Annotated in this window: 107 protein-coding genes and 3 pseudogenes (2 of these 110 cut by a window edge); 47 read left to right on the top strand and 63 right to left on the bottom strand. The window is 56.2% G+C overall.

Going from position 1 to position 115,343, the window contains the following annotated elements:
- Together aroC and prmB are read right to left on the bottom strand one after the other, a co-directional pair.
- On the bottom strand, positions 1-528 hold the 5' end (the start) of the coding sequence (gene aroC / locus ABD013_RS03350; RefSeq protein ID WP_343802270.1) for a chorismate synthase. 570 nt of this gene lie to the left of the window's left edge; the window shows 528 of its 1,098 coding nt (coding positions 1-528); its start codon is at positions 526-528; its stop codon lies beyond the left edge, outside the window.
- A 53-nt stretch (positions 529-581) separates the two neighbouring features.
- Positions 582-1,499 (bottom strand): 50S ribosomal protein L3 N(5)-glutamine methyltransferase, encoded by a 918-nt coding sequence (gene prmB / locus ABD013_RS03345; RefSeq protein WP_343802267.1) that lies wholly within the window; start codon positions 1,497-1,499, stop codon positions 582-584.
- Positions 1,500-1,567: 68 nt separating this feature from the next.
- Between prmB and ABD013_RS03340 the strand changes: the two genes are divergently transcribed.
- From ABD013_RS03340 to folE, 3 genes are all read left to right on the top strand, one after another.
- The gene (locus ABD013_RS03340; protein ID WP_343802264.1) at positions 1,568-2,140 is read left to right on the top strand and encodes a Smr/MutS family protein; all 573 of its coding nucleotides are present in this window, start codon (positions 1,568-1,570) and stop codon (positions 2,138-2,140) included.
- A gap of 98 nt (positions 2,141-2,238) precedes the next feature.
- Positions 2,239-3,306, top strand: coding sequence for a PilT/PilU family type 4a pilus ATPase (locus ABD013_RS03335; protein ID WP_343802261.1), 1,068 nt, complete (start codon positions 2,239-2,241; stop codon positions 3,304-3,306).
- Between the two features lie 91 nt (positions 3,307-3,397).
- On the top strand, positions 3,398-3,940 hold the full coding sequence (gene folE / locus ABD013_RS03330) for a GTP cyclohydrolase I FolE (RefSeq protein ID WP_343802258.1): 543 nt from the start codon (positions 3,398-3,400) through the stop codon (positions 3,938-3,940).
- A 20-nt stretch (positions 3,941-3,960) separates the two neighbouring features.
- Here folE and ABD013_RS03325 read toward each other — a convergent pair whose 3' ends face one another.
- The 7 genes and pseudogenes from ABD013_RS03325 to dinG form a co-directional block, all read right to left on the bottom strand.
- Positions 3,961-4,809: a DUF4892 domain-containing protein gene (locus tag ABD013_RS03325; RefSeq protein ID WP_343802255.1), complete on the bottom strand. Its 849-nt coding sequence runs from the start codon at positions 4,807-4,809 to the stop codon at positions 3,961-3,963.
- A 17-nt stretch (positions 4,810-4,826) separates the two neighbouring features.
- Positions 4,827-5,675, bottom strand: a complete 849-nt coding sequence (locus ABD013_RS03320) for an alpha/beta fold hydrolase (RefSeq protein ID WP_343802252.1) — start codon at positions 5,673-5,675, stop codon at positions 4,827-4,829.
- 20 nt (positions 5,676-5,695) lie between these two features.
- A complete protein-coding gene (locus tag ABD013_RS03315; RefSeq protein WP_343802249.1) occupies positions 5,696-6,157 on the bottom strand; it encodes a SixA phosphatase family protein in 462 nt (153 codons plus the stop codon).
- Positions 6,157-7,185 carry an NAD(P)H-dependent glycerol-3-phosphate dehydrogenase gene (locus tag ABD013_RS03310; RefSeq protein ID WP_343802246.1) on the bottom strand — a complete coding sequence of 343 codons (1,029 nt, stop codon included), beginning with the start codon at positions 7,183-7,185 and terminating at the stop codon, positions 6,157-6,159. Before ABD013_RS03310 ends, ABD013_RS03315 begins: the two co-directional genes overlap by 1 nt.
- 44 nt (positions 7,186-7,229) lie before the next feature.
- Positions 7,230-7,442 (bottom strand): hypothetical protein, encoded by a 213-nt coding sequence (locus ABD013_RS03305; RefSeq protein ID WP_343802243.1) that lies wholly within the window; start codon positions 7,440-7,442, stop codon positions 7,230-7,232.
- Between the two features lie 620 nt (positions 7,443-8,062).
- A pseudogene (gene rhlB / locus ABD013_RS03300) lies at positions 8,063-9,388 on the bottom strand (ATP-dependent RNA helicase RhlB); the annotation flags it as partial.
- 5 nt (positions 9,389-9,393) lie between these two features.
- Positions 9,394-11,505: an ATP-dependent DNA helicase DinG gene (gene dinG / locus ABD013_RS03295; RefSeq protein ID WP_343802240.1), complete on the bottom strand. Its 2,112-nt coding sequence runs from the start codon at positions 11,503-11,505 to the stop codon at positions 9,394-9,396.
- 124 nt (positions 11,506-11,629) lie between these two features.
- Here dinG and lexA point away from each other — a divergent pair, with 124 nt between their 5' ends.
- Together lexA and ABD013_RS03285 are read left to right on the top strand one after the other, a co-directional pair.
- Entirely contained in the window at positions 11,630-12,241 is a 612-nt protein-coding gene (gene lexA, locus ABD013_RS03290; RefSeq protein ID WP_343802238.1) for a transcriptional repressor LexA, read from the top strand.
- A gap of 12 nt (positions 12,242-12,253) precedes the next feature.
- Complete coding sequence (locus ABD013_RS03285; RefSeq protein WP_343802236.1) at positions 12,254-12,673, top strand: cell division inhibitor SulA; 420 nt, start codon at positions 12,254-12,256, stop codon at positions 12,671-12,673.
- Positions 12,674-12,683: 10 nt separating this feature from the next.
- Here ABD013_RS03285 and ABD013_RS03280 read toward each other — a convergent pair whose 3' ends face one another.
- Positions 12,684-13,211, bottom strand: a complete 528-nt coding sequence (locus ABD013_RS03280) for a DUF6586 family protein (RefSeq protein WP_343802233.1) — start codon at positions 13,209-13,211, stop codon at positions 12,684-12,686.
- A gap of 38 nt (positions 13,212-13,249) precedes the next feature.
- Positions 13,250-15,883 carry a type I DNA topoisomerase gene (gene topA, locus ABD013_RS03275; protein WP_343802230.1) on the bottom strand — a complete coding sequence of 878 codons (2,634 nt, stop codon included), beginning with the start codon at positions 15,881-15,883 and terminating at the stop codon, positions 13,250-13,252.
- Between the two features lie 175 nt (positions 15,884-16,058).
- Here topA and ABD013_RS03270 point away from each other — a divergent pair, with 175 nt between their 5' ends.
- On the top strand, positions 16,059-16,775 hold the full coding sequence (locus tag ABD013_RS03270; protein WP_343802227.1) for a DNA topoisomerase I: 717 nt from the start codon (positions 16,059-16,061) through the stop codon (positions 16,773-16,775).
- Positions 16,776-16,781: 6 nt separating this feature from the next.
- On the opposite strand, the gene ABD013_RS03265 is transcribed toward ABD013_RS03270, so the two are convergent.
- A complete protein-coding gene (locus ABD013_RS03265; RefSeq protein WP_343802224.1) occupies positions 16,782-17,288 on the bottom strand; it encodes a hypothetical protein in 507 nt (168 codons plus the stop codon).
- Between the two features lie 230 nt (positions 17,289-17,518).
- Between ABD013_RS03265 and ABD013_RS03260 the strand changes: the two genes are divergently transcribed.
- Entirely contained in the window at positions 17,519-17,959 is a 441-nt protein-coding gene (locus tag ABD013_RS03260) for a universal stress protein (protein ID WP_343802221.1), read from the top strand.
- On the opposite strand, the gene uup is transcribed toward ABD013_RS03260, so the two are convergent.
- Positions 17,956-19,845 (bottom strand): ATP-binding cassette ATPase Uup, encoded by a 1,890-nt coding sequence (gene uup, locus ABD013_RS03255; RefSeq protein ID WP_343802218.1) that lies wholly within the window; start codon positions 19,843-19,845, stop codon positions 17,956-17,958. The genes ABD013_RS03260 and uup overlap by 4 nt on opposite strands.
- Positions 19,846-19,993: 148 nt before the next feature.
- Here uup and ABD013_RS03250 point away from each other — a divergent pair, with 148 nt between their 5' ends.
- Positions 19,994-21,937, top strand: coding sequence for a transglycosylase SLT domain-containing protein (locus ABD013_RS03250; RefSeq protein ID WP_343802215.1), 1,944 nt, complete (start codon positions 19,994-19,996; stop codon positions 21,935-21,937).
- A gap of 6 nt (positions 21,938-21,943) precedes the next feature.
- Here the strand turns inward: ABD013_RS03250 and ABD013_RS03245 are convergent, their stop codons facing one another.
- Entirely contained in the window at positions 21,944-22,195 is a 252-nt protein-coding gene (locus ABD013_RS03245; RefSeq protein ID WP_343802212.1) for a glutaredoxin family protein, read from the bottom strand.
- 299 nt (positions 22,196-22,494) lie between these two features.
- On the opposite strand from ABD013_RS03245, the gene ABD013_RS03240 reads away from it, so the two are divergent.
- Positions 22,495-24,240 (top strand): PHA/PHB synthase family protein, encoded by a 1,746-nt coding sequence (locus ABD013_RS03240; RefSeq protein WP_343802209.1) that lies wholly within the window; start codon positions 22,495-22,497, stop codon positions 24,238-24,240.
- Between the two features lie 60 nt (positions 24,241-24,300).
- Here ABD013_RS03240 and ABD013_RS03235 read toward each other — a convergent pair whose 3' ends face one another.
- Positions 24,301-25,752, bottom strand: coding sequence for an NAD-dependent succinate-semialdehyde dehydrogenase (locus ABD013_RS03235; protein WP_343802205.1), 1,452 nt, complete (start codon positions 25,750-25,752; stop codon positions 24,301-24,303).
- A 240-nt stretch (positions 25,753-25,992) separates the two neighbouring features.
- Here ABD013_RS03235 and ABD013_RS03230 point away from each other — a divergent pair, with 240 nt between their 5' ends.
- The 4 genes from ABD013_RS03230 to ABD013_RS03215 are packed head-to-tail and all read left to right on the top strand — an operon-like array spanning position 25,993 to position 31,044.
- Positions 25,993-27,318, top strand: a complete 1,326-nt coding sequence (locus ABD013_RS03230; RefSeq protein WP_343802202.1) for an MATE family efflux transporter — start codon at positions 25,993-25,995, stop codon at positions 27,316-27,318.
- Complete coding sequence (locus ABD013_RS03225) at positions 27,272-28,336, top strand: DUF3080 family protein (RefSeq protein ID WP_343802199.1); 1,065 nt, start codon at positions 27,272-27,274, stop codon at positions 28,334-28,336. Before ABD013_RS03230 ends, ABD013_RS03225 begins: the two co-directional genes overlap by 47 nt.
- Positions 28,337-28,390: 54 nt before the next feature.
- Entirely contained in the window at positions 28,391-29,098 is a 708-nt protein-coding gene (locus tag ABD013_RS03220; RefSeq protein WP_425543380.1) for a transglutaminase-like cysteine peptidase, read from the top strand.
- Between the two features lie 2 nt (positions 29,099-29,100).
- Positions 29,101-31,044, top strand: coding sequence for a bifunctional diguanylate cyclase/phosphodiesterase (locus ABD013_RS03215; protein ID WP_343802196.1), 1,944 nt, complete (start codon positions 29,101-29,103; stop codon positions 31,042-31,044).
- Positions 31,045-31,053: 9 nt separating this feature from the next.
- On the opposite strand, the gene trxC is transcribed toward ABD013_RS03215, so the two are convergent.
- The 3 genes from trxC to tusA form a co-directional block, all read right to left on the bottom strand.
- Complete coding sequence (gene trxC, locus ABD013_RS03210; RefSeq protein WP_343802193.1) at positions 31,054-31,488, bottom strand: thioredoxin TrxC; 435 nt, start codon at positions 31,486-31,488, stop codon at positions 31,054-31,056.
- Positions 31,489-31,550: 62 nt separating this feature from the next.
- The gene (locus tag ABD013_RS03205) at positions 31,551-32,117 is read right to left on the bottom strand and encodes a ProQ/FINO family protein (RefSeq protein WP_343802190.1); all 567 of its coding nucleotides are present in this window, start codon (positions 32,115-32,117) and stop codon (positions 31,551-31,553) included.
- Positions 32,118-32,363 carry a sulfurtransferase TusA gene (tusA, locus tag ABD013_RS03200; RefSeq protein WP_343802187.1) on the bottom strand — a complete coding sequence of 82 codons (246 nt, stop codon included), beginning with the start codon at positions 32,361-32,363 and terminating at the stop codon, positions 32,118-32,120. It lies immediately after the preceding gene.
- Between the two features lie 129 nt (positions 32,364-32,492).
- On the opposite strand from tusA, the gene ABD013_RS03195 reads away from it, so the two are divergent.
- The gene (locus ABD013_RS03195) at positions 32,493-32,774 is read left to right on the top strand and encodes an antibiotic biosynthesis monooxygenase family protein (RefSeq protein WP_343802184.1); all 282 of its coding nucleotides are present in this window, start codon (positions 32,493-32,495) and stop codon (positions 32,772-32,774) included.
- A gap of 1 nt (position 32,775) precedes the next feature.
- Here ABD013_RS03195 and rlmM read toward each other — a convergent pair whose 3' ends face one another.
- Positions 32,776-33,855, bottom strand: coding sequence for a 23S rRNA (cytidine(2498)-2'-O)-methyltransferase RlmM (gene rlmM / locus ABD013_RS03190; RefSeq protein ID WP_343802181.1), 1,080 nt, complete (start codon positions 33,853-33,855; stop codon positions 32,776-32,778).
- A gap of 397 nt (positions 33,856-34,252) precedes the next feature.
- Between rlmM and ccoN the strand changes: the two genes are divergently transcribed.
- From ccoN to ABD013_RS03115, 15 genes and pseudogenes are all read left to right on the top strand, one after another.
- Positions 34,253-35,683, top strand: coding sequence for a cytochrome-c oxidase, cbb3-type subunit I (ccoN, locus tag ABD013_RS03185; RefSeq protein WP_343802179.1), 1,431 nt, complete (start codon positions 34,253-34,255; stop codon positions 35,681-35,683).
- Positions 35,684-35,705: 22 nt separating this feature from the next.
- Positions 35,706-36,326, top strand: coding sequence for a cytochrome-c oxidase, cbb3-type subunit II (ccoO, locus tag ABD013_RS03180; RefSeq protein ID WP_343802176.1), 621 nt, complete (start codon positions 35,706-35,708; stop codon positions 36,324-36,326).
- Between the two features lie 5 nt (positions 36,327-36,331).
- The gene (locus ABD013_RS03175; RefSeq protein ID WP_343802174.1) at positions 36,332-36,532 is read left to right on the top strand and encodes a cbb3-type cytochrome oxidase subunit 3; all 201 of its coding nucleotides are present in this window, start codon (positions 36,332-36,334) and stop codon (positions 36,530-36,532) included.
- The gene (ccoP, locus tag ABD013_RS03170; protein WP_343802171.1) at positions 36,529-37,425 is read left to right on the top strand and encodes a cytochrome-c oxidase, cbb3-type subunit III; all 897 of its coding nucleotides are present in this window, start codon (positions 36,529-36,531) and stop codon (positions 37,423-37,425) included. The genes ABD013_RS03175 and ccoP overlap by 4 nt, the downstream gene beginning before the upstream one ends.
- Before the next feature lie 132 nt (positions 37,426-37,557).
- Positions 37,558-38,982 (top strand): cytochrome c oxidase accessory protein CcoG, encoded by a 1,425-nt coding sequence (gene ccoG / locus ABD013_RS03165; protein WP_343802168.1) that lies wholly within the window; start codon positions 37,558-37,560, stop codon positions 38,980-38,982.
- 72 nt (positions 38,983-39,054) lie between these two features.
- Positions 39,055-39,570, top strand: a complete 516-nt coding sequence (locus ABD013_RS03160) for a FixH family protein (RefSeq protein WP_343802165.1) — start codon at positions 39,055-39,057, stop codon at positions 39,568-39,570.
- 8 nt (positions 39,571-39,578) lie between these two features.
- A complete protein-coding gene (locus ABD013_RS03155) occupies positions 39,579-42,032 on the top strand; it encodes a heavy metal translocating P-type ATPase (RefSeq protein WP_343802162.1) in 2,454 nt (817 codons plus the stop codon).
- 3 nt (positions 42,033-42,035) lie between these two features.
- Positions 42,036-42,230 (top strand): cbb3-type cytochrome oxidase assembly protein CcoS, encoded by a 195-nt coding sequence (gene ccoS, locus ABD013_RS03150; RefSeq protein ID WP_343802159.1) that lies wholly within the window; start codon positions 42,036-42,038, stop codon positions 42,228-42,230.
- Positions 42,227-42,910: a sulfite exporter TauE/SafE family protein gene (locus ABD013_RS03145; protein WP_343802156.1), complete on the top strand. Its 684-nt coding sequence runs from the start codon at positions 42,227-42,229 to the stop codon at positions 42,908-42,910. Before ccoS ends, ABD013_RS03145 begins: the two co-directional genes overlap by 4 nt.
- Positions 42,911-42,980: 70 nt before the next feature.
- Positions 42,981-44,372, top strand: a complete 1,392-nt coding sequence (gene hemN / locus ABD013_RS03140; protein ID WP_343802153.1) for an oxygen-independent coproporphyrinogen III oxidase — start codon at positions 42,981-42,983, stop codon at positions 44,370-44,372.
- 101 nt (positions 44,373-44,473) lie between these two features.
- Positions 44,474-45,250, top strand: a complete 777-nt coding sequence (gene fnr / locus ABD013_RS03135) for a fumarate/nitrate reduction transcriptional regulator Fnr (protein WP_343802150.1) — start codon at positions 44,474-44,476, stop codon at positions 45,248-45,250.
- 194 nt (positions 45,251-45,444) lie between these two features.
- Positions 45,445-45,988, top strand: a pseudogene (locus ABD013_RS03130) (adenine phosphoribosyltransferase).
- Between the two features lie 71 nt (positions 45,989-46,059).
- Positions 46,060-46,938 (top strand): alpha/beta hydrolase, encoded by an 879-nt coding sequence (locus tag ABD013_RS03125; protein WP_343802147.1) that lies wholly within the window; start codon positions 46,060-46,062, stop codon positions 46,936-46,938.
- Positions 46,935-47,387, top strand: coding sequence for a thioredoxin family protein (locus tag ABD013_RS03120; RefSeq protein WP_343802144.1), 453 nt, complete (start codon positions 46,935-46,937; stop codon positions 47,385-47,387). Before ABD013_RS03125 ends, ABD013_RS03120 begins: the two co-directional genes overlap by 4 nt.
- A 65-nt stretch (positions 47,388-47,452) precedes the next feature.
- Positions 47,453-48,364, top strand: a complete 912-nt coding sequence (locus ABD013_RS03115) for a recombination-associated protein RdgC (RefSeq protein WP_343802142.1) — start codon at positions 47,453-47,455, stop codon at positions 48,362-48,364.
- Between the two features lie 30 nt (positions 48,365-48,394).
- Here ABD013_RS03115 and ABD013_RS03110 read toward each other — a convergent pair whose 3' ends face one another.
- Positions 48,395-49,039 (bottom strand): rhodanese-like domain-containing protein, encoded by a 645-nt coding sequence (locus ABD013_RS03110; protein WP_343802139.1) that lies wholly within the window; start codon positions 49,037-49,039, stop codon positions 48,395-48,397.
- 143 nt (positions 49,040-49,182) lie between these two features.
- Here ABD013_RS03110 and queE point away from each other — a divergent pair, with 143 nt between their 5' ends.
- Positions 49,183-49,815, top strand: coding sequence for a 7-carboxy-7-deazaguanine synthase (gene queE / locus ABD013_RS03105; RefSeq protein WP_343802136.1), 633 nt, complete (start codon positions 49,183-49,185; stop codon positions 49,813-49,815).
- A gap of 25 nt (positions 49,816-49,840) precedes the next feature.
- Here queE and ABD013_RS03100 read toward each other — a convergent pair whose 3' ends face one another.
- Entirely contained in the window at positions 49,841-50,728 is an 888-nt protein-coding gene (locus ABD013_RS03100) for a bile acid:sodium symporter family protein (RefSeq protein ID WP_343802133.1), read from the bottom strand.
- Between the two features lie 337 nt (positions 50,729-51,065).
- On the opposite strand from ABD013_RS03100, the gene ABD013_RS03095 reads away from it, so the two are divergent.
- Positions 51,066-52,232, top strand: coding sequence for a cation diffusion facilitator family transporter (locus tag ABD013_RS03095; RefSeq protein ID WP_343802130.1), 1,167 nt, complete (start codon positions 51,066-51,068; stop codon positions 52,230-52,232).
- A gap of 64 nt (positions 52,233-52,296) precedes the next feature.
- Here ABD013_RS03095 and gor read toward each other — a convergent pair whose 3' ends face one another.
- On the bottom strand, positions 52,297-53,652 hold the full coding sequence (gene gor, locus ABD013_RS03090) for a glutathione-disulfide reductase (protein ID WP_343802127.1): 1,356 nt from the start codon (positions 53,650-53,652) through the stop codon (positions 52,297-52,299).
- Between the two features lie 177 nt (positions 53,653-53,829).
- Here gor and xthA point away from each other — a divergent pair, with 177 nt between their 5' ends.
- Positions 53,830-54,645, top strand: coding sequence for an exodeoxyribonuclease III (xthA, locus tag ABD013_RS03085; RefSeq protein WP_343802124.1), 816 nt, complete (start codon positions 53,830-53,832; stop codon positions 54,643-54,645).
- Here xthA and ABD013_RS03080 read toward each other — a convergent pair.
- Positions 54,642-55,580 (bottom strand): universal stress protein, encoded by a 939-nt coding sequence (locus tag ABD013_RS03080; RefSeq protein WP_343802122.1) that lies wholly within the window; start codon positions 55,578-55,580, stop codon positions 54,642-54,644. The genes xthA and ABD013_RS03080 overlap by 4 nt on opposite strands.
- 166 nt (positions 55,581-55,746) lie before the next feature.
- Here ABD013_RS03080 and ABD013_RS03075 point away from each other — a divergent pair, with 166 nt between their 5' ends.
- Positions 55,747-57,036: a GGDEF domain-containing protein gene (locus ABD013_RS03075; RefSeq protein WP_343802119.1), complete on the top strand. Its 1,290-nt coding sequence runs from the start codon at positions 55,747-55,749 to the stop codon at positions 57,034-57,036.
- Positions 57,037-57,049: 13 nt separating this feature from the next.
- Here ABD013_RS03075 and ABD013_RS03070 read toward each other — a convergent pair whose 3' ends face one another.
- Positions 57,050-58,453, bottom strand: coding sequence for a permease family protein (locus ABD013_RS03070; protein ID WP_343802117.1), 1,404 nt, complete (start codon positions 58,451-58,453; stop codon positions 57,050-57,052).
- A 383-nt stretch (positions 58,454-58,836) separates the two neighbouring features.
- Between ABD013_RS03070 and ABD013_RS03065 the strand changes: the two genes are divergently transcribed.
- Entirely contained in the window at positions 58,837-59,124 is a 288-nt protein-coding gene (locus tag ABD013_RS03065; RefSeq protein WP_343803953.1) for an ArsR/SmtB family transcription factor, read from the top strand.
- 8 nt (positions 59,125-59,132) lie between these two features.
- Here the strand turns inward: ABD013_RS03065 and ABD013_RS03060 are convergent, their stop codons facing one another.
- The 3 genes from ABD013_RS03060 to ABD013_RS03050 are packed head-to-tail and all read right to left on the bottom strand — an operon-like array spanning position 59,133 to position 62,921.
- Entirely contained in the window at positions 59,133-59,462 is a 330-nt protein-coding gene (locus ABD013_RS03060; protein ID WP_343802114.1) for an AzlD domain-containing protein, read from the bottom strand.
- Positions 59,438-60,133, bottom strand: a complete 696-nt coding sequence (locus tag ABD013_RS03055; RefSeq protein ID WP_343802112.1) for an AzlC family ABC transporter permease — start codon at positions 60,131-60,133, stop codon at positions 59,438-59,440. Before ABD013_RS03055 ends, ABD013_RS03060 begins: the two co-directional genes overlap by 25 nt.
- A 52-nt stretch (positions 60,134-60,185) precedes the next feature.
- Positions 60,186-62,921, bottom strand: coding sequence for a bifunctional acetate--CoA ligase family protein/GNAT family N-acetyltransferase (locus tag ABD013_RS03050; protein WP_343802109.1), 2,736 nt, complete (start codon positions 62,919-62,921; stop codon positions 60,186-60,188).
- A 204-nt stretch (positions 62,922-63,125) separates the two neighbouring features.
- Here ABD013_RS03050 and ABD013_RS03045 point away from each other — a divergent pair, with 204 nt between their 5' ends.
- Positions 63,126-64,862 carry a PHA/PHB synthase family protein gene (locus tag ABD013_RS03045; RefSeq protein ID WP_343802106.1) on the top strand — a complete coding sequence of 579 codons (1,737 nt, stop codon included), beginning with the start codon at positions 63,126-63,128 and terminating at the stop codon, positions 64,860-64,862.
- Between the two features lie 238 nt (positions 64,863-65,100).
- Positions 65,101-65,307, top strand: a complete 207-nt coding sequence (locus ABD013_RS03040; RefSeq protein WP_343802102.1) for a PA3496 family putative envelope integrity protein — start codon at positions 65,101-65,103, stop codon at positions 65,305-65,307.
- A gap of 20 nt (positions 65,308-65,327) precedes the next feature.
- On the opposite strand, the gene ABD013_RS03035 is transcribed toward ABD013_RS03040, so the two are convergent.
- From ABD013_RS03035 to ectA, 5 genes are all read right to left on the bottom strand, one after another.
- The gene (locus tag ABD013_RS03035) at positions 65,328-66,263 is read right to left on the bottom strand and encodes a TPR end-of-group domain-containing protein (protein ID WP_343802099.1); all 936 of its coding nucleotides are present in this window, start codon (positions 66,261-66,263) and stop codon (positions 65,328-65,330) included.
- Positions 66,251-67,681, bottom strand: a complete 1,431-nt coding sequence (locus ABD013_RS03030) for an aspartate kinase (RefSeq protein ID WP_343802097.1) — start codon at positions 67,679-67,681, stop codon at positions 66,251-66,253. Before ABD013_RS03030 ends, ABD013_RS03035 begins: the two co-directional genes overlap by 13 nt.
- A gap of 107 nt (positions 67,682-67,788) precedes the next feature.
- Positions 67,789-68,187, bottom strand: a complete 399-nt coding sequence (locus tag ABD013_RS03025) for an ectoine synthase (RefSeq protein ID WP_343802095.1) — start codon at positions 68,185-68,187, stop codon at positions 67,789-67,791.
- 62 nt (positions 68,188-68,249) lie between these two features.
- Positions 68,250-69,524: a diaminobutyrate--2-oxoglutarate transaminase gene (ectB, locus tag ABD013_RS03020; RefSeq protein WP_343802092.1), complete on the bottom strand. Its 1,275-nt coding sequence runs from the start codon at positions 69,522-69,524 to the stop codon at positions 68,250-68,252.
- Positions 69,525-69,538: 14 nt separating this feature from the next.
- A complete protein-coding gene (gene ectA, locus ABD013_RS03015) occupies positions 69,539-70,051 on the bottom strand; it encodes a diaminobutyrate acetyltransferase (RefSeq protein WP_343802089.1) in 513 nt (170 codons plus the stop codon).
- Positions 70,052-70,331: 280 nt separating this feature from the next.
- Here ectA and ABD013_RS03010 point away from each other — a divergent pair, with 280 nt between their 5' ends.
- Together ABD013_RS03010 and hisC are read left to right on the top strand one after the other, a co-directional pair.
- On the top strand, positions 70,332-70,859 hold the full coding sequence (locus ABD013_RS03010) for a MarR family winged helix-turn-helix transcriptional regulator (protein WP_343802086.1): 528 nt from the start codon (positions 70,332-70,334) through the stop codon (positions 70,857-70,859).
- A gap of 74 nt (positions 70,860-70,933) precedes the next feature.
- Positions 70,934-71,995, top strand: coding sequence for a histidinol-phosphate transaminase (hisC, locus tag ABD013_RS03005; RefSeq protein WP_343802083.1), 1,062 nt, complete (start codon positions 70,934-70,936; stop codon positions 71,993-71,995).
- Between the two features lie 17 nt (positions 71,996-72,012).
- Here hisC and ABD013_RS03000 read toward each other — a convergent pair whose 3' ends face one another.
- Positions 72,013-72,906, bottom strand: coding sequence for a GGDEF domain-containing protein (locus ABD013_RS03000; protein ID WP_343802080.1), 894 nt, complete (start codon positions 72,904-72,906; stop codon positions 72,013-72,015).
- A gap of 147 nt (positions 72,907-73,053) precedes the next feature.
- Here ABD013_RS03000 and ABD013_RS02995 point away from each other — a divergent pair, with 147 nt between their 5' ends.
- The gene (locus ABD013_RS02995) at positions 73,054-74,262 is read left to right on the top strand and encodes an EAL and HDOD domain-containing protein (RefSeq protein ID WP_343802077.1); all 1,209 of its coding nucleotides are present in this window, start codon (positions 73,054-73,056) and stop codon (positions 74,260-74,262) included.
- Between the two features lie 25 nt (positions 74,263-74,287).
- Here ABD013_RS02995 and ABD013_RS02990 read toward each other — a convergent pair whose 3' ends face one another.
- The 5 genes from ABD013_RS02990 to ABD013_RS02970 form a co-directional block, all read right to left on the bottom strand.
- On the bottom strand, positions 74,288-74,590 hold the full coding sequence (locus tag ABD013_RS02990) for a c-type cytochrome (protein ID WP_343802074.1): 303 nt from the start codon (positions 74,588-74,590) through the stop codon (positions 74,288-74,290).
- A gap of 128 nt (positions 74,591-74,718) precedes the next feature.
- A complete protein-coding gene (htpG, locus tag ABD013_RS02985) occupies positions 74,719-76,635 on the bottom strand; it encodes a molecular chaperone HtpG (RefSeq protein WP_343802072.1) in 1,917 nt (638 codons plus the stop codon).
- Between the two features lie 76 nt (positions 76,636-76,711).
- Entirely contained in the window at positions 76,712-77,173 is a 462-nt protein-coding gene (locus tag ABD013_RS02980; protein ID WP_343802069.1) for a PaaI family thioesterase, read from the bottom strand.
- Positions 77,157-77,642: a PaaI family thioesterase gene (locus ABD013_RS02975; protein WP_343802066.1), complete on the bottom strand. Its 486-nt coding sequence runs from the start codon at positions 77,640-77,642 to the stop codon at positions 77,157-77,159. The genes ABD013_RS02980 and ABD013_RS02975 overlap by 17 nt, the downstream gene beginning before the upstream one ends.
- Positions 77,635-78,360, bottom strand: a complete 726-nt coding sequence (locus tag ABD013_RS02970; protein WP_343802063.1) for a DUF599 domain-containing protein — start codon at positions 78,358-78,360, stop codon at positions 77,635-77,637. Before ABD013_RS02970 ends, ABD013_RS02975 begins: the two co-directional genes overlap by 8 nt.
- Positions 78,361-78,416: 56 nt before the next feature.
- Between ABD013_RS02970 and ABD013_RS02965 the strand changes: the two genes are divergently transcribed.
- A complete protein-coding gene (locus ABD013_RS02965) occupies positions 78,417-79,289 on the top strand; it encodes a DMT family transporter (RefSeq protein WP_343802060.1) in 873 nt (290 codons plus the stop codon).
- A gap of 117 nt (positions 79,290-79,406) precedes the next feature.
- On the opposite strand, the gene ABD013_RS02960 is transcribed toward ABD013_RS02965, so the two are convergent.
- On the bottom strand, positions 79,407-80,882 hold the full coding sequence (locus tag ABD013_RS02960) for a protein adenylyltransferase SelO (protein ID WP_343802057.1): 1,476 nt from the start codon (positions 80,880-80,882) through the stop codon (positions 79,407-79,409).
- 124 nt (positions 80,883-81,006) lie between these two features.
- On the opposite strand from ABD013_RS02960, the gene ABD013_RS02955 reads away from it, so the two are divergent.
- A complete protein-coding gene (locus tag ABD013_RS02955) occupies positions 81,007-81,330 on the top strand; it encodes a DUF3301 domain-containing protein (RefSeq protein ID WP_343802054.1) in 324 nt (107 codons plus the stop codon).
- Here the strand turns inward: ABD013_RS02955 and ABD013_RS02950 are convergent.
- The 11 genes from ABD013_RS02950 to sdhC form a co-directional block, all read right to left on the bottom strand.
- Positions 81,327-81,782 (bottom strand): YaiI/YqxD family protein, encoded by a 456-nt coding sequence (locus ABD013_RS02950; protein WP_343802051.1) that lies wholly within the window; start codon positions 81,780-81,782, stop codon positions 81,327-81,329. The genes ABD013_RS02955 and ABD013_RS02950 overlap by 4 nt on opposite strands.
- 20 nt (positions 81,783-81,802) lie before the next feature.
- A complete protein-coding gene (dbpA, locus tag ABD013_RS02945) occupies positions 81,803-83,179 on the bottom strand; it encodes an ATP-dependent RNA helicase DbpA (protein ID WP_343802048.1) in 1,377 nt (458 codons plus the stop codon).
- A gap of 118 nt (positions 83,180-83,297) precedes the next feature.
- Positions 83,298-84,179 carry a succinate--CoA ligase subunit alpha gene (gene sucD / locus ABD013_RS02940; RefSeq protein WP_343802045.1) on the bottom strand — a complete coding sequence of 294 codons (882 nt, stop codon included), beginning with the start codon at positions 84,177-84,179 and terminating at the stop codon, positions 83,298-83,300.
- 2 nt (positions 84,180-84,181) lie between these two features.
- A complete protein-coding gene (gene sucC / locus ABD013_RS02935; RefSeq protein ID WP_343802042.1) occupies positions 84,182-85,348 on the bottom strand; it encodes an ADP-forming succinate--CoA ligase subunit beta in 1,167 nt (388 codons plus the stop codon).
- 125 nt (positions 85,349-85,473) lie between these two features.
- A complete protein-coding gene (lpdA, locus tag ABD013_RS02930; RefSeq protein ID WP_343802039.1) occupies positions 85,474-86,913 on the bottom strand; it encodes a dihydrolipoyl dehydrogenase in 1,440 nt (479 codons plus the stop codon).
- Positions 86,914-86,952: 39 nt separating this feature from the next.
- Positions 86,953-88,164, bottom strand: coding sequence for a 2-oxoglutarate dehydrogenase complex dihydrolipoyllysine-residue succinyltransferase (gene odhB, locus ABD013_RS02925; protein WP_343802036.1), 1,212 nt, complete (start codon positions 88,162-88,164; stop codon positions 86,953-86,955).
- Between the two features lie 54 nt (positions 88,165-88,218).
- Positions 88,219-91,050, bottom strand: coding sequence for a 2-oxoglutarate dehydrogenase E1 component (locus ABD013_RS02920; RefSeq protein ID WP_343802033.1), 2,832 nt, complete (start codon positions 91,048-91,050; stop codon positions 88,219-88,221).
- A gap of 313 nt (positions 91,051-91,363) precedes the next feature.
- On the bottom strand, positions 91,364-92,068 hold the full coding sequence (locus tag ABD013_RS02915; RefSeq protein ID WP_343802030.1) for a succinate dehydrogenase iron-sulfur subunit: 705 nt from the start codon (positions 92,066-92,068) through the stop codon (positions 91,364-91,366).
- A 12-nt stretch (positions 92,069-92,080) separates the two neighbouring features.
- Positions 92,081-93,856 (bottom strand): succinate dehydrogenase flavoprotein subunit, encoded by a 1,776-nt coding sequence (sdhA, locus tag ABD013_RS02910; protein ID WP_343802027.1) that lies wholly within the window; start codon positions 93,854-93,856, stop codon positions 92,081-92,083.
- Positions 93,857-93,859: 3 nt separating this feature from the next.
- Positions 93,860-94,207: a succinate dehydrogenase, hydrophobic membrane anchor protein gene (gene sdhD / locus ABD013_RS02905; RefSeq protein WP_343802024.1), complete on the bottom strand. Its 348-nt coding sequence runs from the start codon at positions 94,205-94,207 to the stop codon at positions 93,860-93,862.
- Positions 94,201-94,578, bottom strand: coding sequence for a succinate dehydrogenase, cytochrome b556 subunit (gene sdhC, locus ABD013_RS02900; RefSeq protein ID WP_343802021.1), 378 nt, complete (start codon positions 94,576-94,578; stop codon positions 94,201-94,203). Before sdhC ends, sdhD begins: the two co-directional genes overlap by 7 nt.
- A gap of 446 nt (positions 94,579-95,024) precedes the next feature.
- Between sdhC and gltA the strand changes: the two genes are divergently transcribed.
- Positions 95,025-96,302 carry a citrate synthase gene (gene gltA / locus ABD013_RS02895; RefSeq protein WP_343802018.1) on the top strand — a complete coding sequence of 426 codons (1,278 nt, stop codon included), beginning with the start codon at positions 95,025-95,027 and terminating at the stop codon, positions 96,300-96,302.
- 722 nt (positions 96,303-97,024) lie between these two features.
- Here the strand turns inward: gltA and ABD013_RS02890 are convergent.
- The 7 genes from ABD013_RS02890 to acsA form a co-directional block, all read right to left on the bottom strand.
- Positions 97,025-97,603 carry a nucleoside deaminase gene (locus tag ABD013_RS02890; RefSeq protein WP_343802015.1) on the bottom strand — a complete coding sequence of 193 codons (579 nt, stop codon included), beginning with the start codon at positions 97,601-97,603 and terminating at the stop codon, positions 97,025-97,027.
- A 60-nt stretch (positions 97,604-97,663) separates the two neighbouring features.
- Positions 97,664-98,083 carry a YccF domain-containing protein gene (locus ABD013_RS02885; protein ID WP_343802012.1) on the bottom strand — a complete coding sequence of 140 codons (420 nt, stop codon included), beginning with the start codon at positions 98,081-98,083 and terminating at the stop codon, positions 97,664-97,666.
- 160 nt (positions 98,084-98,243) lie between these two features.
- Positions 98,244-98,501 carry a phosphopantetheine-binding protein gene (locus tag ABD013_RS02880; protein ID WP_343802008.1) on the bottom strand — a complete coding sequence of 86 codons (258 nt, stop codon included), beginning with the start codon at positions 98,499-98,501 and terminating at the stop codon, positions 98,244-98,246.
- Positions 98,498-99,679, bottom strand: a complete 1,182-nt coding sequence (locus ABD013_RS02875; protein ID WP_343802005.1) for a dihydrolipoamide acetyltransferase family protein — start codon at positions 99,677-99,679, stop codon at positions 98,498-98,500. Before ABD013_RS02875 ends, ABD013_RS02880 begins: the two co-directional genes overlap by 4 nt.
- Positions 99,672-100,679, bottom strand: a complete 1,008-nt coding sequence (locus tag ABD013_RS02870) for an alpha-ketoacid dehydrogenase subunit beta (protein WP_343802002.1) — start codon at positions 100,677-100,679, stop codon at positions 99,672-99,674. The genes ABD013_RS02875 and ABD013_RS02870 overlap by 8 nt, the downstream gene beginning before the upstream one ends.
- Positions 100,676-101,674 (bottom strand): pyruvate dehydrogenase (acetyl-transferring) E1 component subunit alpha, encoded by a 999-nt coding sequence (gene pdhA / locus ABD013_RS02865; RefSeq protein WP_343802000.1) that lies wholly within the window; start codon positions 101,672-101,674, stop codon positions 100,676-100,678. Before pdhA ends, ABD013_RS02870 begins: the two co-directional genes overlap by 4 nt.
- A 29-nt stretch (positions 101,675-101,703) precedes the next feature.
- Positions 101,704-103,491 (bottom strand): acetate--CoA ligase, encoded by a 1,788-nt coding sequence (gene acsA, locus ABD013_RS02860; RefSeq protein WP_343801997.1) that lies wholly within the window; start codon positions 103,489-103,491, stop codon positions 101,704-101,706.
- 199 nt (positions 103,492-103,690) lie between these two features.
- Here acsA and ABD013_RS02855 point away from each other — a divergent pair, with 199 nt between their 5' ends.
- A complete protein-coding gene (locus tag ABD013_RS02855; RefSeq protein WP_343801994.1) occupies positions 103,691-104,368 on the top strand; it encodes an IclR family transcriptional regulator in 678 nt (225 codons plus the stop codon).
- A 57-nt stretch (positions 104,369-104,425) separates the two neighbouring features.
- Here ABD013_RS02855 and ABD013_RS02850 read toward each other — a convergent pair whose 3' ends face one another.
- Both ABD013_RS02850 and ABD013_RS02845 read right to left on the bottom strand, forming a co-directional pair.
- On the bottom strand, positions 104,426-105,463 hold the full coding sequence (locus tag ABD013_RS02850; RefSeq protein ID WP_343801992.1) for a TRAP transporter substrate-binding protein: 1,038 nt from the start codon (positions 105,461-105,463) through the stop codon (positions 104,426-104,428).
- A gap of 135 nt (positions 105,464-105,598) precedes the next feature.
- Positions 105,599-107,962: a cytochrome P450/oxidoreductase gene (locus ABD013_RS02845; RefSeq protein WP_343801988.1), complete on the bottom strand. Its 2,364-nt coding sequence runs from the start codon at positions 107,960-107,962 to the stop codon at positions 105,599-105,601.
- Between the two features lie 261 nt (positions 107,963-108,223).
- Here ABD013_RS02845 and maiA point away from each other — a divergent pair, with 261 nt between their 5' ends.
- Entirely contained in the window at positions 108,224-108,862 is a 639-nt protein-coding gene (maiA, locus tag ABD013_RS02840; protein ID WP_343801985.1) for a maleylacetoacetate isomerase, read from the top strand.
- Positions 108,863-108,895: 33 nt separating this feature from the next.
- Here maiA and ABD013_RS02835 read toward each other — a convergent pair whose 3' ends face one another.
- Complete coding sequence (locus tag ABD013_RS02835) at positions 108,896-109,699, bottom strand: IclR family transcriptional regulator (RefSeq protein ID WP_343801983.1); 804 nt, start codon at positions 109,697-109,699, stop codon at positions 108,896-108,898.
- Positions 109,700-109,865: 166 nt separating this feature from the next.
- On the opposite strand from ABD013_RS02835, the gene hmgA reads away from it, so the two are divergent.
- The 3 genes from hmgA to ABD013_RS02820 all read left to right on the top strand — a co-directional run bounded on the left by hmgA (position 109,866) and on the right by ABD013_RS02820 (position 113,800).
- A complete protein-coding gene (gene hmgA / locus ABD013_RS02830; RefSeq protein ID WP_343801980.1) occupies positions 109,866-111,164 on the top strand; it encodes a homogentisate 1,2-dioxygenase in 1,299 nt (432 codons plus the stop codon).
- 3 nt (positions 111,165-111,167) lie between these two features.
- On the top strand, positions 111,168-112,472 hold the full coding sequence (gene fahA / locus ABD013_RS02825) for a fumarylacetoacetase (protein ID WP_343801975.1): 1,305 nt from the start codon (positions 111,168-111,170) through the stop codon (positions 112,470-112,472).
- Between the two features lie 174 nt (positions 112,473-112,646).
- A protein-coding gene (locus tag ABD013_RS02820; protein WP_343801972.1) for an IS3 family transposase occupies positions 112,647-113,800 on the top strand; the annotation gives its coding sequence in 2 pieces (ribosomal slippage) (positions 112,647-112,887 and positions 112,887-113,800; 1,155 coding nt in all).
- Positions 113,801-113,812: 12 nt separating this feature from the next.
- Here the strand turns inward: ABD013_RS02820 and ABD013_RS02815 are convergent.
- The 3 genes and pseudogenes from ABD013_RS02815 to ABD013_RS02810 form a co-directional block, all read right to left on the bottom strand.
- Positions 113,813-114,109: a DUF1840 domain-containing protein gene (locus ABD013_RS02815; RefSeq protein WP_343801969.1), complete on the bottom strand. Its 297-nt coding sequence runs from the start codon at positions 114,107-114,109 to the stop codon at positions 113,813-113,815.
- A gap of 506 nt (positions 114,110-114,615) precedes the next feature.
- Positions 114,616-114,759: a transaldolase family protein gene (locus ABD013_RS18465; RefSeq protein WP_425543379.1), complete on the bottom strand. Its 144-nt coding sequence runs from the start codon at positions 114,757-114,759 to the stop codon at positions 114,616-114,618.
- A 149-nt stretch (positions 114,760-114,908) separates the two neighbouring features.
- Positions 114,909-115,343, bottom strand: a pseudogene (locus tag ABD013_RS02810) (IS5 family transposase); it runs 537 nt beyond the window's last position.

The raw sequence follows: 115,343 nt of genomic DNA, 5'->3' as shown, positions 1-115,343 counted from the left end.
CTGTTGAACCTGATTCCAATCAAAGCGATCCATGTCGATAGCGATCGGCCCCAGCTGGGACAGATAACCGCGCACCTGCACACCTTTTTCGGCCAGCACCTTCTTGGCGATGGCACCGGCGGCAACACGCATGGCAGTCTCACGTGCCGAAGAACGGCCACCGCCACGGTAATCGCGGAAGCCGTACTTGTGAGAATAGACATAGTCGGCATGAGCCGGGCGGAAGGTTGCGGCAATATTGGAATAGTCCTTGGAGCGCTGATCGGTATTCTCGATCAACAGCCCGATCGGCGTACCGGTCGTCTTGCCTTCGAATACACCGGACAGAATGCGGACCTGATCCGGTTCGCGACGCTGGGTGGTATGACGGGATGTACCGGGCTTGCGACGATCCAGATCCGCCTGCAGATCGTCCTCGTTCAACGCGATCCCGGGAGGACAGCCATCGACGATACAACCCAGCGCGGGGCCGTGGCTTTCACCAAAGGTCGTGACTGTAAACAGTTTTCCAAAGCTGTTTCCGGACATAGTGCTCTTACTCTATAACTGTCGGATGCAGGCCGGGATGGCCGCACCAGAATTCATAACAAATGACGATGCGCACGCAACTCGGCCGCAGTAATGACGAATACACCGTTACCACCCTGCTCCAGCTCAATCCACACCAGCGGCAGCTCAGGCATACTCGACATCAGGTGAACTTCACTGTTACCCACCTCAACCACCAGCAACCCATCTTCAGTCAGGTAGTCGGCCGCCTCACGCAGAATTCGGCGCGTAATATCCAGGCCATCGGGCCCAGACCCCAGCGCCAGCGCCGGTTCATGACCATACTCGGCCGGCATGCTGGCCAGGTCATCAGCATCCACATAGGGCGGGTTGCTGACGATCAGGTCGTAGCGTTCACCCGGTACCGCCGCAAACAGGTCGCCCTCACAGGCGCGCACACGATCGGACAATTCATGACGTTCAATATTCTGTTGTGCAACAACCAGGGCATCAGTAGATAGATCTGCCAGATCCACTTCGGCTTCAGGGAAAGCGAAGGCACAGGCGATACCGATACAGCCACTGCCGGTACAAAGGTCAAGAATGCGCTCAACCGGTCCCGGGCGAAGCCAGGGTTCAAAACCCTGTTCAATCAGCTCGGCAATGGGCGAGCGAGGAATCAGCACCCGCTCGTCAACATGGAACGGCAGCCCCATGAACCAGGCCTCACCCGTTATATAGGGCAGCGGCCTGCGCTCCTCAGTGCGCTGGCGAACATAGTCCAGCACTTTCAGCTTTTCAGCCGGCATCAGCCGAGCATCAAGCACGGCCGGGTTTGCATCCCAGGGCAGATCCACGGCATTCAGCACCAGCTGACTGGCCTCATCCCAGGCCGACACATGACCGTGGCCAAAAAAGACCTGATGCCGGTTGAACTCGCTCAATGTCCAACGGATATAATCGCGGAGGGTAAACAGATGCTCGCTAATCGCGGCTTGATCCGACTTCATAGTTCGCCTGATAATAAGTTTCGCTGCATTAAGGGCGATTATGTTAATGAAAACCCCCGATGAACGCCATGTCTTATCCAACTGATACAGATTCCGACGACAATCTCGACTTCAACAGCGCCATGCAGGGCGTTAAACCTTTGTCGCATGACCGCCATATCGAGCCTGCCATACTCAAGCCCAAACTCAAGGTGACGAGTGATCAGGCATCACGCTATCGCCGTGCCGCCGCTGCCGAGGAGATCGAACAGGTGATCGATGGCCTGTCATCAGAAGCCAGCGAGATTGTGGAATCCCACGACGAGCTTCTGTTCGCCGCGCCCGGCGTACAGATCCGTATGCTCAAACGCCTGCGCCAGGGACACATCCCCTGGGAGGCCGGGCTTGACCTGCACGGCTACACCGTCGATCAGGCCCGCGACGAGCTCAGCGCCTTCATTCGTGATGCTGCCCGCCAGCAATTGAGAGCGGTCATCGTGGTCCACGGCAAGGCCCATACTCAGCCGGGGCAACCTGCCCTGCTAAAATCCTGCGTCAACGACTGGTTGCGACAACTGGACCCGGTACTGGCCTTTTGCTCGGCACAGGCGAAAGATGGTGGCACCGGAGCGGTTTATATTCTGCTGCGGCGAGACCGTTGAGTTTCCATTCCCGCCCCTTCAACCACCGCAATTCAGCGTCTATGCTTGTGGGAGCCCGTACCAGAGCGCGGCTCCCTTTCCCAGGACAGGAATAGACGATGCTGGAACTGCACAAATATCTGCACATGATGGCCGAAACCGGCGCTTCCGACCTTTTTTTAAGCTCAGGATCACCTGTACAGATCAAGATTGAAGGCCTCATCAAGCCGGCCGACGAGCAGCCATTAAGCGCCGAGGACACATCCGAGCTTGCGCAATCACTGATGAGTGAACACCAGGCGCGGCAATTTCACGACGAAATGGAGATGAACTTCGCCTATGACCTTCCGGACATAGGCCGATTCAGGATCAACATCTACCGCCAGCGCGGGGATGTTGCCCTGGTCATCCGCATGATTCGCCACAAGATTCCCAGCATCGAGGCGCTCAACCTGCCCGAGGTACTCAAACAACTGGTGATGCTGCGCAGCGGCCTGGTACTGATCGTGGGCTCAACCGGAGCTGGCAAGTCAACCTCGCTGGCCTCAATGATCGACCACCGCAATCAGCGTGCCAGCGGCCATATCCTGACCATCGAAGACCCGGTCGAGTTTCTCCACAGCAATAAGAAATCCTTGATCAACCAGCGCGAAGTGGGTGTTGACACCCTGTCATATGGTAACGCCCTGAAAAACGCGCTGCGTGAAGCTCCCGACGTGATCGTCATCGGTGAAATCCGCGACTCGGCAACCACTGATCATGCATTGCGCTATTCTGAAACCGGCCACCTTTGCCTGTCGACCCTGCATGCCAACAACAGTGTGCAGGCGATCGAGCACATCGCCAATTTTTTCCGCCCCGATGACAGACACAAGATCAATACCGATCTGTCACTCAACCTTCGCGCCATCGTGTCTCTGCGCCTGATTCGTGATATCGACGGCCATTTCATTCCGGCAACCGAAGTGTTGATCAACACTCCCTACATCGCCAAACTGATCGCGCGCGGGGAATACGCCCGGATTCGTGAAGCGATCGACCAAAGCAGCAATAGCGCCGCCCACACATTCGACAGCAACCTGCTGGAACTCTATCAGAACGGACGCATCACGCTCGAAGAAGCCCTGCGCAATGCGGACTCTCGCAACAACATTGCCCTGAGACTTAAACTTCTGGGGGGACAGTAGGCCGTTTGCGCCAACCCACCCTTTACCCGAGTGTCATATTCAAGTAATTTACGCCGTTTTCCCAGACGCGCCGAGTAACCGAGGATCCACGATGGAAACAGCTTACGCCCAGATTATTGAACAGCTTGGAGAGGACCTGGACCGTGACGGGCTCAAGGACACCCCCACCCGAGCGGCCAAGGCGATGCGTTTCCTGACCCGCGGCTACAACCAGACACTGGACGAAGTGGTCAATGACGCTCTTTTCCCGTCCGACAACAGCGAGATGGTCGTTGTTCAAAACATCGAGCTGTATTCCATGTGTGAACATCACCTGCTGCCGTTCATCGGCAAGGCACACGTAGCTTACATCCCCAACGGCAAGGTACTGGGCCTGTCCAAGTTGGCGCGCATCGTCGACATGTATGCACGCCGCCTGCAGATTCAGGAAAACATGACCAAGGAAATTGCCGAAGCGATCCAGAACGTAACCGGTGCAGCCGGCGTCGGCGTGGTGATCGAAGCACAGCACATGTGCATGATGATGCGCGGAGTTGAAAAGCAGAATGCATCGATGAAGACCTCCATGATGCTGGGCTCCTTCCGCAGCAATCCGGCCACACGCGCCGAGTTCATGGCCCTGGTTAACAACTAGGCACCTCTTGGGGAGGGCGCTCAGCCCTCCTTGAGTACCACGATCGCAACCTGGCTTCGACCTCCCAGCACGCTCGGCACCAGAGCACCTACCCCCTGCCCCCTGATACGACTGACATCGCCTCCCTTATCCTTCACGAAACGGATCAAGCGCCGAGCCGCCTCATCAGACTGCCGCAATGTCAGATCAAGATCTTCTCCGCGCCAATGAACAACCAGCCAGAACTCACGATCAGGAAAGGTCTTCTGTAGATCGAGCAGCGCCTGCACGGTCTGGTCCGTTGAGCCAGGCCAGTCCGGAAGTTCAACATAGCCTTGTTGACGCAAGCGCACGCTCAACTCGGTTGCCGTCGGTGCGTCATGCTCAAGCAAGTCCAGATGAAGATAGACCCGACCATTACCCCGACGAACCGCATAGATGGCCAGATGTGCCTGCGGCAGGGACAAGGCCGCATAGAACTGAGTTCTGTCAACGCCGTAAAGCCGTGATTGACCGAAGATTTCATTAGCCCATAGACTACTGGGACCACACTCGCGACCGGCACACTCGAACAGCACCTCGGCCCCCTTGCCCAGCAACTGCTCGCGCAGGTAATTGAACCCGGCGTCAGGGCCATAGCCAGCGGGCAACTGCCAGGTAATACGGGTCAGCACCGCCTGCAGCCGCTGCTCACTGTCACTGCGGATCAGACCGTTGATCTTGACAATCCCCCCCAGCATCAGGCGATAGTCAGGGTCAGGACGGTGCACTTCACTGATAACACTGGATAGCGGGAAAGGCTCAAGCCCCATAGGCAGCGCTGACTGCTGAGCCTGCAGCGGCATCGAAACCATGAGCATGGACAACAGGGACAGCAGCACAGCTTTCATCTTTCTCTCCTTGAGCGTTACAGCCTCGCGTAGAACTCGTTAATGGCCGCCGCGATCAGCCTGGCAGGGGCATCCTCCAGATGCAGGTGGTGGTTACCCGTAAACGAAAGGCGTTGCAGGCCACTGATGAGCTGGGCACGCTCATCCAGCAGCGGTGTACCTATACCATCACTTCCCATGACCAACAGCGCAGGAGCATCAATCTTGCGCAGGAAGGCACACACCTGCTCCTCTGACAGCCGCAATACCGAGGGCAGCACCAAGGCAGGATCACTGCGCCAACGGAAGCCGTGAGTCGTATGCACTATAGACCGTTCGACCAGCCAGCGGGCAGCCTGTTCCGTTACCGGGAAGCGCCCCTTCATCCTCGCGGCGACCGCCGCTTCAATATCGGGGTAGTATTTTGGGCTGCGCTCCCTGCGCTGACGGCGCCGGATGGCCAATGCCATCTTTTCGGGCAGCTCGTCCGGCTCATCCGCCATGGGGGCGAGCCCTTCCAGCAACACCAGGCTCAGCACCCGCTCTGGCATCGCACCAGCCAGCAGCGATGAAATACCGGCACCCATGGAATGGCCCAGCAGATGAAACTGCTCCCAACCCAGCTCATCGGCCACCGCCAACACATCGGCAACGTTATCCCAAATATAGTAGGGCATCGCCTCAGGCCTGTGCGCCGAGAAACCATGCCCCACCAGATCCAGGGCAACAAGCCGAACCGAGTCAAGATACGGCTCCAGCGCACGGAAGCTGGCCGCATTATCGAGCCAGCCATGCAATGCCAATACCGGACGCCCGTCAGCGGGACCCACTGCACGGGCGGCCATCAACTGGCCGTTCACCTCAAAGCGCAGCTCTTCTACGATCATGGGAAAGGTCTCTTGGTTATTCAGGTTGGATTGGCATCAAGCCAGCGAACCAGTCGCGCCATACCAGCTGCCGGCCAATCCAGTTCGAGCAGCGCACCACTGCAGGGGGCAATCAGCAACCCCTGATCACGGCCCTCGGTAAGCCAGTGGATCAGGCGACCGCACAGCGGTTGGTGAGTGACCACAACCAGGGGCGATTGATCATCGAACTGCGATTCAAGCAGCCCCGCCGCCGCCTGCAGTGAAGCTGAAGGAATAAGGCTCACCGAGGAGGACGGCTCGTGCTCACCCGACATGAGCTGAGCAGCAGTCGTGTGCGCGCGCATCCAGGGTGAACACAGCAATCGATAGTCACCAAGTACGTCCTGCAGCTGCCGACACATCGCCTGAGCCTGCAAAGTACCTCGCGATGTCAGCGGACGATCAGGGTCATGATCGGCACCGGGGACCGCTTCGGCATGACGCAGTATCAGTAGTCGCATCAGCTTTCCTGGCGCGGCAGCACAAACTCAACATCGCTGCTCTGCACGTTGAGCATCATGCCACGAGCCACTTCCTTCACCGGAGCGTTATTGAATACGACCTCATAAAGCCCCGCCACCAACGGCATGTAGATCTCAAGACTCTCGGCCTTTTCCTTGACCAGCCGAAGGGTATTGACGCCTTCTGCAACCTCACCCAAGGCAGCGACCGCCTGCTCGAGCGTTTTGCCCTCACCCAGCGCGTAACCGACACGGTAGTTACGACTTAATGGCGACATGCAGGTCACGATCAGATCACCCACTCCTGCCAGGCCGAGGAAAGTCATCGGGTTTGCTCCAAGACTGACTGCGAAACGGCTCATCTCGGCAAGACTGCGCGTCATCAGCATGCTCTTGGTGTTCTCCCCCATGCCCAGAGCTGCACTGAGCCCCGCAGCGATGGCGTAGATGTTCTTCAAGGTACCACCCAGCTCAACACCATAGGTATCGGTACTGGCGTATACCCGAAAACAGGAAGTATGCAGCAGCGCTTGAACCCGCTCACGCAGTCCGGCATCGCTGCTGGCGATAACGGTTGCCGTCAGTTGCTTCTGTACGATCTCTTTCGCCAGATTGGGACCACTAAGCACTCCGAGGCGTGCCTGAGGGCACTCCTGCTCGATAATCTGACTCATCAGACAAAAAGTGCCGGCTTCGATCCCCTTGGTGGTACTGATCAACAGCTGTTCCGGCTTGAGCCAAGGCGCAGCCTGCTTCAACACCTGGCGAAAGGCACTGCTGGGAATGGCGATGAACACCGCCTCAACCCCGGCAAGCGCCTGCTCAAGACTCATGGTTGCCGTCAGTGTGGGCGCCAGATCACGCCCCGGCAGGTAGCGTTCATTACGATGCCGCTGATTGACCTCGTTGACAGAGGCCTCGTTGCGCATCCAAAGACGCACCTCCAGACCTTTTTCAGCCATCAGATTGGCAAGGACAGTACCGAAGCTGCCGCCACCAAGGACGGCCACAGGGGACTGAGAATGCATATCTTCTCCCTCAGATTGAGCGTGGGAACCCTTGCCGGCTCCCGTCAGGATGGGTCGATTTTGTCCAACAGACGACCGATACCAAAAAACAGAAACTTGACGACAGCAAAAGCCAGTACCGCAAGCCCCAGAAACAGCATCAACTGGTTCAGGTCCTCGGTACGCTGGTAGCCTGCTATCGCCACGGCAGCAAAAAAGGCGCTGGCGAGAATCGCCAGCACCGTACTGATCCGCTGCAGATTGTGCTTATCGCTCATTTATCTGCCCGATCTGACTTTTCAACCTGCTCAGCTTGTTCAGCTTGTTCAGCTTGTTCAGCTTGTTCAGCTTGTTCAGCTTGTTCAGCTTGTTCAGCTTGTTCAGCTTGTTCAGCTTGTTCAGCTTGTTCAGCTTGTTCAGCTTGTTCAGCTTGTTCATTAGAGGGTGCTTCGCCCTCTTTCGCTGACACAACCGTTGTTTCGTCCTGGTGGCCGGCCTCATCTTCGCTGGCTGCAGATTCAGCCTGTTCAGCCGCAGGTGCCACAGGCGCATCGTCAGACTGAGCAATCATGGAATCCATTGCTTCGTCAGGAGCGTTCTCGCTCTTGGTCGCTTCATCCTGATCGGCAGCTTCAGCCGCTTCTGCCACAATCGCCTCCTGCGGCTCGACAGGCGTTGCCGCTTCAGCTCCGGACACAGCAACCTCGACAGTAACATCTGCAGTCGGTACGGTTTCAACCTGAGCAGCATCCACCTTGCCCTCCGGTGAACTTGCCTCGGCCACCGCTTCTGCAGCGCTGGCTTGTTCAGACGGCGCTTCGGTAACGTCAGCCTTGTCTGCCTCAACCGCAACCTCGGCCTCTTTTTCCACCTTACGACTGGAATCTTTCAGCGGCTTGAGCAACTCGGCTTCCGGATGGATACATTCCAGCTTGACGCCGGTTTCTCGTTCAATGTCCGGAATCAGGAAGGAATCATCCTCACAGGCAAAGCAGATCGATGTACCTGTCTGCCCGGCACGACCGGTACGACCGATACGGTGTACATAGTCGTCCGCGTCTTCTGGCAGCTGGTAGTTGATCACATGGGTGACGCCGTCGATATGGATGCCACGACCAGCCACATCTGTCGCCACCAGCACCTCAATCTTGCCACTGCGGAAGTCCTCCAGTGTCTTAAGGCGCTTGTTCTGCGGAATTTCACCAGACATCAACGCAGCCTTGATGCCATCCTTGCTTAGACGTTCAGCCAGCGCACGGGTCTCATGGCGTCGGTTGCCGAACACAATCGCGCGTTCGATACCGTTGATGCGCAGGTAGTTGCGCAGCAGCTGGTATTTCTCGTTACTGGACACCAGGAACACTTTCTGCGCCACATTATCGGTGGTCTTGTGCTCGGACTCGATCTCGATGGTGACCGGCTCCAATGTCCACTGCTCGGCCAGACGCATCACCTCATCGGTAAAGGTCGCGCTGTATAGCAGTGTCTGACGGTCGGCACCCTTGCGCGGAGTCTGGCGGATAATAGTACGCACATCCGGGATAAAGCCCATGCTGAGCATGCGGTCAGCTTCATCAAGCACCAGCACTTCGACATGGTACAGATCCACTTCCTTGGAGCGAACAAAATCAATCAGACGACCCGGGGTTGCCACCAGGATATCAACTGGCTTGGCCGCCAGCGCCTTGCGCTGCTTCTCGTAATCCATGCCACCGACCAGGGAGACCACGGACAGATCGGCATATTTCCCCAACCCTTCAGCATCGGCCGCAATCTGCAGCGCCAGCTCACGGGTCGGAGCAATGATCAGCACACGCGGCTCACCTTTTTTACGCTCGCCTTCCAGCGGGTAATCCAGCAGATCGGTCATGATACCGATCAGGAAGGCAGCGGTCTTGCCGGTACCGGTCTGGGCCTTGCCAATCAAGTCACGCCCCTGCAGCGCATGGGGGATGGTCGCCGCCTGGATTGGCGTGCAGTATTCAAAGCCGAGGTCCGCAATCGCGTGCATCAACACATCGGGCAAACCGAAATCGTGGAAACGGCGCTTGCCCTCGACAACCGGCACCTTAAACATCACCGGTGTCCAGCTGCCCTGCTGGCTGCTCGCATCACGCGGCTTGCGCGAACGGCGACGACGGCGCGGACGGTTGGAATTGGGCTTCTGTTCTGAGCCCGCTGCAGCTGTGGTCTGTTTGTCTTCAGTACTCAAGATCGGATCCATTCAGATTAACGGTTGATTTCGCGCCGAAACGGAGGCAGAGAGTCTAACAGTTGTCGGCCATAGCGTCGCGTCACAACGCGACGATCCAGCAATACAACGCGCCCACGGTCCTGTTCTGTTCGCAACAAGCGCCCCACGGCCTGCGTCAGACGCATCGACGCTGCCGGGACAGTCCAGTCGGTGAAGGCGTTGCCACCACGCGCTTCAATCCATTCTGCCATGGTAGCATCGACCGGATCATCCGGGACACTGAACGGCAGTTTGGTAATAAATACATCGGTCAGGTAGTGCCCGGGCAAGTCAACGCCCTCGGCGAAGGATGCCAGACCGAAAATAATACTGGGTTGGCCATCATCAACACGTTCACGATGACGCCGCAGGGTTTCCTGCTTGCTGTATTCACCCTGCGCCAGAACGCTATTTTTAATGGATTCATCCAGACGTTCAAGCACCGAGCGCATCTGTCGCCAGGAGCTGAAGAGCACCAGCCCTGCGGTCACGGTTGGCAACTGCTGTTCAAGCAGTTCCAGCACCTCGTCGGTATGCGCATCAGGCTGACCCGGATCGGTTTTCATCGAGGGCACCTGCAACACGCCATGACGGGCATAATCGAAGGGACTATCAAGCCGAATGGCGTCAGTATTGGCCGGCAGCCCCAGGGAGGCAAACAGCTGATCGAAACGGCCCAGTGCAGTCAGTGTGGCCGAAGTCAGTATTGCTGCATGACATAGCTGCCACAAATGCTCCGAAAGGGTATCAGCCGCCGACACCGGCGCACTGCGCAGCTCCAGATCATCCCCCGAGGGTGACTCATGCCGATTGATCCAGCGCGCCGTAGGCGACTTGCCCTCTTCATCTTCACGCGCATAACTGCGCGACAGCCAGGCAATATGCTGCACCCGCCCCCAGAGGCTGCCCAGTTGAGGAAACCAGCGCTCGGCAGCAGCTCGGGGAATATCCGCCAGACCGCCTTCCAGCGCTTCCTTGAGCACATCGACAATCTGTTCCAGATGCTGCTGAGCACGGTCCGCCGCATGTCCCAGCATAGCGCAGGGCTCAATCAACGGTGACGGAATCTTGCCACCGGCAAAGCGATAGCGATCCTTGGCATGCTCATTCATCATCGGACGCAGCAGCACTTCGAGCTGCTCCAGCGACACACTCATGTCATCAAAGGGGCGATGCAAGCGCTCCACAGGGTCCGCCAGTTGCACCGCCGAGCCGGTATCCTGCAGCATCTGGGCCAGCTGCTTTTGGGCCGAGCGCAGCATGCGACGACTGCTTTCCAGGCGCGTTCCAAAGGCAAAATGCCCACTGGCCTTGTCGGCCAGATGATGACCCTCATCGAAGATATAGATGGTTTTTTCCGGTTCCGGCAGAATTGCACCGCCTCCGAGCGCCAGATCAGCCAGCACCAGGTCATGATTAGCGACTATGACATCGGCTTCTTCGAGGCGATCGCGGGAACGATAGAAAGGGCAAGCACTGAAGTTGAGGCAGCGACGGTTACTGCACTGCATGTGATCGCTGGTCAGCGGCTGCCAAATCTGGTCATCAATATCATCACTGAGCGCATCGCGGTCACCGTCCCAGCGGCCGGAGGCATAGTCATCCATCAGCGACTGGTAGCGGGCCAGCACGGCAGGCTCGAGTTGCTCAGCTGCCTCGTCTTCGTACAAGGCCATCTGGCCCAGCACACCCTGCTGCTCAAGCAGGCCCTCGACCTTGTTCAAACACAGGTAACGCCCCCGCCCCTTGGCCAACCGGTATTTCATCGGCAGGCCGGCATGTTCCTCGACCTCAGGCAGGTCCTTGTTGATTAACTGCTCCTGCAGGGCAACCGTTGCGGTCGAGAGCACCAGGCGGCATTCCTTGGCACGTGCCAACGGGATCGCAGCGAGCAGGTAGGCGATGGTTTTACCGGTACCCGTGCCTGCCTCGACCACCCCTACCACCGGCTGCTCAGCGCGATTAATGGCGGTAGAGTCCGCTGCTGCCAGCGTACGAGCCACAGCCGCTACCATCTGCTTCTGTGCCGGACGCGCTTTCAGCCCCCGACTCTTCAGAAAGCGGCTGTAGGCCCCCTGTATTTCCTGTTTTTGCGCGTCGCTCAGCACAGCCTGTCCCCGTTCATGATCAGTGGCGCGATTTTACCAAGATACTGGATATTTAGACAGATAATGCTTGACCCTGGATATTCACTGTATAAAATCACAGTAAATCGATTGAGTAACGGCCGCTATGAAACTGACGAAACGACAAACCGAAGTACTGGAGTGCATCAAGCAGTACATCGACACCACCGGCTACCCGCCGACCCGTGCCGATATTGCACGTGAATTGGGCTTCCGCTCAGCCAATGCCGCCGAAGAGCACCTGAAGGCGCTGGCCCGCAAGGGAGCCATCGAGTTGACCAAGGGCACTTCCCGCGGCATCCGCCTGCCGGAGAGCGAACAGAGCCCTGCTGGTGAAGGCCTGCCGATTATAGGCCAGGTCGCTGCTGGCGAGCCGATTCTGGCCCAGGAGCATGTCGAGGATCAGTGCACGATTTCTGCCGATTTCTTCCGTCCGCGCGCGGACTACCTGCTCAGAGTAAGAGGCATGAGCATGAAGAACATCGGCATCATGGACGGCGATCTGCTTGCCGTTCATCAGACACCTGATGCCAGGGATGGGCAGATCGTTGTTGCCAGGATCGGCGACGATGTTACGGTCAAGCGTTTCAAGCGCGATGGCCACAAAGTATTTCTGATCGCCGAAAATGAAGACTTTGCCCCGATCGAAGTCGACCTGTCCGAACAGGAGCTGATTATCGAAGGTCTGGGGGTAGGGGTCATTCGACAAGGTCACTGACGAGGTTGAGCCATGCTTGCCATCAACTATGCACGTGATACCAGCAACACCCCGAGGCGGGAATACGGCCGCAACGAAGCAAGCCGTGTAACCGAGATCCTGCTGCACAACAGCCAGGTCTCACTGCACCCGGTGTTGCTGCCCATGATCGCCCAGCTTAGCCGTGACAGCCGCTGGCTAACGCTGGTCAACCCGCCCGCCGATCTCAGCCGGGAACTGCTGAACCAGGCAGGTGCCGTGACCGGGCATATCCTTTCCCTGCACAGCAGGGATGGCAAACATGAACCGCTCAAACTCTGTCAGCAGGCACTGTCTGCCGGCACTTCGCATACAGTGATTACATGGTGTGAGTCCGGCCGTACGACACCGTTACACCAGCTTGACCTGGCCGCCACCCAAGGCGGGGCTCAAGCCATTCTGGTGCGCCATTGAAAACCAGCCGTCACCATTCCTGCATATTGGCTCGCAGACGTTCCAGCAGTTCCCGGAACGCCTGCAGCCAGTCGTTGTATTCAGCCAGCACATCTCGGTCTTCCGCATGGTCCGGATTGATCTGCAACACATGAATTTCAGACACACTGGCGTCCTTTGCACTCGCCTGCACCGAGTGGTCTGAGGCATCCCAACAAGACTGATACGCCTTCAATACCTTGTGCAGCCAGCTGGCGCTATCCTGCTCCAGAATTTCCAGCTCACGCGCTTCCGGTGACTCCTGACCAGTTGCCTCCAGCTGCTCGATAAGGTCCGTGTAACGGTAAACCTTCGAGGGATCCAGACTGTAGTTTTCAGCGATCTCCCGCAGCAGCGAGGTGTAACCACTGGCCATAAAGAACAGCACCGACTCGTGATAGGACTCGATACGGGGATGCTGACTCCACTGCGGCGTTTCCTGCGCCTGTACCAGCGCCTTGATATGCAGCCGGGCAAAATTCAGTTTCTGATTGGTACGTACTGCGTAGATATCACTCATCGTTGCTGCTCTCGTTTAGTCCCTGAGTTGCGAGCAGATCAGCGTTTGCTGCTCTGCTCCTCCTGCCAGCGCCCATCACGATAGAAAGCCTTCCAACCGGTGGCCTTACCCTCTACCTCGGACATCACATACTGCTCCTTGGTCTTGCGGCTGAAGCGAATCACCGCCGGATTGCCCTCCGGGTCCTGCTGGGGCGCATCCATCAGGTAGGCATACTTGGGATCGATCTCGTCCTTGTGAGGAATCAGCTCCTTCACCAAAGGCGCTCGCGTTTCCCGCATTTTCGGGAACTTGCTGGCCGCCAGAAAGAGGCCACTGGCGCCGTCGCGCAGCACATAGGTATCTTCCACCTTCTGGCACTGCAGCTCCGGCATCGGGACCGGGTCCATCTTGGGAGGTGCCGGCTCGCCGTTCTTCAGCAGCTTGCGGGTGTTCTTGCATTCACTGTTGGTACAACCGAAGAATTTGCCGAAACGACCGGTCTTCAGCTGCATCTCCGAGCCACACTTGTCGCACTCGATGCTGGGGCCATCATAGCCCTTGATACGGAAGCTGCCCATCTCCACTTCGAAGCCGCTGCAGTCCGGGTTATTGCCGCAGACATGAAGCTTGCGCTTCTCATCGATCAGGTAGGAATCCATCGCCGCATCGCAGAGCTTGCAACGATGCTTGTTGCGCAGGATACGTGATTCTTCCTCGTCATCACCATCCACGCTGACCACCTCATCACCCGGAATCAGGTTGATGGTCGACTTGCAGCGCTCTTTAGGCGGCAGATTATAACCGGAACAGCCGAGGAACACGCCGGTACTGGCGGTACGGATCATCATCTGACGGCCACACTCGGGGCAGTCGATGTCCGTTGGCGTCGGTGTGTTGGGACGCATGCCGTGCTCATCGCCCTGAGCCTCACCGAGCTTGCCGGTAAAGCCCTGGTAGAAATCGTTCAGCAGGTTTTTCCAGTCAATATCACCCTGCGCCACCTCATCCAGCTTTTGCTCCATACGGGCGGTAAAGCTGTAATCCATCAGATCGGAAAAGTTCTCGTTGAGACGCTCAGTGACTATGTCACCCATCTTGCAGGCATAGAAACGGCGGCCCTGCACCTCTACATAACCACGATCCTGGATGGTAGAGATGATCGCGGCATAGGTCGACGGCCGACCGATACCGCGCTTTTCAAGCTCCTTAACCAGGCTCGCCTCACTGTAGCGCGGTGCCGGCTTGGTAAAGTGCTGCTTGGGTTCGAACTCAACCAAGGTCAGACGTTCTCCCTGCTGGATATCGGGCAGGATCACATCTTCGTCGCTGCGTCCCTTGGGCGGCAGCACACGGGTATAACCATCAAAGCGCAGGATTCGCCCCTTGGTCGTCAACTCATAGCCATCACAGCTGACATGGATGCGAGTACTGGTGTAGCGGGCCGGTGTCATCTGACAGGCCATGAACTGACGACGGATCAGGTCATACAGCCGCTGTGCATCCGGCTCCATCCCCTTGAGCTGCTCGACGGTCAACGCCACATCGGAGGGACGAATCGCTTCGTGCGCTTCCTGAGCTCCTTCCTTGCTGCTGTAGCTCACAGGCTGTTCGGGCAGGTACTCGTCACCGTAATGCTCCTGAATAAACTCACGACAGGCCGCCACCGCCTCGGCACTGAGGTTGGTGGAGTCGGTACGCATGTAGGTGATGTAACCCGCTTCGTACAAGCGCTGCGCCAGCATCATGGTCTTCTTGACGCCGAAACTCAGCCGCGTACTGGCAGCCTGCTGCAACGTCGACGTGATAAAGGGAGCCGACGGCTTGCTGCTGGTCGGACGATCTTCACGCTTGTCGACAACCAGATTGCCGGCACGCAGCCGTGCCAAGTGGGCTTCGGTCTCATCCGCATTCAGCGGCCGGAACGCCTTGCCTTCGTACTTGCTGACTTGCAAACGCAGCGCGGCTTCGGCTGCAGTATGAGTATCGGCATGAACTTCCCAGTACTCTTCCGGAATGAAGGCACGAATCTCGCGCTCACGCTCTACGATCAGGCGTACCGCCACCGACTGCACACGCCCGGCAGACAGACCTCGGGCGATCTTCTCCCACAACAGCGGAGATAGCATGTAGCCGACGATACGGTCCAGAAAGCGACGCGCCTGCTGGGCATTGACTCGGTTCAGGTCAAGCTCACCGGGCTCTTCGAACGCCTGCTGAATTGCTTTCTTGGTGATCTCGTTGAACACCACTCGGCGATAGCGGTTGTCATCACCGCCAATCGCTTCGCGCAAGTGCCACGCAATGGCCTCCCCCTCACGGTCCAAATCCGTTGCGAGGTAGATTTCATCGGCGTTCTTGGCCAGCTTACGCAACTCTTCGACAACTTTTTCCTTGCCCGGCAGAATCTCGTAATGGGCTTCCCAGTCATGATCGGGATCTACCCCCATACGGGCGATCAGCTGCTGATGCGCTTTCTTCTTTTTGTACTCGGCCTTTTCGTCCGGCGACATTTTGCGGGTCAAGGCCGCCTGACGCGCCCGCTCCTTGGGATCACTCTTGCTGGCGCTGCCACTGGTCGGCAGATCACGGATATGACCGACACTGGATTTGACCACATACTGGCTGCCCAGATATTTGTTGATCGTTTTGGCCTTTGCCGGTGACTCGACAATGACAAGGGTTTTTCCCATGAGATACAGATCCTTTTTACGACGGGCAACTCAGAAACTGCGAGCATATATAAGGTGTGGTGCTCCCAGCGTCAAGCGAACTCTAAGTCTAGCCAGGCCCAATGAACCCGTTAATCGCTTACATTCTGCCCGCTATCTGATGTAAATTAGCTCTTTTTTCAGAGTGCCAAACCCCATGCTCGGAGACAACCTGTATCTTGTAATCATGCTGGCCGGTGTCGGTATCCTGGCACTGGTGGTGAACTTTGTGCTCACCACCCGAGAGCAGGATTCAGAGGTTCGCCGTGAACGCCTGAGCTGGCTCAAGACACAGGCAGAGCATACGCTCAACGCCCTGTCGGTACTGAAGGAAAGCGGCTGTCGCCAGGATATCGTCGACAAACTTAACCAGCACGCCATGGCCCTGATCGAAGAGATCAGCCTGCTGGCCCCTGACTCCGAACTGATGACTCAGGTCAGCGATCTCAAGGAAACCAGTGATCGCGCCCGAGCCGACAAATCCCGCTTCAACAGCGACCGTGCAGTCAAACGCGCCCAGATTTATATCAACTTCGCCGAAAAGCTGATTATCCAGATGGCCAAGGCCGGCAAGATGACAGGGCAACTGGCCCGCACCTACCAGCAGGAGCTCTACTGGCTGAACGTATCATTGGTGGCCGATGCCCACCACCACCAGGCCAAACGCCTGCTCGAAATGGGCGACAAGCACACCGCGCTGAGCCACCTCAAGCATGCCAAGGCCGTTCTGGTGCGCGCCAGCGCACCACAACGACAGAAACAGCCCAAACTGGATGAACTTCAGGCGAGCATTGACCAGCTCCAGCCCAGACGCAACCTTGGCGCCGGAGCCCTGGCCGAATCCCTGGACGACTATCTCAACGACCAGCCCTGAGGACGGTCAGACCTTGCTCTCAAGCAGCGGCTGAACCAGCGAATGCAATTTCTCCAACCGGTCGGCCTCACCATGCTCGTGCCAGTACAGGGAGAGATGCAAGGGTGTGGATTCAACACCCACCACATCCTCCGGCAGCGCGTTTAATAAAGTGCCCAGCTGTGCCACGGCTGCGTCTGGCAGGCTTCCCTGCCCTTTGATCCAACTCCACCCTTCAGGCAAGCCTTCGTTATCGATCAGATCCATCCGGTGTACTTCCCAGCCGAGCCAACGATCACGCTCACTCCGCTCCAGATTGTCGCGAATAAAACGATAGGCGGGCACACTGACGGTTTCAGGCTCAAGCTCCCCTTTCGCCCTGGGTAAGGTTACCCGTGCCAGCTGTACCTGAATTCCCAACTTGCGCGCCCGCATGCGCAGTTGCGCCTGGTAGCGCTGACGCGGACTCGGCATCACCCACATCACTGAGCCGATCAGCGATGCCACGATAAAGGTGATTATCAGCCACTCCATATGTTCTCCATCCTCTAATTGGCTGTTCAACAGCCGCTTTGAAATTGCCGAGCATCATAACGGCCCCGGCCCTGGGCGTCAGCGAATAAATTCTGCTCTGGTATCAACAAACTGCAACGCGCTTTTGTTGATGTCGATAGGGGACGCTATCCCAGGTTGGTGCTATTCTGCAGTCAGAATCATCAAGTCGCACCGGTTGCCCCAGGCAACCCAAAGGAAGGAATACGCGAATGAGTATCTACACCCGCATCCTGCTGGCTCTGGACCTGTCGGAAGAGTCTGATCAGTTGGCAGCCAAAACGGCCCAGATGGCTCAGGCTTTTGGTGCCGAGCTGAACCTGATCCACGTGGTGGAACCACTCAGCTTCGCCTACGGCGGGGATGTACCCATGGACCTGACCACCATTCAGGAACAACTCGATGACCATGCTCGTACCAAGCTGGACCTCTATGCCGAAAAAATCGGCTACCCGGTCAGCCAGAAGATCATCGTAACCGGTCATACCGAAACCGAGATTCACCGAGCCGCCGAAGAATTGGGCAGCGACCTGGTGATCGTTGGCAGCCACGGCCGCCACGGCCTGGCCTTATTGCTGGGCTCCACCGCCAATGGCGTACTGCATGGCGCCAACTGTGACGTACTGGCGATCCGGGTCAAGGAGGAGGATTAATCCCCCTCCTGCATCGCCTCCAGCTCTACCCAGCGCTCCATCAACCCTTCCAGCTGCTGCTCCTGCTGATGCAGCTGGGCCAGGGTTTCAGCCACCTGCTCGTGGTCACCCGCATAAAAATCCGGTGCTGCCACCACTGCCTGCAGCGCTTCCAGCGCCTGCTCGGCCTCTTCCAGCTGCGCCGGTAGTTGGTCCAGCTCCCGCTGCAGCTTGTAGCTTAGCTTTTTGCTTGACGACTTTTTCGCCGGCTTGCTGTCCGCCGGCTTACTGGCTGGCTTAACCTCGGCCGGAGCGGCTTTTTTCACCGGTCGCTGACGCAGCCAATCCTGATAGCCCCCAACATACTCCCGAACCTGGCCTTCGCCCTCGAAAACCACTGAACTGGTGACGACATTATCGAGGAAACGACGATCATGGCTGACCAGCAAAATGGTGCCGTCGAAATTAAGCAATATCTCTTCCAGCAGCTCCAGGGTTTCAATATCCAGATCGTTGGTCGGCTCATCCAGCACCAGCACGTTGGCCGGCTGGCTGAACAGACGCGCCAGCAACAGTCGGTTGCACTCGCCACCCGACAGCGCCTTGACTGGTGTACGTGCACGTTCAGGACTGAACAGGAAGTCCTGCAGATAACCGATGATATGCTTGCTTTGGCCGTTGATTTCGACACTCTCACGACCACCAGAAACGTTGTCGATCACGCTTTTCTCAGGATCCAGCTGGCCACGAAGCTGGTCGAAGTAGGCCACCTCAAGCTTGGTGCCCAGGCGTACGCTGCCTGAAGCCGGCTGCAGTTGACCCAGAATGATCCTCAGCAGGGTACTTTTGCCGCTACCGTTGGGGCCAATCAGACCGATGCGGTCACCGCGCTGAACTTTCATCGAGAAGTTCTGCAGCAACGATTTGCCCTCGTAGGACATGGACACGTTTTCGAGTTCAGCCACCAGCTTGCCGGACTTCTGCGCCTCCTCCAGGCCAAAGCTGGCACTGGATTGACGCTCGCGCCGCTGGGTACGATCTCGACGCATCTGCTCAAGCGCACGGACACGCCCTTCATTACGCGTTCTGCGCGCCTTGATACCCTGGCGAATCCAGCGCTCCTCCTGCGCGAGCTTTTTGTCGAACTCGGCGTTCTGGCGCTCCTCTTCTTCCAGCAACTGCTGTTTCAGCTCAAGATAGCGATCGTAGCTACCTGGAAAACTGGTCAGATTGCCACGATCCAGCTCCACGATCCGGGTCGCCAGTTTCTCGACCAGCGCGCGGTCATGCGAAACGAACAGGATCGCGCCCCGGAAATCCAGCATCATCTGCTCAAGCCATTCGATGGTCTCGATATCCAGATGGTTGGTTGGCTCGTCCAGCAGCAACAGGTCCGGCTTTTGCACCAGCGCCGCACCCAGCGCGGCACGACGGCGCCAGCCACCAGAAAGCTCCTCCATGCGGGTATCGGCATCGAGCCCCAAGCGATCCAGAACCGTTTGCACCTGCTGCTCAAGGTGCCAGCCGTCACGTGCTTCCAGCTGATGCTGCAGACGTTCCATCTGCTGCAGTGAAGCCGCATCGGTTTGATGTGACAGCTTGTCGAACGCTTCGCGCAGCGCCACGACCTCTGCCAGGCCTTCAGCCACCACATCATGTACCCGGCGCTCATCCGCGGCCGGCAGCATCTGCGGCAGCTTGGCCACACGAATGGCAGGATCCTGCCAGACGGAGCCATGATCCGCATGAATATCGCCCGACACCAGTTTCATCAAAGTTGATTTGCCGGCACCATTGAGCCCCACCAGTGCTATCCGCTCGCCCGGATCGATCTGGAAATCGACCTTGTCCAACAACGGCGCAGCACTGAAACTGACCGACACGCCCTCAAACTTCACCAATGGCATAAAGACTTGCATCCTGTCCTGTAAATTCTGGCCACTAGTGTACCCGAAATCGTGAACAACATTTAAAAGCCGTGCCCAAGGTTATTTTCCTGGCCCAGTCGAGATACACTGCAGAATATGCTTCCCCCAGGCGATCAGAGAGGACACCATGTTTACCCCGCGCCAAATGCTACTGATCGGAGCCCTGCTCGCCCCCCAGGCTCAGGCTGCCGACACACCTGAACCACAGGATCTGCGCCAGATATTTATTCAGCATTACTCCTCTGCGGTCGCTGAACCCGGCATTCTTAGCGATGCCATCCACCAGACCCTGTCCGCCTACCCGCTCTACCCCTATCTCGAGTATCAGGTGCTCAGGTCATCTCTTGAAACGCAGACAGAGGAGCGTATTAATGACTTCCTCATGCGCAATGCCGACACGCCACTGTATGGACGCCTGCTGTTTGCCTGGGCACGCCATACGGGAGAACAGGGCCGGTGGGACAGTTTCAACACAGCCTGGCAGAAGATTCAGCGCCCCAGCACCGAACTCAAGTGCCTTAACGGGCAGTACCAGCTTGAACAGGGCAACCTGACCACTGCCTGGAACCAGGCACGCGAGCTTTGGACTGTCGGCCATTCACAACCCGACATCTGCGATACGCTCTTCGACACCTGGCTCAAGTCCGACAACTTCCGCTCGGCTGACGCGCTCAACCGCTATCGTGCCGCCCTGTTCGAGGGACGCGAAGGGCTCGCGACCTACGTAAGCCGCTTTATTACCGACACATCGGATCAGAGCGAAGCCAAACGCTCCCTGTCGCTGTTTCAGAATCCGCGCCTGTTGCTGGATGAACCGAAGCAGCTGAGTACGAGTACCACTGAAGCGCATCGTTTGCTGGAGGTGACCGTACGCCGTTTGGCGCGCCAGGATCTGGAAGCCGCCATCCAGTTGTGGATTCGGGACAGGGAGCGGCTGAAAGTCACTACAGACGATCAGGCCGAGCTCTCCAGCTACCTGGGTGTCTGGTACGCCAAACGTTTCCCCGATGCCGAGGGTCGCAAACTGCTGACTCAGCTTGACCCGAACTTCCGCTACCCGAACCTGACCGGCTGGCGCGTTCGGCTGGCCCTTAGTGATCGCAACTGGCCCCAGGTGTCGCAGCTGATCAGCAAACTACCCTCAGATGAACGCCAGTCCGACCGGTGGCGCTACTGGACCGTTATCGCCAATCAGGCACAGGGCAAATCGGATGAAAAACGCCTGGCCTCTCTTGCGGAAGAACGCAGCTTCTACGGTTTCATGGCCGCCCAGATACTGGGCCATCGCTACGAACTCAACGACAGCCCTGCCAAGCTGGACCAGGCCCTGCTCGACAAGCTTGCCGCCCTGCCGGCCTTTACCCGCATGCGCGAACTGCTGGCGCTGGAACGCTACTCGGATGCTCGTTCGGAATGGAATCTGGCCACTTCTGACATGCCGCCGGAGCAGGTTCACCACGCTGCTCACCTGGTCAGCCAATGGGGTTGGCATCACCAGGGCATCCGTGGCGCCATCAGCAGTCGGCAGTGGAACGACATGCAGTTGAGATTTCCCAACCCCTACCCGAAGCTGTTTAGCCGCCACGCCGGCTCCCGTGACATTGACCCCGCCTGGGCGCTTGCCGTCACCCGCCAGGAAAGTGCTTTCTGGATGGGCGCCAAATCCCGCGTGGGCGCACGCGGCCTGATGCAGCTGATGCCGGCAACGGCTCGAGCTACAGCCCGCCGTCATGGTATCAGCCTGCCGGAGCTGGCCAAACTGAGCGAGCCTGACACCAACATTAAGCTCGGCACCGCCTACCTGAGCGAAGTGTCCGAGCGCTTCAACGGCAATCAGGCCTATGCCACGGCCGCCTACAATGCTGGCCCCAACAGGGTCAGCAAGTGGCTGGAGGCACGGGGTGAGTTGCCACTGGATATCTGGATTGAAACCATCCCTTACGATGAAACACGCAGCTATGTGCAGAATGTACTGTCATTCAGGGTGATTTACGAACGTATGGACGAGCGTCCGGTCGCCCTGTTCAGCGACTCGGAATTTGCAACCCTGGCCCTGAATCAGCAGGATTAAGCACTTTCAGCGCTGCGGCAGGGTTTCCAAAAACTGCCGCAGCTGCTGCGCATCGAACGGCCAGCCCAGCTCTCGATCACCGTCCCGCTCGACCAGAACCGGTATGCGCTCGGCATAAGCATCCATCAGCTTTGGATCGTAAACGATATCCACCAGATCAACTTCGGCCTGCCCGGCGACCAGAACCTGCTGCAGCACCACAACCGCTTCATCGCACAAATGACAACCTTCTGTCGTCATCAAATCCAGATACAACACAGCGCAACTCCTCATGAATTCAAGGCCCTATTGTCCCCAATCGCTCTACGGGCAGCAATCGCCCCCTTCAGGCACACAGACAAAAAACTGCAACATATGCCGGTTAGGGTTGCCTATTAGAGACTCAAGAGTATTGTAAGAACTGAGATGGCTTGTCAGCCAAAGCGCTACGTGCCTTTCTCACGAGGCCAGACCGCTACAAGCCCAACAGGTAGTCACGGGCCATCATCCCGTAGCGACCGGCAGCCGTGCATTGGCCGGTACTGATGTCCCAAACAGCAGATTGGAAGCAGGCATTTATGACGGATACAAACGGCAATATCGCAACAGACCCCCAGGAATTCATCAATTACGTAAACCGTGAAACCAGCAAGGTTCTCGAGATGTTCTCCGCCACCGGGGGAGATGACATCCTGCGCCAGTTCACCCAGTCATGGACCGAACTGGCTACCCGATCCCTGGAAGACCCAACCGTCTGGGTTCGCGCCATCGCGGATTACCAGCAGGCCCAGTTCAACCTCTGGCGCAATCTACTGAGCGGCAACACCAGCGAAACCCCGGTTGCCGAACCCCCGCCGGGCGACCGACGCTTCAAAGCTGAAGAATGGTCCAAAAACCCGGTTTTCGACTACATCAAGCAGTCCTACCTGCTCACCTCCAGCATGCTCACCGAGATGGCCCAAAACGCCAAACTCTCCCCGCAGCAGCAGGAGAAACTCGAGTTCTACACCCGCCAGTACGTCGACGCGATGTCACCGTCCAATTTTGCGATCACCAACCCGGAAGTACTGCAGCAAGCCATGGAAACCAAAGGCGCAAGCCTGGTTGACGGACTCAAGAACCTGCTCAGTGACATCGAAAAAGGTCACATCTCGATGACCGACGAATCCGCCTTCCAGCTGGGCACCAACCTGGCCACCACCGAAGGCGCCGTAGTGTTCCAGAACGATATTTTTCAGCTGATTCACTACAAGCCACTGACGGAACAAACATACGAGCGGCCTACACTGATCGTGCCGCCCAGTATCAACAAGTTCTACATTCTCGACCTGCAGCCGGATAACTCCTTTGTACGCTTCTGTCTCGAGCAAGGACAGGATGTATACCTGGTATCCTGGGTTAACCCTTCCCCAGAGCAGCGCGACATCAGCTGGGATGACTACGTTGGCGACGGCGTCCTCAAGGCGATCGACTCCGTCAAGGAGATCAGCGGACAGGACAAGATCAATCTCGTCGCCTGGTGCGTCGGCGGCACCCTGACAGCATCCGCCCTGGGTGTACTGGCCAATCGCAAGGACAACAGCGTCGGCAGCTGCACTTTCCTGACCACCCTGATCGACTTTGAAGATCCCGGCGACCTGCGCGTCTACATCGATGAACAGCAGATCAATCAGCTTGCTGAAAAGGTCAACAAGGAAGGCGTACTGCATGGCCGCGAACTGGCAACTTCGTTCAACATGCTGCGCTCCAACGACCTGATCTGGTCCTACGTCGTCAACAACTACCTCAAGGGCCAGACGCCGCCGCCGTTCGACATCCTCTACTGGAACAGTGATCCGACCAACCTGCCGGCCGCAATGTACACCTACTACCTGAAAGGGATGTATCTGGACAACAAGCTGGTACAACCGGATGCGCTGACCATCTGCGGCGAGCCTATTGATCTGCGCCGGGTGAAAACACCCTGCTATTTCCTGTCCACCATCGAAGACCATATCGCCCCGTGGAAAAGCACCTTCAAGGCGCTGGACCTGCTCAGCGGTACCAAGGAATTCGTACTCGGTGGCAGCGGCCACGTTGCCGGCGTCATCAATCCGGCGAAAAAGAACCGCCGTAACTACTGGATCAAGGGCGAGCTTGGCAAGGGTGCTGACGCCTGGCTGGAGTCCGCCGAACGTCAGGAAGGTTCCTGGTGGAATCACTGGAGCGAATGGATCCGTCGCCGCGCTGGCAAGAAGGTTTCGGCTCCAAGCGAGTACGGCAACGACAGCTACAATGTGATCGAAGCCGCACCGGGCAGCTATGTGCGTAACCGCCTGGACTAACTGTCGCTCAAGGCACAGTAAAACGGGGCCTCAAGGCCCCGTTTTACTGTGCGGCTTCAATCAGAGCCCGCCCATCAGCATGTATTTGTACTCGAGGTACTCTTCAAGCCCCTGACGTGCACCTTCCCGCCCCAGCCCGGATGCCTTGATCCCGCCGAAGGGTGCCAGCTCGGTCGATATAACGCCTTCATTAATGCCGACCATACCGTATTCCAGTGCTTCAGCCACACGCCAGCAGCGCCCCAGGTCCCGGCTGTAGAAATAGGCCGCCAGGCCTGAGTCGGTAGCATTGGCCATCTCGATCGCCTCCGCTTCATCCTTGAACTTGAACACAGGCGCCAAGGGGCCGAATGTCTCCTCACGGGCCACGCACATACGGGTGGTCACGTTCTTCAACACCGTTGGCTCAAACCAGGTTCGTCCCAACGCATGAGGCTTGCCACCACAGACCACTTCCGCCCCGTTAGCAACGGCATCATCGATATGGGCCTGAACCTTGTCTACCGCGGCCTGGTTGATCAATGGCCCCTGCTGCACATCCGGCTCCAGCCCTGAGCCTACCTTAAGTTGAGTAACACGATCTGCCAGCCCTTCGACAAAGCGGTCATAAATGCCTTCCTGCACCAGAAAGCGATTGGTGCAGACGCAGGTTTGCCCGGTGTTGCGGTACTTGGACGCCATGGCGCCATCGAGCGCACGTTCAAGATCAGCATCATCAAAGACGATGAAGGGTGCGTTCCCCCCCAGTTCCAGCGAAACCCGTTTGACGGTGTCAGCGCATTGCGCCATCAGCAGTTTGCCCACCCCGGTCGAGCCGGTAAATGACAGCTTGCGAACCTTGTCACTGCCGGTCAACACCGAACCCAGCGCCTTTGGATTACCGGTAATGATATTGAACACCCCCGCCGGCACACCCGCACGCTCAGCCAGTTCAGCCAGCGCCAGCGCCGACAGCGGGGTATCCTCGGCCGGTTTGCAGATGAAGCTGCAGCCGGCCGCCAGAGCCGGGGCCGCCTTGCGTGTGATCATGGCCGACGGAAAATTCCATGGTGTTATTGCCGCAACAACTCCGACCGGCTCACGGCTGACCAGAATACGGGCATCGGATTTGTGACTCGGCACCATCTCGCCGTAGGCACGCTTACCCTCTTCGGCAAACCACTCAATGAAACTGGCCGCATAGGCCACCTCACCCTTGGCCTCCGCCAGAGGCTTGCCCTGCTCCAGGGTCATCAGCAATGCCAGATCATCCGCATTGTCGAGCATCAGCTCAAACCAGCAGCGCAGAATCGCAGCCCTTTCCTTGGCAGTCGTTTTGCGCCACTGTCGAAAAGCACTTTCAGCCGCTGCTATAGCGGTTTGGGTATCGGCTTCCGCCATCCAGGGAATCTGGACGATCTCTTCACCCGTTGCCGGGTTATAGACCGCGAAGGTCTCACCGCTGATCGCATCCGTCCAGCGACCATCCACATAGGCCTGCTGACGCAGCAAACGACTATCCTTGAGCTTCATCTATCACCTCCAACATGATCCGTACCACCTCAACCGTATCGGGATTGCACTCCCCGGCACTCACGCTTATGCTTGGCGCGTCCAAGGAGTGAATTGTCATCATAGCCGATGCAGGGAACCGCACAGTACTATCGCCCTTCACCCGCTTCACCTTCCAGAGTACTACAGCTCACCGTGTTCAGTTTAAGCCAGAAACGCAACGCAGAGGTCCGCTATTTGCTGCAATTAGGTTGGCCTATAATGGTGGCACAACTGGCCCAGCATGCGATGAGCTTTGTCGACACCCTCATGGCCGCTCGCGCCGGCACCGAGGATCTCGCCGCTATCGCCCTGGGCAGCAGCCTGTGGCTGCCACTGTTCCTCGCGCTGGCCGGTATTCTGATGGCCACCACACCAGTGGTCGCCCACCTGGTTGGCGCCAACCGGGAAGCGGAAACACGCCAGCCGCTGCAGCAGGGCGTCTGGGTAGCAGCCGCACTGGGGCTACTCGGTGTCATTCTGTTGCGCAACGCCGATCCCGTGCTGCAGCAACTGAAGCTTGAACCAGGCCTTCACGATAAGACACAGGACTACCTTGATGCGATCAGCTGGGGCTTTCCAGCCTTTCTGTTGTACCAGGTGATTCGCAGCTACTGTGAAGGATTCGGCAAAACCCATCCTGTGATGCGCATCGCCGTACTCGGTGTGCTGTGCAATATCCCGCTTAATTACGTGCTGATTTTCGGTAAGCTTGGCCTGCCAGAGCTGGGCGGCGTTGGCTGCGGCTATGCCACAGCCCTGGTTATGTGGGTCATGCTGTTTACTGGCGGGATTTATCTGCTTAAAAGCCCACACTTCAAGCCACTGCAACTGTTTCGTCATTGGCAAAGCCCACAACTTCAGCCACTGCTGCAACTGCTCAAGCTGGGTACCCCTATCGGCTTCTCACTACTGATTGAGGCCAGCATGTTCTGCGTTCTGGCATTGATTCTGGCCCCCCATGGCGAGGTCGCTATCGCGGCTAACCAGATCACCATCAGTTATACCGGAATGGTGTTCATGATTCCGCTGAGTATCGCCATGGCTCTCACCATTCGTGTCGGACAACTGGTCGGCCGCGGCAAGCCTGCCGAAGCGCGTTTTGCGGCCTACACAGGCATTCTCATTACCCTGTTCATTGCCCTGTTCAGCTGCAGCCTGTCCCTGTTACTGGCTCGCCAAATCAGCGGGCTCTACACTACAGAGGCAGAGATCCTCACCCTGGCAACCACCCTGATCAGCATTGCGGCCATATTCCAGTTCTCGGATGCCCTCCAGGTCAGTGCGGCAGGTGCGTTACGCGGCTACAAGGACACCAGCGTGCCATTGCTGATGGTGTTTATTGCCTACTGGCTGGTCGGTCTGCCGGTCGGTTACGTGCTGGGCTTCACTGACTGGGTCAGCCAGCCTCTGATCGCCGCCGGCCTCTGGTATGGACTACTGATCGGTTTAAGTGTGGGCGCCGTACTACTTACCACACGCCTGCTACGGATTTCACGTCATGCGATCAATACTGCTGATCCTGACTTTTCTGCTCAGCGGCTGTAGCGCCGCACCCCCTGAGGAGCGCCTGCATGATTATGCCTACCGGGTGGGCAATGCGATTGAATATAAGTACCAACTCAAGTTCGATCGCACAGCCCCCGCCTTCCCACCCAAGCGCCAGCGATCCCTGCAAGTCGATGAAATACGCGAAGGCCTGATCGACGTTCTGGACCTGCGCCGATGCGGCCTGCTGGAGCTGATTGGCGAGCGCAACAGCTCCCTCGGCAAACTGGCACCGCCCTCCCAGCGATTGATTTATGAGACACGCTTTCTGCCTCGACTGCGCCAGTGCATTATCGAACTGGAGCAATCCGGACAAGCCGATGCGGATACCCAGACCCTCCTGTCCAGGCTGCATCAGATCGAGCAGATCAAACGTCGCAATTACGCCCGCGTGATCAGCAACGCCATTTTCAACTCTGACGAGATCAGCCGGCATTTCGCCTTGCAAGCCCAGCCACTCGATAATACGGCCCCTGAACTGGTTAACCGCCTGATACCCGCATTGACCCACTTCGAACACCTGGCACAATTGGCACAGCAGTCTCAGTGGCCCGCCCCTGAGTGGATTATGCAGCTGGAGCAAGACTACGAAGCGCTGTACCGCTCCGATTTCGGCGCCGACTGGCTACGCAGCCTGCTGCTCCTGACTCAGACACTGGAGCAGACTGCCGAGGCAATAGAGGCCCGTCTGGCAAGGCGCCCTATTTGCTTCAACCGCAAACCCACCCCCCAGGCCAATATCATCCGCAATGTATTCCAGCGTTACTACGCCGGCCAGCTTCAGCCCTGGATGTCAGCAATTGATCGCTCAGGCCAGACGTGGCGACGGCAGTGGATCAGCCTGATAGAACTCCTCCCCACCAGCGACAAGATCGAAGCTTACATAACCCAAGTATTTGGCGAACAGCGAGGTAGCCTGTGGCTCGACTACATAGAAGCACGCAGTCGTCACACTCACGCCTGGCAACAACTGCTGAGCCAGTGCGGAATGATGCCAGGCGATAACGATGAGGGTTGAGTGATCTCGATTTTTCGACCATGATGGGCGCACAGCACCCAGGTGGAAAAGGATTTGTCTGCACTCACCTCAGTATTGCGCAAGCCCGCCGGCGTGCCAGCCGTCCTTGCCCCACTCCTGCTTGTTCTCTGCCTGGCCGCACTGGCAACAGGCAGCTCACAATTGCGCCTGGACAGCCGCCAGATCGATCAGTATCGCCAACTGTACGGCGAGGAGGCCGCCAAACGACTCACCGCCTGGCAGACCCTCCTGAACGAAGCGGCGAACCTGCCGGAACAAGACAAACTCGACAGGGTCAACCGTTTCTTCAACCAGGTCCGCTTTATTGACGACCGCATACACTGGGGACAGGAAGATTACTGGGCCACGCCGGTCGAATTCCTGATCAGCAACGGCGGCGATTGCGAGGATTTTTCCATCGCCAAGTATTACACCCTGAAAGCACTGGGGGTCGCCGAAGCCAAGATGAGTCTGGCCTATGTCAAATCACTCGAACTGAACCAGGCACACATGGTACTGACTTACTACTCCAGCCCTTCCGCCATGCCGGTGGTGCTGGACAACCTGATTGGCGAAATCCGCCCGGCCAATCAGCGCCCGGACCTGCTGCACGTCTATACTTTCAACGGCGACAGCCTCTGGCTCAGCAAAAAAGGACGCCGAGCTGAACTGGTCGGCACCTCGGATCGACTCAAGCCCTGGACCAGCGTACAGTCTCGGGTAGAAAACAATCGCGTCAACCTCAACTCGCAGGAGCGTTAAGGATGTCACTGATAAACCAGCTGATCGCAACCGTACTGGCCGTTCTGCTTGGGCTGGTCCTCAGCACACTGTACATTCTTTCCGACAGCTCCCGGGAAACCCTGCTCACCCAGCTCGAATCACATGCTGAAGACAGTGCGACCCACCTGGGGCTATACCTCGCTCCCTACATGCAAGAGCACGATCAAGCCACCATCGCCACGGCGGTTAATGCAATTTTCGACAGCGGCTTCTATCAGGAGATCAACGTCACCGACAGCGACAACAACATCCTGTACAACAAGGTTTATGACCCGGCCAGCAGCATCAACGCCCCCAACTGGTTCATCCACCTGATGCCGATCACCCCTCCGGAAAAAGTGCGCAAGATCGCCTACCAATGGCAGCAGGTCGGCAGCATCCATGTACGCAGCCGGGCCGGTTACGCTTACGAAAAGCTCTGGCAAGGGGTACGCAATGCCCTGATCATGTTTGTCAGCCTGTCAGTACTGTCCGCCCTGATACTGTCATGGCTGATGCGGCATCTCTTGCGCCCACTGCAAGGGGTCGAACACCAGGCAATGGCGCTGGCTCGCCGTGAGTATATTGAGCAACCGACTCTGCCCCGCACCCGTGAACTGCGCCAGGTCGTCTCAGCCATGAACCTGATGGTGCGTCAGGTACAACTGATGTTCGACGAACAGAATCGCAACATCGAATCACTGCGCAGCACCGCCTATCGCGACAGTCTCACCGGACTTAACAACCGTCGAGCCACACTGACGCAGCTGACCGAGCACCTCGAGTACCGTCAGGACTTTGGCCCCGCGTCCCTGATCATTTTCCACCTGAACGATCTTCAGAGCCTGAACCACACATTGGGTGAAGATGCCACCAACCACTTGATCCGCAACTACGCCCAGGGCGTTCAGGCACTGGCTCAGAGCCTGGGCACTCATGTCGTCGGCCGTATCGGCGGTGCTGATCTGGCTCTACTGGCGCAACGACGCAGCTTCGACGACTGGCAGCTGCTTCTGGACCCCTTGCTCCGCAAGACACAGAACCAGTTACAGCAGCAGGGAGCCGATACCGAGGCCAATATCATCAGTATCGGTATCGCATCCTGTGACAGCAACACCACAGCCGAACAGCTACTGACACAGGCTCGCCTTGCACAGCAGGAAGCTGAACAGGGCAGTGACAGCAGCATCGTGCTCTACCATGCCCACCAGCATCAGCAAGGCTGGTCCGAGCAGTGGCAGCGCCATGTGGCTTCAGCGATTCACAACGAGCAGATCTTTCTGCAGCAACAAGCATTGCTCGATAGCGAAGATCGATGCATTCACGCCGAGGTCTTTGCCCGCATTCTGGATCAGGACAATACCCCTTGCCAGGCCGGTGACTTCTTTGGCGTGGCCCGCGATCTGAACCTGCTTGAAAAAATAGATCGTGCGATCGTCAAACATGCCCTGCAGTTCCTGCAACAAAACCCGGATAGTCCGACACTGAGCCTTAACCTCGCCAACCAGGCACTTGCCGAGCAAACATTCATTGACTGGCTGCTGCACACACTAGAGCACAGCGGTGTTACCGATCGTCTGAGCATCGAAATTAATGAAACCGCCATCCTGACCCATATGGAACGCATCAAAACGCTGCGCCAGGCGCTGGGAGAGCTGAATATCCGCTTTGGCGTCGACAATTTCGGCACACATCCGAATGGATTCAGTTATCTGTATGCCCTGCGCCCGGACTACCTGAAGATTGATGGCTCACTGGTACGACAGATCGATCACAGCGATGAAGACCGCTTCTTCGTCAGCAGCCTGATCAGCGTCGCGCATAGCCTCGAGATCAAGGCCTACGCCGAGCACGTGGAGCGGGAAACTCAGCGACTGGAGCTGGAAAAAATGAAGATCGACGGCACCCAGGGCTACCTGCACGGCATGCCGTCTACGCTTAGCTGATACGCTTCCTCACAGGTACTGCCTGACCCAGCGCTGCAGACTACTCAAATCCATGGCGCCCGCCTGGCGGGCAATTTCCTGCCCCTGATGCAACAGCATCAGGGTCGGGATGCTACGAATCTGATAGCGCTCAGCGATCGACTGCGCCTGCTCAGTGTTAACCTTGACCAGCCGGCACTCCGGTTCCAGCGCAGCAGCAGCCTGGGTGAAGATTGGTGCCATCATTTTGCAGGGACCACACCACTCAGCCCAAAAATCCACCAGCACCGGAATATCGGTATTGGCCAGAATACGATCGAATGACTCAGCATCGGCTTCAAACGGCTGAGCGCTGAACAAGGGAGCCTTGCAACGCCCACACTGGGGTGAGTGCTCAAGACGCGCCTGAGGGATTCGATTGGTTGCCAGACAGGCGGGACAGGATATATGCAGGGAATCGTTCATCGGGAGCCTCCAGAATTGCACTACCGAAGTAGATGGAGGCACCCGACGGGGTTTTCAACGGATCAACGTCCCTTGAGGTTAACCAGTGCTTCCAGCTTGCGATTGAGGCGCTCTTCCTTCTGGCGCTTGCGCTGCTGCTGCTCCTGATCGCGCTGCTCTTTCTGGCGCTCACGGCGCTGCGCCTGAATTTCCTTGATTCGGCCCTGAGCATGCTCAGCTTCGCCTGCAGTCACCGTTCCGACGGCTTCACCCTTAAGATCGATACGCTCAGCCCCTTCCTGTACAGAGCGGAGATACGCCAGTGAGCGAACATAAGTCGCAAGTGCACGCTTGATCCTGTTACGCGCCAGTTTTTCATCAGCAATCAGATCTTCCTGAATGCCAATCTTGAGCGGGCGTACATTGTCACGACTGAAGGTCTGCGGATAAGCCTCGATCAGCTGCTCCAGAGCGGCCTGGTTGGCGGCGCGATTCTTGGAGCGGGTCTTGCTATTGGCTGTTTGATTCACGGTTTGACTCTCTGTTGTACCGATTGCTGCCCGCTGACGCTTCTCAACGGCGGACAACCTGTGTTCACACTCCTGCAACAAGGATTCAACTTCCTGCTGCAGATTGATCAGATCTGACACTCAGCCAGCCCCTTTACGAATTAGATACTCGAAGGTTTCGTCTTCCAGCACTGCCTGCTGGACCAGCTCATGGCCCAGGAAGGTACAGAACTTGGGAATATCACGCTGCGTCGAAGGATCCGTTGCAATCACCTGCAACACTTCACCGACCGACATCTCTCGCACCTTGTTATGCAGCAGCATAACCGGCTCAGGACACAGCAGTCCGCTCGCATCGAGCGTGTGATCAACACCGGATTTATTCATGCGGGCTAACGACTCCCCCGACAACACCAAATGGCTGGAAACAATTTCACCTGTATCAACGATACGGGCTTGCGACCTTACAGGAAGCAATTATCCTGATATAGGGACCATCTCTCAAGGAGTAAGCTGATGATTCGTGTACTGATTGAGCGCCATGTCGCCGACGAGCTGAGCGAGCATTACGAGCGCGCCTCCCGTGAAACCCTGCAAAAAGCCATGCATTTTCCCGGCTTCATCTCCGGTGAAGCGCTACATAACACGGCCGATCCCAACCACCGGGTCATACTTGCCACCTACCGATCCGAGAACGACTGGCTGCGTTGGCATGCCTCGCAAGAGCGCCGCGAAATGATGGATCAGCTCACTCCGATGCTGGAAACCGAAGAAAAAATCACCGTCTTCGAGCACTGATTCAGCCTTCCGGCGTCAATGACAACCAGCAGGTAATTTCTTCACGGTCGTGATACAGATGACGTGCCTGCAGCCGGTAATCGATCCCGGCTGCAGCCAACTCGTCGCGAAGATGCCCCAAACAACGCTCCACTTCATCGAAGCGCTGCTTCATTGGCAACTTCAGGTTGAAAATGGCATTGCGGCACCAGCCATTAAGTGCCCAGGTCAGCATTAACCCCGTTACGCGAGCAGGTTTGTCGACCACGTCACAAACCATCCAGTCAACCGGTTTCGAGGGTACAAAGGTAAAGGCATCTTCACGACGATGTTCAACCTGCCCTGACTCCATCAGATCATCATTCATCGGCCCATTGTCTACCGCGGTCACGAACATATGCTGATTAACCAGCTGCCAGGTCCAGCCACCCGGGGCGGCCCCCAGATCCACGGCCGTCATTCCGCCGCGAAGTAACTGTTCCTTGCGACGCGCCGGAATAAAGTAGTGCCAGGCCTCTTCCAGCTTAAGTGTGGAGCGACTCGGCGCCTGATGCGGGAACTTTAGCCGCAACACCCCCATAGACCAGGCAGAACTATTGCCAATAGGGGCAACCCCCACCCAAAGCGTCCGCCCATCCACCACGAATACGTGCAACCGCCAGTCCGCACGCTGCTTGCGTGGCAGCATCAGGTTATCACGCCGCAATGCCTGCGCCAGTGCAGAACCGAATTTGCGCGCGAAGCCGTGTAGCTCGCGCCCATCAGTCGTATCGGCGACCTCGACCATCAACTCACTGGTTTTGGGTAACAGGGCCACCTGCTCACGAATCGGAGTGATGCGGTCGGATGATGGCAGGTTATCCAGCCGCGGCATACAGGCGACCCACTGACGGGCAAATATCAACGCTCGGAACCGAAGCTTGCGCATTGCAGTCAACGCACCATCCGGCTCATGACAGTGAAAAAGCACATACCCCTGCTCGGGATCGAACTGCGGATAACCGTACACACCGACTTCGGCACAGCGAGTGGTGATCTCGGCAGCACACTCTTTTTCGAAGCCAGAACGGCAATACAGCAACAATGTGTTTACTTCAGTCATGAGCCCTCCTCGAATGAGCGCGCACTATAGTAATCCATTGGTCTAATAACAACCGTACTTAAGCGTAATAAATGCCAAAAATGCAGCCAAAATACGGTTTGATCCATATCAAGCAAAACCATAAATCAGCCGGTAAAACACCGAGAAAAGCCTAACGAATGACCACATTGTCGAAGAAAAGCATCACCACACCAACCAAGCCCCCATGCTATCCCCCTGAATTTATTGGATTATCCGACTTGGGGCCCAGCTAGTGCACCAGATAAGTATTTAAAAACTGTCCTGCGACAATAAACCACAGTTAAAGGTTCCATCACATTGAAATGCCGTGGGTATTCCCAGATAATTGCCGGTGGAACTCTTCTTACTACTATTAGCTTGTTGATGAGAGCCTGACATGAGCACTGCAACTGAACACCCGACTTACAACTACAAAGTCGTGCGCCAGTTCGCCATCATGACGGTGGTCTGGGGCATCGTCGGTATGGGCGTCGGCGTCCTGATCGCCGCCCAGCTGGTGTGGCCTGCACTGAACTTTGACATTCCCTGGTTGACCTACGGACGTATCCGTCCGTTACACACCAACGCGGTAATCTTCGCGTTTGGTGGCTGCGCACTGTTCGCAACCTCGTACTATGTGGTACAGCGTACCTGCCAGACCCGACTGTTCTCTGATGCCCTGGCATCGTTCACATTCTGGGGTTGGCAAGCAGTTATCCTGGCAGCAGCAATCACCCTGCCGATGGGTCTGACCAGTGCAAAGGAATATGCGGAACTGGAATGGCCGATCGACATCCTGATCGCCGTTGTCTGGGTCAGCTATGCAATCGTATTCCTCGGTACTGTCAAGAACCGCAAGACCTCCCATATTTACGTGGGTAACTGGTTCTACATGGCTTTCATCATCACTGTTGCGGTACTGCACATCGTCAACAGCCTGGCCATCCCTGTAACACTGACCAAGTCCTACTCCGTTTACCCGGGTACAGTGGACGCCATGGTTCAGTGGTGGTACGGCCACAACGCGGTAGGTTTCTTCCTGACTGCCGGCTTCCTGGGCATGATGTACTACTTCGTACCCAAGCAGGCCGAGCGTCCGATCTACTCTTACCGTCTGTCCATCGTGCACTTCTGGGCACTGATCGCGACCTACATCTGGGCTGGTGGTCACCACCTGCACTACTCTGCACTGCCTGACTGGACCCAGTCAGTCGGCATGGTAATGTCCCTGATCCTGCTGGCTCCGTCCTGGGGTGGCATGATCAACGGCATGATGACCCTGTCTGGCGCCTGGCACAAACTGCGTACCGACCCCATCCTGCGCTTCCTGGTGGTATCCCTGTCGTTCTACGGCATGTCCACTTTCGAAGGCCCAATGATGTCCATCAAGACCGTAAACGCCCTGTCTCACAACACTGACTGGACTGTTGGCCACGTACACGCCGGCGCTCTGGGCTGGGTCGCGATGATTTCCATCGGTGCGGTTTACCACATGATCCCGAAACTGTTTGGCAAGGCTCAGATGTACTCTGTTGGCCTGATCAACACACACTTCTGGCTCGCAACCATCGGTACCGTACTGTACATCTGCTCCATGTGGGTCAACGGCATCCTGCAGGGTCTGATGTGGCGTGCAGTTAACGAAGACGGCACTCTGACCTACAGCTTCGTCGAAGCGCTTGAAGCCAGCCACCCGGGCTACCTGGTTCGCTGGATCGGCGGCATGTTCTTCCTGACTGGCATGCTGCTGATGGCCTTCAACACTTGGCAGACCGTACGCAGCGGCAGCACCGTAAAGGCTGCTGAACCCTCTGCCCAGACGGCCTGATTGAGACGAGGAGCAGATAGCAATGATCAAACACGAAACGATTGAAAAGAATATCGGCCTCATGATCCTGCTGATCATCATCACGATCAGTGGTGGTGGTCTGGCGGAAATCGTACCGCTGTTCTTCCAGAGCGCTACGACCAAGCCGATTGAAGGCCTGCGCACCTACAATGCGCTGGAGCTGGAAGGCCGTGACATCTACATCCGTGAAGGCTGTCACGTCTGCCACACTCAGATGATCCGTCCGTTCCGTGCGGAAACTGAGCGCTACGGCCATTACTCAACCGCCAACGAATTCGTTTGGGAGCACCCGTTCCTGTGGGGTTCCAAGCGTACCGGTCCAGACCTGGCCCGTGTTGGCGGCCGTTACTCCGACGACTGGCAGAAAGCTCACCTGTACAACCCGCGTGACGTAGTACCCGAGTCCAAGATGCCGTCCTACCCTTGGCTGTTCGAGAACAAGCTGAGTGGCAAGGACACCGTGGCCAAAATGGAAGCGCTGCGTAACCTGGGCGTACCGTACAGCGATGAACAGATCAGTTCTGCTCGTGAGCAGGTTCAGGGCAAACCGGAGATTGACGCTCTGGTAGCCTACCTGCAGTCACTGGGCAAAACCCACTCTGTTTATACCAACCAGCGGTAATTTTCGTGAGTTACGAGGTTTATGGTCCCTACCTGCCGGTTTTGATGCTGCTCACCTTCATCGGTCTCTTCGCCTGGGTTTTGCTGCCCGGCAACAAGAAGGGCTTCGATGAGGCATCCAACCTCCCCTTCGCTGATGAAGAGAAGTCGGATGATGAACAGCAACAGGGTCAGGAAGGGACCCATAACAGGAGAGACAACAAATGAGTGCTTTCTGGAGCGCATGGGTAACCGTAATTACCCTGGCAGTCATCTTCGGCTGCGCATGGCTACTCTTCGCGACGCGCAAGAGTGAAAAGTTCAAGGAAACGACCGACCAGACCGTTGGTCACGCCTTTGACGGTATTGAAGAGTTCGATAACCCGCTGCCGCAGTGGTGGTTCTACCTGTTCGTAGCTACCGTGATCTTCGGCCTGGGCTACCTGATGCTTTACCCGGGTCTGGGTAACTTCAAGGGCATGCTGGGCTGGACTTCCGCGAACCAGTGGGAAGCCGAAATGCAGCATGCAGAAGAGGTATACCGCCCCGTATTCGCCAAGTATGCAGCCCTCTCCATTGAGGACCTGCAGAAGCCGGAAAACGAAGCCGGCCTGAAAATGGGTCAGCGCATGTTTGCCAATAACTGCTCAGTCTGCCACGGATCTGCAGGTACTGGCGCCATCGGCTTCCCGAACCTGACCGATAATGACTGGCTGTACGGTGGCGAGCCTGCCACCATCAAGCAGACCATCACTAACGGTCGTAACGGCGGCATGCCGGCATGGGGTGATGTACTGGGCGAAGACGGTGTTCGTGACGTCGCCAGCTATGTCCGCACCCTGAGCGGCCAGGAAGCGGTAGCAGGCACTGACGTTGCCAACGGCGAGAAGCAGTTCCAGGCACTGTGTACTGCCTGCCACGGCGCTGACGCCAAAGGCATGCATGCACTGGGCGCCCCGAACCTGACTGACGACGTCTGGCTGTACGGTGGTTCCTTCAAGCAGGTTGCGCATACTATCCGTGCAGGCCGTGCAGGCGTGATGCCGGCTCAGAAAAATCTGCTGTCTGAAGACAAGATCCAGCTCATCGCAGCTTACGTTTACAGCTTGTCCAACAAGTAATGACATTAAGCTGAAGAAAAGGCGGCATGACGCAAGTCATGTCGCCTTTTTTATTGTCGAACTAGTATAATATTCGGCATTCCTAATAGATTGGGAATAGACCTGTCGACGTAATCAGCAGTAGGTACTGGCATGAATCAGATACCGGTAAAAGACGTAACACCTCGCAAGGAAGGCAAAGACCAGGTTGAGTCTTACAACCTCTATGCCAAGCGCGAGCATATCTACGTCAAGTTCTACAAGGGCATATTCAAGAACCTCCGCATCATCTCCGGCTTCCTTATGCTGGCGATGTTCTACGGCGTTTCCTGGATTCAGTATGACGGCCGTCAGGCGGTCCTGTTTGACCTGCCCAACCGTCAATTTCATATCTTCGGCCTGACCTTTTGGCCTCAGGACTTCATGCTGCTGTCATGGCTGCTTATCATTCTCGCATTCACCCTCTTCTTCGTCACCGTCTTTGCCGGGCGCCTCTGGTGTGGTTATTCCTGCCCTCAGTTCGTCTGGACCTGGTTGTTCATGTGGGCGGAGCGCGTCGCTGAAGGCGACCGTAACAAGCGCATGCGCCTCGACAAGCAAGGCATGAGCAAGGAAAAGGCAGTTCGCAAGACGGCCAAACACCTGATCTGGATTCTGATCGCCATTGCGTCAGCCGTTGCCTTTGTCGGCTATTTCTCCCCTATTCGCGAGCTGATTCCCAACATACTGGCGTGGGATCTTGGCCCCTGGGAGACCTGGTGGCTGGCCTTTTTCACCGTCGCCACCTATGGCAACGCCGGCTGGCTGCGCGAGCAGGTCTGCATCTACATGTGCCCCTACGCCCGCTTCCAGAGCGTGATGTTTGACCAGGACACGCTGATCATCTCCTACGACGAAGCTCGTGGTGAACCTCGCGGCAGTCGCAAGAAGAATGCCGACAAGGAACAGGCCGGCCTGGGTGATTGCATCGACTGTCACGCCTGTGTCCACGTCTGTCCTGTTGGCATCGATATCCGCGATGGTCTGCAGTATGAATGTGTTGCCTGTGGCGCCTGTGTGGATGCCTGTGACGACATGATGGATCGCATGGGTTATGCGCGCGGCCTGGTGCGCTACACCACGGAGCACGCACTGAACGGCAACAAAACGAAACTGCTGCGCCCACGCCTGATTGGCTACTTTGTTGCCCTGATGGTCATGTTCGGTGCTTTTGCCTGGGCGATCGCTGATCGTGTCCCCCTGGAAGTAGATGTCATACGTGACCGAGGTCAGCTGTATAACAATACGCCGTCCGGTCAGATCGAAAACATCTACACGCTCAAGATCGCCAACAAGGAACAGGTGGACCACCGCTACACCATCTCGATTTCGGGTCTTGACGGCCTGGAGATGGTGACAGAGCCGAACATCACCATTGCTGCTGGCGAGCTGCTGACCTACCCGGTACGCCTGCAGATCGACCCGGACCAGTTGAAGTCCAACAACTCGACCATCGTATTCAAGGTTGAGGCCCTGGGTGATTCCAGCTTCAGTATTGAAACTGAAAGCCGATTCCTTGGTCCTATACCTCAACGATAGTCCCCGTGAACTTTAATTTAGGTTAGAATGACGGCCGGTTCATCCCGGCCGTCTTTATATGCAAGGAGTGTCATGAACACGCACGTCAATCCCCCTGCTCCCTGGTTCAAACAACCCTGGCTCTGGTTCATTCTGGCTCCACTGATTGCCGTTTTTATCTATTCCAGCTTCTTCATGTACATCGCGGTCACCACCAGCGATGGCGTGGTCAAGGAGGACTACTACAAGGTCGCCCGCGGGATGAACATTGACACATCCAAAGCTGATACTGCACGTACGCTGAGCCTTGACGCGGACCTGCGCCTGGATACCGTGACCGGTGATATCAACCTTCGACTCTCCGGCAACCTGGAGTCCTACCCCGATACACTCCACCTGAACATCATCCACCCGACACACCAGAAATATGATCAGCTGCTGATTCTCCGCGGCGTCGATGGTAAAGGGCTCTACGCCGGTAGCCTTGAGGGGCATATCAGCGGCAAGCGCTACCTGTCCTTGACAGCCGACAATGGCAGCTGGCAGCTGCGTCAGGAAATCCTGCCCCCGTTCAATGAGCAGCTTCGCTACTCCCTGACCCCGCAGTGAGTACAGACATGACCGTTCAGCGGACTCAGGCACTGGCACCGTGCTTCCATTGCGGCCTGCCAGTGCCGCCGGGCACTGATTACACCACTATCATCGATGGTGAAGCCAAATCCATGTGCTGCCCCGGCTGTCAGGCCGTGGCACAGACCATCGTCGATGGTGGCCTTGACGGCTTCTACCGCCACCGCGATACCGCTTCGACCTCTGGCGACACCCGCCTTGCCGCCGAATCACATCTGGCCGATGAACTGGCGCTCTATGATTCCGCCTCGATTCAGGCTGAATTCGTGCGCCATATCAGTCCCGAGCAGGCCGAAGCGACTCTGGTCATTGAAGGCATCACCTGCGCCGCCTGCGTATGGCTGCTTGAACACCACCTGGGCCAGCAGCCCGGCGTTGAACAGTTCAGTGTCAACATGAGCAACCATCGTGCCCGACTGGTTTGGGACCCCAGCCAGACCCGCCTCAGCACCCTGTTCGGTGAAGTGCTGCGCATCGGCTACAAGGCCCATCCGTTCCACCCCAACCGTGAAGAGCAGCTGCTGGAGCAGGAAAACAAGCGCGCCATTCGCCGACTCGGGGTTGCAGGCGTTGGCATGATGCAAGTCATGATGATGGCTATAGCGCTCTATGCCGGCGCACTCCAGGATATGGAAGCCCGCTTCGTCGAGTTCATCCGATGGAGCAGTCTGGTGCTTGCCACCCCGGTAGTGCTGTATTCAGCACGCCCCTTTTTCCTTACCGCGCTGCGAGACCTCCGTACCCGCCACCTGAGCATGGACGTACCGGTTTCCATCGCCATTGGTGGCGCATACCTCGCCAGTGTCTGGGCGACGGTCATGAATACCGGTGAGGTCTATTTCGACTCGGTCACCATGTTCACCTTCTTCCTGCTGATCGGTCGTTATATCGAAATGCAGGCAAGACACCGTACCGGCAAGGCCGGCAACGCCCTGATGGATTTGCTGCCCGCCAGCGCTACCTTGCTGCAGGATGGACTTGAAAAGATGGTGCCGGCCTCTGAACTCAAGCCCGGCGACCTGGTGCTGGTACGTCCGGGCCACACTCTGCCGGCCGACGGTATTATCGTTGAAGGCAGCAGTGCTGTGGATGAATCAGCCCTGACCGGCGAGTATCTGCCGATCAGCAAAACGACTGACGACCCGGTCGTGGGTGGCACCATTAACGTGGAACATCCACTCAAGGTGCGCATTACGGAAGTAGGCGCCAATACTCGCCTGTCCGCCATTGTTGGCTTGCTCGACCGTGCTCATGCGGAAAAGCCGATGACGGCCCGAGTGGCGGACCGTGTTGCGCGCTATTTCGTACTCGCCGTGCTGATCACCTCAGCCACCGTTGCCACGGTCTGGTCCTTTATCTCTCCAGAAGATGCCTTCTGGATTACCCTTTCTGTACTGGTTGTCACCTGCCCCTGCGCACTGGGCCTGGCCACACCGACCGCCCTGACCGCAGCCACCGGCACCCTTCGCCAGCAGGGCCTGCTGATCACACGGGGGCACGTCCTTGAGGGGCTCGCCAGCGCCACCCATGTCATTTTTGACAAGACGGGCACCCTGACCGAGGGTAACCTCAGCATCCAGCAGATGCAGCCGGCACGAGAACTGGGCAGCCTGAACCCCTACTCCATTGCTGCGGCTCTGGAGCAGGCGTCAGAGCACCCGATTGCACGCGCGTTCCAACCTTTCTTCAAGCTTCCCGCCTCAAGCACCCGCGTACAGGTTAATGCCGGCGTCGAAGGCGAGGTCGAGGGCATACAATACCGCATCGGCAAGCCCGCTTATGCCGCTGAACTCTATCAGGGCAGCACGCCTGCTCAACCTGACAGGCAGCGGCAATGGCTGCTGCTGGCTGATCACCAGGGGCCGCTTGCCTGGTTCGCGCTCGACGACCAGACCCGCAAGGATGCGGCCTTCACCCTGTCAGCACTGAAACGACTCGGCCTCGAGGTCGGTATGCTGACCGGCGACGACTCATCGGCAGCCAAACGTGTGGCTGATGAGCTGGGTATCGATACCATCAAGCAGGGCGTTTCGCCGGACCAAAAGCTGGCCTACATCAATCAGCTGCAAGCCTCTGGCGCCAGCGTGGTCATGGTAGGTGACGGTATCAATGACATCCCGGTACTGGCTGGTGCCCGCACATCAATCGCCATGGGCTCCGCCACCGACCTGGCCAAGACCAGCGCCGATGCCGTGCTGATTTCCAGCGAGCTTGAACGCCTTGCACTGGCTCTGCTTGTCGCCCGCAAAACACGCACGGTCATCCGCGAAAACCTGGCCTGGGCGCTAATGTACAACCTCGTCGCTCTGCCTCTGGCCGCCATGGGCTTTATTGCCCCCTACATGGCCGCCGTTGGCATGTCCGCCAGCTCACTGATTGTAGTGGGCAACGCCATGCGGCTGTCACGCTTGCCTCGACTGCGTCGCAAGTCTTCGGAGTAATTTATGGAAATCATCTATCTGCTGATTCCGATCGCCATCATTCTGGTCAGCGTTGCCATCTGGGCATTTTTCTGGAGTGTGAAGCAGGGCCAGTTCGACGATCTCGAATCGCCCGCCCACCGCATTCTGTTCGAGGACGATGATGATCTGATTCCCGACGATGCCCGCCCCGATAAGGATAATCGCAAGGACCCATGACACTGATGGAGCCGAGCCTGATTCTGTCTGCCCTGCTGTTCGGACTGGCCGGCAGCACTCACTGTGTTGGCATGTGCGGCGGTATTGCCGGTGGCGTTGCCATGAGCCGCGGTCCCTCAGAACCCGGCGGACTGGCACTGCTGCTAAGCTTCAATGCCGGACGCATCCTGAGTTACGGGGTCGCAGGCCTGTTGATGGGACTGCTTGGCCACGCCTTGAGCAACAACCCTGAACTGACCCGCTGGCTGCGCACCCTGGCCGCACTGATCATGGTCGTTACCGGGCTGTATATCGCCGGCTGGTGGCAGGGAGCCGCCTACCTGGAGCGTCTGGGTGGTTTCGGCTGGCGCCGCATCCAGCCACTTAGCCGCGCGCTCCTCCCTGCAAACACACTGCCCAAGTCACTGGCACTGGGTGGCCTCTGGGGCTGGCTGCCATGCGGCCTTGTCTACACCACCCTGCTTTGGGCCGGCAGTGTCAGCGCCGAACCGGTCAACAGCGCCGTCCTGATGATGGTCTTCGGGCTCGGCACGCTGCCGGCCATGATGACTACGGCCCTGCTGGCCCGGCAGTTTCGCCAACTGCTGCAGCAGCAAGGGGTACGCCGAGGGGCAGGCCTGCTGGTGATCCTGTTTGGTCTCGCGACGGTACCCTGGCAGCTGTGGCTGCCTCACGCTTGATGCTCATCAACCCGCAATGAGAGCGCAACGCCTATAATGCCTTTTTGATTGTTATCCGAGAGGTGTAGTCGTGCCCCAACAGAGCAATGTCAGCTGGGATCTTGATCTTATTCGCCGTTATGATCTTTCCGGGCCTCGCTATACCTCCTATCCGACCGCCATCCAGTTTGACTCCGGCCTGACCGCCGAACAGCTGATTGCATCCGGTCGAGAGACTGCCGATACAAATGCCCCCTTATCACTGTACGTGCACATCCCTTTCTGCGCACATGTTTGCTATTACTGTGCCTGTAACAAGGTGATAACCCGTAACCGCAAGAAAGCCCAGCCCTATCTGGATACCCTGTACCAGGAGATGGAGCAGCTGTCGCAGTGGTATCGTGCAGACCGCGTCGTCAACCAGCTGCACTGGGGCGGCGGCACCCCCACCTTCATCAGTGACGACCAGATGCGTGAGCTGATGCAGGCACTGCGTAGAAACTTCAATCTGCGTGATGATGACCTGGGCGACTATTCGATCGAAATTGACCCGCGCGAAGCCGGCCATGACACCCTGGGCGTGCTACGCGACATCGGCTTCAATCGTATCAGTCTGGGCGTTCAGGACGTCAATCCTGTGGTTCAGGAAGCCGTCAACCGGGTACAGCCGACCGAACAGACCCTTGCGGTACTGGAGCGCTCACGCGCGCTGGGCTTCAAGTCGATCAACATGGACCTGATCTACGGTCTGCCACACCAGAACGAACAGAGCTTTGCCGACACCCTCGAGACAGTGATCGCCATGAGCCCTGACCGACTGTCAGTGTTCAACTATGCCCACCTGCCGGACCGCTTCCGCTCACAGAAACACATCCGTGCTGAAGACCTGCCCTCCGCGGAAGAAAAACTTGCCATCCTGCAGAACAGCATCAATCGACTGCTGGATGCCGGTTACGTCTATATCGGCATGGACCACTTCGCCAAACCGGACGACGAGCTGGCTATCGCCCAGGCGGAAGGCAAGCTGCACCGCAACTTCCAGGGCTACACCACCCACTCCGATTGCGACCTGGTTGCCATGGGCGTGTCGGCAATCAGCCAGATCGGCAACGTCTACTACCAGAACGAGCATGATATCGCGGCCTACAGCCAGGCCGTGACCCAGCAGCAGCATGCCGTGAAGCGCGGCGTTCAGCTTAATACTGACGACCATATCCGCCGCGCAGTGATCACCGCGCTTATCTGCCAGTTCGAACTGGACAAGCGAAGCATTGCTGAGCGTTTTGCCATCGACTTTGACCAGTACTTTGCCGAGGAGCAGGACGAACTGCGTCAATTTGATGCCGATGGCCTGATTGAACTGCAGCCAGAGTCAATTCGAGTCACCCCGGCAGGCCGGCTTTTGATCCGCCGTATCTGCATGGCGTTTGATTCTTATATACCCAAAAAGCAACACTCTCAGAACTTTTCACGCATCATCTAAAGTCGAGGCCCGGTTCCCGGGCCTTTCGCTTCACCCTCGGGGGTAAATGTTACATAATGCGCCGATAGCCATCGTGTGACTAACCAACAAAGGATGCCCTCATGGCCGACTGCAAAAATCAAGGAAAGCTTCACAGCCTGTCTCAGGTGCATTGTAAAACCTGCAGCCTGAGCACGCTTTGCCTGCCGGTCTCACTTGACCTGACAGACATTGATCGTCTGGATGACATTATCGAAAAAAGTCGACCTCTGAAGAAGGGTGAGCACCTGTTCCACCAGGGTGAACCGTTCAGCTCCGTCTATGCCATCCGTGCCGGCACCATCAAGAGCTACACGCTGACCAATGAAGGCGAGGAACAGATCACCGGTTTCTACTTCCCAGGCGAACTGGTTGGGCTTAGCGGCTTTGATGCTGAAAACTACCCGATGTCCGCCAAGGTCCTCGAAACCACAACGGTATGCGAGATTCCTTTTGAGCGCCTGGATGAACTGTCAGGCCAGATGCCTGAACTGCGTCGCCAGATGCTGCGCAGCATGAGCAAGGAACTGCGTGACGACCAGCAGATGATGTTGCTGCTGTCGAAGAAAAATGCCGAACAGCGCGTCGCCACCTTCCTGTTGAAACTGTCTCAGCGCTTCAAGACACGTGGCTACTCAGCGTCAAACTTCCGCCTGTCCATGTCTCGCAACGAGATTGGCAACTATCTTGGTCTGGCCGTGGAAACCGTCAGCCGAATTTTCACACGATTCCAGAAGATGGAGTTGATGCGCGTTGATGGCAAGGAAGTAGAGCTGACCAACCTGGATGAGATGTATCGCCTCTCCGGCGAATCACGCAACGACGAATGCGCTACGCAGCAGGAACATAAAACGTCCTGAGCGTTGAGGGCACCTCTTCTTGATCACCTATGGCCCCCTGTAGAATAAAAAAAGACGTAGCTTCAATGAAGCTACGTCCCAAGTTGCACAATGAAGTAGCCATCTCAATGTGTAACCCAACCCCTGCATTACACCTTTATTCCGTCACTGCGGCATTGAGTTATATCAATTGAGTGCCAACTGGGAGTTACCGCATGTCCTACGATGAGTTCTATGTCAAATCCGTCATCCGTTCGCTGCAGGACTGGCCGGAACCCGGGGTCGTGTTCCGCGATGTTACACCGATCTTCAAGGATCCTAAGGCGATGCGCATGGTGTCGGATGCGTTTATTCAGCGCTATATTGACTCGGACATCACTCATATCGCCTGCATCGATGCCCGTGGCTTCCTGTTCGGCGCCATCATGGCCTACCAGCTCAACCTGCCGCTGGTGCTGGTCCGCAAGAAAGGCAAACTGCCCGGCGAAACCATCCATCAGGAATACACCCTGGAATATGGCACTTCTGCAGTAGAAATGCAGACCGATGCCGTTACCAGCGGCGACCGCGTGCTGCTGTTTGATGATCTGATCGCCACCGGCGGCACTCTGCTCGCGGCCTGCACCCTGGTGAAGAAGCTTGGCGCTGAAGTCGTTGAAGCAGCTGCTGCTGATCGATCTGCCCGATCTTCAGGGTTCAACCCGTATCCAGGAACTGGGCATCCCGGTCTATTCCCTGCTCGCCTTCGAAGGCCTTTGAGGCGATGCGCAACTTGCCAATGCTCTTTAATTACCTATATTCATAAAAATATAATTAAAAGGCTATTGAACATGTTGCGCTCGCTGCTGACCTGCCTGCTCCTGCTTGTACTGCCCGCCTTCGCTCAGGGTGCTACCGTTACCTCGCAATTGAACGGCATAACCCTGAATGCCGAGTTCAAGCAGGGCGAGGGGACTCCCGATACCACCGTGCTGATCACTCATGGCACCCTTGCCCACAACGGCATGGAATTGGTTGTTGCCCTGCAGGACGCTCTTGTCGAAGCCGGACTCAACAGCCTCGCAATCAATCTCAGCCTGGGCATCGACAATCGGACAGGCGCCTATCCCTGTAGTACACCACACACTCACCGCCACCAGGATGCCATTGACGAGATCGGCCACTGGGTCGAATGGCTAGACCAACACGGACAGAATCAGATCCTGTTACTGGGACACTCCCGCGGCGGCAACCAGACGGCCTGGTACGTGGACTCAGCCCGCGCTCTGCCCACAGCCGTCCGGGCGCAGGTGCTGCTGGCCCCCATGACCTGGAATGTCAGTCGCGAAGCGGAGCACTACAAGTCGCGCTACGGCCACTCGCTGGAGAGGGTTCTTGAGCAGGCACGGCAGACCACACAGTCCCTGCTGCAACCCGTCGACATGCTCTATTGCACCCAGACGGCGGCCTCACCCAGCAGCCTGTTGAGTTATTACGCTGACGACTCTCGCCTGCACACGCCCAACCTGCTCAAGACAACACGCCTGCCCACGCTGGTGATCGCAGGATCCAGTGATACGACCGCTCCGGATCTGATTACCGCCATGGCGGCCGTCGATAACACTCAGGTACAGCTACATGTTCTTGACGGTGCCGATCACTTCTTCCGGGATCTGTACACCTACGATGTCGTTGACCTGATAGTGACCCTTTTGGAGTCTACCCCTTGAGATTTCTTGCCCCCCTGTTACTCATCCTGTTCAGCCTGCCATCGAAAGCGTCTGACGGCCTGACTTTCTTTACCGGCTTTGACGTACTCAGGGACACTCAAGCTGAGGCCCAGGTGCTGATCCTGCTCTTCTCGCAGCCTGAATGCGGCTACTGTGACCAGGTACGTGATGGCTTCCTGTTGCCGCTGCAACAACAGCAACGCCCCGAGCTGGTCATTCGTGAACTGAAAGTTCCCGGCTTTGAGGATGTCCGCAATCGCGATAACCAGGTGATGACACCCAGGGCCTTTGCCCAGAGTTATGCGATTAATTTCTACCCCAGCGTACTGATGCTCAGCCTCGACGGCGCTCCCCTGACAGAGCCTCTGGTCGGCATCAGCTCCGTCGATTTTTACGGCTATTACCTCGACCAGGCCATCGAGCAGGCATTAGCCGTCCAGAGTCAGTGATTCCGACGAGCAGCCGCGATAGAATTCCACCGCTTTGAGTTCAATGACACCTTTTGGGAGATACCATGCTCTGGTTTCGCAACCTCATTTTCTACCGCTTCGAACCACCCGCCGGACTGACACAGGAGCACCTTGAGCAGGCACTCGCTGAGCACCCGTTCACCCCCTGCGGCAGCCAGGAGCTGAGCCGCAGCGGCTGGAGCCAGCCCATCAACGAAGCGGAAGAGATGCTGGTATTCAGCAGCAATGGTTTCCTGCTGATCAACCTGATGCAGGAGGAACGTATTCTGCCGGCAAGCGTTGTTCGCGAACAGCTTGATGCGAAAGTCGCCTTGATCGAAGCCGAGCAGTCGCGCAAGGTGTATCGCAAGGAAAAGCTCCAGCTCAAGGACGAAGTAGTCCTGGATCTGCTGCCGCGCAGCTTTACTCGCCGCCGCCGTACCGAAGCGATTCTGATGCCACAACAGGGCTGGATCCTGGTCAACGCCTCCAGCCACAAGCGTGCCGAAGACCTGCTCAATCAACTGCGCGAGGCGCTCGGCTCGCTGGTGGTTAAACTGCCCCAGACCCGGGTTTCGGCTGATAAAGTGATGACCTCCTGGCTGCAGGGTGAATCCATGCCGCAAGGCTGGGCCCTGGAGGACGAGTGTGAACTGCGCGACCCCATGACCGAGGGAAGCAAGATCAGCGCCAAGGGACAGGATCTGCTCTGTGACGAAATCAGCGCCCATCTTGAAGCTGGCATGCTGGTCAAGCGTCTGGCACTGGAATGGCAGCAGCAGATCCGTTTCGTCCTGCATGAAGACCTGAGCCTGCACCGCGTACGTCTCAGTGATGAATACCGCGAACAGCTGGATGCCGAAACACCTGAAGATGTGCTGGCAGCCCGCGATACTGAACTCGCCCGCATGGGGCTTGAGTATGCCCGTCTGCTGCCGGAAGTGCTGGAAGCTTTTGGTGGCGAGCCACAGGAATAGTCTCGCCCGCTCGCGAGTGCGCCGGGCTGATTACTCGGCGCCTTCCCCCATCACGGTAAAGCCCATGCTGGTCCACGCCTGCATGCCACCCCGGTAGTACTTGAGTTTATCCTCTGGATACCCCAGCGCCAGCAGCTTGCGAATCATTGCCGGCGTCTGACCGCACCAGTAACCGTTGCAGAACATCGCGAGGGTTTTGGCCTGGCTGAAATCGTATTCTCCCTGACTGTCCTTGGTAACCCCAAAGTCATCCAGCGCCCAGTCACGATCATCGGCATCATCCATCATCGTATAGGGGTAACTGCGAGCCCCCGGTATCGTCAGCCGCACATGCCAGCCAATGGTGCGGGTATCAATAATCATCACGGATGCATCTTCCTGCGCTTGCATCATGTACTGCACGAACTCCCGTTCGCCAAGCGTTTCCACATCATACGGCTCAAACGGGTGCATCGGCTGAGGCATGCCGCGACTGGTCGTGGCATACAACGGATGAACAAGGTGCTCGGGGTCCTGGTTACGCATGATTTCATAGGTTTCTCCCTCATGCTCAACGGTAAAGGAATACAGCCCCGGCGCAATCATCACCCGCCCCTGCTCCCCTTCTCCCTTAGCCACCGGCGCCACGGCCAGAAACGCCCCGAGCGTAGCCGCTGCCATCCATCGAGTATCCATATTCACCTCCTCCATCAGATAATTTGCATATTATAGAACACCGCCTGATGCCCTACCCGAATCTTTTACCCGGCTTTAAAGCGGCATCGCTTGATCATTATCAAATTGCCGATACACTGACGCCTCAATCAGCAGGAGCTTGCATGTACAGCGTTAAAGAGATTTTCTACACCTTGCAGGGTGAAGGCGCCCAGAGTGGTCGCGCCTCCGTGTTCTGCCGCTTCACCGGCTGTAACCTTTGGTCAGGGCGAGAGCAGGACCGTAAAGGCGCTATCTGCGACTTCTGTGATACCGACTTCATTGGTACCGACGGCCAGAATGGTGGCAAATTCAGCGACGCCGAGGCTCTGGCCGAGCGTATCGACAGTTTTTGGCCGAAAAACAGTGCAGGTCAGCGCTATGTGGTTTGTACCGGTGGAGAACCCGCCCTCCAGCTTGACCCTCCGCTGATTGAGGCTCTGCATGCACGCGGTTTCGAGATCGCCATCGAAACCAACGGCACCAAGCCATTACCGGCGGGGATTGACTGGGTCTGCGTCAGCCCCAAGGGCAGCAGTGAAGTCATTATTACCGAGGGTGACGAACTCAAGCTGGTCTATCCGCAGAGTGCAGCTCACCCCGAACGCTTTGCACAGATGAACTTCCGTCATTTCTACCTGCAGCCACTGGACAGCCCGCTGCAGAACAGTCATACCCGCCGCTGCATCGACTACTGCATGGCCCACCCCCAGTGGAAGCTTAGCCTGCAGACCCACAAGCTGCTGGGTATCGACTAACCCGAGGCACCGTCCCTCCGGGCAATCACCCCTGACCGGCACGTACCGGCTGCAGTACCAGATCACGGTTGCGCCAGCCCAGTATCATCAAGGCGGGCACTTGCATCACGACACCGTAGATCAGTGCACTGGCCGACATTTCAGCACTCTGCAGCAACCCGCCGGTTACCAGCAGCGCCGTGCCGGCATTCTGAATACCAACTTCGATCGCCAAAGTGATCCGCCGCTCCTCGGACAACCGGGCCAGCCTGGCAAGCAGATAGCCTGTCAGCAAGGCACAGACCGCCAGCAGCAGCGCCACAGGGCCAACCTGCCCGATCAGGTCGGGCAGTTGTGCCCAGTTGGCCCGCACGATCGCGGTGACGATGGCGATCATGAACACCAGCGAACAGATTTTCACCGGCTTGATCATCCACGCACACCAATCCGGTTTGAAACCGGCCATCAACATGCCCAGCGCAACCGGCAGCAAAGTGACCAACATCACTTTCATGATGGTACCCAACACCGGAAACTGAGGCAGCTCACCGGTTAGCCCGTAAAAGTGCAACGCCAGCAGCGTCAACAGAGGCAGAGTAAAGGGGGTAACCAGACTGGTCACGGCCGTCAGGGTAATCGACAGCGCCGTATCCCCTCGCGCCAGCAGGGTCAGCATGTTGGAGGTTGCGCCTCCAGGGGCAAAGGTAAGGATCATCAAGCCAACCGCCAACAGAGGGGGCAAGTCGGCCCACCAGAGCACCAAAGCCCCCAGTAGCGGCAGTAACAGCAGCTGCGCGGCCACACCCAGCAGGACAACACCCGGCGCTTGCCATAGACGCATGAAATCGGATCGGGTCAATGTCATGCCAACCCCCAGCATGATACTGAACAGCGCCATGGGCAGAATTAACTGGGACAGATACGAAGCCTGCATGGAATGACATCCTGAGCAAATTCGAAAAGACCGGTCATGTTAAGTGATCCGGTGTGAAGGAACAATGACAGACCCTGGCAGATTCCGCGCCCTGACTGGCCTGCACCAGCCTACCCACATCTACTGTGGATAACACTGTGAAAATTTCATTACCAAAGGGCGTCAGCACCCGCCACTTCTTGCACGGGCACAAATTGTGTGTTTTTTGACCATCTGTTTTTTGACATTACAAATCAGTTACTTGGGTGGCCATAAAGTGAATGCGGACGTGCACTCCTAGTGCATGGCCCGATATAACGGTATCATAGCCGGCTGTTTTAACCGGAGTGCAAAACCGATGCAGGAGCAACTAGATCAACGCCGCCGGGCAGCCGAACGCGTAACCATTATCGGCGCCGTTTTGGATACCGTTCTGGGTGTGCTCAAGATCCTCATTGGCGTCATTGCCAACTCCAGTGCACTGATCGCTGACGGCATTCATTCTCTGTCCGACCTGCTCACCGACTTCATGGTCGTTGCCGTACTTCGCCTGTCGCATCGTGCTCCAGATGACAACCACCCCTGGGGTCACGGTCGCTTCGAAACCGTTGGGACCGTTGCGCTGGGTGTCGTACTGGTCGCGGTTGGCGGCGCCATGGCCTATGACAGTGTCAGCCTGCTCTTCGCCGCCGAGCATCCTGCATTGCCGACCTGGCCCGCTCTCATTGCGGCTGCCGTATCAATTCTGGGCAAGGAATGGATCTTTCGTTACACCCTTAAAATCGGCAAGCAACTGCAGTCTGACCTGATCATCGCCAACGCCTGGCACAGCCGCACCGATGCACTTTCTTCCATCGTAGTCCTGCTCGCCGTGGCCGGAGCCATGGCCGGCGTCTGGTGGCTCGACGCACTGGCTGCCGTACTGGTCGCCCTACTGGTTGGCAAGATCGGCTGGGACCTGGTCGCCAAAAGCGTCACCGAGCTGGTGGATACTGCACTGCCTGAGGAGCGTGTTGCCGAGCTGCGTGAACAGGTCCTGACAGTTGACGGCGTCGTAAACGTCCACAGCTTCAAGAGCCGCCTGATGGGAAACCAGAGCTTGCTGGAGATGCACCTGCAGGTTGCTCCGCACCTGAGTGCAGCCGAAGGCCACTATATTGGTGACAACGTTGTCTGCCAGCTGCAGAACCGATTTGATAACATCGGCCATGTCATCTTCCATATCGACACCTACGACGATGAAAAATATGACGATGTCTTCTGCCCGGTGATGCCCTCACGGAGTGAGATCAGTCAGCATCTGGACGCCACGATCAGCCGTATTCTCGGCGACAATCCGGACTATGAACTGATTCTTTACTACCACCCGGAATATATCGATCTCGATATCAAGGCATCTCAGCAGATTCACCAGCTGCTGCAGCACACCGGACTCTCCGCCCGGGAGCTGGAGGAGCAACTGCGCGAACAGCTGTCATTGCTGAACTGGTTCCGCGAACTGAACCTCTGGCTGCCCCCGCGCTAGGACGCAGAATCCACAACGATAAAAGCCGGCAGATGCCGGCTTTTTTGAACCTGCAGGTTTGACACTAGCGAACCGGCTGACGCATGGTAACAAACTCTTCCGCAGCTGTGGGGTGGATACCAATGGTACTGTCGAACACCGCCTTGGTCGCGCCCGCTTTCAGAGCCACGCCGATGCCCTGAATGATTTCGCCAGCCTCAGCTCCAACCATGTGCACGCCCAGCACACGATCAGTCTCGGCATCGACGATCATCTTCATCAGGGTCCGTTCATCGCTGCCACTAAGAGTATGCTTGAGGGCACGAAACTCAGACCTGAACACCTTGATTTCACCATGGCGCTCACGAGCCTGCTCTTCGGACAGGCCAACGGTACCGATATTGGGCTGACAAAACACCGCTGTCGGGATCAATTCATAATCCACCGCCGGGCTGCCCGCCGAGTAGAGATGACGCACCAGCGCCATTCCTTCGGCCAGGGCCACCGGTGTCAGCTGAACACGATCGATCACATCGCCAATGGCGTAGATGGAAGGCACCGACGTCTGGAAGCTGTCGTTGACGATAATAGCGCCACTGTCCTGCTGGGCGACACCAACAGCCTCCAGACCCAGCCCCTGAGTATTGGGCACTCGACCCGTAGCATAGAGAATCTGGTCGGCTTCCAGCACACGTCCATCGGTAAGCCTGGCCTGCAGACGTCCCGAGGCCAGCTTGTCGACACGCTCAATATTGCAGTTGAAGTTAAGGCCCACGCCTTTCTTGGCGACTTCCTGTGCCGTAAATTCACGTACTTCCTGGTCAAAGCCACGCAGGAAAAGATCACCGCGATAAATCAGCTCGGTGCGTGCCCCCAGGCCGGCAAAGATACCCGCGAACTCCACGGCGATATAGCCACCGCCAACCACGATCACGTCCTCTGGAAAGCGCTCCAGATCGAATACTTCGTTGGAACTGATGACATGCTCACGTCCTTCGAACTCCGGAATGAATGGCCAACCACCGGTTGCAACCAGAATCCGCTCAGCGGTGTAGGTCACATCCCCGACTTGCACCTCATGTTCACCAACGATTTCCGCACGCCCGTCGATCAGGTCGCAGCCCGCGTTCTTCATCAACTGGGTGTAGATACCATTCAGCCGGCTGATTTCCTGCTTTTTGTTGTCCCTCAGCGTCGGCCAATCGAACACCACATCCTGAGTGTTCAAGCCGTAACCGGCCGCCTCATGGAAGGACTCCGCATAATGTGAAGCATACACATACAGTTTTTTGGGCACACAACCCACGTTGACACAGGTACCGCCCAGGTAGCGATCTTCGGCAACGGCCACTTTTACACCTTCAGCCGCGGCCATGCGTCCGGCCCGCACGCCTCCAGAGCCCGCCCCGATCACGAACAGGTCATAATCAAAATCTGCCACTGTGCCTCCTTGAATAGATAACGAATCTGGCTCCATTGTACCCACCCGGGCGAATCACACCCAATAGAAATGACGCCGCTCACCCATAGCCAAAAGCTATCATCAACGCCGCTACATCAGGGGCGTTTCTGGTACCATTGATCCCCTTCGAATACTGCGTACCCTGTAAGGAATTGTATGAAACTGATCTCCTTCAACACCAACGGCATTCGTGCCCGCATGCACCAGCTTGAACGCCTGATCGACAAACACCAGCCGGACGTCATAGGCATTCAGGAAACCAAGGTGGCCAATGAGCAGTTTCCAGTCGAGCAGATTGAAGCCCTGGGCTACCAGGTGGTCTATCACGGACAGAAGACCCATTACGGGGTTTGCCTGATGTCGAAACAGCCTGCACTCAATGTCAAGTATGGTTTTGCAGGTGATGAAGAGGACGCCCAGCGCCGCATGATCATGGCGGACTTTATCAGCTCCAGCGGGCAAAAGGTTCGCGTACTGAACGGCTATTTTCCTCAGGGAGAAAACATCGAGCATCCAGTCAAGTTTCCGGCCAAGCGACGCTTCTACGCCGACCTGCTTGAGCACCTGCAGGCGGAATGCAGCCCGGAACAGCCGCTGGTGGTGATGGGTGACCTGAACATTTCGGCCGAAGACAAGGATATCGGCATCGGCGAACCCAATCGCAAACGCTGGCTCAGAACCGGCAAGACCAGCTTCCAGCCGGAAGAACGCGAGTGGCTGGCACGCCTGCACCAGTGGGGGCTGCAGGACAGCTTCCGCCGCCTGCACCCGGATGAGGATCAACTGTTCAGCTGGTTCGACTATCGCAGCCGCGGCTTTGATGACGATCCCAAGCGAGGCCTGAGAATAGATGCAATTCTGGCAACCGAAGGACTGCTGGAACAGTGCATCGATGCCGGCATCGATTACGAGATCAGGGGCATGGATAAACCATCGGACCACGCCCCCATCTGGGCTGAATTCAAAATCTAGAATTCAGTGACCGGGCAGCGGAAGCTGTCCGGTTTCAACACCAGCAGATCACAGCTGACTCTGTCCATCAACCGCTCGGCCGAGCTGCCCAGCAACAGGCGATCGATGAAGCCCCTTGCCAGGCTACCCATCACTAGCACATCCACCAGTTTTTCCTCGGCCCAGGCCGGCACCAGATGATGCAGTTCGCCTTCCAGCAGATGTACGCAGGGATCCTTGACCGACAGGCCGTAGGGTGCAATCAGCTCATCGATACGGGCGTGATGCTCAAGGCGTACCTTTTTCTGCAGCGCCTCGTAGTCCACCACCAGATGCTCGTCGAAAATCGCAGAGTGTGGCAGTGTATTGAACACGTGCAATACATGTAGTTCCCCCTCCAGCTGCTGTGCCAGACCCGCTGCGTGCTGCAGCAAACGCTGGTCCAGTTCTGCCGCCTCATCATCCAAGTGAAAGGGATCGATCGCCGCCGCGATGACCGGCCGGTCATTCCAGTGTGGTTTCTTGCTCAACAGCAGTGGTGCCGGACATTGACGCAGCAGCCGCCAGTCAGGTGCCGACAACAGTTGCTGCAGGGGATTGGCGTGAGCTTCAGGCGCATGCACCACCAGGTCAGGCTGGTAACGCAGTGTCTTTCGTACCAGCCCCTCAGCGCCGTCCCTGTCCCAATATACATCAGCACCTGCACTGATACCCTGCTGCTGCAGCTTGTCGACATGGGAGATCAGTCCTTTTTCAACCTTGCGCAACACCGCCTGAACCGCATGTTGGCGACTTTCCGCATCGAACAGATGACTGCCTGCCAGCCCTGCCGAATAGACACAGCTGAACAACTCCACCTGCGATTCGGGACCGCTTAATCGACGCAGCTTCTGCAACACCTCTCCCCGATGCTCGTCCACTGCCAGACTCACCAGCAAACGCGTGTACTGATTCATGGCACCCTCGATACTTAATCCATCAGACTTGAGCATAGCCCGCCTGACTCGGGCAAGTAAACGAACTACATCAAGCATTGATCGCGCTTTCAGCTGTTCGACATGGGACCTTGGCAAACGTCGGTGATAGAATACAGCCTTTCATCTGTATCAGAGCATTATCCGGATGATGTGGAAACCGGCCCTGCGTCTGCTGCCCTTGCTGCTGCTACCACTGCCCCTGCTGCTGACCGAACGCGTTGCTGAACTGTCCTCCGCCCATCGGCTGTTTTTAGGTACCCTGCCCTGGCTGGTCGGTCTGATCGTTATCATGCTGTCGCTTGGATTCAAGCAAAGCCGGGCACTGCTGACCACACTCCACCTTGGCGCAGTCGCCGGCCTGTTTGAGGTAACCAGCTCAGCCCCGCTCGACAACCCGGCGAGTTATATTTTGCTGATTGCACTCGGCCTGTGCTGGCCACTGATGCTGGGCTGGCTCACCCTGTTGCCAGAACGACGCACCCTGTCCCGCGCCGGACTGCTGCGTATTGCCATTTTGCTGGCGCCCTACGCTGCCCTAGCCCTGCTCTGGCACTATCATCCCATGCAGCTGGTACATCTCCTTCCCCTGCTGCCACTGCCATTCATCGACCAGCTGTATGCCCAGCTGACTATCAGTCCTTTCGTGTTCTGGTGGCAGCTGGGTGGCATATGCATCCTGACCACTCTCAGTCTGCTGCTGCACAACCGAGATGTTCTGCTCAATATCACCCTGAGCCTCTGTGTTCTGCTGGCCCTGACCGATACCACCTCGGCCGTACACGGCCAGCTGTACCACCTGTTGGGACAACTGGTGCTGCTGACAGCTGTTGTTCGGCATGGATATGACATGGCATTTGTCGACACTCTGACCGGCATTCCCGGTCGCCGTGCGCTGGAGCACCATTTGATCAGCCCAGGCCGCGGCTACAGCATCGCCATGCTGGACATTGACCATTTCAAACAATTCAACGACCGCTATGGTCACGATATTGGTGATCAGGTTCTGCGCATGGTGGCCAGTCAGTTGCGCCACGTCGGCGCGGGCGGTCGCCTGTTTCGCTATGGCGGTGAGGAGTTCACCATTGTGTTTCGGCGCGGCTCGGAGGACAGCGTTAACAAGGCGCTGGAAGCCGTACGTGAACGCGTAGCCCAGTACCCAATGCAAATCCGCGGTACGAACCGCCCCAAACATGACGATACGGGGCAAGCATTGCGCAAAAAGGGCAACAACGGTGAGGCCGTCAAGGTTACCATCAGCATCGGCTTTGCAACCCAGGCCAACGGCGAACCGGCCGAGGCGGTGATCAAGCAAGCCGACCAGGCACTCTATGCAGCCAAGCGTGGCGGCCGCAACTGCACCCGCTCTGCGCAGCAGAATACGCCGCATAAAAAAAGGCGAAGCCTCAGTGACTTCGCCCGTAATCAAGCAGACTGATCAATGTTGTTGATCAGCGGTTGCCATATTCCTCGGCCCGCTCCTCGATATGGATCGGCTCCTCCGGCTCCTCGCCGACATGTTCCTGCATTGCCTTCTTCGAGCGCTTTTCGAACAGCAGGTACAACAGGATGCCAACCGCCAAACCATAGGCCGCACCGTAGACAGACAGCACCACACCCATGGTACCGGCCACCCCCATGGAGGTGGCATTGTCGATCTGCTCAACCCCCACACTGATACACAGGTAACCGGTAATCAGCAGCGTCAGGGACAGTGCAATCGGCAGAACCGGCTTGAACACGGTGACCAGCGGCAACATGAACAGCGCGATGAAACCGACAATCCAGAAGATGCTGGCACCACTGTAGATGGTGTCCATCGCCTTGCGACCGTAACGGTAGCGCTCGGCAATGGTCGCCATGGCGCCGGTAAACAACGGACCAGCCAGACCCGGATAGGGCGCCAGCAGCGAGTGCAGCAGGTTACGGATTGCGGTGACCAGATGCACGCGGTCTACGTTGACTTCAATTTTCTCGTCCGGGCGCAAGTGATCGACTCGGTCGAGCAGACTCTTGCCGACAATGATGTCACCGAACGCGATGATGTAGGCAATAATGGCGGTCGGAATCGCCATCCAGATCACCTCCAGCGAAGGCAGACCTACACCGAACACGGTGTAATCCAGCATCTTGTCGAATGCCGGCGACGTCAGGCCGAACTGGACATCCGGCACCGGATATTCCCCGGCGCCCCAGCCGATAACCATGGCGACGATCGCACCCGGCACCATGCCGTATCCGGCGATGATACGCGCCCAGCGGTGTTTCTCGGTCCAGTCGCGGAACGACAGCGAGAACAGGATGTAGCCGGTTACGGCACCACCGATGATCAGGGAGATCGGTGTTTGCGCCAGACGGCCGCCTTCGACGATCTCGCCGGAGATGGCCGCAATACCGGCACCCATCAGGATGCCACCCTTGATCGAGGCCGGAAAGAGATCAACCAGCTTGCTGCCCAGGCGCGTAACGCCCAGCAGGAAGAAGATCAGAGTCACCACCAGCTGCAGGCCGATCAGGGCACGAATAGCATCGGGACCCGGCTCGAAATTGCCCAGATAGAGACCGACCACCGGGATGGCCGGTGTAATCCAGCCCGGCACCATAGGTACGCCGAGGATCGTCGGCAACATGAAACCAAAGCCACAGACCACGACAAACGCCAGCGCCACGTCATAGGGCAGGCCCAGATATTTTTCCAGCAGCGGGATCATCGCCATGCCCACAACGAACATGATCAGGGCCTGAATGGTCTCCGGCCATTCCCAACGGTGATGGATGAAAGGTAAACGAACCTTGAAAGGCCCGAACTTCCAGTATGGATGTTCGGCCCCGTGCTCACGCCGATAAAGTCCCATAAATGCTCCCCATAAGCGATACGGTATTTGTTCTTGGAATATTCGGACATTCCCTTATGTCCGATGCGGGGAGGACAGTACTGGCAGGCGTCATACAAGTCGAGTTGTCGACAATCAACTTTAGTCGCTAGTTAAACTAAAGTATACGGGAAAACCACTACTTCAGCTTCAAGCACGGCGCCTGACGTGGTTTCGGGACAGCTTTAAGTATACCCATAAGATATAGGGATATGATTTCTACATATATTAGAAGAATGGGATTCAACGCTAAAATGGGATAGTATTGCCGGCAAATAACAAGATCAACGAGGAAACTTGTGACCGATCCCCTGACCCTAAACCACCCCCAGTCTCCCGGTCTGCCGCAGGACAGCCTGGAGCTGATGAAAGAGAATGCGGCAGCAGCAGCCAAGCTGATGCGCGTACTGGGCAACGACAGTCGCCTGTTGATTCTCTGCTACCTGGATGGCAAGGAGCTATCGGTATCCGAACTCAACCGCTGCCTGGACCTGAGTCAATCCGCCCTGTCCCAGCATCTGGCCGTACTGCGCCGCGACGGACTGGTACGCACCCGACGCGAATCTCAGACCATCTACTACTCCCTCAATGGCGACACTGCCATCACCATCATCCGGACCCTGCACGAGCTGTTCTGCCCAACCCCGGCCTGAACTGACAATCAGCCCAGCAGGCCGGTCTGCGTCAGGAACATGAACATTCCCGTGCCGGACAAGATACTGATCAGCGGGTTGCGCAACAGCAGATGCAGCACCGCCACTACCACTAGCGCCGCCAGGGATGGCAATAGATCGGCCCCCGTTATCAACGCATCCTTGAGCGCATAGATCAGCAGCAACACCATCAGTACCGGCGGCAGATAACGCCCCAGGTGCTTGAGCATCGGATGCTCCGCCCAGCGGTACAACAGTACAAAAGGCAAGGCCCGGGTCAGGAAGGTCGCTACAGCCGCCACCAGCACCACACTCAGAAGATACGCAGTCGAGTCCACTCCACCCCTCCTCGCGCCATCACTAGCAATGAAACCGCCATGGCGATCGACAGCATTAACATGTTATCCGGGCTGATCAGCAGAGCCGCTACACCAATCGCCAGTGCCAGGGCGAATACCCGAGGCCGGCGCACGGCACGGTACTGCTCGATGGCCAGCACCAGAAACAGTGCGGGCAGCGTGAACTCAATGCCAGCCGTTGAAAATTCGATCTGTCCACCCAGCCAGGCACCCAACGTACAGCCAATCACCCAGTACAGGTGATTCAGTGCCGCAATACGAAACTGCAATTGTGAACGCAGCCGATCACAGGCTGTATTCAGCATGGTCAGCAACGAGTAGGTTTCATCGGTCAGCGCATAGATCAGGTACCAGCGGCGCGAACCGCTGAGCTTCAGGCTGCTCAGCAGCGACAGACCATACACCATGTGACGCGCGTTAAGCAGCAAGGTGGCGACGAACACCTCGACCAGCCCGGCATGGTTGGCCAACAGGCCCACAGCAAGAAACTGGCCCGCACCGGCATAGATCACCACCCCCATCAGGGCGGCATACAGCCAGTGGTAGCCCAGTTCCGAAAACATGACGCCAAAGGCGGCACCCAGCGGTATATAGCCAAAGAGCACCGGCAGCGACAGCCGCAGTGCTGAAGTATTGGATTCAGGATTCATATAACCAAAATGCCGCCCCGAAAGGCGGCAACTTTACAGCGGGAAAAGTTAATCAGTGTTGCAGACGGTAGATCTGCCAGTCCTCGGTGGGCTCATTGAGCATCATTTTCATATCCACCACATCTTCTTCCATGTTGTAGCTGTTTTTGAAGCCCAGCTTACGCGCCAGCCCCTGCATCCCCTTGTTGGAGGGCATGGTCGATCCGACCAGCTGCAGTGTTCCCCGGGCGCGGCAATAATCGATCGCTTTTTGCATCAGCATCACGCCCAGACCCTCGCCCTGCATGTCATCACGCACCACGATCGAGAACTCACTGCGTACATTATCAGCATCGGTAACCGCACGCACTACTCCAAGTGTCTCGAATCCTGCACCACTGAGTTTCGGTGCCGTAACGATGAATGCCATCTCGCGGTCATAATCGATCTGGGTCCAGGTAGCCAGCTCTGCATGGCTGGGCACACCGCGGCTGTAAAAGTATCGCAACCGGATCGATTCGGGGCTCAACTGGTTGAAAAACTCCAGATGCGCCGGCTCATCTTCCCCGCGAATCGCTCTCAGTGTTGCGCTGCGACCGGAACGCTTCAGCGTTACCTGCTCGGTCAGGTACTCGGGATAAGGCGAGATCGACAGCTGTGCCGGCTGCCCCAAAGACACTGCACAATCAACCGCCAGCAAACCGCGCTTGTTGAGCAGCAGCGGGTTGATCTCAAGGCATTTCAGTTCCGGCAGATCAACCGCCATCTCCGACAGGCGAATCAGCATTTCGCAAAGATGGTCGACATCCCGTTCAACCTGGTAGCTGTTCTCGGCAATGATATTGTAAACACGCGAGCGCTTGACCAGCTGGCGTGCCAGGGCAAAGTTCAGCGGCGGCAGCATGATGTTGCGGTCAGCGAGCACATCAATGGTGTAGCCACCGACACCGAACAACATCAGCGGACCGAACACGGGATCCCGGGTGATACCCACGTTGACCTGCATCGACTGGAAGCCACGCTTCATCTGCTGGACAACAAAGCCATGGGTCTCTTCTGGCGCATAATTCTCGCCGACTCGATAGGCCAGTTTGGTGGTCGCATGACGCACCTCGCTGATCGAGTAAAGATCCAGCGCCAGGTCGCGCCAGCGCTGATGCGCCGTGTTGTCGTAGCAGAATGGATAGACGTTATCGCGGTGCAGTGCCTTGACCGCAACCGAGCCGCCCATCTGGCGGGCGATATCCACCACACCGTTAATATCATCGGCATAACCGGTATTGGGCGTGGGAATCTCGTACAGGTCGAGCAGCTGACAGGACTCGGCATGGGTCAAGTAATCACGCCCCTCTGCCTGCGCCTGCTGCAACATCTGTCGCGCACGCTTGCGGTTGGGAAGGTTATGCAGGTGGAAAGGCGCCGGCGTCTGCCGCATCGCCGCCTGATTGCGGTGATATTCCACCATCTGCATGAACGCATCGACCGCTTCTTCCGGCGTCATGAAGGTGGGAATGCCCGAAGCATTACAGTGGTTGCGGGCTTCAATCGCCGAGTAGCGTCCCATCCAGCAGGTCAGTACGTTACGCGGCGTCTTGCGCGCCACCTTGATCACTTCATCGGCGGTGGCGACACTGGCGGCCATCCGCGTCGGCGCATGGATGGTCAGCACCGCATCCACATTGGGGTCCTTGGTCAACAAGCGCGTCACTTCAGCAAAACGTGCCGGTGTCGCATCAGTATTCAGGTCCACCGGGTTGCGCCCGTTCCAGCTGGGCGGCAACAACTCGGCCAGCGCCTGACGGGTCTCTTCAGTGATCTCCGCCAGCTTGCCCTGCTTGCGCAGCAATCGGTCAGTCGCCAGCGCATTGGGCCCCATGCCATTACAGAGGATAGCCAGACGCTCACCCCGCATCGGCTTCATCCGCGACAGGGTTTCCAGAGCATTGAACAGCTGATCGGAGGTTTCCACTCGTACCGCACCGGCGCGACGCAAGGCGGCATCATATACCTGGTCCTCATCACTGATGCCTGGTGCCAGCTCAACCGAATAGCGACCGTCCTGAACGATGTTGGACTTGAGTACCAGTACCAGCTTATTGCGCGAGGCAGCCCGTACCGCGGACACAAAATTGCGCGAGGCACCAATGATCCGATCCATCTGCAGCAGAATAGCCTGAGTCGCCGGCTCCTTGGCCAGATAGTCGATTATTGCAGGCAGGTCCACGTCGACACCATCACCCAGTGTCAGGAAATGAGAAAACCCGATTTCCTGGCCGCTGGCCCAGTCAATCATCGCCGTCCCCAGCAGGCCGGACTGACCCACATAGGCCACCTTGCCCTTGCGGATATTCACGTGTGAATAGCTGGCGTTCATTTTTGAACCGGGTACCAGCAAGCCCATGCAGTCCGGGCCCAGAATACGAATACCGTATGGGCGGGCAGCTTCACGCACCTCCTCACGCAGCGACTGACTGTGAGCCGTATCCGCAGGATTCAAGCCGCCGGTCAGAATCATCGCCGCCTTGACCATGTTGGCACCCAGTTTGCGGATAATGCCGGCCACCGATTCCGGCGGCGAGCAGATGATCGCCAAGTCCGGCATCTCCGGCAGATCGGCCACGCTGCGATAGCACTGAACGCCGTGAACCTCGTCATACCCTTGCGCATTTACCGCCATCAGCTTGCCCGGGTACTGGCTCTCGATCAGGTTGCTCAGCACCACGCCCCCCATGCTGTCATCACGCTCGGAGGCTCCGAACACAGCGATGGATTGTGGCTTAAAAAAACGCTTGAGGTATTTTGTTGACACTCAGTGAGTTCCTTTATTGACGGAATCAGTTTTCATTCAGGCGTCACACCTGATAGCGTATTCTATATTTTTCGCACCTGCAGCAAAAGCCGGATACCAGGCCAATTGCAATAGGACTTTGGGCACAAAACTTTACCTGTCCCAGGTGACAACCGACTGCTATGCTCGCCCCTCGGGAACGATAGCCAGAGCAAGGAGATTCAAATGACGCGCATGCCCCTTCCAGACATAAAGAACAGCATAGACCGGGTTATTCATGCAATCGAGGGCCGTTACACCCAAGGCCTGTCCCCTGCTTCGCTAACACTGGCTTATCTTGACTGGCTGACTCATACCACCCATTCTCCCGGCAAAATCAACGAAATGCTGGAAAACATGCTGCGCAAGGCCAGCGCCTTCGGCCTTTGGGCAGCACGCGCCAGCCTTGACAGTGAAGCTCCGCCCTTCATCACACCACTGCCCGGCGACCGTCGCTTCAGGGATGTTGCCTGGAAACGCTTCCCATACAACATCATGTCGCAAAGCTTCCTGCTGCAGGAACAATGGTGGCACTATGCCACAACCGGCATTCCGGGCGTTGCCAAGCACCATGAAAACGTCGTCTCTTTTGCGGCACGTCAGTGGCTGGACCTGTTTTCGCCTACCAACTATCCGGCCACCAACCCGCTGGTCGTGGAAAAGGCAGTTCAAACTGGAGGCCAGAGCCTGGTCAAGGGGCTGCAGAATCTGCTGGAAGACATGCAGCACAACCTGCTCGAAGAAGCCGATCCGGAAAACCAGCCTTTCGCCACGGGCAAGAATCTGGCCGCAACCCCCGGCAAGGTGGTTTTCCGCAACCGCCTGATTGAGCTGATTCAGTACTCCCCCACCACCGACAAGGTCGCCGCCGAGCCGGTTCTGATCACACCGGCCTGGATAATGAAGTACTACATCCTCGACCTGTCAGAGCACAACTCCATGGTGCGTTACCTGGTCGATAAGGGACATACTGTGTTCATGATCTCCTGGCATAACCCGGACGCGCATGACCGGGACATGGGTATGGGAGACTACCTGCGCCGCGGCGTCATGGACGCCCTGAAAGTCATCAACGCAGTGATACCTGAACGCAAGGTACATCTGGTCGGATACTGCCTCGGCGGCACTCTGGCCACGATTGCGGCGGCGGCGATGGCCCGTGACAACGATGACCGCCTGCAGTCGCTCACCCTGTTTACCGCACAAACCGACTTCACCGAAGCCGGCGAGCTGATGCTGTTCATTGACGAAAGCCAGCTCAGCTACATGGAAGACATGATGTGGGACAAGGGATATCTCGACACCCAGCAGATGGCCGGCGCCTTCACCCTGCTGCGCTCCTACGACCTGATCTGGTCACGCATGGTCAGCGAGTACCTGCTGGGTGAGAGCCCGCGGATGAACGACCTCATGGCCTGGAACGCAGACTCCACCCGTATGCCGTACCGGATGCATTCGGAGTATCTGCGCCGCCTGTTCCTCAATAACGACTTGGCCAGCGGCCGCTTCCGTGTCGGCGACCGCCCGATCTCGCTGCGCGACATCCGCGTTCCAGTGTTTTGCGTTGCCACCCAGACCGACCACGTCGCTCCTTGGCGCTCGGTGTACAAGGTCCATGATCTGATGAATACCGAAGTCACCTTTATCCTGACCAGTGGCGGCCACAATGCCGGCATCGTCAGCGAACCGGGTCACCCTCGGCGCCATTACCAGCTCGGCGTCCAGACCGCAGAAGACAAGCACATTCCGGCCGACGACTGGGTCATGCGTCACGAGAGCCGAGAAGGCTCCTGGTGGGAGCCCTGGGCCGACTGGCTGTCAAAGCACAGCACGACACAAGTCACCCCGCCCGCTATCGGTAATTCCGACGCCGGTTATCCTGCCATCGCACCCGCTCCCGGCACCTACGTGTTTGAACGCTAGGCTTTCCGGCCGATCACGCCCTGTAGGGCGTGATCGATTGATCCAGATCGCATTTTTTTCCATTTTTGATAGGAATTTTTTATTTTGAAGCCCACTCAGGGCTGAACTATATTCGCGCTTAGATGAGGGAGTCATCTAAGGGCGCAAACCCCCGTGCTTCCTGCACCCGCACCCTTTCCCCATCTTTCACAATCGCGGCACCGCCGTTTCCGTAAACTTTTGTGTGAGAGTAAGAACGATGGGCACCAAAATTCGTGTCGATCAAGTGGCTGATGACGAGCTGGATGACTGGAATGAACAGTTCAATGACGAGGAAGAGGTCAGTCGCAGCAAGGTGAAATACAACGGCAAACGCCGACGTCAAATTGAGGACTTCATGGAAGAGCGCCGCCTGAAGCGGCAGATCAGCGATAGCTTTGACGATTTCGATCACTTGCGTGAGTGATTGAGCAAGCCGGCAGCGACTCAGACTTCACTGCCGGCCGATTCGCCCTCAAATCGGGTCAATACGGACATGAAGTCCGGCTCCTGAGACAGTGACAGCAGGCGCTGCTCCTGACGTGCCTGCTCTCGATACTCATCCGAGATGCTGACCGCCTGTTTCAGGTAGTCCAGCGCGATACGGCTGGCTCCCAAGTCGGCGTAGGCACAGGCCAGCTGGAAGTAGGCATGACCGCTGTCAGGCTCCACCGTCAACGCCCGGTTACACAGCGATATGGCCCACTGGTGCTGATTGAGCTCCAATGCTGCATCCGCCTTGTAGGTCAGCGCCTCGGCATTATCCGGACGCAGCTCGAGGATACGATCATAGAGGCGTATCTTCTGCTCCCATGAGGTCTCCTGAGTCGCCTTGACCCAGAGCGTTTGCACCTCGTTGGTAACCTCAAGCTCGTGCTGGTTTTCCTGGATGATACGGGACTTGCGCAGCAGCTCCTTCTCCACCCGCTCCAGACGCTCTTCATACTCTTCAACCAGACGCCCCACCTTCTCGTCAGCAATCGATTGCACACGATCACGAATCTCGCGAATCGAGTTCCAGCCGACGATCAACAGAATTGATGATGCAGCGGCGATCAGGTAGAAAAAGTAGGTTACCGTATCAGTGGCGTAGGAGATGGAACTGTTGGCCACCTTGAGCTCACGATCGGTAATCTCACGGATCATCTCGACCTTCTGCTGCTCCAGCTCGGACCGCAGAACCTTAATCTCGTCGATGATATAGCGCTCGATGAACGGCTTGTACAGCGGCTCATCGAGCTGCTCCACCTGCTCGCGCAGCGTAGACCTTTCAGCCGCCGTTTCTGCCGCCACAACGGAAGCGGCCCCCGAGTCGGGGGCCTCCGTTTGCGCCATGGCAAGGCACGGCAGAAGCAGCAGCAGGGCTACCTTCAGGCAGCGCATATCACATCCCCGTGACCTTCCTGCTCAATCAGGGCGTAGTGCATGGCGCGCACAGCCGGCTCATAATCGTCCTGGTTGACGATACACTGCATCTCCACCTGTCGCATGGACTGGTGCAGGGCCTGAACGCTAATACCGGCATCCGCCAATGCAGTCGCGGTCTTGGCCAGAATACCCGGCACCTTGAGGTTGGAACCGATCGCAGAGACGATCGCCACCTTGTGCAAAGCCACCTCGGCATCACCAAACATGTCACCGATGAGACGCTGGGCACGGTTGACCATCTTGCGCGAACCGGCCACGAAATAGGTGATGCTGTTGGCGTCGGAGTCACGGTTGACGACGTACAGACGCAGATCATTCAGCAGCTTGAGCAGCTCGATGTCATATTTGGCTTCACCCAGCATGTCCTGGTCGAAGATCTCGATCGCAAAGACATTGGAACGACCCGCAATGATTTCAACACGCGGCTCGGAGCTGCAGTAGTCGGTACTGATCACGGTACCGGCATGATCAGGCTCGAAGGCATTCTTGATGCGCAGTTCGATCTCCTGCTGACGCAGACCCTTGGCAGCCTTGGGGTGGATCGCCTCCATACCCAGGTTGGACAGCTGGTCCGCCACGTCGTAATTGGTACGACCAATGGTAACCACCTTATCCAGACCGACGATACCGGGATCAGCGGTGCTCAGGTGGAACTCCTTGTGGATCACCGCTTCGGCGGCGCCCGTCTTGGTCGCGATCTTGCTGAACGTCATTTCGCTGTAGCCACGATCGAAGGTGCGCATCAGGCCTTCGCTGCAGTGGGTATAGCCGGTAACGATCGGCATCTCACTGGCCACATCGATATCCTTGAAGCTCACTTCGATCATTTCATCGAACGGCAGCGGCTTCGGCTGGTCCCAGCCGGACAGATCGACAAAGCGTGCATTAACGCCATGTTTGCGAAGCGCCAGGACACTATTATGAGCACTGTGGGCTTCACCAATCGCCGCCAGCATTTCGCGCACTTTCATCAGATGCTCGTCGAGCTGGAAGTGCCCATTGGAACAGAGCTGCTCCAGATTCAGCATAATCGCTTCCACATCAGCGATACGCTGACTGATGAAACGATCCGCTTCCGCACGCTCAACGGAATCACCAAACAACTCAAGGTTGATTTCAAGCATGCGGGCACGCACATCGGCCAGCGCTTCACGCCAGGCACCTTCGTTTTCAGCATTGGCAAAGCGCGCATAAACACCCGGCTCACCGGTTTTCTTGTGCTCAAGCAGCAGGTTGGTAATGCCGCCATAAGCGGAGACAACGAAGATACGGTTGTACAACTCTTCTCCCGTACGCTCACCAATCAGAATGGTATCCATCAGCTCGCGAAAGCGACTCATTGAGGTACCGCCGATCTTCTCTACAGTATGCATGTTATTTCCTGTTGGCTCTCTCGTGTATTGCTGCCCCTGAATGGCAATGGGTGGTCGATATACAAACATGCCGGCATTCAGCCGGCATGTTTCGCTCAGGGTGGCGATCAGGCCTCGACCGTCTCCGCTTCCAGCGGATAGACGCCATTCTCGTCGTGCACCTCTTTACCATTCAGTGGCGGGTTGAATACACACGCCAGCTTCATCTCTTTGGTTGCACGCAGCAGGTGTTCATCATGTTCGTTCAGATTATACAGCGTCCCGGGCTTGATCGAATAGATTTTGCCATCGGCAAGCGTTTCGACTTCGCCCTCACCACTGATGCAGTACACCGACTCCAGATGGTTCTGATACCAGATATGAGTCTCGGTGCCTTCATAAATAGTGGTGATATGGAAAGAGTACCCCATGTTGTCATCTTTCAGCAGCATACGGGTACTTTCCCAGTTCTGGGATACTACTCGACGTTCAGACTTTTCGCACTCTTCGAGCGTTCTAACGATCATTACAGCTTCTCTTGTTCAGTGGATTTCAGTAAATGAATGCAGCCTGCGTTCGCTGCAAGGCCTCAAGAGGCCTTGCGCTCACGAGCAGCCAGTGCGTCAGCAAACGCCCTGTCCAGCACCTTGAGGCCAAATTCGATCTGTTCGTCCGTCAGCACCAGCGGCACCAGACACTTGACTACCTGATCATGGGCACCACTGGTCTCGATCACCAGTCCCTGCTCGAATGCGCTGCCTGTCACAGCACCCGCCAACTCACCATCCGGACACTCGATGCCGCTCATCAGGCCACGCCCCTTCAGCTTGAGCGTCTTGGCACCATGCGCCTTGATGATCGCTTCGAGACCCGCGCGCAGTTTTTCCGCCTTGTGGCGTACCTCCTGCTCGAACTGATCATCAGACCAGAAGGTCTTGAATGCGGCCGCGGCCGTAATAAACGCATGGTTGTTGCCACGGAAGGTACCGTTATGCTCGCCCGGGCTCCACTGGTCCAGCTCTGGACGGAAGATGGTGACCGCAAACGGCAGACCATAACCGCTGAGAGACTTCGACAGAGTCACGATATCCGGCTGGATTCCCACCTCTTCAAAGCTGAAGAAGCGACCCGAACGCCCACAACCGGACTGGATATCATCCACGATCAGCAGCATGTCATGACGACGGCAGACCTTTTCCAGGTTACGCAGCCACTCGAATGAAGCGGCATTAAGACCACCCTCACCCTGAATCGTCTCCACGATAACAGCCGCCGGCTGGTCGACACCACTGCTCGGATCGCTGAGCACTTTATCCAGGTATTCGGTGGTATCCACACCTTCACCCAGGTAGCCGTCAAACGGCATGCGCGTAACGTCAGACAGCGAAGTCCCCATGCCGCCACGGTGATGCTGGTTACCGGTCGCCGCCAGAGCGCCACCGCTTACACCGTGGAAACCGTTAGTGAAAGAGATGATGTTGCTGCGCCCCTTGACCTTGCGCGCCAGTTTCATCGCCGCTTCGACTGCATTGGTACCGGTCGGGCCGGTGAACATCACCTTGTAGTCACCCATGCCTCGCGGCGCCAGGATCAGGTCGTGGAACGTCTGCAAGAAGTGAGCCTTCGCCTCGGATTGCATATCAAGACCATGCGTCAGACCGTCATTGCTGATGTAGTCGATCAGCGCCTGCTTGAGCACTTCATTGTTGTGACCGTAGTTCAGCGTGCCGGCACCAGCGAGGAAATCGACATACTCCTTACCGTCTTCGGTTGTCAGTACAGCTCCCTTGGCCTTGCTGAAGGTCACTGGGAAGGAACGACTGTATGTACGAACTTCAGATTCAGTTTTCTGGAAAATATTCATCGATCTCTCCTGAGTTACGAATTCGGTTTGGCGAGCTTGAACGGGCCGGCGCGATACAACATTTCATCGTCATGCTGGCCATCGAAGTGCTCTTCGCGAGAAAACAGCACCGAGCGCTCAACCGGCGCTGACAGGGCTGCAAACACACGTGCAAAAAGGGTTTCTGAAGCAACATTGCCCGGCGTGATGGTGGTCTCGATGTACTGCACACCGACTGGAGCCAGGCGCTCAGTCAGCGCCAGCAGCATCCGCTGACCCAGCTTCTGACCACGGCAACGGGCATCGACAGCAACCTGCCAAACAAACAGGGTGTCTTGACGCTCGGGTGGTCGATAACCTGAGATAAAACCGACCACCTCACCATCAGCATTCACGGCCGCGATGCCGGTTTCGGCGAAATGGCTGCAGTGCAACAAATTGCAGTAAACGGAGTTGGGGTCCAAAGGGGAACAGCGCTCAACGAGCTTGTGAAGGGCGAAGCCGTCAGTGGCCTCAGGCTTACGTAGCGTAAAAATGTCAGAATCCATAGTATTTGATTTATTTAGCCTTGCTATGGTTTTTAGTATAAAACATATCTAAAATGACATTTCAACCACGAAAGCAATCGTAACACTTAGAAGAGATACACTCATATAGCGACATAGTTGCTGTTTTTCACCCCAATTACCTCAATAAAAGCTCAAAGTTACATTGTTTTGCATTACAAAATACTGAGTTTCGGGTAGTAAAGATATTTTGCATTACTCTACAAATCAGGCTAAAAAGCGCCCAGAATCCAAACCTGTACCGGGGAAACTTCCAAGCGCTATGGACAAAAGTCAGGACGCACTGGTGTTACTGCGCCAGATCATTCGGGCCACCGACCTGCACGACAAACACCTGAGCCGCATGACCGGCCTTACCATGCCTCAGCTGATGACCATGCAGACACTGCATATCAATGGCCCACTGACCATCGGCATGCTGGCCAAAGAGATGAATCTGGCCCAGGCGACGGTTACCAGCATTCTGGACCGCCTTGAGCGCAAGAACCTCGTTCGTCGCGAGCGCAGCCATACGGACAAACGAAAAGTCCTGGCCTGCCCGACTGAAGAGGGACTGGAGCTGCTGAAATCGGCACCTGCCACTCTGCAGGACACCTTCATTCGTCAGTTTGAAGACATGCATGACTGGGAGCAGTCGATGATCGTAGCGGCCCTTGAGCATGTCTCCCATATTCTCGGCGCACACCACCTTGATGCCGCCCCCATGCTGGATATCGGCGCCCTTGATCGGACCAGTGACAGCAGCGTCCCCGAATACCTTCAGGCCGAGCACAACAACCTGAAAAACTGAACTGCCGCCAAGTCGTCGCCGCCATTCGGGTCTGTTATGATGTGCCTTTTGCATCTGTGGATGGACAGTTCAACATGAGCCGATTCTGGAGCCCGGCTATTCAGTCACTCGTGCCGTACACACCGGGCGAACAGCCCAAGGTGGACGGCCTGATCAAGCTGAATACCAACGAAAACCCCTACCCGCCCGCCCCTGCCGTTGAGGCCGTGCTGCGCCATTTCGACAGTGAACGACTGCGGCTGTATCCAGACCCGGACTGCCAGGCGCTTAAGCAAGCCCTGGCCGACGATGCAGGACTGGCTCGCAATCAGGTGTTCGTCGGGAACGGCTCAGATGAAGTACTGGCACTGACCTTCATGGCACTGCTGCGCCAGCCAAAGCCGCTGCTACTGCCTGAAACCAGCTACAGCTTCTACAACGTCTATATTGATCTGTTCGGAATTGACGCGCGCCATATTCCTCTGACTGAGGACTTCCGCATCGATCTTGATGACTACTGCGGCGAAAATGGCGGCATCATCTTCGCCAACCCCAACGCCCCGACCAGCATCAGCGTCGATTTGGCCGCCCTCAAGACTCTGCTCGAGCGCAATACTGACTCTGTCGTGGTGGTCGATGAAGCCTATGTGGACTTTGGTGCGGCAAGCGCCACCCGCCTGGTTGAGCAGTACCCCAACCTGCTGGTGATCCAGACCTTCTCCAAATCACGCTCACTGGCCGGCATGCGCGTTGGCTTTGCGTTCGGCCACCCGGACCTGATCGAAGCCCTGGAGCGGGTCAAAAACAGCTTCAACTCCTACCCGCTGGACATGCTGGCCCAGCAGACCGCCATTGCAGCGATTGAGGACAAGGAGTATTTCACTGCCTGCATCAACCGGGTAATCGAAACCCGCAGCTGGACCACCGAACAGCTGCAAAAGCTCGGCTTCGAGGTCCTGCCGTCACACACCAACTTCGTGTTTACCAGCCATCCGCAAGTACCTGCGGCCGAGCTGATGCAGTACCTGCGTGACAACAAGATCCTGGTGCGTCATTTCACCAAACCCGGTATCGATAACCACCTGCGCATCACCATCGGTACTACCGAGGAGATGGAAGCGCTGATCAGCTGCCTGCAGGCACACCCAGCACTTTAACCCAATCATCGAGGCGCTCAGAGCGCCTCGCCTTCAACCCGGTTGCGACCGCTTTGTTGTGCGATCAGCAGGTTTTCCCGTGCACGCCGCATCATTGCGGCCGCATCATCTTCAAGATTGATCGCTGACGCCAGCCCAACACTGATCGTCCAGTTCAGATTACCGGTACTGTAGGGCAACTCCAGGTTTTCGATCGCACCACGCATCCGCTCAGCCGCCAGCAAACCCTGCTCGTGATTCGTTTCAGGCAACACGACGACCAGCTGATCATCGGCATAGCGCGCCAGAAAGTCAGAAGTGCGCTTGAGCGCATGCAGCATCATCACCGTCTGCTGCAATACTTGATCACCGGCATCCCAGCCATAGCGGTCATTGATACCGCTGAGATCATCCACGTCGATCAGCAACACACTTGTTGCACCGTCATAACGCAGTGCTTGCGCCGTAGCCATCTCCAGCACAGGGATCAAAGTACGGCGATTATAGGCACCTGTTAACGGATCGCGCTGCGCCTGATGGGAAAGCTTGCGCTCCAGATGCTTCTGGGCGGTCATATCGCGGGCACTCCAGACCACCTCGCCCTGCTCAGACATCATCCAGCGACCTCTAAACCAGCAAGGCTCGGAGAGCCCTAGCTCACGCAGCACAGGCAGGTGCTCGGGCCTTAACTGATACTCCAGCTCCATCACTTCCTCACCCTCCGCCAGTTGTCTCAGCACCTGACGAAACTGAGTCAGCAAGTCATCCGCGAACAGCTCAGACAGCACACGCCCCACCAGCACATCCGGTTGACACCAGACCTGCTCTGCATCACTGGCCGCCACTATCGTTTCATTATCCAGCACCAGTACCGGATCCTGACAGGTGTTCAGCATCGCCCGATAACGCGCTTCATATGCATCTGTACTCATTACCTTTCCCCTGTATTCAGATCTGCAAGCCATGCCGATGGCCTCATCCCTATCCTGATATATATCCATACCCCCTCTAAGACTATACTATGTTCCCATTAAGGGACTATATGAGTCTTGTCATAGCGGCTCACAGGAGTATTTCACATGGCCGACCAGGTGTTGATGGCACGTCAGCCAATCTTCGATGCCAGGCAGAATGTTATTGCGTATGAGTTACTGTATCGCAGTGAAGATGGCGTTAACCCATTGCCGTTAATCAGCGGTGAGGCTGCCAGTAGCCGCGTCATTCTGCATTCGTACACCAGCATCACCGATGCCGGTAATCTGCGCACCCTGCCAGCCTTCATCAATTTCAGCCAGCAAATGCTGGAAGCCGAAACTCTGCCATCGCTTTCTCCACGTGAGATCGTGATCGAGATACTGGAAGACTGTCTGGTGACACCACAGCTAATCCAGGCAGCGCAGCGCTTGCGCGATGCCGGTTTCAGACTGGCGCTCGATGACTTCACCTATGACCCGACCTTTGATCCTCTGCTAAAAATAGCCCATATCGTAAAACTCGATATTCGCGCCCTTTCGGCCTCAGAGCTGCGCCAGCAGATCGAACATTTGCGCCCGTACAAAATTACGCTGCTCGCCGAGAAGGTGGAGACCCTGGAAGAGTACCAGCTTTGCCGAGAACTCGGCTGCGAGCTTTTTCAGGGCTTCTTTTTCAGCAAACCTGAGCTGCTGAAAGGTCGCAAAGCCTCCGGCAGCAAGCTGATCATCAGCCAATTGTTGGCCGCCTTGAGCCAGCCGGAAACCAGTTTTGACCAACTGAATGACATACTGTCACGCGACCCCGCACTTAGCTATAAACTGCTGCGGCTGAGCAATTCCGCCGCTTTTGGTCTGCAACGCAACCTGAGCAGCCTGCAGGAAGCGCTCGTCTACCTGGGTATTGATGAGCTGAAGAAATGGGCTTCACTGATCATTCTGGCCAATGATTACGGCAAGCCCAGCGAGCTGGTTCGCCAGATACTGCTTACCGCTCGCTTCTGCGAACTGCTCGCCGCTGCTTATCCTGCCGTCGACAATGGCGAAGCCTTCATGACCGGACTGCTGCTGCATCTGGATGCCTTGATGAACCAGACACAAGACGAACTCCTGCAGCAGATTGACGTTTCAGGCAAGATTTATGATGCCCTGACGGATCGCCAGGGTGAGTTAGGCCAGTTACTGCAACAGGTCGAAGCCTTTGTACATGGCAACTGGGCCAGCACCGACCGAACACTCACAACCAAGCTGCAACGTTGCTACCTCAGCAGCCTGGAGTGGTGCCGCGAGTCGATGCAATTGATGGGGCAGCTATAGCTGCAGCTGCTGCCCCGATCACACCTTACTGCAACGGGGCCGTCATCGATTCTACCGCGGCCTTGAGCGCAGCCTCATCACAGGTACCGCAGGTTCCCTTGGGCGGCATGGCACCCTTGCCGGAAAGAACGGTCTGGGTCATCGCATCAACACCCTTGCCAATACGCGGCGCCCAGGCTGCCTTGTCTTCCAGCTTGGGAGCTCCGCCCAGCCCCGCTTGATGACAGGCAACACAATGCTTCTGCACCACCTCATCCGCCGTCATTGCCTGAGCGGAAAGCGGCAAAGCAACCAGAGCAGCAACAGCCAGAACACTACGCATCTTCATACTCTTATCTCCATAATTTTCGTCTCAGAATAACGTCAGCCGCATTTCAACACTATGACCTGCAACAGCCAAGCATAAAAAAAGGCGACCCTGAGGCCGCCCTTTTCCATCCCATAATCCGCTATGGCTTAGCTGCTCAATTCCAGCAGCAGCTTGTTCAAACGCTGCACATAACTGGCCGGATCGTCCAGAGTAGCACCTGCCGCCAGACCTGCCTGGTCAAACAGCACCAGTGCCAGTTCGCCAAAACGATCTTCATCCGGCTCCTGGTCCAACTTGTCGATCAGCGGGTGCTCAGGGTTAATCTCGAAGATCGGCTTGGTATCCGGTACCTGCTGACCCGCCGCTTCCATGATGCGACGCATCTGCAGCCCCATATCATAGTCACCAATCACCAGACAGGCAGGTGAATCGGTCAAACGATGAGTAATGCGGACGGAATCAACCTTGTCTTCGAGCACCTTGTTCAAGCGCTCGATCAACCCTTCATGCTCCTTGGCCACCTCTTCCAGCTTCTGCTTCTCTTCTTCGGACTCGGTCTCGCCCAGATCCAGCTCACCCTTGGTGACATCCTGGAAGCTGTGGCCGTCGAAGTCGAACAGCTGGCTCATCATCCATTCATCGATACGCTCGGACAGCAACAGCACTTCGATACCCTTCTTGCGGAATACCTCAAGGTGGGGGCTGTTCTTGGCGGTATTGAAGGAGTCTGCCACGACGTAGTAGATCTTCTTCTGACCTTCCTGCATACGACCCACGTAGTCCTCAAGGGATACGTTCTGTTCAGCGGTTCCGCTGTGGGTAGAAGCAAAACGCAGCAGCTTGAGGATCTTGTCACGGTTGGCCATATCCTCGGCCGGACCTTCCTTCATCACCTGACCGAAGGTCGTCCAGAACTTGGCGTACTTGTCGGCGTCATTCTTGGCCAGCTTGCTGAGCATATCCAGCACACGCTTGGTCAGCGCAGAGCGCAGCTTGTCGACGCTCGGATCCTTCTGCAGGATCTCACGCGACACGTTCAGTGACAGGTTATTGCTGTCGACCACACCCTTGATGAAACGCAGGTACAGCGGCAGGAACTGGTCGGCCTGATCCATGATGAACACGCGCTGCACGTACAGTTTCAAGCCACGCGGTGCTTCGCGGTTCCACAGGTCGTAAGGAGCATTTTCCGGCACGTACAGCAGACTGGTGTACTCCAGATTGCCTTCAACCTTGTTATGCGACCATGTCAGCGCATCGGAGAAGTCATGGGAGATATGCTTGTAGAACTCCTGATACTCCTCGTCATTCAGGTCTGACTTGGAGCGAGTCCAGAGTGCAGTTGCCGAGTTGACGCTTTCCAGCTCGGGCGCCTTGCTTTCCTCTTGACCTTCCTCGGTTTCACCCGGCAGCGCTTCTTTCAGCATTTTCACCGGGATAGAGATGTGGTCGGAATACTTGCGCACCAGTGAACGCAGACGGAAACCGTCGGCAAATTCCTCTTCACCTTCCTTCAGTTTCAGTACGATGCGCGTACCACGCTGAGCCTTGTCGATGCTGGCGATGGTGAAGTCCCCCTCACCAGTGGATGACCAGTGCACGCCATTATCAGCAGACTCTCCAGCACGACGGGTGTAGACGTCAACACGCTGAGCCACGATAAACGCGGAGTAGAAGCCAACACCGAACTGACCGATCAGCTGACTGTCCTTGGCCTGATCACCGGTCAGACTGGACAGGAAACCTGCCGTGCCGGACTTGGCAATGGTACCGAGGTGGTCGATCACATCCTGGCGGTTCATACCGATACCACGGTCTTCAATGCTGACCGTACCGGCTTCCTTGTCGAATTCGATGCGGATATCGAGGTCAGTATCCCCTTCATACAGTGCATCGTTGTGCAGGGCTTCAAAACGCAGCTTTTCGGATGCATCCGACGCGTTTGAGATCAGCTCACGCAGGAAGATCTCCTTGTTGGAGTACAGCGAGTGGATCATCAGATGCAGCAGCTGCTTTACTTCCGTCTGGAAACCAAGAGTCTCTTTCTGTGTTTCTGTAGTCATGGCGGGTTTACCTAACCTCCGAGAACAAACTTTCAACCCTTCCTGATATAGGGTTGCTGATCAGCTTTTCAAGGGGTTAGTGCTCAATTTCTGCCGGCTCGCCCGTATCAAGCAGGAAATGCGCTCGCGCCTGGGCGATCGGCTTGCTCTTGCGCTCCTGCCAGGCCAGCACCGAACAACTGCCGACACGTCGCCCCTGGCGGCCGATATGGCAGATGGCGAAGGTGTCCCGATCCAGCCCCGCCCGCATGTAATCGAGCGAAAAATCGATGATCTTGGCCAACGCCGGCTGCGGCAGTTGCAACGTCAACTGGAACAGCGCGGTCAACTCCATGAAGGAGGCAATGACGCCACCATGAATGGCAGGAATCGTAGGGTTGCCGATATTATCAGCGTTGGCGGGCAAACGAAATATAATCTCCTCACCATAGCATTCGCACTGCACCCCCAGCACACGGGCATAAGGGATCAGATCAACCAATGGCTGGTAATCACCACTGGCATGCGCCTTTTTGACCAGCTCAAGCAGGTGTTGCATCGGAGGCTCCTTCGATCATGGACCTGAATGCGGAGTTGGTCGCCCCACCCTCGGGACGCATGAACGTTGCGATTGCATTGGCAACAGGGTGTGAAGGATCATCCTGATAGACAAGCGCCCGGGTGAACAGAACGCTGCGAGTCACCCGATAGCACTCGGCATCAACATAAAGCGGCTGACTCTGCACCGGGGTGCGCATATGATCGATACGAAGATCCAGCGTAGGGCAGAGCTCGAACACCTCCAGCGCACAGAGTGTCGATACACTGCTGGCGGCATCAACCAGCGTCGTCAGCACACCGCCATGAAAGTAGGTATCCTGGCCCTCGCTGATCAGCTGCGGCTGAACCGGCAGCACCAGCGTAACCTTGCTTTTTTCCGCCTGGACCAGACTGATGCCCAGCTTGCGCATATGCGGTTGCGCATCGAGAAAGCGACTGCAACGCGCAATGTAGTATTCGTTATCCATTTCCGTCCGTTCCCGAACTCATCATTAAAGTCTCGAGCGTCGACGAGGTGAACTCACGTCGATACAGCACCACGACGACGGTAAAGGCCAGCAGCATGAACACCCAGGGGTTTATGAACCAGCCCAGCACCGCGATGCTGAAATAGTAGGTCCTCAGCCCCAGGTTGAAGTTATGCGCCGCCATAGAGGCCATCTGAGCAATCCGCTCTGCATGGGCTTTCTGCTGCGCTGCAGAAGGGTTTTCAGTCGGCAGGGGCGCCCCCCCGATCATGACCGAGACGAACCCGTACTGGCGCAGGCTCCAGGTAAACTTGAAAAAGGCATAGATAAACAGCACCACCAGCACCAGCAGTTTCAGCTCCCACTCCTGCTTGGTAGCCACCACCACAAAGGGCAGGTCCTCAACCAGATTAATCGCTTTCTCGGTCGAGCTCATCACCGTCATCAAACCCGCCAGCACCAGAATGGTCGTTGACGCAAAAAAGGCAACGCTGCGCTCGAGGTTGGCGATTGCCGTTGTATCCGCGATTCGGACTTCCCGTGATAACATCCGCTGCATCCATTCGGTACGGTACAGGTGCAGCATGCTGACCAGACAGGGAACCTTGTGGCTTTTGTATGCAGCGTAATACATGTAGCCGCGAAAGCAGAGCAAGAACCAACCCAGCGCCAATGCATTGGCCCAGTTGGATTGAACCAGCAACAGCATCTTTTCCATCAGTAACTCCGCTCACCTGTGTCCGTATCACTATAATTTACAGGGATTAAGTTTCAGTGTCTTCAAGCAGTTACAACCTTTCCGCCGGTGCTGGCTATGCCCTGGCCACCACTCTGGTGATGAGCATGGCCGCCGTTTTGATCAAGCTGGCCGCCGCGATGATCAGCATTGAGATGATTGTATTTTTCCAGTACCTGCTCTGTGTACTGGTTATGCTGCCCTGGCTGAAGCAGCGCGGTTTTTCCGAGCTGCGCACTCAACGCCCACTGCTGCATCTGGTTCGCGGTCTTAGTGGATGGGGCTGCTTCTACGCCTACTACCTGGCACTTGAAAAAATCCCGCTGGTGGATGCCGCCCTGCTGCGTAACTCCGCCCCGCTGTGCGTGCCGCTATGGCTGCTGGTATGGCAGCGCGTGGGCTTGCACTGGCTGAGCTGGCTGCCGCTGTTGCTGGGTTTTATCGGTATCGGACTGATCATGCAGCCGGAAGGGACCGGACTCAGCGGATGGCACTTGGTCGGTTTTGTCTCTGCACTGGCGCTGGCCGGCTCCATCGTCACCACCCGTGAATTGACCCGCACTGAACCGGTCAACCGCATCCTGTTCTACTACTTCCTGATCTCAACCCTGGCGGGGCTACCGCTGGCACTGAGCAACTGGCAACCACTGCAACTGGCCAGCCTGCCCTATATAGTGCTGATCGCAGGCTCCATCTGGCTGACCATGTGGCTGTACACCCGTTCGTACAGCCATGCCCCCGCCTCCATCATCGCACCCTTGAGTTATTTCGGTGTCGTGTTTACAGGGCTCTGGGGCTGGCTGATCTGGGATCAGGTACCATTGCCTCTCACCTGGGCCGGCATTACGCTGGTCATACTGGGCGGGCTGGGCTCAGTCTGGATCGGCTCACGACTACAAAGCCGTCATTAACAGACGGCTTAATAGCCTGATCCGGCGACTGAGCGGTTGTGAGTGCCGCACTCGGCAACCTGAAAGAGGTTAAACAGCCTGTCATACCTGCCGAAACCAGGCCCGGGCAACACGGATTCAGGACGAGCAGGTCAGGTAGATCGATTCCGCCCATTCAGGACGCGGGCCTGCAAAGCGCTCGAAGCCGGGATGGGTATCGCCTGGGTGGCGCAGCAGAGGCAGCAAATCCTGCAGCGGCCGATAGTCGCCCTGATGCGCCTCGCGGATTACTTCCTCCGCCATGTAGTTACGCAGCACAAAGCGCGGATTCACCGAACGCATCTGCTGGCGGCGAATCGGAGCACTGGACGCCTCCTGCTGCACACGCAGTGCATACTGCTCCAGCCAGACCGACATCGGCTCGGGATTGGAGCAGAGCGCCAGCAATACCTGTTTCTGCGCGTCATCCCCCTGCTGCCATTCACCCAACGCACGCAGGAAGCGGTTATGGTCGATACGCTGCGCGGTCCAGATTGCCGACAACTGATCAACCAGTGCCTGATCGCCGGAATCGACGGCCTGCAACCCCAGGCGGGCCTTCATACGCGCCAGATAGGCTGCCTGATAGAGCCCCTCAAACCGGTCAAGCTCGGCCTCCAGTTCAGCCCGCTCCACCAGCGGCAGCATCGCCTGCGCCAGTGCTGCCATATTCCACAGCACAATCGAAGGCTGCTTGTGGAAGGCATAACGCGCTTCATGATCATTCTTGTTGGCAACATGGCCTGGCTCGTAATGGTCCAGGAACGTATAGGGGCCGTAATCGAAGGTTTCACCGATCAACGACATGTTGTCGGTATTAAGTACGCCGTGGACGAAGCCATAGGCCTGCCAGGCCGCCACCAGCGCAGCAGTTCGCTCGAGAACTTCGCGGTACATTGCACGATAGGGCTGTTCTTCAGCCTTTAGCTGCGGGAAATAACGCTCCAGACAGTAATCCGCCAACCGGCGCAAGTCATCATGCTGACCGCTGTAGAAGAAATATTCGAAGTGACCGAAGCGGATATGGCAAGGGGTGACCCTGAGCAGCATGGCACAGGGTTCCATACCGTTTCTCATCGTATGCTGCTCACTGCCGAGCAGGCAAAGCGCGCGCGTTGTCGGGATGCCGAGACCCGCCATCGCCTCGCCAGCAAGGTACTCGCGAATACTGGAGCGAAGCACGGCACGTCCGTCACCAAAACGGGAAAAGGCGGTCTGACCTGCGCCCTTCAGATGCAGGTCATAACGAGCACCTTTGGCATTGACGACCTCACCGAGCAAGAGACCTCGACCATCCCCCAGATCAGGGTTATAGACGCCAAACTGGTGGCCGGTATACTTCATCGCCAGGGGTTCAATGCCGGACCACGGCTTATCGCCAGTGCAGCGTTGCACCAACTCATCGGGCGAGATGCTGCAGGGATCCAGGTCCAGCCAGCGCGCCACATCCGGGCTAAACGCAATCAGGTGACTGGCCTTGAGTGGATGCACCCCTTTACGCTGAAACCAGTGCTCCGGCAAGCGGGCATAACTGTTGTCAAAATTCAGCTGTTCCAGAGTTCGACCGGCACTCATCCACGTTTCTCCTGTTAGACATCTCTATAACCTAGCATTTTGATCAGGTATTTACAGCCCCCGAAGTGCAAGGTTATTTTTCTCCATCAGACTGTTAAGCTTGCGGCTCGATAAGGAGTAACCGATGTGGATTGAATTATCTGACCTTTTCTGGCTGGCACTGACCGCACTGGCCTGCCTGGCCTGGTGGCACAACCTGAAGCTGCGTGAGCACGCAACATTGAAAGTCCAGCGCTACTGCGAGCAGCAGGACGTACAACTGCTGGATGAGAATATCGCGCTAAAAAGCATGAAGCCGGTACGCTCAAGCGAGAGTGGCATGCTGGTTCTGGCGCGCCGTTACCAGTTCTATTTCACTTCGACCGGCGATGAACGCTACCCGGGTACTGTTGAGATGGTGGGCCGGCGCATCACACACATTGAGCTGGCGGCCCACAAGTTGAATTAGCGCTGTTTAAGCGCTCGGGTGATCAGTCGATCCAGCTGATTAGCAAACTGCTGACGGTCGCTGTGATTCAGCGCCGGCGGCCCACCGCTTTGCACCCCGCTCGCCCTCAGGGTTTCCATGAAGTCGCGGATATTCAGGCGCGCTTTGATATTTTCATTCGTGAAGCGCTCTCCCCTTGGTGTCAGCGCCATCGCGCCCTTCTCCAGTACCTCCGCCGCCAGCGGAATATCACTGGTGATCACCAGGTCGCCTGCGGAGGCTCTGCGTACGATTTCGTGGTCGGCCACATCAAAACCGGCCGCCACCTGCACCGCGCGGATATTGGCTGCCGGCGGTACTCGTAACGGCTGGTTAGCGATCAGCGTCAGCTCAAGCCCGCTGCGTTCGGCAGCCCGAAACAGGATCTCCTTGATCACTACCGGACAGGCATCCGCATCAACCCAGATTCTCATCGCAATCCCTCCGATACCGATCAGCGTAACTGGCGTACACGGCAGCTACGGCCTTTTACCTTGCCCTGGGATAGGACCCGCACCGCATCGCGCGCCGCCGGACGACTGACCGCGACGTAGGTGCAGAAATCAAATACGCGAATCTTGCCTACCTGATCACCGGCCAGATCACCACCCTTAGTCAACGCGCCCAGCACATCCCCGGGACGGATCTTCTGCTTCTTGCCAACATCCAACTGCAAGGTCGCCATGGGCGGGCGGTAGTCACCGCCCTGAGAAGGCTGCGGCAGGGGTTCATCAGTAATGATCATATCCATGCGCGCTTCCACGCCCGCCAGCTTGAAACGTTCACGCTCGTTGAACAAGGTAATGGCGATACCGCTCTGCCCTGCTCGACCGGTACGGCCGATACGATGCACATGCACCTGGGCTTCTTTGGATGGACGGTGGTTGATCACCAGATCCAGCCCTTCGATATCCAAGCCACGGGCAGCCACATCGGTCGCCACCAGCACCGAGGCGCTTTGGTTGGCAAAGCGCACCAGGGTCTGGTCACGCTGACGTTGATCCAGATCGCCGTGCAGGGCTACCGCTGCAATCCCGTCCGCTTGCAGGCGCTGCTCCAGGTCGCGTACCTCCTGCTTGGTATTACAGAACACCACTGCCGATACCGGACGGTAGCGGTACAGCAAACGGGTGACAGCCTCGTCGCGAGCGTCGTCAGTCACTTCATGGAAATGCTGCACGATGCTGGTGTTCTGGTGCAGCGCTTCGACCTCAATGCGCGCCGGCTCGCGCATGATCCGACTGGCGATGGCGGCAATTTCTTGCGGATAGGTGGCACTGAACAATAGCGTCTGACGACTGGAAGGCGTAGTCGCAACAATGGCATCCACCGCTTCCTGAAACCCCATTTCCAGCATCCGGTCTGCCTCATCCAGCACCAAATGCTGCAGCCGATCCAGACGCAAGGTACCTTTGCGCAGGTGTTCTTCAATACGCCCTGGTGTACCCACCACAATATGCGCACCATGCTCCAGCGAACCGATTTGAGGGCCAAGCGGCATGCCGCCACATAGCGTCAACACCTTTACGTTGGGTATTTGACGGGCTAGACGACGCAACTCCTGAGCCACCTGGTCAGCGAGCTCACGTGTCGGACACAACACCAGCGACTGCACGTGGAAACGACTGGTATCCAGTGCCTGCAACACCCCCAGGCCAAAGGCCGCCGTTTTGCCCGATCCCGTCTTGCCCTGAGCGATCAGATCACGGCCATCCAGGATCACCGGCAAGCTATCCTGCTGGATCGGCGTCATGTAATGGTATTCGAGAGATTCCAGATTGCGCAGAAGTTCGGGTTTAAGGGCTATCTGAGAGAAAGGCTGTTGGCTCAAGAGGAGTACCTGCTGATGGTGCGGCAAAAGACGCATTCTAGCAGAACCACCGGCACAGGTTTGGAGCGGGCACAAAAAAAGGCAGCCGAAGCTGCCTTTTTCACGGATCAGAAGAAGCTTACTTCATTTCCCAGCCAGTCACTTCGGACAGAGCCTTGCCGATATCGGCCAGGGAACGAACAGTCTTCACACCAGCGTCTTCCAGGGCTGCGAATTTCTCGTCCGCAGTACCCTTACCACCGGAGATGATCGCACCAGCGTGGCCCATGCGCTTGCCCGGAGGTGCAGTTACACCAGCGATGTAGGAAACAACCGGCTTGGTTACGTTTGCCTTGATGTAGGCAGCCGCTTCTTCCTCGGCAGAACCACCGATCTCACCGATCATAACGATCGCTTCAGTCTGCGGGTCGTTCTGGAACATTTCCAGAATGTCGATGAAGTTGGAACCCGGGATCGGGTCGCCGCCGATACCGACACAGGTAGACTGACCGAAGCCAGCGTCAGTAGTCTGCTTAACCGCTTCGTACGTCAGAGTACCGGAACGGGAAACGATACCGACTTTACCCGGCAGGTGGATGTGGCCCGGCATGATGCCGATCTTGCACTCTCCCGGAGTGATCACGCCCGGGCAGTTCGGGCCGATCAGGCGAACACCCAGCTCGTCACACTTCACTTTGCACTGCAGCATGTCCATTACCGGAATGTGCTCGGTGATGCAGACGATCAGCTTGATGCCAGCATTAGCCGCTTCCAGGATGGAATCCTTACAGAAGGGAGCCGGAACGTAGATAACAGACGCTTCAGCGCCAGTTGCTTCTACAGCTTCCTTAACGGTGTTGAATACCGGCAGACCCAGGTGCTCAGTACCGCCTTTACCCGGAGTTACACCACCAACCATTTTGGTGCCGTAAGCAATCGCCTGCTCAGAGTGGAAAGTACCCTGGCCACCAGTAAAGCCCTGACAGATGACTTTGGTATCTTTATTGATCAGAACGGCCATGATTATTTACCCTCCGCTGCTTTGACTGCCTGCTGAGCAGCATCAGTCAGGCTGGTTGCTGCAATGATGTCCAGACCGGACTCAGCCAGCTTCTGCGCACCCAGTTCAGCGTTGTTACCTTCCAGACGTACAACAACCGGTACGTTTACACCAACTTCTTTAACCGCACCGATGATGCCGTCTGCGATCAGGTCGCAGCGAACGATACCACCGAAGATGTTAACCAGTACGGCTTTAACCTTGCTGTCTTCAAGGATGATCTTGAACGCTTCGGTAACACGCTCTTTGGTAGCGCCACCACCAACGTCCAGGAAGTTGGCCGGGAAGCCACCGTGCAGGGAAACGATGTCCATGGTGCCCATTGCCAGGCCCGCACCGTTAACCATGCAACCGATAGTGCCGGTCAGAGCAACGTAGTTGAGGTCCCACTCAGCCGCGCGTGCTTCACGCTCGTCTTCCTGAGACGGATCCTGCATGGCCTGCAGATCCTTGTGACGGTAAACAGAGTTACCATCGATAACAACTTTGGCATCCAGGCAGTGCAGGTTACCCTGGTCAGTGATGACCAGCGGGTTGATTTCCAGCAGCGCCAGATCCTTTTCTTCGAACATCTTCGCCAGACCCAGGAAGATGTTGACGAACTGCTTGACCTGGTCACCCTGCAGGCCCAGCTGGAACGCCAGTTCGCGACCCTGGTACGGCTGCGCACCAGTCAGCGGATCGATAGTTGCTTTCAGGATCTTTTCCGGAGTCTCTTCAGCAACTTTTTCGATTTCGACACCACCTTCGGTGGATGCCATGAACACGATACGACGGCTGGAGCGGTCTACAACTGCGCCAAGGTACAGCTCGTTGGCGATGTCAGTGCAGGTCTCAACCAGAATCTTGGAAACAGGCTGACCATTGGCGTCTGTCTGGTAAGTCACCAGGCGCTGACCCAGCCATTTCTCAGCAAAGGCCTGGGCTTCAGCCGGAGAATCAACCAGCTTAACACCGCCCGCTTTACCACGGCCACCGGCGTGAACCTGGGCTTTTACAACCCACTTGTCACCGCCAATCTTTTCAGCCGCTTCAGCAGCCGCTTCCGGAGTATCTACCGCAATCCCTTTGGAAACCGGCAGACCATATTCAGCAAACAGTTGTTTGCCCTGGTACTCGTGAAGGTTCATGCTCTAATCCGTTGTATTTTCGGTTATACAGGTGCCCATGCCCACGTGCATGGGCGGGGCACACCTTTTGCTCTGCAGAGCCCGCCGACCGGGGAACTCCGGTCGAACAGGGCTAACCCTTCAGGTTATCGCTTTTTGCGATTTGCAATGTGGATAGCGTGATTGTCTACAGCCAGAGCCGCCTCATGGACAGCTTCGCTGACGGTCGGGTGAGCGAATACCATCAGCTGCAGATCCTCTGCACTGGAGCAGAATTCCATCGCAATCACACCCTGAGCGATCAGTTCGGAAGCGATGCCACCGACCATGTGAACGCCCAGAATACGGTCAGTTTCTTCATCAGCAATGATCTTGACGAAACCGTCAGTCGCATTGGCTGCCATTGCACGACCGGAAGCCGCGAACGGGAATTTACCAACCTTGATCTTTACACCCTCAGCCTTCAGTTCCTGCTCGGTCTTGCCGACCCAGGCCAGTTCCGGGAAGGTGTAAATGATGTTCGGGATGCAGTCGTAGTTCATTGCCGCCTTGTGACCGGCAATGATATCTACGGCCATGATGCCCTCTTCGGATGCCTTGTGCGCCAGCATCGGGCCGCGTACGGAGTCACCGATGGCGTAAACGCCCGGTGCGTCGGTACGGCAGCTTTCATCAACGAAGATGAAGCCGCGCTCGTCCAGCTTGACGCCGCTGTCTTCAGCCAGCAGGCCCTGAGTCTGGGGACGACGACCAACCGCAACGATCAGCTTGTCGAATACCATCTCCTGCTCACCGTTGGCATCGGTGTACTTAACCTTAACTTCCTTGCCATCGATGATTTCAGTACCGGTGCAGCGAGCACCCAGCTTGATGTCCAGACCCTGCTTGGTGAGCAGCTTCTTGGCTTCCTTGGCAACGTCGATGTCGGCCAGAGCCAGGAAGTCATCCATGGCTTCGAACACGGTAACTTCTGAGCCACAGCGAGCCCAGATGGAACCCATTTCCAGACCGATGACGCCTGCACCGATGATACCCAGACGCTTCGGAGTCTCATCGATTTTCAGTGCGCCTTCGTTGTCGACGATCAGGCCTTCGGTCAGCGGCGCCGGCGGAATTTCAACCGGGACGGAACCGGACGCCAGGATCACGTTCTCGGCGGCGTGCACGGAGGTGCTGCCATCCTGAGCGGTCACTTCAACCTGCTTGTTGGCCAGCAGCTTGCCGGTACCCTGCAGCAGAGTGACGCCATTCGCCTTGAACAGACCAGCGATACCACCAGTCAGGTTCTTAACGATCTGATCCTTGCGGGCCACCATCTGCTTGGTGTCCATGTGCACGTTTTCAGCCACGATACCCTGAGCGGCAAAGCCGTGCTGAGCTTCGTGGAACTTGTGCGTGGTTTCCAGCAGTGCCTTGGACGGGATACAACCCACGTTCAGGCAGGTACCGCCCAGTACGGAGGCACCCTTGTCATCAACCCACTTCTCGACACAGGCAGTTTTCAGACCCAGCTGGGCAGCACGAATAGCTGCTACATAACCGCCAGGGCCGGCACCGATTACGATAAGATCAAATTTATCTGACATTACTTTGTCCTGTTTTCACTCGTTCGATTGTGGGTCTGATTAAACGTCCAGCAGCATACGTGCCGGATCTTCCAGCAGATCCTTAATGGTCACGAGGAATTGTACCGCCTCTTTACCGTCAATCATACGGTGGTCATATGACAGCGCCAGGTACATCATCGGCAGGATCTCAACCTGACCGTTGACCGCCATCGGGCGCTCCTGGATCTTGTGCATACCCAGGATAGCGGTCTGCGGCGGGTTCAGGATCGGAGTCGACATCAGGGAACCGAACACACCACCGTTGGTGATGGTGAAAGTACCGCCCTGCATGTCGTCCATGCCCAGCTTACCCTCACGGCCACGCTTACCGAAGTCAGCGATGGTGGCTTCAACTTCTGCCAGGCTCATGGAGTCAGTATCACGCAGTACCGGCACCATCAGGCCACGATCGGTAGATACGGCAACACCGATATCCTGGTAACCGTGGTAAACCATGTCGTTACCGTCGATAGAGGCGTTCACCGCCGGGAAGCGCTTCAGTGCTTCAGTAGCGGCCTTCACGAAGAAGGACATGAAGCCCAGGCGAGTACCGCCGTGAACCTTCTCGAACAGGTCCTTGTACTGCTTACGCAGTTCCATGACCGGCTTCATGTTGACTTCATTGTAAGTCGTCAGCATTGCAGCGTTTTGCTGAGCTTCAACCAGACGCTTGGCGATGGTCGCACGCAGGCGAGTCATCGGCACACGCTTCTCGGTACGCTCACCAACCGGAACATTCAGAGCCGGAGCGGCAGCCGCCGGAGCAGCAGCAGGCGCAGCAGCAGGCTTGTTCTTCAGGAAGTTCTGTACATCTTCCTTGGTGATGCCACCATTCTTGCCAGTACCCGGGATCTGGGATGCATCCAGACCGTTTTCTTCGATCAGCTTGCGAGCAGCCGGGCCGACTTTGTCAGCGTCAGTAGTGGCTTCAGCAGCCGGAGCAGCAGCGGCTTCAGCAGCCGGTGCAGCAGCGGCAGGAGCAGAAGCAGCAGCGCCTGCTTCGAAGACAGCAATTACTTCTTCGCTCAGGACGGTGTCGCCTTCACCCTTGACGATCTCCTTGATCACGCCGTCAGCCGGAGCAACCACTTCAAGAACAACCTTATCGGTTTCAATGTCAACAATCAGCTCATCAGCTGAGCAGGCTTCACCCGGCTGCTTGTGCCAGGTTGCAACGGTACCGTCCGCTACGGATTCAGGGAAAGTCGGCGCTTTGATATCGATGGACATGCTGTTTCCTTTAATAATGCTGCGCAGGTTGTAATTACAAATACAAACCTGTCATTAACCGTTGATTGCTTCGTTGACCAGCTGTTCTTGCTGCTCAAGGTGAACCGAAATGTAGCCTACTGCCGGCGCGGCTGCGTGCGGACGACCCACACCCATCAGGTGCAGTTTAGGGTCATGCTGCTGCAGGACATTGCGCATGTGATGCTGGCTGCAGTACCAGGCTCCCTGGTTCATCGGCTCTTCCTGACACCAGACCACGGATTCCAGGTTGGTGTACTCGGCAATCGCTTGCTTCAGACCCTCTTCCGGGAACGGATAGAGCTGTTCGATGCGCACGATCGCAACATCGTCTTTCTCAAGCTCGGCGCGGCGATTGTACAGATCGTAGTAGACCTTGCCACTACACATCACAACACGCTTCACTTTCTTCGGATCCAGTGCATCCACTTCCGGGATGACCGGCTGGAAAGTACCTTCAGAGAGGTCTTCCAAAGTAGATACGGCCTGCTTGTGGCGCAGCAGAGACTTCGGTGACATCACCACCAGCGGCTTGCGCAGCGGACGCACGACCTGACGACGCAGCAGATGGAAGATCTGAGCCGGAGTGGTCGGTACGCAGACCTGGATGTTGTGCTCTGCAGACAGCTGCAGGAAACGTTCGAGACGCGCCGAAGAGTGCTCCGGACCCTGGCCTTCAAAACCGTGCGGCAGCAGCATGGTCAGACCGCAGAGACGACCCCACTTGTGCTCACCGGATGTAATGAACTGGTCGATTACCACCTGGGCACCGTTGGCAAAATCACCGAACTGAGCTTCCCAGATTACCAGTGCATTCGGCGTCGTAGTGGCATAGCCGTATTCGAATGCCAGCACTGCTTCCTCAGACAGGAAAGAGTCGTAGATATCGAATTCCGGCTGACCTTCAGCCAGATTCTGCAGCGGCACATAGAGGCTGGCGTCTTTCTGGTTGTGGACCACAGCATGGCGGTGAGAGAAGGTACCGCGACCAACATCCTGACCAGTCAGACGAATCGGGTAACCTTCAGCCAGCAAAGTGGCATACGCCATGGTCTCGGCGAAGCCCCAGTTGATCTCCATGGCACCCGCCGCCATCTTCTTGCGATCTTCATAGATCTTCTGAACCTGGCGCTGAATGGCAAAGCCTTCAGGGAATTCGCAGGACTTGTTGGCCAGTTCCTGCAGCAGTTTCTGATCGACGCTGGTATCGCACTCGAAGGACCACTGGTGGCCCAGGTACGGACGCCAGTCAACGAACAGTTCTTCGTTGGGCTCCATCACCAGGGACTTGGCCACGTGCTTGCCATTTTCAAGCGCCTGACGGTATTCCTGATCGATACCCTTGGCTTCTTCAGCGCTCAGCACGCCCTCTTCCACCAAACGAGCGGCATAAAGCTCCTTGGTAGTTTTCTGGACTTTGATCTGCTTGTACATCAGAGGCTGAGTACCGGACGGTTCGTCCGCCTCGTTGTGACCACGACGACGGTAGCAAACCAGATCGATAACGACATCCTTGTTGAATTCGTTACGGTAATCCAGCGCCAGCTGGGTTACGAAACGAACAGCTTCAGGATCATCACCGTTAACGTGGAAGATCGGAGCCTGGACCATTTTAGCCACATCGGTACAGTACTCAGTTGAGCGCGCATCTTCCTTCTTGGAAGTGGTGAAGCCCACCTGGTTGTTGATCACGATATGGATAGTACCACCCGTCTTGTAGGCACGGGTCTGGGACATCTGGTAGGTTTCCATCACCACGCCCTGACCTGCAACCGCAGCATCACCGTGGATGGAGACCGGAATTACGCTGTTACCGACAGCATCGTCACGACGATCCTGACGTGCACGTACAGACCCTTCAACCACCGGAGACACGATCTCCAGGTGAGACGGGTTGAAGGCCATTGCCAGGTGTACTTCACCACCGGCAGTCATGACATTGGAGGAGAAGCCCTGGTGGTATTTAACGTCACCGGAGGTTTCGATCAGCTTCTTGCCCTCGAACTCGCCGAACAGGTCCTGCGGGTTCTTGCCGAAGATGTTGACCAGCACGTTCAGGCGACCACGGTGTGCCATGCCGATAACCAGCTCTTTGGCACCGTCACGACCGGCACGCTGTACCAGCTCGTCCAGGCAGGGAATCAGAGCCTCACCACCTTCCAGACCAAAGCGCTTGGCACCGGCGTAGCGAGAACCCAGATATTTTTCCAGGCCTTCAGCAGCGGACAGGCGCTCGAGAATGTGCTTGCGCTCGTCATTGGTCAGTACGGGATGGCTGCGCACCGGTTCCATGCGAGACTGAATCCAGCGCTTTTCCTGAGTATCGACGATGTGCATGTACTCAGCGCCGACAGTAGTGCAATAGGTTTTCTGAAGATCAGCCAGGATCTCTTTCAGAGAACTCTCTTCCGGGCCGAAGAACAGTGAGCCCAGCTGAAAGCGGGTATCAAGATCAGCTTCGGACAGCTCATGGAAGCGCAGATCCAGGTCAGGAACCTGCTCACGCTCCATCAGGTTCAACGGATCGATATCGGCATGCTGATGTCCACGCACACGGTACGCATTGATCATGCGCAGGACGCGAACCTGTTTCTTTTCATGCTCTGAGCTGACACTGCTACCGGAAACGGGAGTGGCGCGCTTCTGATTCTTGGAGAGGAGAAGGAAGTGATCCCGGATGGTGGAGTGAGGTACATCCTGAGAGATGCTGTCACCAACCTTGGGAAGTCGATCGAACTCGTCACGCCATTCTTGTGGGACAGCGTTCGGGTCCATCAGATAAGTTTCGTATAGTTGTTCAACATATGAAAGGTTGCCCCCATAGAGGTGGGCATTCTTCCACATCTGCTCCATTATGCCATCTTGCATTATCATCTCACCCTGGCTCTGAGAGGGCGCTGCATCGGTCAGGCTGCACTATTTCCTGCACCGGCAGTCCTGCGACCCTCTGCTGATTACCGTTTTTGTATATTGCCTACAGCCACACGGATCACGTGCAGTTGCGGGCAACAATTCTACGCCTTTTATGACAGCCTTTACACTGTTAGCAGGCACCGATTCTACAAAATATTATTGTTCCAACGACATAGGCCTTTCGGCTAGTAAAATTACACCGACTTATAATAGACAAAAAAAAACGGCACCCTGTCGGATGCCGTTTCTTGAGACTCAAACAAGTCGATCAGGTCGCCTGCTGGATCAGCATGTTTCGGATCTTGCCAATCGCCTTGGTCGGGTTCAGACCTTTCGGACAAACGCTTACACAGTTCATGATGCCGTGGCAGCGGAATACACTGAACGGATCATCCAGCTCAGCCAGACGCTCGTTGGTCGCGGTATCGCGGCTGTCCGCCAGGAAGCGGTAAGCCTGCAACAGACCAGACGGACCGACGAACTTGTCCGGATTCCACCAGAAGGACGGGCAGGATGTTGAACAGCATGCACAGAGAATACACTCGTACAGACCATCCAGCTCGGCACGCTCTTCCGGAGACTGCAGACGCTCGATCGCCGGCGCCGGCGTATCGTTGATCAGGAACGGCTTGATCTTTTCGTACTGCTTGTAGAACTGGGTCATATCGATGACCAGGTCACGGATAACCGGCAGACCCGGCAGCGGACGCAGTACCAGCTTGTCGTTCTCGACCACTTCAGACAGCGGCGTGATGCACGCCAGACCGTTCTTGCCGTTCATGTTCATGCCGTCAGAGCCACAAACACCCTCACGACAGGAACGACGATACGCCAGAGACGGATCTTTTTCTTTCAGCAGCTGGAGCAGGTCCAGCACCATGATGTCCTTGCCACCCGGGATGTCGATATGGACATCCTGCATGTAAGGCGCATCATCAATCTCAGGATTGTAACGATATACACTTACCAGCATCGCACCAGCCCCTTAATAAGTTCGTACTTTCGGCGGGAACGGATCCATTGTCTTCGGCGCGAAGTTAACCGCGCGCTTGCCAATGGCCTTGGTCTGCGGGAAGAAGACAGAATGGCACAGCCAGTTCTCGTCATCACGCTCGGTGAAGTCGTTGCGCGCATGCGCACCACGAGATTCCTTACGCTCTTCCGCTGCAATCGCAGTCGCTTCCGCTACTTCCATCAGGTTCTCAAGCTCCAGCGCCTCAATACGAGAGGTATTGAATGCCTGGCTCTTGTCTTCCAGATGTACGTTAGCTACACGCTCGCGGATCTCCTTCAGCATGCCCAGACCTTTCTGCATACTCTCGCCATCGCGGAACACGCCGAAGTACAGCTGCATGGTGTCCTGCAGAGTCTTGCGAACATCGGCAACCTTCTCGCCACCAGTGCTGTTGTTCAGACGGTTCAGGCGAGACATGGCTGCTTCGATATCAGCTTCAGTTGCATCCGGCACTTCATAGCCTTCACGCATCTGCTGCTCAATCTGCATACCAGCCGCACGACCGAAGACCACCAGGTCAAGCAGAGAGTTACCACCCAGACGGTTGGCGCCGTGTACAGATACACAAGCCGCTTCACCACAGGCAAACAGACCATTGATGATCTTGTCTTCGCCAGTTTCCTGATCCGGAGAGATCGCCTGACCACCGATATTGGTCGCAACACCACCCATCATGTAGTGACAGGTCGGCACAACCGGGATCGGCTCTTTAACCGGATCAGCGGCCGCGAAGGTCTTGGACAGTTCACAGATACCCGGCAGACGAGAGTGCAGCACTTCCTCACCCAGGTGATCCAGCTTCAGATATACGTGATCGCCGTTTTCACCACAACCACGACCTTCCAGGATCTCCAGGATCATGGAACGAGCAACAACATCACGTCCCGCCAGGTCTTTGGCGTTCGGTGCGTAACGCTCCATGAAGCGCTCGCCATCCTTGTTGATCAGATAACCACCCTCGCCACGGCAACCTTCGGTTACCAGTACGCCAGCACCTGCGATGCCGGTCGGGTGGAACTGCCACATTTCCATATCCTGAACCGCAACGCCGGCACGCATCGCCATACCGATACCGTCACCGGTATTGATCAGAGCGTTGGTAGTGGACGCATAGATACGACCCGCACCACCAGTTGCCAGAACAGTTGCCTTGGCCTTGATATAAACGGTTTCACCGGTTTCGATGCAGATGGCGATACAACCAACCACGTCACCCTGGGAGTTCTTCACCAGGTCAACGGCGTACCATTCATTCAGGAACGTAGTACCAGCCTTCATGTTGGCCTGATACAGAGTGTGCAGCAGGGCGTGACCGGTACGGTCGGCAGCAGCACAGGTACGGGCAGCCTGACCACCCTCACCGAAGTTCTTGGACTGACCACCAAACGGACGCTGGTAGATACGACCAACCTCGGTACGGGAGAACGGCAGACCCATGTGATCCAGCTCGAATACAGCCTGAGGACCTACAGAACACATGTACTCAATCGCGTCCTGGTCACCGATGTAATCAGACCCCTTTACGGTGTCATACATGTGCCAGCGCCAATCATCGTTCGGATCCGCACTTGCGATCGCACAGGTGATACCACCCTGAGCAGACACAGTGTGAGAACGTGTCGGAAATACTTTAGTGACACAGGCGGTATTCAGACCTGACTGTGCAAGCTGCAGCGCGGCGCGCATGCCTGCACCACCACCACCGACTACGATTGCGTCGAAAGTAAGCGTACGCAGTTTAGACATGTTTTAGATACCCCACAGAATCTGGATGCCCCACACGACGTAGATAAACGCCAGCAGGCCGCATACGGACTGGAACACAAAGCGAGCGCCGGTCGGCTTAATATAGTCAGTAGAAACAGACCACATGCCAATCCAGGCATGAGCAACCATGGACAGAAGCGCCAGCAGGGTATAGATGCGCATGGACGTGCCGCTGAACAGTTCCTTCCACTGCTCATAACCCAGATCCGGGTTCAGCAGCAGATAACCGATCATGAAAACGGTATAGGTCAGCAGTACCAGCGCTGTAACACGCTGCATCATCCAGTCGTACAGACCGCTACGACCAAAGCTTGTAATACTAGTTACCATATCCAGACTCCTGCCAGCAGAATAGCGATGACCGCTACTACCAAGGTGACTTTTGCAGCCAGACGACCGCTTTCCAGTTCTTCACAGTGACCCAGATCCATGATCAGGTGCTTGATACCTGCAAAGAAATGGTACAGCAGCGCTGAAACCAGTCCCCATGCAATGAGTTTTGCCAGGAAAGATTCCTGGAGCATCTCAGTCGCTTCATTGAAGCCGGCCTGAGACTCCAGCGACAGGCTCAATGCATACATCATGAAGATGGCGCCAACGAAAAGCGCGACACCGGTTACACGATGCAGAATTGAAGTAATCGCCGGAAGTGGCTGTTTTATGGTTCGCAGATCTAAATTTACAGGTCTTTTCTTGTTCACGGCTCTAGTTCACACTTTTTCTGCCCAATTGCAGGACAAGAGGACAAGGTTGCTAGGAAGTGCTCAGAGAGTAGTACCTCGAGATGCCAGAACTGACACTAAACCAGTGGGCACGGTGCCAACTCAGGTGCGAGAGTATAGACAGATCACTGAGGGAATACAACGAGACAACAGGACCTTAAGGCTTAAGTCTAGTGTATGAAGCCAACCCCAATTTGCATTTCAAAACCAGAGCTCTGGGCTTATTAAACTAATTATTTATATCCCTGCAGCCCTCGTATTTGCTATCCGAAAAAACCGTTTTGCAGCGCAGCACTTAAGCGAAAGGCTTAATTGACAATCTTGTTTCAAACTCTATAGTGTTCGAGTCCTTTTTCGGGCCATTTCCTATGACGCGGCGCATGTAGTTTGCCGCAGCAATACAAACAGAATGATAGGAGCCTCTAATGGCTGACAAGAAAGCACGTTTGACAGTCGATGGTCTGGACGAAGCGATCGAACTGCCGGTTTACTCCGGTACTGAAGGTCCCGACGTCATAGATGTACGCCCGTTGACCGGCAAAGGTCTGTTCACTTACGACCCTGGCTTCGTGTCCACGGCGGCCTGCGAATCCAAGATCACCTACATTGACGGTGCCAATGGAATTCTGCTGCATCGCGGCTATCCGATTGAACAGCTGGCTGAAAAGTCAGACTATCTGGAAGTCTGCTACCTGCTGCTGAATGGCGAACTGCCGAACGCAGAAGAGAAAGAAAAGTTCGTCAACACCATCTCGAACCACACCATGGTTCACGAGCAGCTGAGCCAGTTCTTCAAAGGCTTCCGTCGCGATGCTCACCCGATGGCCATCATGTGCGGCGTTGTGGGCGCTCTGTCTGCGTTCTACCACGACTCACTGGACATCAATGACCCGCATCACCGCGAGGTTTGCGCGTACCGTCTGATCGCCAAGATGCCGACACTTGCCGCCATGTGCTACAAGTATTCCATCGGCCAGCCGTTCATGTACCCGCAGAACAATCTCAGCTACGGCGCTAACTTCCTGCGCATGATGTTCGGCACTCCGTGCTCTGATTATGAAGTCAATCCGGTACTGGCCCGTGCCATGGATCGCATCTTCATCCTGCACGCCGACCACGAGCAGAACGCCTCCACCTCTACCGTACGTCTGGCAGGCTCTTCCGGCGCCAACCCGTTCGCCTGTATCGCTGCTGGTATTGCCGCCCTGTGGGGACCGGCACATGGTGGTGCCAACGAAGCCGTGCTGACCATGCTCGACGAAATTGGCGACGAGTCCAACATTGCCGAGTTTATCGAGAAAGCCAAGGATCCGAACGATCCGTTCCGCCTGATGGGCTTCGGCCACCGCGTGTACCGTAACTTCGACCCGCGCGCCAAGGTGATGAAGAAGACCTGCGACGAGGTTCTGGAACTGCTGGGTATCGAAAACGATCCTCAGCTGCAGATCGCCAAGCGTCTGGAACAGATCGCCCTGGAAGACGAATACTTCGTGAAGCGCCAGCTGTACCCGAACGTCGACTTCTACTCTGGCATCATCCTGAAAGCGATCGGCATTCCGACCAACATGTTCACCGTGATCTTTGCCCTGTCTCGCACAATCGGCTGGATTTCTCACTGGAACGAATTCCATTCCAGCCCGAACAAGATCGGTCGTCCGCGTCAGCTGTACACCGGCGAGCAGCAGCGCGACTATCCCGCCTGATATAGCTCCAACATACAAGCCCCGCACAGCGGGGCTTTTTTGTGTCTGGAATTTTAGGAATTACTCCTAGTGCCATTTTGACTTAGGTACTCTATAGTTCGCACAGCATGCTACCGTTCAAAAGGAGTTGAACATGCTTTGTAATTGCCCGGCTTGCCAACAGCTACTCAGCACTGGCAAACGCCACAAGGACCTTCAGACAATCAGCCACATTAGCCAAAGCGAACTGGTCAAATGCACGACCTGTCTGACCTTTTACCTTCACGAACATGACCGCTGGGAACCTCTCTCCGCCAATAGCGATCACTTCACACCTCCTGCTGCAACGCAATACAACCTATTATTGCAAAACTGAGTTGTCATAATTTATTCATTTCCAAACACTTCACAAATAATCTTATTGCGTCTAATGTATATACATAAGATATACGCATTAACTATTATAAGTAAGGTGTATTTTTAAATGTCTGAATGCAATAACTGCCGCAATTTAATGGGCACTAACGCATCGCCGCACAAGGCAATGATCAAAATTAGCCAGCACCATTCGCACCCAATCTATCGCTGCAAGGAATGCGGGACTGAATTGGTACGCCTTTTCGACTGCTGGGAACCCTGCTTCCCCGGCTGGCTTCCTCGCCTGGCCTGAACGCTGTAGCAGCCCATATCCCAGCCAGTCCGTTACAGCCCAGGGAGACCGCCCCCACTCCCGCAGCTTTACCTCACCCTCGCAACTTCACGGCTGCAAGCCCCAGCCAGTCCTCCAGATCCTGTTCCGGCCTTTCGGCACGGTAGCGCGCATAAAGCTCGACGCCAGCATGATCCTCCAGCACATCAACCTGCATTCCCTTTTCTTGCAACACCGCTTCGTTACCGCAGGCATTGGTTACATCCCCAACCACCACGCGCGAGAAACCGCGCATATGAATCAGGGCTGCACAGACATCACAAGGACTGAGCGAGGTAAACATCACGGTTTTGCTGAAATCGATACGACCCGCATCACGCATAGCCGAGGTTTCACCATGATTGTAGGGATGGCTTTCCTGTACCAGCGTATTATGCCCCTTTCCCACTATCTGGCGAGTGTGTCGGTCTATGATCACCGCGCCTATGGGACAGCCACCTTCATCATAGCTTTTCTGCGCCAGCAGCACGGCAATACGCATGAAATCCCTGTCACTCAGGCGCTTGGTAAAAGCCTCATCCATCAGTACCGACAGGCTTTTGGTTGGCATGTGTGCAATCGCCGCCAGCACTGCCTCGGTTATTGGCGTATTTGTATTCAGTAAGGTATCCATTTCGCCTCCTTGCTTGCTGATTCAGTCAACACTGAACTCCGGCGCTCCTTTTCTGATTGCTTAATCCACCCAGCGCTGGCGATCACTGCTGACAACGGTCTGCCCAACCGGTGACAAAGCAATAAGCGCCAGCTTCAGGTGCTGAATACCAAATGGAATACCAATGATGGTAATAAAGCAGGCCACTGCCGACATTAAATGCCCAATCGCCAACCATACACCCGCAAATATGAACCAGATTATATTGCCAACAAGGCCAAAGGCACCGGTACCTATATCATCAACGCCGGTCAGATCTCGTCGACTAACCGCCTCCTTTCCGAAAGGGAAAAACGAGAAGGTACCGATCACAAAACAGGAACGCGCCCAGGGAATGCCCACAATGGTGATCATGGCCAAAACGCCCACCAGCCACCAGGCCAACCCCATCACAACCCCACCGAGAACAAACCAGATAATGTTACCCAACAGACGCAACATGCAGACCCACTCTTTTTTGCCGCTTGATTCATCCCTTAATCTACCGCTCTCACACCCGCACTGCCAGATGCATTTTGCCCGGCCCCGGCTCGAGCAGCTCTTTTAGCTGAGTAACAGCCGCATGGTTCCTTAATTGAATTGCGCCAGGTTTGCCGCCCCCTCAACCAAGCGTGCCTAAATACTTTTCAGCCCGCGCAAGCGTGGTGAACTCGATATAGTCCAGTTCCGGCACATCGAGTTCCAGGGCGTCGCAAACCGCCGCGATATAACGTACAAAATCAAAGGAGTCGATATCCAGCTCCTCTCGAATGTCAGCGTCGTTATCCAGTTGGCTAAGGTCAGCCTCAGGCGCTATATTCTCCAGCTCCCGCCGCAAAATGGCATGTGTCTGTTCGGGTGTTTTGCTCAGTCTGCTCACAATGCCTCCGGTGTCTGCAGCAACTTATCCAGGGTATTCAGAAATACGGCGCCACGATGCCCATCACTGACCCGATGATCCGCAGACAGCGACGCCAGCATGACGGGTCGAACCTCAATCCGCCCATCCACCACCCAAGGCCGCTCCATGACTTTTCCCAAACCCAGTATCGCCACCTGGGGCGGGTAGATGATGCCGAAAATCCCCTCCACCCCGTTTTCTCCCATATTGGTCAAGGTTATGGTCGGGTCGGTCAACTCAGAGCTGCGTAACATTCCGGTTCGCGCACGCGTAATCAGGTCATTCAGATCCTGCATGAGTTCATCCAGCGTTTTGCTGTCCACATCGTGTAACGCAGGCGCAACCAGACCTCCGCCACGCAGCGCCACGGCAACACCCACGTGTATCCGTTCAGACTGGTTGAACTCCCCATTTTTGTAGAAGCCATTCAGTTCGGGTACCTTTCGCAGCGCCAAGGCCATCGCCTTCAATGGCAGCACCACCTGTAACAGTCGGTCGTTGATCTTGCGCCTGGCATTCTCCTCCGCCAACCACTGCTGCGCAGGTTTCATGTTGATCTCCGTCGACAGGTAATAGTGCGGAATCTCTTTTTTTGATCGCGCCATCGCGGCAGCGATACCCTGACGCATCGACGCCGGGTCAAAGCCCCGACTGACGCGCCCCGATTCCTGCCCGGCCTGCTTCATGCCAGCTGCAGCCTGTACATCATTAAGCGTGACGGCACCGCCAGGGCCACTGCCGCTGATATCAGCCAAATCAAGCCCCTGATCCGCGGCGAGTTTGCGTGCAGCCGGCGAGGCGCGAACAATACCGGTTTTTAGCGTAGCGACGGGCCTGGATGTTGCTACCGTTACTGGTTTTAACTCCTGAGGTATCGGCATGGCCGACTCAGACGCCGATTCAGCAGGATGCCGCACGTTCTCAACGCTACGGATGGTGGCCAGCACGGTCCCCACAGGTACAGTCTCGCCAACTTTAACCAGCAACTCTTGTACCGTGCCGCTTACAAAGATCTCGGTCTCGATTGCCCCCTTGGATGTCTCGATTACCGCGACCACATCACCACTTTTGACTTTGTCGCCGGGCTCTACCATCCACTCGACCAGCGTCCCCTCTATCATATCGGCACCGAGCGACGGCATGGTGAAGTCAGCCATTGCCGCTCACCACTTTTTTGGCCGCCGCGACAATATCCGCCACCTGTGGCAAGGCTGCGTCTTCGAGCTGTTTCGCATAGGGTATCGGCACCTCAGCAGCACATACGCGTTCCACTGGCACATCCAGCTCATAAAACGCCTGCTCATGGATACGTGCAGTAATCTCGGCCGAGATGCTTCCGCTGCGCCAACCCTCATCGACGACAACCACGCGACGGGTCTTGGCAACTGTCGCCATGATGCTCTCGTCATCCAGCGGCCGCAGGGATCTCAGGTCAAGTATCTCGGCATCGATCCCTTCCTGCTCCAGTCGTTCGGCTGCTTCCATGCATTTCCATAACGACCCGCCATAGGTAATCAAACTCACCCCTGTCCCTTCGCGGCGCACCCTGGCGCGATCGATGTCGACGGCACCGGGGGTTTCAGGCAATAGCCCTTTGCGGTTGTACAGCAAGATATGCTCAAAGATCAGCACCGGATTCGGGTCAGCGAGCGCAGTTGCCAGCATGCCACGCACATCTTCAACCGTGGCCGGGGTAAGTACCTTCAACCCGGGCACATGAGCATAGAGGTTTTCCAGACTATGGGAGTGTTGCGCCCCCAGTTGCAGGCCACCACCGGTGGCCATACGGATCACCAACGGCACATTGAACTGGCCACCGGACATGTGAAGGTATGAAGCAGCTGTATTGATGATCTGGTCGGCCGCCAACAAACTGAAGTTTACCGTCATGATTTCTACAATCGGCCTCATACCACCGAGCGCAGCCCCGATACCAGCTCCGACAAACGCAGACTCCGACAATGGCGTATCGCGAATACGCTCGGGACCAAACTCTTCGAGGAAGCCAAGACTGACCGCATAAGAACCACCATAGCGGCCCACATCCTCCCCCATCAGGAAAACACGCTCATCGTTTTCGAGCGCCTCGTGCAACCCTTCCCGTGCCGCCTCGCGGTAGGTGATCTCGCGTATACCCGCCGGCACACGGGTGCTCATGACCGATCCTCTACATAGACGAAGCGGCGTAGTTCACTGACCGGCTCCAGGGTACCGGCTTCGGCAAAGGTCACGGCCGCATCAATCTCGCTGGCGACCTCGGCTTCCAGCACAGCCCGCTTGTCATCATCCAGTACACCAGTAGCCTGTAGACGCGCCGCAAAGATACGCAAAGGGCCCTGCAGCTCATGCTCATGTACTTCCTCCTTGCTGCGGTAACGCTCTGCATCGAACATGGAATGCGCCCTGAACCGGTAGGTCTGAAACTCCAGAAAATAGGGGCCGTTGCCGGAACGGGCATGAGCAGCTGCTCGACGCGCTGCAGCTTCGGTCGCCAGCACATCCATGCCGTCGACCACCTCGGCATCCATCTTGTAGCTGCGCGCCTTATCCACCAGGTGCGTTTCCGATTCCGAGCGATCCAGCGCGGTTCCCATTGCGTAATAATTGTTCTCGCAGCAGAACACCACCGGCAGTTGCCACAAAGCCGCCAGATTAAGCGATTCATGAAATTCACCTTCCGCCATGGCTCCTTCGCCGAAAATACACCAGGCCACAGCGCCGGTATTCTGCATTTTGGCTGCGAGCGCGTACCCTACCGCTACCGGAAAACCACCACCGACGATGGCGTTACCGCCAATGAAGTGCGTCGCCTTGTCGAACAGATGCATGGAACCACCTCGGCCACGGCTACACCCTTCCTGCTTGCCGTACATCTCTGCCATCACTGCATTCATGGAGATACCGCGTAACAGCGCATGACCGTGCTCGCGGTAGGTGGCTACCACCGCATCCTCGGACGCAACGGACTGCATCACCCCGCTACCTACAGCCTCTTCGCCGATATACAGGTGTAGAAAACCGCGGATCTTGCCCGCGCTGTACATTTCGGCGCACTTTTCCTCGAAACGGCGCACACGCAGCATCTCGGCAAACAGCTTAAGTGCGTATTCTCCATCGACATCATCCGGCAAGGGTTCGACTGCTTCACTCATCGATTTGCTCTCCGCGGCGGAACCTGGCTTCAGTCTTCCAGGGTCGAGATATCACGCAGGGTCTCGCCGGTTTCTCGGGCCTTCAGCAGGCGCCGCATGATCTTGCCACTGCGCGTCTTCGGCAGCTTGTCCTCAAACGCGATCTCCTTCGGTGCCACCGCAGCCCCCAGACGCTTGCGCGCATAGCCCAGAAGTTCACGCCTGAGCGCCTCACTTGGTGTGTAGCCCGGGTTGAGACTGACAAATGCCTTGACCATCTGGCCGAGCGTTTGCTCAGGTACGCCTATCACTCCGGCTTCTGCCACCGCAGGATGCTCAATCAGGGCACTTTCCACCTCAAAGGGACCGATCAGGTGACCAGCCGACTTGATCACATCGTCGGCACGCCCAACAAACCAGAAGTAGCCATCAGCATCACGTTTCGCCAAATCCTCAGTCAGGTACCAGCCATCCACGAAGCAGCGGCTGTAGCGCTCTTCATTGTGCAGATAGCTACGAAACATGGATGGCCACCCGGGCTTCAGCGCCAGCTCACCCTCTTCATCTGGCTCGGAGATCTCTTCAATCCCTCCGCCCTCGAGATGACGCACGATCGTTGCCTCAACCCCCGGCAAGGGACGCCCCATCGAACCGGGGCGGATATCCAGTACCGGCAGGTTCGCGATCATGATGCCGCCTGTTTCGGTCTGCCACCAGTTATCATGGATCGGCAGCCCCAATGCCTCCTGCCCCCAGACTACCGCTTCGGGGTTGAGCGGCTCGCCGACGCTGGCCACAAAACGCAGCCTGGGAAAGTGGTATTGCTGCGCCAGATCGGTCCCCAGCTTCATCAGCATGCGGATCGCCGTCGGCGCGGTGTACCAGACGGTCACTTCCTGCTGCTGCAGAATGTTGTACCAGCGCGGGCCATCAAAATCGGGCTCATCCACCAGCATGGTCACACCATGCAGTAAGGGCGCGATAATCCCGTAGGAGGTGCCGGTAACCCAACCGGGATCAGCCGTACACCAGAACAGATCATCCTCATGCAGGTCCAGCGCATACTTGCCGGTCATGTAGTGCATCATCACGGCCTGGTGCACGTGCACAGCACCCTTGGGCTTGCCGGTCGTGCCGCTGGTGAAGTGCAGCAGCGCCATATCTTCGGGACCTGTAGGCCCTATAACGTATTCCTCGCTCGCCGCCTCCATCAAGGCAAGCAGATCGCGGGTGCCGGGCAACTCGCTCTTGCCACCAGCCTCATCCACCAGCAACACGAACTCCAGATTGGGCATCGTCTCGCGGTAAGGTGCGATCTTTTTCTCGTACAGCTTGCGCGTAGTAACCAACACCCTCCCTTCGCCGGCGTTGACACGTTCGGCGATAGGCTCAGGCCCAAAGGCGGAAAACAGAGGACAGAACACAGCACGATGCTTCAGCGTACCCAACGCAGCGATATAGAGTTCGGGAATACGGGTGCAGAGCACAAACACTCGGTCGCCCGGCCCCACACCGAGCGCCTGCAGCAGATTGGCAAAGCGGTTGGTCTGACGGCGCAGAGCATCAAAACTGTATTCGAGTGCAGTGCCATCCTTGCCCAGCCAGCGCAGTGCGATCTTGTCGCCCAGGCCTTTAGACACATGCCGGTCAATCGCTTCATAGGCAATATTGATCCCCTGATCGCCTGGAAGACCATCTAGTTCCGCGCGAATGCTCGCCCAGTCGAAGTTCGCACAGGTTGCTTCGTAATTGTCCAGGTTGGGCTCAGCGTCAGCTGCAGACCTTGTTTTATGTATGACCGGATAGTTAACGTCTGCGCCCGGTGTACTGGAAGCCATGAGGCGAGCCTCCGCTTGGCCTTGTTTTAGTTGTGGTTTTCAGCATAGACCGGTATTGGTTAGTGTCAAAACGGATGACTACTTCCAGAGCATGACTGAAAGCCAATAACTGATCAAAGCCCCCCATGTCAGACAAGGCACAATAAATACATCGTACCTGTTAAGATAATTTCACCACCTATCCAGTAGATATCACACCATGAAAAATACGCTCCAAACTCTGGACAGAGGCATCAATGCTCTAGATCTGATTTCAAGATCAGATCACGGAGTGACTGTGGCCAGGATCGCGGAAGAGCTGGAAATCAACCGAGCTATCGCTTATAGAATCGTCGCCACACTGGAAAATCACGGGCTTGTTGTCAGGACGGATTCAGGACTGATCCGTCTTGGGGCGACGGCACTGATGTACTCTCACCGCTTCCAGCCCCAACTCAGATCCGTCGCTAAGCCCCTACTGGAAGCATTGGCAAATAAAACTGGCGCTACCGCGTTTGTATCAGTAGCCCAAGGTGACGACTGCTACGTGATCATGGTTGAGGAGTGCAATACAGGAATATTAAGAGTGGGGTACCGAGTCGGCAGCAGACATCCCCTCAACAAAGGGGCTGCAGGGATCGCTATTTTATCCAATCGACCACAATGTGATGATGAGCCGGAAATAGTCACCCAGGCCCGCGAGGACGGTTACTGTATTACCAAGGGGCATCTACAGCCGGGCGCTGTTGGTGTTGCCAGTCCGATTAAGACTCAGAACAACCAGACAGCTTTGGAGTGCTGCGTAGGTGTCGTCGCCATGGACGACCTGGATACACCAAGCGCTATAGAAGGCGTGCGTAAAACTGCACAAGAGCTGGCTGAGCAATTGGGAGTTTAACCCAGGAAAACGTGAGCGGTGGTGGTCAATATGACCACCCCGCCCTATGGGCCAGTATTATTGGTTGTGTTCTGCAAAGTACGCTTTAGCTATTACACGCAACTCGTTCAAAGCCGCCCGAGCATCAACACCGGTATCCGCTACCGACTGAATCCACTCTTCATCCAGACCTTTCACCTTTTCGGTAAAGTCTGTCGCAATCGCATCGGTACTCTTCAACTGGGTCACCTTGCCCCCCTGTGATTGGGCATATGCAAGTGCATTCGAATCTGCGGCATCCCAGGCTTTACCAGCCATAGCCGACAGTTTTTCGCCAGACACACTCATAATTGCTTCACGATCTTCTGGACTTAACCCCTCCAGAAAATCAGGATTCATGAACATCGCAAAGCTGCCCATGTACATGCCACCCGGCAGTACTGTTACATTGGGCGCAACTTCAGCCAAACGCTGTGCCTTCTGCTCGCTCATCGGCATGAACACGCCATCGGTCACACCTTGCTGCAGCAGTTCATAGACCTTATTACCGGGAGCGGAAACCGGCGTAATGCCAAGACGTTCACCGATCCTGGACTGAACCCCACCGCCAATACGGATCTTTTTGCCTTCAAGGTCGGCAAGGGTGTTAACGGGAAAGTTCGTCTGAATCACACCAGGCCCATGCGAGAAAAATGCTATCGGGACAAGACCTTCGTGCTCACCCGCCTGTTTGAGGTATTTCTCATAAACACGCCAATGGGCTACAGATGCCGCTTCAGCATTCACACCCAGACCCGGCAGTTCAACGATCTGCTGCAGCGGGAAGCGTCCAGGGACAAAACCATGGAACGTAAATGCGGCGTCCGTTACACCATCTTCAACCAGCTGAAATAACTGACCAGGATTGTTCGAGGTGCGTTCTACATTAACCTTCACTCGCCCTTCCGTGGCTTCTTCTACCCATTTTGCCCATGTAGGCCAGACCACAGCATTCTGAGCATGAGTGGGTGGCAGCCACGTGGAGACATTCATCACCGTTTGTGCAGAAACTGTAGCGGACATAGCAAGCCCTATGCCCAATGCAGCGATACTTTTAGCCAGTTTTGCTTTTATCATTATTATTGCTCCTGTTTTATAAAAAATATCTACAGCATAGGATTTATCACGATCAGATCTTGCTCATCACCTAAGTTAGGTATTACGTAATCTCCTCTACCATTTTTCTATCAGAGTAAACTCTCCTTCCTGACTTTATAATGCAACTTTTACTGAGTGTGTTTTAGCTCTTGAACAGCAAGTTACCATGCGTTTGTTTTCGGATTTTTCGGATCGCGCAAGCACGTTATCTCGATGATCAATCTCGCCTTCAAGAACCTCGACTTCACAGTTACCGCACAGCCCCTCTTCGCAATCACTTTCGACTTCAACTCCTGCCGCCTTAAGTGCATTCAACGCGGTCTGGCCAGGCTCAACCGTCACAACCATGCCAGAATTGGCAAGGACAAGCTCAAAGGCCTTATCCTGGCTGGTGTCGTAGCTTTCAGTTTTTGCTGCGAAATGTTCGAAGTGAAGCACATCCTCAGGCAGGTGTTCACACAATTCTTCCAACGTCTCGATCATTCTGTCAGGCCCACACACATAAATACGCGTTGTTGCATCAGCCGCTGACACAAGCGTCTTCAAATCTGCTCGCCTGTCTTCTGATTTGGGATACAGCTCACAACGCCCAGCGTGATCCTGCTCAAGACGGTTCAGGAAAGCCATTGACGAACGGGTGCTTCCGGCATAATGAATGCAGTAGTCCTTGCCGAGACCTGCCAGACGATCTGCCATGGTTAAAATCGGTGTAATGCCTATACCACCCGCTATGAGAATATAGCGCTCAGCCTTTTCGTCGAGTCTGAAATTATTTTTAGGCCCTTTAATCTTCAGGGTATCACCCTGCTTTAAGGTGTCATGTATATACCTGGAGCCACCCCGTCCATTCTCCTCTCTGAGTACGGCAACATCCAGTGTATTAGGTGTGTCGTTATACCCACAAAGTGAGTACTTACGTGTAAATTCGCCTACCATCAGGTCGATATGCGCACCCGGTGACCACTTGGGGAAGTCACTGCCATCCTGATTTTTTAACGTTATACCAATAACGTTATCAGCTTCGTGTCGAATCTGATCGATTACCACTTCCCGAAACACCGCCTCCTTTGAAGGCGCCCCTATCTTGATGGCCTGCGACGTCTCGAGAATTTCGGGTGCTGTCTTTTCAGGATTAAGGCTCACGTCCCACTCAACAAAAAGATTTTCTGGGCCACGGAAAGCAATGTTCGGCAAATACTTGAAGTCCTGGTTGTCCGATAGACGCATATGTGGCAATCGCTTGGTCAGCTCTTCCAGGAAGATGCACATTTCCATTCGGGCAAGATTTTTACCCAAGCATTGATGACTGCCATAGCCGAAACTCAGGTGTTCAGATGCGTTATCACGGAAAATATCAATGCTGTCAGGGTCTTCAAAGTAGCGTTCATCATGATTCGCCGAAGCATTCGCGATCAGTAGCTTACCCCCTTTGGGGATCTTGACGCCCCCCACTTCAGTGTCCTCAAGCGCCACACGCCGCCAGGCAACAATAGAGCCGGAATGCCGCAGGCACTCCTCTACAGCTTGAGGAATCAGCGACGCATCCTGGCAGATGCGGTCCCAGGTGCTTCTATTCTCCAGCAACAGCCGCAAGGCATTAGCCGTAGCATGAGCAGTAGTTTCATGCGCAGCCACAATTCCAGCCATCATCATGGAGTGCAGATAGGAGTCCGTAATAACCTCCGGCAGCTCTTTCTGACGTCTGATCGCATACTTCATCCAGCCATGGCCGGATGGATCATCCCGCATTTTTTCTAACACTTTACCGGCGTAATTCCAGAATTTACCTACTGAGTCTGCTACTTTAAGTTGCTGTTCGGGTGTAGGACGCCCCCAGGTATTAACGGTATGTGCAATGGAATATTCTCGCAGTGTCCCCATGTCTTCTTCGGGAACGCCCAAGAAATGCAAGGCGACCGTCAGTGGAATTTCCCACAGCATTTCATTAACGAGATCCGCCTTTCCCTCGTTAACGAAGCGATTAACATATTCGCGAGTCAGACGACGCACCATCGGCTCATGGTGCAACAGCTCTTCAGGAGCGAACGAAAACATTAACGCACGCCTACGCTCCAAATGCGCTGGCTCATCTTCGTTTACCAACGTACGCGCCATACCGTAGTTGTACTTTTTCAGAATCGACTCGGCTTCGCTTGATGACGGCGTGATTTTTTCCAGAGCATTGGCTGGAGAAAAGACCGTGTTATCCCGAAAAACCGCTTTCACATCGTCGTAGCGAGTGACAACCCAGTAGCCCAGCTTTGGGCTGAAAAACACCGGCTCATCATCACGCGACCATCGCAATACCTCGGCGGGATCGGCCTGATAGGCAGAATCAAATGGATCAAACGCTTCTGCACCAGAAGAGACAGGACAGCCATGGGGATCAGTTGTCGCGGGGGCCATAGCACCATGGGCAAACGGACAAACACCCGCCGGCGTTTCGGCCTTATTGATGAGGACAGTGTTTTTTTGCATGGACGCACCCTTATTATTTTACTTATATCGGACATTAGTTTCTTTTTATCGAACAAAGGTCATACTAGGCCAGCACAATCCGATGAGTCAACGCAGCCCAAAGACCCCATTCCGGCACACTTCCAGCAGTTGACAGCGAAACCCGTTCACTCGTGACAGCGGTTTACACGTGCCCGTCTTGACATCTATCAATGAAACAGGATATTCCACTATACGTAAGTGAATTACAACATGTGACATCCCCAACTGGACTCAGCCCTTATGGATCTCTATACCTACTATCGATCAACCTCTTCCTACAGAGTCAGGATCGCTCTGGCACTCAAGCAACTGGATTGCAGACATCTGCCCATCAACTTGATTGGTGATGGCGGAGAACACCATAAACCGGCATATCTCTCACTCAACCCACAAGGCAGGGTCCCCGCACTAAGAACTGAGCAGGGTGAGCTGCTTACTCAGTCACCGGCCATCATTGAATATCTTGAAGAGTGCTACCCAACCCCGGCCCTGTTGCCCAAAGGCGCTGCCGAGCGCGCTAAACGCAGAGCTGTTGCAGCGATTATTGGCTGCGACATTCAGCCGCTCCACAATATGGCGGTATTGAACCAACTACGTGCACTGAATATTTCGGAAGAGCAGATAGCTCAATGGCTGGCAAAATGGATTGGTGAAGGGTTGCATGCAGTGGAGCAGCTAATCGGTGAGCAGGGGTTTTGCTTCGGAGAGCCGGGCCTTGCAGATGTGTACCTGCTGCCGCAGCTTTACGCGGCCCGCAGGTTCAATGTTGACCTGAGCGCTTTACCGCGCATTCTTCGTGTCGAGAAGCTGGCGCTGGCGCATCCCGCTTTCATTGCAGCCCATCCCGACTCTCAACTGGATAAGCCACAAACCAGCTGAATTGATATGCCTGACAGCACAATGAAGCAAGCATCACTGCGTGCTGCCAGGCATAACCCCGTTCATTCTTTCCGAAATAGCCCGCGTAACTGCCAACAGTTTCTCTGCATGAGGACCTGAGAGATCTGCAGTGAAGCTGGGTTCGGCTCCGACCATAGTGATCACACCTGCCACTGTATTACCAACAGCAAAAATCGGTGCCGAAAGTGCATTCACCCCGGTCATCAGCAGACCATGAATAGCATGCATGCCTCGCGAACGAATCTGCGCGAATTGTTGATCCAACTCTGCTCTAGTAGGTGACATCGGCGAAGTCAGTTCTTGCTGCATCACATGCTGCGTATCCGCTTCAGGGAGGAATGCACTGAACACAAGCCCAGTGGATGAACAGAGCAGCGGCAGCACAGAGCCTACCTGTGTCACAACGGTAATCGCCCGTGCAGGTTTCTCGACATGCACCACTGACGGTCCCTGGTTGCCCCAGACAGCCAGAAAACAGGTTTCATTAAACTCATCACGCAGCTCTATCAGCTTTGGCAGTGCTTCCCTGGCCACGTCCAGACTTCTGAGCGCCGCCATTCCCACAAAAAGCGCCTCCCGTCCCAGGCAGTAATGCCCCGTACCGGGATCTTGCTCTGCAAAACCACTTGCGATTAATGCCTGCAAGTATCGGTGGACCTTACTGGCCGGCATGCCGACATGAGCTGCAAGGTTTGAAAGTGATGTTGACGGACTCAGCTCTGCAAGTCCTTTCAAGATATCAGTGCCAATCTGGGCTGACTGCACTTTCTGCCGTCGTGGACCACTGCCTGGTTTTTCTTCGACACCTGCCGTCAATGCCTTTCTCCCTTATCAATCAAAACCGTCCGACTTCATCACCTGACGTGATCAGACCTAACGACTCATGATTTTAAAGCATTAGAAGGCACTTGACCCGGGAATACCATCTAATTACGCTTATCGTAATTTGGTTACGCACTAATAAAAATAAAGCGAGGCAACAATGGACTCCAGACCTTCAGAACTCAGCTATTTGAGCGGCTTCGGTAATCATTTCAGCAGCGAAGCCTTGCCAGGTGCCCTGCCCCAGGCACAGAACTCACCTCAAAAAGCTCCATACGGTCTCTATGCCGAACAGCTGTCCGGTACAGCTTTCACGGTGCCCCGCTCAGAGATGCGCCGAACCTGGATGTATCGCATCAAGCCTTCTGCTAGCCACGGGCAATTCACCCGCCTTGCGCAGCAGATACCAGGCAACACTCCAGGCAAGGTGAACCCCAACAGACTTCGCTGGAGCCCGCCCGAGATCCCAGCTGAGGCCAAAGACTTTCTGGAAGGGCTGTCTTGCTTGGCTGCTACCGCACATCCTGAACAGCCTTCTGGCATCAGCATCTATCTGTACGCGGCAAACCGTTCCATGCAGCGCGCCTTTTTCAATGCGGATGGTGAATGCCTGATTGTTCCTGAATCCGGCAACCTTAGAATCACAACAGAGCTTGGAGTACTTGAGGTTGGCCCGCTTGAAATCGCGGTGATTCCCCGAGGAATCAAATTCCGAGTCGAGCTGGCTGATGCCTCCGCCCGCGGCTATATGTGCGAAAATCACGGCACGCCACTTCGCATCCCTGACCTGGGTCCAATCGGCAGCAACGGTCTGGCCAACCCTCGCGACTTCGAAGCCCCTGTCGCCGCCTATGAAGATATCGAGGGCGAGGTTGAGTTGGTACAGAAATTCTGTGGTGAACTTTGGACAACACAACTGGACCATTCACCGTTTAACGTGGTCGCCTGGCATGGTAACCACGTGCCCTATCGATATGATCTGCGCCATTTCAACACCATGAATACGGTCAGCTTTGACCATCCAGACCCTTCGATTTTCACCGTACTCACCTCTCCCGGTGCTGTGCCGGGTCAGGCCAACGTTGATTTCGTGATTTTCCCACCTCGCTGGATGGTCGCAGAAAACACCTTCCGTCCGCCCTGGTTCCACCGTAACTTGATGAACGAATTTATGGGGCTCATCGAGGGAGAGTACGACGCAAAAGCCGGTGGCTTTGTACCCGGAGGTGCATCACTGCACAACTGTATGAGCGCACACGGCCCTGATAATGCAAGCACCATGCAGGCGATTGAGGCCGAACTGAAACCCCACCGCTACGAAAACACGATGGCTTTCATGTTTGAAAGTGGACAGGTATTACGTCCCACTGAGTTCGCCCTGGAATCTCCCCTGCTGCAGCAAGGCTATGATCAATGCTGGTCCGGTATGGCTAAAATTTTCGATCCGACAGGAGTCTGACCCATGAGTAGCGAAACATCTTTGAACAGCTGGGTGCCCTCAGCAAACGGTCATCCCGATTTCCCACTGCAAAACCTGCCATTGGGTATTTTCAGCCTTCGCGGGGACACTCCACGCGGCGGCGTTGCAATCGGTGATCAGGTGTTTGACATCCCGGCAGCACTTGCTTTGGGACTGTTCGAGGGAGAGGCCGCTACAGCCGCTAAGGCAGCCAGTGAAAACAGCCTGAATCATTTTTTCTCACTGGGTACACGAACACGCCGGGCGTTTCGGGCAGCATTAATCAACCTGCTTCAGGCAGACAGTGCCTATAAGGAGCACCTTGAGCAATCACTCGCCTCTGTTCTCCATCCCCAGGATGAATGCACAATGCACCTGCCGGCAACCGTTGGTGATTTCACTGATTTTTATGTTGGCATCCACCACGCCAACAATGTGGGTAAATTATTTCGCCCCGATAATCCTCTGCTGCCTAACTACAAACACGTCCCCATCGGTTATCACGGACGCGCATCGTCCGTGTGCACATCAGGCACGGAGATCACGCGCCCCAACGGGCAGACCTGCCCTCCGGGGTCTGAGTCTCCCCAGTTCGGCCCCAGTAAACGTCTGGATTTCGAACTTGAGCTAGGCATCTGGATCGGAGAGGGCAATGAACTTGGACGCCCAATTCCGATCGAAAAGGCTCCTGAACATATCGCCGGTCTGTGTCTTCTGAATGACTGGTCTGCGCGTGATATCCAGGCCTGGGAATACCAACCACTGGGGCCTTTCCTGTCTAAAAGCTTTGCCAGCACTGTCTCCCCCTGGGTTATTACCGCAGAGGCTTTAGAACCTTTCCGTTGCGCCCAGCCTGCTCGCCCCGAAGGAGACCCTCAACCTCTGCCGTATTTGCTGGATGAGCAAGATCAACAGAGAGGCGCGTTCGACATACAGCTGGAAGTTCTGCTTTGCACAGAACAGATGCGCAACAATAACATTCCCCCAGCACGCATCGCCTTGAGCAACAGCCTGAACATGTACTGGAGTGTTGCCCAGATGATCGCTCACCACACGGTCGGTGGTTGTAATCTCAGGCCTGGAGACCTGTTGGGGTCTGGCACGATATCAGGCCCGGAGCTCGACCAGTACGGCAGCATGCTGGAACTGACACAGGGCGGGAAGTCTTCCATTGAATTGCCTTCAGGAGAAAGCCGGACTTTCCTTGAAGACGGTGACGAAGTCATCCTGTCTGCTCGATGCTGTAAAGATGGCTACCCATCTATTGGCTTTGGATTCTGCCGTGGCATCATCAAGGCAGCCACCTGAACAGACGACTCTACCCTAAACCCCACCTGCATTCAGGTAGCTAACACCTGTAAAAGCCTCTGCCTTCGTGCGGAGGCTTTTTCGGGTAACTTTTAGATTTAATGACCTGCCCGGGTTCTACCCCGTTACTGCGGACACTTCTGAAAAGAGGCACAATGTGCCAAAGGAGTGTTTATGACCCAACGCAGAAAATACAGCGCCGAGTTCAAGCGAGAGGCCGTTGCTTTGACCCGACAACCGGGTGTCAGCTGTCGTCAGATAGCCTTGGAGATCGGCGTGAACCCAAACGTATTGTCTCGCTGGCGACGTGAAGCCGATGAGACAACCGACAAGGCCTTTAAGGGATCCGGCTCCCCCAGAGATGAGGAGTTAGCGCGTCTGAAACGGGAGCTGGCCCGGGTTAAAAAGGAACGCGATTTTTTGCGCGAAGCGGCAGTGTTCTTCGCCAAAGAGTCGTCCTGAGATATCAGGCCATCCAACACTGTTGCAATGACTTTCCGATACGATTGATGTGCCGATGCCTGAAGGTATCGGCCAGTGGATATTACGCGTGGGCATCGAAACCTGCTTCAGCCAGGGATAACGCAAATCAGCGCCTGTTAAAGCGTATTCGCGAGATCCATATGGATAGTGGCGGCATAATCGGGGCACCACGGATGCATGAGGACTTGGTCGCTGAAGGCAATGCCGTCAGCCTGAATCGGGTGGCCCGCTTGATGTCAGCGAATGGCATCCAAGGCTGGCCGAGGAAGAAGCGGCGCGGTGTGCGCAGATCGTCCTTACGTCCTGAAGGCATTCGGAATCACCTGGAGCGTGACTTCACCGCGCTTGAACCGAATACCAAATGGGTAACGGATATAACGGAAATCACCACGCAGGAAGGAAAACTTTACCTGTGCGTGGTCATCGATCTGTTCAGCAAGCTGGTCGTCGGATGGTCAATGCATCACCGCCAGGATCGCCACATGGTAGTACGGGCGGTTGAGATGGCTGTTTGGCAACGTAAGGGATCTACACCTGTGATAGTGCATTCAGATCGCGGAACCCAATTTACCAGTGGAGACTTCCAGCGCTGTCTGCACAAGAACAGCCTAATCAGTAGTATGAGTGCTGTCGGCCACTGTGGTGATAACGCAGCCTGTGAGGGCTTCTTCGGAGTGCTCAAGCGTGAACGCATTCACCATCGAGACTATCGGACTCAGGACGAAGCACGCAGTGATATCTTTGACTACATTGAGCGGTTCCATAATCCCAGGATGCGGCGTAGAGTCGCCACTCAGGATTTGAAGTTTTCCGCCGTTTTAAAACCGTCCGTGGAAACGGGGTAGAACCCCATTTTTTCATTCCCACATTACGTTAGCGCCCGCCTTTGACGCGGCAGTGAGAAGCTCAATAAGAGGCAGTGCACGATTTGACAGACTCACTGGGGAGTCGTTCTCATCATCTTCTTCAACAGGCGGCGACGTATCTTCTGCCTCTACCGCGAGAGTTAACTTTTGCAAAGCTTCAGGCACATCGGCTGCCAGAATTGCGCCGGGCACAGTGGCGCTGTGCCCCATCATTTTCAGCAACGTGAGGGCAACATCCCCAAACATGGTGATGTCTGCATAGGCCTCAGTGGTAAATGTTACAAGCATAGGGTTCTCCTTGAATGAATAATGCGTTTGAGCCAGCGTGCGCAATCATCTGTCTAACCAGACGGGTTCATTGCAACGCTTTTTGGGGCAATACAGTCCAACAGGGCGTGCCAGGAGTTGGCAAAAGCCTGAACACCCTCGCGTTGTAGTTGGGCGGCAAGGCGACATCGCCTTTGCCATGGTCGGCATAGGCCAGCAGCGTCCTCTCTGGAAGCGTATTGATTGTATCGGCTGCGGCGAGTGCACTTATATCATAGTCTGTCTGCGGCAGCCGGGTTCTTGGTCCCGGTGCTGGCCCACAACAGGCGCTGCGGCCTGGTACCAGCCCTACACGGTGTGCTCAACAGATCATGATAAGCCCTGCAGGTGCGCATCGCGATGGCAATCCGAGACGTTTACGTAGTGCCTGTGGAACCTCATCCGTAATCGCAACATCCCAGCGACTGACGAAAAGCGATGCGACGCACGCTACCCTGGCATCGAGTCCAGCGGCAATACGCCGTTCGTTACCACGCAATATAGGCCTCGGCGGCGGCGATGTAGTGCTCGCGCGAGAACAACAAAGTCACATTCACCGGGACGCCAGCGAAAATCGTCTCCTCAATAGCAGGGATACCCGCGCGAGTTCCCACTCGATTATAAATAAGCATTTTTTATCTTTTATATTCAATAGGGAACGTATGAACAAGCCCTTCCAGAGCGATTAAAACTGTATTTTCTCTGTGTCGGGGCGCATAAAATGGGTACGTTTTCCCCTTTTTAACCGACTGCAACCGCCTTTTCAGGCAGTACAGACGGATTAACCCTGTGCTCTCAACATCTGGTCCACCCGCACAACGTTATGCCAACGCGAACAGCATGGCCAGCTTGCTGTCTTTTTTCTTCAAGCCACGATAGCGGGCTTTTACAAAGCCGAACTGACACGTGATGATCCGAAACGGATGCTCAACTTTCGCACGGATACTGGCCTTAAGATACTCGGTCTGGATTCTGACTTTATTGATACGGGAATGTTGCTTGAGGGCCTTCAGGCGTCTCGGCTGCTCTGCAATATGCCAGCCAGCCTGATGGTGCTTCAGCTCATCTCGCTTCTCAGCACCACGATGCACGGCGTCCGCAAAGATGAATGCTTCTTCACTGTGCAGTAGCTGGTCAGCCTGATTGAGATCATGCTCATTTGCGGCAGTTGTGCTGAAACGGTGTGTGATGCCGGTGCGGGCATCCACACCTATAA

It is taken from the genome of Marinobacterium maritimum (genome assembly GCF_039523155.1).
Lineage (GTDB): Bacteria > Pseudomonadota > Gammaproteobacteria > Pseudomonadales > Balneatricaceae > Marinobacterium > Marinobacterium maritimum.
This window is presented reverse-complemented; position numbering and strand designations above follow the sequence as displayed.

What these genes read in the sequence shown, in the direction of transcription:
- ABD013_RS02845 (WP_343801988.1), bottom strand. Translation starts at nt 107,962, where the DNA reads ATGCAAAAAAACACTGTCCTCATCAATAAGGCCGAAACGCCGGCGGGT.
- prmB (WP_343802267.1), bottom strand. Translation starts at nt 1,499, where the DNA reads ATGAAGTCGGATCAAGCCGCGATTAGCGAGCATCTGTTTACCCTCCGC.
- fnr (WP_343802150.1), top strand. Translation starts at nt 44,474, where the DNA reads ATGGCCGACTGCAAAAATCAAGGAAAGCTTCACAGCCTGTCTCAGGTG.
- ccoS (WP_343802159.1), top strand. Translation starts at nt 42,036, where the DNA reads ATGGAAATCATCTATCTGCTGATTCCGATCGCCATCATTCTGGTCAGC.
- ABD013_RS03045 (WP_343802106.1), top strand. Translation starts at nt 63,126, where the DNA reads ATGACGCGCATGCCCCTTCCAGACATAAAGAACAGCATAGACCGGGTT.
- ectA (WP_343802089.1), bottom strand. Translation starts at nt 70,051, where the DNA reads ATGGATTCTGACATTTTTACGCTACGTAAGCCTGAGGCCACTGACGGC.
- ABD013_RS02855 (WP_343801994.1), top strand. Translation starts at nt 103,691, where the DNA reads ATGAAAAATACGCTCCAAACTCTGGACAGAGGCATCAATGCTCTAGAT.
- ectB (WP_343802092.1), bottom strand. Translation starts at nt 69,524, where the DNA reads ATGAATATTTTCCAGAAAACTGAATCTGAAGTTCGTACATACAGTCGT.
- folE (WP_343802258.1), top strand. Translation starts at nt 3,398, where the DNA reads ATGGAAACAGCTTACGCCCAGATTATTGAACAGCTTGGAGAGGACCTG.
- ABD013_RS03315 (WP_343802249.1), bottom strand. Translation starts at nt 6,157, where the DNA reads ATGCGACTACTGATACTGCGTCATGCCGAAGCGGTCCCCGGTGCCGAT.
- ABD013_RS02980 (WP_343802069.1), bottom strand. Translation starts at nt 77,173, where the DNA reads ATGCAACACCTGCTTGAGCTGGTCAAAAAGGCGCATGCCAGTGGTGAT.
- ABD013_RS03260 (WP_343802221.1), top strand. Translation starts at nt 17,519, where the DNA reads ATGAGTATCTACACCCGCATCCTGCTGGCTCTGGACCTGTCGGAAGAG.
- hisC (WP_343802083.1), top strand. Translation starts at nt 70,934, where the DNA reads ATGAGCCGATTCTGGAGCCCGGCTATTCAGTCACTCGTGCCGTACACA.
- ABD013_RS03240 (WP_343802209.1), top strand. Translation starts at nt 22,495, where the DNA reads ATGACGGATACAAACGGCAATATCGCAACAGACCCCCAGGAATTCATC.
- htpG (WP_343802072.1), bottom strand. Translation starts at nt 76,635, where the DNA reads ATGACTACAGAAACACAGAAAGAGACTCTTGGTTTCCAGACGGAAGTA.
- sdhA (WP_343802027.1), bottom strand. Translation starts at nt 93,856, where the DNA reads ATGTCTAAACTGCGTACGCTTACTTTCGACGCAATCGTAGTCGGTGGT.
- queE (WP_343802136.1), top strand. Translation starts at nt 49,183, where the DNA reads ATGTACAGCGTTAAAGAGATTTTCTACACCTTGCAGGGTGAAGGCGCC.
- ABD013_RS03065 (WP_343803953.1), top strand. Translation starts at nt 58,837, where the DNA reads ATGAAAGAGAATGCGGCAGCAGCAGCCAAGCTGATGCGCGTACTGGGC.
- ccoG (WP_343802168.1), top strand. Translation starts at nt 37,558, where the DNA reads ATGAATCAGATACCGGTAAAAGACGTAACACCTCGCAAGGAAGGCAAA.
- ABD013_RS03325 (WP_343802255.1), bottom strand. Translation starts at nt 4,809, where the DNA reads ATGAAAGCTGTGCTGCTGTCCCTGTTGTCCATGCTCATGGTTTCGATG.
- ABD013_RS02875 (WP_343802005.1), bottom strand. Translation starts at nt 99,679, where the DNA reads ATGGCTGACTTCACCATGCCGTCGCTCGGTGCCGATATGATAGAGGGG.
- trxC (WP_343802193.1), bottom strand. Translation starts at nt 31,488, where the DNA reads ATGAACGATTCCCTGCATATATCCTGTCCCGCCTGTCTGGCAACCAAT.
- ABD013_RS03195 (WP_343802184.1), top strand. Translation starts at nt 32,493, where the DNA reads ATGATTCGTGTACTGATTGAGCGCCATGTCGCCGACGAGCTGAGCGAG.
- ABD013_RS02890 (WP_343802015.1), bottom strand. Translation starts at nt 97,603, where the DNA reads ATGGATACCTTACTGAATACAAATACGCCAATAACCGAGGCAGTGCTG.
- ABD013_RS03110 (WP_343802139.1), bottom strand. Translation starts at nt 49,039, where the DNA reads ATGGATACTCGATGGATGGCAGCGGCTACGCTCGGGGCGTTTCTGGCC.
- ccoO (WP_343802176.1), top strand. Translation starts at nt 35,706, where the DNA reads ATGATCAAACACGAAACGATTGAAAAGAATATCGGCCTCATGATCCTG.
- gltA (WP_343802018.1), top strand. Translation starts at nt 95,025, where the DNA reads ATGGCTGACAAGAAAGCACGTTTGACAGTCGATGGTCTGGACGAAGCG.
- ABD013_RS03115 (WP_343802142.1), top strand. Translation starts at nt 47,453, where the DNA reads ATGCTCTGGTTTCGCAACCTCATTTTCTACCGCTTCGAACCACCCGCC.
- ABD013_RS03055 (WP_343802112.1), bottom strand. Translation starts at nt 60,133, where the DNA reads ATGAATCCTGAATCCAATACTTCAGCACTGCGGCTGTCGCTGCCGGTG.
- ABD013_RS03095 (WP_343802130.1), top strand. Translation starts at nt 51,066, where the DNA reads ATGCAGGAGCAACTAGATCAACGCCGCCGGGCAGCCGAACGCGTAACC.
- ABD013_RS02885 (WP_343802012.1), bottom strand. Translation starts at nt 98,083, where the DNA reads ATGTTGCGTCTGTTGGGTAACATTATCTGGTTTGTTCTCGGTGGGGTT.
- ABD013_RS02870 (WP_343802002.1), bottom strand. Translation starts at nt 100,679, where the DNA reads ATGAGCACCCGTGTGCCGGCGGGTATACGCGAGATCACCTACCGCGAG.
- ccoN (WP_343802179.1), top strand. Translation starts at nt 34,253, where the DNA reads ATGAGCACTGCAACTGAACACCCGACTTACAACTACAAAGTCGTGCGC.
- hmgA (WP_343801980.1), top strand. Translation starts at nt 109,866, where the DNA reads ATGGACTCCAGACCTTCAGAACTCAGCTATTTGAGCGGCTTCGGTAAT.
- ABD013_RS03225 (WP_343802199.1), top strand. Translation starts at nt 27,272, where the DNA reads ATGCGATCAATACTGCTGATCCTGACTTTTCTGCTCAGCGGCTGTAGC.
- ABD013_RS02850 (WP_343801992.1), bottom strand. Translation starts at nt 105,463, where the DNA reads ATGATAAAAGCAAAACTGGCTAAAAGTATCGCTGCATTGGGCATAGGG.
- ABD013_RS03310 (WP_343802246.1), bottom strand. Translation starts at nt 7,185, where the DNA reads ATGCATTCTCAGTCCCCTGTGGCCGTCCTTGGTGGCGGCAGCTTCGGT.
- ABD013_RS02815 (WP_343801969.1), bottom strand. Translation starts at nt 114,109, where the DNA reads ATGCTTGTAACATTTACCACTGAGGCCTATGCAGACATCACCATGTTT.
- ABD013_RS03125 (WP_343802147.1), top strand. Translation starts at nt 46,060, where the DNA reads ATGTTGCGCTCGCTGCTGACCTGCCTGCTCCTGCTTGTACTGCCCGCC.
- sucC (WP_343802042.1), bottom strand. Translation starts at nt 85,348, where the DNA reads ATGAACCTTCACGAGTACCAGGGCAAACAACTGTTTGCTGAATATGGT.
- ABD013_RS02970 (WP_343802063.1), bottom strand. Translation starts at nt 78,360, where the DNA reads ATGGAAAAGATGCTGTTGCTGGTTCAATCCAACTGGGCCAATGCATTG.
- acsA (WP_343801997.1), bottom strand. Translation starts at nt 103,491, where the DNA reads ATGGCTTCCAGTACACCGGGCGCAGACGTTAACTATCCGGTCATACAT.
- ccoP (WP_343802171.1), top strand. Translation starts at nt 36,529, where the DNA reads ATGAGTGCTTTCTGGAGCGCATGGGTAACCGTAATTACCCTGGCAGTC.
- ABD013_RS02955 (WP_343802054.1), top strand. Translation starts at nt 81,007, where the DNA reads ATGTGGATTGAATTATCTGACCTTTTCTGGCTGGCACTGACCGCACTG.
- ABD013_RS02920 (WP_343802033.1), bottom strand. Translation starts at nt 91,050, where the DNA reads ATGCAAGATGGCATAATGGAGCAGATGTGGAAGAATGCCCACCTCTAT.
- ABD013_RS03155 (WP_343802162.1), top strand. Translation starts at nt 39,579, where the DNA reads ATGACCGTTCAGCGGACTCAGGCACTGGCACCGTGCTTCCATTGCGGC.
- ABD013_RS03340 (WP_343802264.1), top strand. Translation starts at nt 1,568, where the DNA reads ATGTCTTATCCAACTGATACAGATTCCGACGACAATCTCGACTTCAAC.
- ABD013_RS03215 (WP_343802196.1), top strand. Translation starts at nt 29,101, where the DNA reads ATGTCACTGATAAACCAGCTGATCGCAACCGTACTGGCCGTTCTGCTT.
- ABD013_RS02950 (WP_343802051.1), bottom strand. Translation starts at nt 81,782, where the DNA reads ATGAGAATCTGGGTTGATGCGGATGCCTGTCCGGTAGTGATCAAGGAG.
- pdhA (WP_343802000.1), bottom strand. Translation starts at nt 101,674, where the DNA reads ATGAGTGAAGCAGTCGAACCCTTGCCGGATGATGTCGATGGAGAATAC.
- ABD013_RS03145 (WP_343802156.1), top strand. Translation starts at nt 42,227, where the DNA reads ATGACACTGATGGAGCCGAGCCTGATTCTGTCTGCCCTGCTGTTCGGA.
- ABD013_RS03030 (WP_343802097.1), bottom strand. Translation starts at nt 67,681, where the DNA reads ATGCATACTGTAGAGAAGATCGGCGGTACCTCAATGAGTCGCTTTCGC.
- fahA (WP_343801975.1), top strand. Translation starts at nt 111,168, where the DNA reads ATGAGTAGCGAAACATCTTTGAACAGCTGGGTGCCCTCAGCAAACGGT.
- xthA (WP_343802124.1), top strand. Translation starts at nt 53,830, where the DNA reads ATGAAACTGATCTCCTTCAACACCAACGGCATTCGTGCCCGCATGCAC.
- ABD013_RS03040 (WP_343802102.1), top strand. Translation starts at nt 65,101, where the DNA reads ATGGGCACCAAAATTCGTGTCGATCAAGTGGCTGATGACGAGCTGGAT.
- ABD013_RS03230 (WP_343802202.1), top strand. Translation starts at nt 25,993, where the DNA reads ATGGTGGCACAACTGGCCCAGCATGCGATGAGCTTTGTCGACACCCTC.
- ABD013_RS18465 (WP_425543379.1), bottom strand. Translation starts at nt 114,759, where the DNA reads ATGCTTATTTATAATCGAGTGGGAACTCGCGCGGGTATCCCTGCTATT.
- ABD013_RS03080 (WP_343802122.1), bottom strand. Translation starts at nt 55,580, where the DNA reads ATGAATCAGTACACGCGTTTGCTGGTGAGTCTGGCAGTGGACGAGCAT.
- ABD013_RS03025 (WP_343802095.1), bottom strand. Translation starts at nt 68,187, where the DNA reads ATGATCGTTAGAACGCTCGAAGAGTGCGAAAAGTCTGAACGTCGAGTA.
- ABD013_RS03250 (WP_343802215.1), top strand. Translation starts at nt 19,994, where the DNA reads ATGTTTACCCCGCGCCAAATGCTACTGATCGGAGCCCTGCTCGCCCCC.
- topA (WP_343802230.1), bottom strand. Translation starts at nt 15,883, where the DNA reads ATGGGAAAAACCCTTGTCATTGTCGAGTCACCGGCAAAGGCCAAAACG.
- sucD (WP_343802045.1), bottom strand. Translation starts at nt 84,179, where the DNA reads ATGGCCGTTCTGATCAATAAAGATACCAAAGTCATCTGTCAGGGCTTT.
- ABD013_RS02995 (WP_343802077.1), top strand. Translation starts at nt 73,054, where the DNA reads ATGGCCGACCAGGTGTTGATGGCACGTCAGCCAATCTTCGATGCCAGG.
- ABD013_RS03265 (WP_343802224.1), bottom strand. Translation starts at nt 17,288, where the DNA reads ATGGAGTGGCTGATAATCACCTTTATCGTGGCATCGCTGATCGGCTCA.
- lpdA (WP_343802039.1), bottom strand. Translation starts at nt 86,913, where the DNA reads ATGTCAGATAAATTTGATCTTATCGTAATCGGTGCCGGCCCTGGCGGT.
- ABD013_RS03280 (WP_343802233.1), bottom strand. Translation starts at nt 13,211, where the DNA reads ATGAGTGATATCTACGCAGTACGTACCAATCAGAAACTGAATTTTGCC.
- ABD013_RS03010 (WP_343802086.1), top strand. Translation starts at nt 70,332, where the DNA reads ATGGACAAAAGTCAGGACGCACTGGTGTTACTGCGCCAGATCATTCGG.
- ABD013_RS03320 (WP_343802252.1), bottom strand. Translation starts at nt 5,675, where the DNA reads ATGATCGTAGAAGAGCTGCGCTTTGAGGTGAACGGCCAGTTGATGGCC.
- maiA (WP_343801985.1), top strand. Translation starts at nt 108,224, where the DNA reads ATGGATCTCTATACCTACTATCGATCAACCTCTTCCTACAGAGTCAGG.
- ABD013_RS03335 (WP_343802261.1), top strand. Translation starts at nt 2,239, where the DNA reads ATGCTGGAACTGCACAAATATCTGCACATGATGGCCGAAACCGGCGCT.
- tusA (WP_343802187.1), bottom strand. Translation starts at nt 32,363, where the DNA reads ATGAATAAATCCGGTGTTGATCACACGCTCGATGCGAGCGGACTGCTG.
- ABD013_RS03160 (WP_343802165.1), top strand. Translation starts at nt 39,055, where the DNA reads ATGAACACGCACGTCAATCCCCCTGCTCCCTGGTTCAAACAACCCTGG.
- ABD013_RS03000 (WP_343802080.1), bottom strand. Translation starts at nt 72,906, where the DNA reads ATGAGTACAGATGCATATGAAGCGCGTTATCGGGCGATGCTGAACACC.
- lexA (WP_343802238.1), top strand. Translation starts at nt 11,630, where the DNA reads ATGAAACTGACGAAACGACAAACCGAAGTACTGGAGTGCATCAAGCAG.
- ABD013_RS03070 (WP_343802117.1), bottom strand. Translation starts at nt 58,453, where the DNA reads ATGGGACTTTATCGGCGTGAGCACGGGGCCGAACATCCATACTGGAAG.
- ABD013_RS03305 (WP_343802243.1), bottom strand. Translation starts at nt 7,442, where the DNA reads ATGAGCGATAAGCACAATCTGCAGCGGATCAGTACGGTGCTGGCGATT.
- sdhD (WP_343802024.1), bottom strand. Translation starts at nt 94,207, where the DNA reads ATGGTAACTAGTATTACAAGCTTTGGTCGTAGCGGTCTGTACGACTGG.
- ABD013_RS02960 (WP_343802057.1), bottom strand. Translation starts at nt 80,882, where the DNA reads ATGAGTGCCGGTCGAACTCTGGAACAGCTGAATTTTGACAACAGTTAT.
- ABD013_RS03075 (WP_343802119.1), top strand. Translation starts at nt 55,747, where the DNA reads ATGATGTGGAAACCGGCCCTGCGTCTGCTGCCCTTGCTGCTGCTACCA.
- ABD013_RS03285 (WP_343802236.1), top strand. Translation starts at nt 12,254, where the DNA reads ATGCTTGCCATCAACTATGCACGTGATACCAGCAACACCCCGAGGCGG.
- ABD013_RS03235 (WP_343802205.1), bottom strand. Translation starts at nt 25,752, where the DNA reads ATGAAGCTCAAGGATAGTCGTTTGCTGCGTCAGCAGGCCTATGTGGAT.
- odhB (WP_343802036.1), bottom strand. Translation starts at nt 88,164, where the DNA reads ATGTCCATCGATATCAAAGCGCCGACTTTCCCTGAATCCGTAGCGGAC.
- ABD013_RS03035 (WP_343802099.1), bottom strand. Translation starts at nt 66,263, where the DNA reads ATGCGCTGCCTGAAGGTAGCCCTGCTGCTGCTTCTGCCGTGCCTTGCC.
- ABD013_RS02975 (WP_343802066.1), bottom strand. Translation starts at nt 77,642, where the DNA reads ATGGATAACGAATACTACATTGCGCGTTGCAGTCGCTTTCTCGATGCG.
- ABD013_RS03270 (WP_343802227.1), top strand. Translation starts at nt 16,059, where the DNA reads ATGCTCGGAGACAACCTGTATCTTGTAATCATGCTGGCCGGTGTCGGT.
- ABD013_RS02990 (WP_343802074.1), bottom strand. Translation starts at nt 74,590, where the DNA reads ATGAAGATGCGTAGTGTTCTGGCTGTTGCTGCTCTGGTTGCTTTGCCG.
- uup (WP_343802218.1), bottom strand. Translation starts at nt 19,845, where the DNA reads ATGCCATTGGTGAAGTTTGAGGGCGTGTCGGTCAGTTTCAGTGCTGCG.
- ABD013_RS02915 (WP_343802030.1), bottom strand. Translation starts at nt 92,068, where the DNA reads ATGCTGGTAAGTGTATATCGTTACAATCCTGAGATTGATGATGCGCCT.
- ABD013_RS03100 (WP_343802133.1), bottom strand. Translation starts at nt 50,728, where the DNA reads ATGCAGGCTTCGTATCTGTCCCAGTTAATTCTGCCCATGGCGCTGTTC.
- rlmM (WP_343802181.1), bottom strand. Translation starts at nt 33,855, where the DNA reads ATGACTGAAGTAAACACATTGTTGCTGTATTGCCGTTCTGGCTTCGAA.